This is a genomic window from Ferrovibrio sp. (genome assembly GCF_046297895.1).
In the GTDB taxonomy this organism is placed as follows: domain Bacteria; phylum Pseudomonadota; class Alphaproteobacteria; order Ferrovibrionales; family Ferrovibrionaceae; genus Ferrovibrio.
Window position 1 is genome coordinate 176737 of the sequence record NZ_JBKBHC010000006.1, and the last position, 107927, is coordinate 284663.

At 63.7% G+C, this 107927-nt stretch carries 117 protein-coding genes and 2 tRNA genes (1 of these 119 running past the window's edge); 68 read left to right on the forward strand and 51 right to left on the reverse strand.

What is annotated here, in order from left to right; all coding sequences use genetic code 11:
• Positions 1-452: the end of a Fe(3+) ABC transporter substrate-binding protein gene (locus tag ACK4FK_RS11960; protein ID WP_409745187.1), read on the forward strand. Its footprint begins 610 nt before the window's first position; the window shows 452 of its 1062 coding nt (coding positions 611-1062); its start codon lies beyond the left edge, outside the window; its stop codon occupies positions 450-452.
• A gap of 78 nt (positions 453-530) precedes the next feature.
• Complete coding sequence (locus ACK4FK_RS11965) at positions 531-827, forward strand: hypothetical protein (RefSeq protein ID WP_409745188.1); 297 nt, start codon at positions 531-533, stop codon at positions 825-827.
• A 7-nt stretch (positions 828-834) separates the two neighbouring features.
• Here ACK4FK_RS11965 and ACK4FK_RS11970 read toward each other — a convergent pair whose 3' ends face one another.
• The 3 genes from ACK4FK_RS11970 to ACK4FK_RS11980 all read right to left on the reverse strand — a co-directional run bounded on the left by ACK4FK_RS11970 (position 835) and on the right by ACK4FK_RS11980 (position 5460).
• Positions 835-2136: a hypothetical protein gene (locus ACK4FK_RS11970; protein WP_409745189.1), complete on the reverse strand. Its 1302-nt coding sequence runs from the start codon at positions 2134-2136 to the stop codon at positions 835-837.
• Positions 2137-2163: 27 nt separating this feature from the next.
• On the reverse strand, positions 2164-3711 hold the full coding sequence (locus tag ACK4FK_RS11975; protein ID WP_409745190.1) for a tetratricopeptide repeat protein: 1548 nt from the start codon (positions 3709-3711) through the stop codon (positions 2164-2166).
• Between the two features lie 63 nt (positions 3712-3774).
• Positions 3775-5460, reverse strand: a complete 1686-nt coding sequence (locus ACK4FK_RS11980) for an ABC transporter permease (RefSeq protein WP_409745191.1) — start codon at positions 5458-5460, stop codon at positions 3775-3777.
• Positions 5461-5642: 182 nt separating this feature from the next.
• On the opposite strand from ACK4FK_RS11980, the gene ACK4FK_RS11985 reads away from it, so the two are divergent.
• The 4 genes from ACK4FK_RS11985 to ACK4FK_RS12000 all read left to right on the forward strand — a co-directional run bounded on the left by ACK4FK_RS11985 (position 5643) and on the right by ACK4FK_RS12000 (position 9932).
• Positions 5643-5909 carry a hypothetical protein gene (locus ACK4FK_RS11985; RefSeq protein ID WP_409745192.1) on the forward strand — a complete coding sequence of 89 codons (267 nt, stop codon included), beginning with the start codon at positions 5643-5645 and terminating at the stop codon, positions 5907-5909.
• Between the two features lie 2 nt (positions 5910-5911).
• Entirely contained in the window at positions 5912-7726 is a 1815-nt protein-coding gene (locus ACK4FK_RS11990) for a hypothetical protein (protein WP_409745193.1), read from the forward strand.
• Complete coding sequence (locus ACK4FK_RS11995; protein ID WP_409745194.1) at positions 7723-8412, forward strand: NnrU family protein; 690 nt, start codon at positions 7723-7725, stop codon at positions 8410-8412. The genes ACK4FK_RS11990 and ACK4FK_RS11995 overlap by 4 nt, the downstream gene beginning before the upstream one ends.
• 65 nt (positions 8413-8477) lie before the next feature.
• Positions 8478-9932, forward strand: a complete 1455-nt coding sequence (locus ACK4FK_RS12000) for a PLP-dependent aminotransferase family protein (protein ID WP_409745195.1) — start codon at positions 8478-8480, stop codon at positions 9930-9932.
• On the opposite strand, the gene ACK4FK_RS12005 is transcribed toward ACK4FK_RS12000, so the two are convergent.
• On the reverse strand, positions 9905-10582 hold the full coding sequence (locus ACK4FK_RS12005) for a pyridoxamine 5'-phosphate oxidase family protein (protein ID WP_409745196.1): 678 nt from the start codon (positions 10580-10582) through the stop codon (positions 9905-9907). The genes ACK4FK_RS12000 and ACK4FK_RS12005 overlap by 28 nt on opposite strands.
• 177 nt (positions 10583-10759) lie before the next feature.
• Here ACK4FK_RS12005 and ACK4FK_RS12010 point away from each other — a divergent pair, with 177 nt between their 5' ends.
• From ACK4FK_RS12010 to ACK4FK_RS12065, 12 genes are all read left to right on the forward strand, one after another.
• Complete coding sequence (locus ACK4FK_RS12010; protein ID WP_409745197.1) at positions 10760-11413, forward strand: LysE family translocator; 654 nt, start codon at positions 10760-10762, stop codon at positions 11411-11413.
• Positions 11410-12366, forward strand: a complete 957-nt coding sequence (locus tag ACK4FK_RS12015; protein WP_409745198.1) for a succinylglutamate desuccinylase/aspartoacylase family protein — start codon at positions 11410-11412, stop codon at positions 12364-12366. The genes ACK4FK_RS12010 and ACK4FK_RS12015 overlap by 4 nt, the downstream gene beginning before the upstream one ends.
• 202 nt (positions 12367-12568) lie before the next feature.
• Positions 12569-14188 (forward strand): ABC transporter substrate-binding protein, encoded by a 1620-nt coding sequence (locus ACK4FK_RS12020; RefSeq protein ID WP_409745199.1) that lies wholly within the window; start codon positions 12569-12571, stop codon positions 14186-14188.
• 67 nt (positions 14189-14255) lie between these two features.
• Positions 14256-15242, forward strand: coding sequence for an ABC transporter permease (locus tag ACK4FK_RS12025; RefSeq protein WP_409745200.1), 987 nt, complete (start codon positions 14256-14258; stop codon positions 15240-15242).
• The gene (locus ACK4FK_RS12030) at positions 15239-16174 is read left to right on the forward strand and encodes an ABC transporter permease (RefSeq protein ID WP_409745201.1); all 936 of its coding nucleotides are present in this window, start codon (positions 15239-15241) and stop codon (positions 16172-16174) included. Before ACK4FK_RS12025 ends, ACK4FK_RS12030 begins: the two co-directional genes overlap by 4 nt.
• A gap of 10 nt (positions 16175-16184) precedes the next feature.
• Complete coding sequence (locus ACK4FK_RS12035; RefSeq protein ID WP_409745202.1) at positions 16185-17165, forward strand: ABC transporter ATP-binding protein; 981 nt, start codon at positions 16185-16187, stop codon at positions 17163-17165.
• A gap of 7 nt (positions 17166-17172) precedes the next feature.
• Positions 17173-18207, forward strand: a complete 1035-nt coding sequence (locus ACK4FK_RS12040) for an ABC transporter ATP-binding protein (RefSeq protein ID WP_409745203.1) — start codon at positions 17173-17175, stop codon at positions 18205-18207.
• Between the two features lie 187 nt (positions 18208-18394).
• Entirely contained in the window at positions 18395-19231 is an 837-nt protein-coding gene (locus ACK4FK_RS12045; protein ID WP_409745204.1) for a universal stress protein, read from the forward strand.
• 113 nt (positions 19232-19344) lie between these two features.
• Positions 19345-20181, forward strand: a complete 837-nt coding sequence (locus tag ACK4FK_RS12050) for a universal stress protein (RefSeq protein WP_409745205.1) — start codon at positions 19345-19347, stop codon at positions 20179-20181.
• Between the two features lie 7 nt (positions 20182-20188).
• Complete coding sequence (locus ACK4FK_RS12055) at positions 20189-21022, forward strand: universal stress protein (protein ID WP_409745206.1); 834 nt, start codon at positions 20189-20191, stop codon at positions 21020-21022.
• Between the two features lie 68 nt (positions 21023-21090).
• Positions 21091-21633, forward strand: a complete 543-nt coding sequence (locus ACK4FK_RS12060) for a hydrolase (protein ID WP_409745207.1) — start codon at positions 21091-21093, stop codon at positions 21631-21633.
• A gap of 22 nt (positions 21634-21655) precedes the next feature.
• A complete protein-coding gene (locus tag ACK4FK_RS12065) occupies positions 21656-22354 on the forward strand; it encodes an alpha/beta fold hydrolase (protein ID WP_409745208.1) in 699 nt (232 codons plus the stop codon).
• Position 22355: 1 nt separating this feature from the next.
• On the opposite strand, the gene ACK4FK_RS12070 is transcribed toward ACK4FK_RS12065, so the two are convergent.
• Both ACK4FK_RS12070 and parE read right to left on the reverse strand, forming a co-directional pair.
• Positions 22356-23540, reverse strand: coding sequence for a GGDEF domain-containing protein (locus ACK4FK_RS12070; protein WP_409745209.1), 1185 nt, complete (start codon positions 23538-23540; stop codon positions 22356-22358).
• Between the two features lie 13 nt (positions 23541-23553).
• On the reverse strand, positions 23554-25521 hold the full coding sequence (gene parE / locus ACK4FK_RS12075; RefSeq protein WP_409745210.1) for a DNA topoisomerase IV subunit B: 1968 nt from the start codon (positions 25519-25521) through the stop codon (positions 23554-23556).
• 101 nt (positions 25522-25622) lie between these two features.
• Here parE and ACK4FK_RS12080 point away from each other — a divergent pair, with 101 nt between their 5' ends.
• From ACK4FK_RS12080 to ACK4FK_RS12110, 7 genes are all read left to right on the forward strand, one after another.
• Positions 25623-26012, forward strand: coding sequence for an acyl-CoA thioesterase (locus ACK4FK_RS12080; protein ID WP_409745211.1), 390 nt, complete (start codon positions 25623-25625; stop codon positions 26010-26012).
• Positions 26009-26470 carry a hypothetical protein gene (locus tag ACK4FK_RS12085; protein ID WP_409745212.1) on the forward strand — a complete coding sequence of 154 codons (462 nt, stop codon included), beginning with the start codon at positions 26009-26011 and terminating at the stop codon, positions 26468-26470. Before ACK4FK_RS12080 ends, ACK4FK_RS12085 begins: the two co-directional genes overlap by 4 nt.
• Positions 26471-26557: 87 nt before the next feature.
• A complete protein-coding gene (locus tag ACK4FK_RS12090; RefSeq protein WP_409745213.1) occupies positions 26558-26938 on the forward strand; it encodes a DUF6455 family protein in 381 nt (126 codons plus the stop codon).
• Between the two features lie 220 nt (positions 26939-27158).
• Positions 27159-27536 carry an ArsR/SmtB family transcription factor gene (locus ACK4FK_RS12095; RefSeq protein WP_409745214.1) on the forward strand — a complete coding sequence of 126 codons (378 nt, stop codon included), beginning with the start codon at positions 27159-27161 and terminating at the stop codon, positions 27534-27536.
• Positions 27533-28045: an SRPBCC family protein gene (locus tag ACK4FK_RS12100; protein WP_409745215.1), complete on the forward strand. Its 513-nt coding sequence runs from the start codon at positions 27533-27535 to the stop codon at positions 28043-28045. The genes ACK4FK_RS12095 and ACK4FK_RS12100 overlap by 4 nt, the downstream gene beginning before the upstream one ends.
• A gap of 23 nt (positions 28046-28068) precedes the next feature.
• On the forward strand, positions 28069-28524 hold the full coding sequence (locus tag ACK4FK_RS12105; RefSeq protein WP_409745216.1) for an SRPBCC family protein: 456 nt from the start codon (positions 28069-28071) through the stop codon (positions 28522-28524).
• Between the two features lie 121 nt (positions 28525-28645).
• Entirely contained in the window at positions 28646-29164 is a 519-nt protein-coding gene (locus ACK4FK_RS12110; RefSeq protein ID WP_409745217.1) for a PAS domain-containing protein, read from the forward strand.
• A gap of 58 nt (positions 29165-29222) precedes the next feature.
• Here ACK4FK_RS12110 and ACK4FK_RS12115 read toward each other — a convergent pair whose 3' ends face one another.
• Positions 29223-29507 (reverse strand): GIY-YIG nuclease family protein, encoded by a 285-nt coding sequence (locus ACK4FK_RS12115; RefSeq protein WP_409745218.1) that lies wholly within the window; start codon positions 29505-29507, stop codon positions 29223-29225.
• Positions 29508-29701: 194 nt separating this feature from the next.
• Between ACK4FK_RS12115 and ACK4FK_RS12120 the strand changes: the two genes are divergently transcribed.
• The 3 genes from ACK4FK_RS12120 (at position 29702) to ACK4FK_RS12130 (ending at position 33160) form a co-directional block, all read left to right on the forward strand.
• Entirely contained in the window at positions 29702-30301 is a 600-nt protein-coding gene (locus tag ACK4FK_RS12120; protein WP_409745219.1) for a hypothetical protein, read from the forward strand.
• Between the two features lie 321 nt (positions 30302-30622).
• Positions 30623-32491 carry a DEAD/DEAH box helicase gene (locus ACK4FK_RS12125; RefSeq protein ID WP_409745220.1) on the forward strand — a complete coding sequence of 623 codons (1869 nt, stop codon included), beginning with the start codon at positions 30623-30625 and terminating at the stop codon, positions 32489-32491.
• Positions 32492-32533: 42 nt separating this feature from the next.
• Positions 32534-33160, forward strand: a complete 627-nt coding sequence (locus tag ACK4FK_RS12130) for a trimeric intracellular cation channel family protein (RefSeq protein WP_409745221.1) — start codon at positions 32534-32536, stop codon at positions 33158-33160.
• Here ACK4FK_RS12130 and ACK4FK_RS12135 read toward each other — a convergent pair.
• Entirely contained in the window at positions 33148-33939 is a 792-nt protein-coding gene (locus tag ACK4FK_RS12135) for an aldolase (protein ID WP_409745222.1), read from the reverse strand. The genes ACK4FK_RS12130 and ACK4FK_RS12135 overlap by 13 nt on opposite strands.
• A 151-nt stretch (positions 33940-34090) precedes the next feature.
• On the opposite strand from ACK4FK_RS12135, the gene ACK4FK_RS12140 reads away from it, so the two are divergent.
• Positions 34091-34774 carry a DJ-1/PfpI family protein gene (locus ACK4FK_RS12140; RefSeq protein ID WP_409745223.1) on the forward strand — a complete coding sequence of 228 codons (684 nt, stop codon included), beginning with the start codon at positions 34091-34093 and terminating at the stop codon, positions 34772-34774.
• Positions 34775-34780: 6 nt separating this feature from the next.
• On the opposite strand, the gene ACK4FK_RS12145 is transcribed toward ACK4FK_RS12140, so the two are convergent.
• The 4 genes from ACK4FK_RS12145 to ACK4FK_RS12160 all read right to left on the reverse strand — a co-directional run bounded on the left by ACK4FK_RS12145 (position 34781) and on the right by ACK4FK_RS12160 (position 39676).
• Positions 34781-36283, reverse strand: a complete 1503-nt coding sequence (locus ACK4FK_RS12145) for a TrkH family potassium uptake protein (protein ID WP_409745224.1) — start codon at positions 36281-36283, stop codon at positions 34781-34783.
• Between the two features lie 159 nt (positions 36284-36442).
• Positions 36443-37852 carry a type I glutamate--ammonia ligase gene (gene glnA, locus ACK4FK_RS12150; RefSeq protein WP_409745225.1) on the reverse strand — a complete coding sequence of 470 codons (1410 nt, stop codon included), beginning with the start codon at positions 37850-37852 and terminating at the stop codon, positions 36443-36445.
• 116 nt (positions 37853-37968) lie between these two features.
• Positions 37969-38307 carry a P-II family nitrogen regulator gene (locus tag ACK4FK_RS12155; RefSeq protein WP_409745226.1) on the reverse strand — a complete coding sequence of 113 codons (339 nt, stop codon included), beginning with the start codon at positions 38305-38307 and terminating at the stop codon, positions 37969-37971.
• A gap of 181 nt (positions 38308-38488) precedes the next feature.
• Positions 38489-39676, reverse strand: coding sequence for a pyridoxal phosphate-dependent aminotransferase (locus ACK4FK_RS12160; protein ID WP_409745227.1), 1188 nt, complete (start codon positions 39674-39676; stop codon positions 38489-38491).
• A gap of 145 nt (positions 39677-39821) precedes the next feature.
• On the opposite strand from ACK4FK_RS12160, the gene ACK4FK_RS12165 reads away from it, so the two are divergent.
• The 3 genes from ACK4FK_RS12165 to ACK4FK_RS12175 all read left to right on the forward strand — a co-directional run bounded on the left by ACK4FK_RS12165 (position 39822) and on the right by ACK4FK_RS12175 (position 42448).
• Positions 39822-40253, forward strand: a complete 432-nt coding sequence (locus ACK4FK_RS12165) for a RidA family protein (RefSeq protein WP_409745228.1) — start codon at positions 39822-39824, stop codon at positions 40251-40253.
• A 144-nt stretch (positions 40254-40397) separates the two neighbouring features.
• Positions 40398-40721 (forward strand): NIPSNAP family protein, encoded by a 324-nt coding sequence (locus tag ACK4FK_RS12170; protein ID WP_409745229.1) that lies wholly within the window; start codon positions 40398-40400, stop codon positions 40719-40721.
• Between the two features lie 41 nt (positions 40722-40762).
• Positions 40763-42448, forward strand: a complete 1686-nt coding sequence (locus tag ACK4FK_RS12175) for a thiamine pyrophosphate-binding protein (RefSeq protein ID WP_409745230.1) — start codon at positions 40763-40765, stop codon at positions 42446-42448.
• A gap of 14 nt (positions 42449-42462) precedes the next feature.
• Here ACK4FK_RS12175 and ACK4FK_RS12180 read toward each other — a convergent pair whose 3' ends face one another.
• The 4 genes from ACK4FK_RS12180 to ACK4FK_RS12195 form a co-directional block, all read right to left on the reverse strand.
• A complete protein-coding gene (locus tag ACK4FK_RS12180) occupies positions 42463-43689 on the reverse strand; it encodes a hypothetical protein (RefSeq protein WP_409745231.1) in 1227 nt (408 codons plus the stop codon).
• Between the two features lie 109 nt (positions 43690-43798).
• Complete coding sequence (locus tag ACK4FK_RS12185) at positions 43799-45022, reverse strand: hypothetical protein (protein WP_409745232.1); 1224 nt, start codon at positions 45020-45022, stop codon at positions 43799-43801.
• A 99-nt stretch (positions 45023-45121) separates the two neighbouring features.
• Entirely contained in the window at positions 45122-47089 is a 1968-nt protein-coding gene (locus ACK4FK_RS12190; RefSeq protein ID WP_409745233.1) for a glycosyltransferase, read from the reverse strand.
• A 5-nt stretch (positions 47090-47094) separates the two neighbouring features.
• Positions 47095-48318: an HlyD family efflux transporter periplasmic adaptor subunit gene (locus tag ACK4FK_RS12195; RefSeq protein ID WP_409745234.1), complete on the reverse strand. Its 1224-nt coding sequence runs from the start codon at positions 48316-48318 to the stop codon at positions 47095-47097.
• Between the two features lie 336 nt (positions 48319-48654).
• Between ACK4FK_RS12195 and ACK4FK_RS12200 the strand changes: the two genes are divergently transcribed.
• The 3 genes from ACK4FK_RS12200 to ACK4FK_RS12210 are packed head-to-tail and all read left to right on the forward strand — an operon-like array spanning position 48655 to position 52084.
• Positions 48655-49914, forward strand: a complete 1260-nt coding sequence (locus ACK4FK_RS12200; protein ID WP_409745235.1) for an MFS transporter — start codon at positions 48655-48657, stop codon at positions 49912-49914.
• Between the two features lie 40 nt (positions 49915-49954).
• Entirely contained in the window at positions 49955-50797 is an 843-nt protein-coding gene (locus ACK4FK_RS12205) for a sterol desaturase family protein (RefSeq protein WP_409745236.1), read from the forward strand.
• Positions 50798-50806: 9 nt separating this feature from the next.
• Positions 50807-52084, forward strand: coding sequence for an adenylate/guanylate cyclase domain-containing protein (locus ACK4FK_RS12210; protein WP_409745237.1), 1278 nt, complete (start codon positions 50807-50809; stop codon positions 52082-52084).
• Here the strand turns inward: ACK4FK_RS12210 and ACK4FK_RS12215 are convergent.
• The 3 genes from ACK4FK_RS12215 to ACK4FK_RS12225 form a co-directional block, all read right to left on the reverse strand.
• Positions 52063-52545 (reverse strand): PAS domain-containing protein, encoded by a 483-nt coding sequence (locus tag ACK4FK_RS12215; protein ID WP_409745238.1) that lies wholly within the window; start codon positions 52543-52545, stop codon positions 52063-52065. The two genes, ACK4FK_RS12210 and ACK4FK_RS12215, sit on opposite strands and share 22 nt — an antisense overlap.
• A 414-nt stretch (positions 52546-52959) precedes the next feature.
• Entirely contained in the window at positions 52960-53316 is a 357-nt protein-coding gene (locus tag ACK4FK_RS12220) for a hypothetical protein (protein WP_409745239.1), read from the reverse strand.
• A complete protein-coding gene (locus ACK4FK_RS12225; RefSeq protein WP_409745240.1) occupies positions 53291-53587 on the reverse strand; it encodes a hypothetical protein in 297 nt (98 codons plus the stop codon). The genes ACK4FK_RS12220 and ACK4FK_RS12225 overlap by 26 nt, the downstream gene beginning before the upstream one ends.
• A gap of 304 nt (positions 53588-53891) precedes the next feature.
• On the opposite strand from ACK4FK_RS12225, the gene ACK4FK_RS12230 reads away from it, so the two are divergent.
• Together ACK4FK_RS12230 and ACK4FK_RS12235 are read left to right on the forward strand one after the other, a co-directional pair.
• Complete coding sequence (locus ACK4FK_RS12230; RefSeq protein WP_409745241.1) at positions 53892-54746, forward strand: sulfite exporter TauE/SafE family protein; 855 nt, start codon at positions 53892-53894, stop codon at positions 54744-54746.
• 91 nt (positions 54747-54837) lie between these two features.
• Entirely contained in the window at positions 54838-56304 is a 1467-nt protein-coding gene (locus ACK4FK_RS12235) for a diguanylate cyclase (protein ID WP_409745242.1), read from the forward strand.
• 4 nt (positions 56305-56308) lie between these two features.
• On the opposite strand, the gene ACK4FK_RS12240 is transcribed toward ACK4FK_RS12235, so the two are convergent.
• Positions 56309-57478 (reverse strand): MFS transporter, encoded by a 1170-nt coding sequence (locus ACK4FK_RS12240; RefSeq protein ID WP_409745243.1) that lies wholly within the window; start codon positions 57476-57478, stop codon positions 56309-56311.
• Positions 57479-57526: 48 nt separating this feature from the next.
• On the opposite strand from ACK4FK_RS12240, the gene ACK4FK_RS12245 reads away from it, so the two are divergent.
• Positions 57527-58051, forward strand: a complete 525-nt coding sequence (locus ACK4FK_RS12245; protein WP_409745244.1) for an Lrp/AsnC family transcriptional regulator — start codon at positions 57527-57529, stop codon at positions 58049-58051.
• A 49-nt stretch (positions 58052-58100) separates the two neighbouring features.
• On the opposite strand, the gene ACK4FK_RS12250 is transcribed toward ACK4FK_RS12245, so the two are convergent.
• From ACK4FK_RS12250 to ACK4FK_RS12270, 5 genes are all read right to left on the reverse strand, one after another.
• A tRNA-Ser gene (locus ACK4FK_RS12250) sits at positions 58101-58190 on the reverse strand.
• Between the two features lie 57 nt (positions 58191-58247).
• The gene (locus ACK4FK_RS12255; protein WP_409745245.1) at positions 58248-58784 is read right to left on the reverse strand and encodes a PAS domain-containing protein; all 537 of its coding nucleotides are present in this window, start codon (positions 58782-58784) and stop codon (positions 58248-58250) included.
• 108 nt (positions 58785-58892) lie between these two features.
• The gene (locus ACK4FK_RS12260) at positions 58893-59714 is read right to left on the reverse strand and encodes an MBL fold metallo-hydrolase (protein ID WP_409745246.1); all 822 of its coding nucleotides are present in this window, start codon (positions 59712-59714) and stop codon (positions 58893-58895) included.
• Between the two features lie 112 nt (positions 59715-59826).
• Positions 59827-60321, reverse strand: a complete 495-nt coding sequence (locus ACK4FK_RS12265; RefSeq protein ID WP_409745247.1) for a hypothetical protein — start codon at positions 60319-60321, stop codon at positions 59827-59829.
• A 7-nt stretch (positions 60322-60328) separates the two neighbouring features.
• Positions 60329-61633 (reverse strand): MmgE/PrpD family protein, encoded by a 1305-nt coding sequence (locus ACK4FK_RS12270; protein ID WP_409745248.1) that lies wholly within the window; start codon positions 61631-61633, stop codon positions 60329-60331.
• 102 nt (positions 61634-61735) lie between these two features.
• Between ACK4FK_RS12270 and ACK4FK_RS12275 the strand changes: the two genes are divergently transcribed.
• The 7 genes from ACK4FK_RS12275 (at position 61736) to ACK4FK_RS12305 (ending at position 68629) form a co-directional block, all read left to right on the forward strand.
• Positions 61736-62533 (forward strand): YdcF family protein, encoded by a 798-nt coding sequence (locus ACK4FK_RS12275; protein WP_409745249.1) that lies wholly within the window; start codon positions 61736-61738, stop codon positions 62531-62533.
• 178 nt (positions 62534-62711) lie between these two features.
• Positions 62712-63752 (forward strand): lytic transglycosylase domain-containing protein, encoded by a 1041-nt coding sequence (locus tag ACK4FK_RS12280; protein WP_409745250.1) that lies wholly within the window; start codon positions 62712-62714, stop codon positions 63750-63752.
• Between the two features lie 106 nt (positions 63753-63858).
• A complete protein-coding gene (locus ACK4FK_RS12285) occupies positions 63859-64869 on the forward strand; it encodes a septal ring lytic transglycosylase RlpA family protein (protein ID WP_409745251.1) in 1011 nt (336 codons plus the stop codon).
• An 82-nt stretch (positions 64870-64951) separates the two neighbouring features.
• Positions 64952-66031 carry a D-alanyl-D-alanine carboxypeptidase family protein gene (locus ACK4FK_RS12290; protein WP_409745252.1) on the forward strand — a complete coding sequence of 360 codons (1080 nt, stop codon included), beginning with the start codon at positions 64952-64954 and terminating at the stop codon, positions 66029-66031.
• Entirely contained in the window at positions 66028-66693 is a 666-nt protein-coding gene (gene tmk, locus ACK4FK_RS12295; protein ID WP_409745253.1) for a dTMP kinase, read from the forward strand. The genes ACK4FK_RS12290 and tmk overlap by 4 nt, the downstream gene beginning before the upstream one ends.
• Positions 66690-67820 carry a DNA polymerase III subunit delta' gene (locus ACK4FK_RS12300; protein ID WP_409745254.1) on the forward strand — a complete coding sequence of 377 codons (1131 nt, stop codon included), beginning with the start codon at positions 66690-66692 and terminating at the stop codon, positions 67818-67820. Before tmk ends, ACK4FK_RS12300 begins: the two co-directional genes overlap by 4 nt.
• 53 nt (positions 67821-67873) lie before the next feature.
• Positions 67874-68629, forward strand: coding sequence for a Crp/Fnr family transcriptional regulator (locus ACK4FK_RS12305; protein WP_409745255.1), 756 nt, complete (start codon positions 67874-67876; stop codon positions 68627-68629).
• Between the two features lie 3 nt (positions 68630-68632).
• On the opposite strand, the gene ACK4FK_RS12310 is transcribed toward ACK4FK_RS12305, so the two are convergent.
• The 6 genes from ACK4FK_RS12310 to ACK4FK_RS12335 are packed head-to-tail and all read right to left on the reverse strand — an operon-like array spanning position 68633 to position 73118.
• Entirely contained in the window at positions 68633-69424 is a 792-nt protein-coding gene (locus ACK4FK_RS12310; RefSeq protein WP_409745256.1) for an alpha/beta fold hydrolase, read from the reverse strand.
• A gap of 10 nt (positions 69425-69434) precedes the next feature.
• Entirely contained in the window at positions 69435-69827 is a 393-nt protein-coding gene (locus ACK4FK_RS12315) for a hypothetical protein (protein WP_409745257.1), read from the reverse strand.
• Positions 69824-70195, reverse strand: coding sequence for a MaoC family dehydratase (locus ACK4FK_RS12320; RefSeq protein ID WP_409745258.1), 372 nt, complete (start codon positions 70193-70195; stop codon positions 69824-69826). The genes ACK4FK_RS12315 and ACK4FK_RS12320 overlap by 4 nt, the downstream gene beginning before the upstream one ends.
• Before the next feature lie 5 nt (positions 70196-70200).
• Positions 70201-71700 carry an acyl-CoA synthetase gene (locus tag ACK4FK_RS12325; RefSeq protein WP_409745259.1) on the reverse strand — a complete coding sequence of 500 codons (1500 nt, stop codon included), beginning with the start codon at positions 71698-71700 and terminating at the stop codon, positions 70201-70203.
• 11 nt (positions 71701-71711) lie between these two features.
• Positions 71712-72482, reverse strand: coding sequence for an enoyl-CoA hydratase/isomerase family protein (locus ACK4FK_RS12330; RefSeq protein ID WP_409745260.1), 771 nt, complete (start codon positions 72480-72482; stop codon positions 71712-71714).
• Positions 72483-72485: 3 nt separating this feature from the next.
• Positions 72486-73118, reverse strand: a complete 633-nt coding sequence (locus ACK4FK_RS12335) for a TetR/AcrR family transcriptional regulator (protein WP_409745261.1) — start codon at positions 73116-73118, stop codon at positions 72486-72488.
• 275 nt (positions 73119-73393) lie between these two features.
• On the opposite strand from ACK4FK_RS12335, the gene ACK4FK_RS12340 reads away from it, so the two are divergent.
• The 8 genes from ACK4FK_RS12340 to ACK4FK_RS12375 all read left to right on the forward strand — a co-directional run bounded on the left by ACK4FK_RS12340 (position 73394) and on the right by ACK4FK_RS12375 (position 80299).
• Positions 73394-74593 carry a substrate-binding domain-containing protein gene (locus ACK4FK_RS12340; protein ID WP_409745262.1) on the forward strand — a complete coding sequence of 400 codons (1200 nt, stop codon included), beginning with the start codon at positions 73394-73396 and terminating at the stop codon, positions 74591-74593.
• Positions 74594-74670: 77 nt separating this feature from the next.
• Positions 74671-75453, forward strand: coding sequence for an ABC transporter ATP-binding protein (locus tag ACK4FK_RS12345; protein ID WP_409745263.1), 783 nt, complete (start codon positions 74671-74673; stop codon positions 75451-75453).
• Complete coding sequence (locus ACK4FK_RS12350; protein WP_409745264.1) at positions 75450-76175, forward strand: ABC transporter ATP-binding protein; 726 nt, start codon at positions 75450-75452, stop codon at positions 76173-76175. The genes ACK4FK_RS12345 and ACK4FK_RS12350 overlap by 4 nt, the downstream gene beginning before the upstream one ends.
• Positions 76172-77191 carry a branched-chain amino acid ABC transporter permease gene (locus tag ACK4FK_RS12355; RefSeq protein WP_409745265.1) on the forward strand — a complete coding sequence of 340 codons (1020 nt, stop codon included), beginning with the start codon at positions 76172-76174 and terminating at the stop codon, positions 77189-77191. The genes ACK4FK_RS12350 and ACK4FK_RS12355 overlap by 4 nt, the downstream gene beginning before the upstream one ends.
• 15 nt (positions 77192-77206) lie before the next feature.
• Entirely contained in the window at positions 77207-78289 is a 1083-nt protein-coding gene (locus ACK4FK_RS12360; RefSeq protein WP_409745266.1) for a branched-chain amino acid ABC transporter permease, read from the forward strand.
• Positions 78286-79128, forward strand: a complete 843-nt coding sequence (locus ACK4FK_RS12365; protein WP_409745267.1) for an alpha/beta fold hydrolase — start codon at positions 78286-78288, stop codon at positions 79126-79128. Before ACK4FK_RS12360 ends, ACK4FK_RS12365 begins: the two co-directional genes overlap by 4 nt.
• A gap of 59 nt (positions 79129-79187) precedes the next feature.
• Positions 79188-79685, forward strand: a complete 498-nt coding sequence (locus tag ACK4FK_RS12370; protein ID WP_409745268.1) for a Fur family transcriptional regulator — start codon at positions 79188-79190, stop codon at positions 79683-79685.
• A 143-nt stretch (positions 79686-79828) separates the two neighbouring features.
• The gene (locus ACK4FK_RS12375; protein ID WP_409745269.1) at positions 79829-80299 is read left to right on the forward strand and encodes an aminoacyl-tRNA deacylase; all 471 of its coding nucleotides are present in this window, start codon (positions 79829-79831) and stop codon (positions 80297-80299) included.
• Positions 80300-80310: 11 nt separating this feature from the next.
• On the opposite strand, the gene ACK4FK_RS12380 is transcribed toward ACK4FK_RS12375, so the two are convergent.
• The 3 genes from ACK4FK_RS12380 to metC are packed head-to-tail and all read right to left on the reverse strand — an operon-like array spanning position 80311 to position 83116.
• Positions 80311-81066, reverse strand: coding sequence for an enoyl-CoA hydratase (locus ACK4FK_RS12380; protein WP_409745270.1), 756 nt, complete (start codon positions 81064-81066; stop codon positions 80311-80313).
• A gap of 15 nt (positions 81067-81081) precedes the next feature.
• Positions 81082-81933 carry a GNAT family N-acetyltransferase gene (locus ACK4FK_RS12385; RefSeq protein WP_409745271.1) on the reverse strand — a complete coding sequence of 284 codons (852 nt, stop codon included), beginning with the start codon at positions 81931-81933 and terminating at the stop codon, positions 81082-81084.
• Between the two features lies 1 nt (position 81934).
• On the reverse strand, positions 81935-83116 hold the full coding sequence (gene metC / locus ACK4FK_RS12390; RefSeq protein ID WP_409745272.1) for a cystathionine beta-lyase: 1182 nt from the start codon (positions 83114-83116) through the stop codon (positions 81935-81937).
• 145 nt (positions 83117-83261) lie between these two features.
• On the opposite strand from metC, the gene ACK4FK_RS12395 reads away from it, so the two are divergent.
• The 7 genes from ACK4FK_RS12395 to ACK4FK_RS12425 all read left to right on the forward strand — a co-directional run bounded on the left by ACK4FK_RS12395 (position 83262) and on the right by ACK4FK_RS12425 (position 89900).
• Entirely contained in the window at positions 83262-84671 is a 1410-nt protein-coding gene (locus ACK4FK_RS12395) for a M20 family metallopeptidase (protein ID WP_409745273.1), read from the forward strand.
• On the forward strand, positions 84668-85141 hold the full coding sequence (locus ACK4FK_RS12400) for a YqaA family protein (RefSeq protein WP_409745274.1): 474 nt from the start codon (positions 84668-84670) through the stop codon (positions 85139-85141). The genes ACK4FK_RS12395 and ACK4FK_RS12400 overlap by 4 nt, the downstream gene beginning before the upstream one ends.
• 59 nt (positions 85142-85200) lie before the next feature.
• On the forward strand, positions 85201-86220 hold the full coding sequence (locus tag ACK4FK_RS12405; protein WP_409745275.1) for an amino acid ABC transporter substrate-binding protein: 1020 nt from the start codon (positions 85201-85203) through the stop codon (positions 86218-86220).
• 106 nt (positions 86221-86326) lie between these two features.
• Positions 86327-87520: an amino acid ABC transporter permease gene (locus ACK4FK_RS12410; RefSeq protein WP_409745276.1), complete on the forward strand. Its 1194-nt coding sequence runs from the start codon at positions 86327-86329 to the stop codon at positions 87518-87520.
• A 1-nt stretch (position 87521) separates the two neighbouring features.
• Positions 87522-88610 (forward strand): amino acid ABC transporter permease, encoded by a 1089-nt coding sequence (locus ACK4FK_RS12415; RefSeq protein ID WP_409745277.1) that lies wholly within the window; start codon positions 87522-87524, stop codon positions 88608-88610.
• A gap of 14 nt (positions 88611-88624) precedes the next feature.
• Positions 88625-89365, forward strand: a complete 741-nt coding sequence (locus tag ACK4FK_RS12420; RefSeq protein ID WP_409745278.1) for an amino acid ABC transporter ATP-binding protein — start codon at positions 88625-88627, stop codon at positions 89363-89365.
• Positions 89366-89420: 55 nt separating this feature from the next.
• Positions 89421-89900: a hypothetical protein gene (locus ACK4FK_RS12425; RefSeq protein WP_409745279.1), complete on the forward strand. Its 480-nt coding sequence runs from the start codon at positions 89421-89423 to the stop codon at positions 89898-89900.
• Here ACK4FK_RS12425 and ACK4FK_RS12430 read toward each other — a convergent pair.
• Genes ACK4FK_RS12430 through ACK4FK_RS12440 form a run of 3 tightly spaced genes read right to left on the reverse strand, consistent with a single transcriptional unit; the run spans position 89897 to position 91258 of the window.
• Complete coding sequence (locus ACK4FK_RS12430; RefSeq protein WP_409745280.1) at positions 89897-90220, reverse strand: hypothetical protein; 324 nt, start codon at positions 90218-90220, stop codon at positions 89897-89899. The two genes, ACK4FK_RS12425 and ACK4FK_RS12430, sit on opposite strands and share 4 nt — an antisense overlap.
• Positions 90217-90549 (reverse strand): AzlD family protein, encoded by a 333-nt coding sequence (locus ACK4FK_RS12435; protein WP_409745281.1) that lies wholly within the window; start codon positions 90547-90549, stop codon positions 90217-90219. The genes ACK4FK_RS12430 and ACK4FK_RS12435 overlap by 4 nt, the downstream gene beginning before the upstream one ends.
• Positions 90539-91258 carry an AzlC family ABC transporter permease gene (locus tag ACK4FK_RS12440; RefSeq protein WP_409745282.1) on the reverse strand — a complete coding sequence of 240 codons (720 nt, stop codon included), beginning with the start codon at positions 91256-91258 and terminating at the stop codon, positions 90539-90541. Before ACK4FK_RS12440 ends, ACK4FK_RS12435 begins: the two co-directional genes overlap by 11 nt.
• Before the next feature lie 52 nt (positions 91259-91310).
• On the opposite strand from ACK4FK_RS12440, the gene ACK4FK_RS12445 reads away from it, so the two are divergent.
• On the forward strand, positions 91311-91949 hold the full coding sequence (locus ACK4FK_RS12445) for a CGNR zinc finger domain-containing protein (RefSeq protein WP_409745283.1): 639 nt from the start codon (positions 91311-91313) through the stop codon (positions 91947-91949).
• On the opposite strand, the gene ACK4FK_RS12450 is transcribed toward ACK4FK_RS12445, so the two are convergent.
• From ACK4FK_RS12450 to ACK4FK_RS12475, 6 genes are all read right to left on the reverse strand, one after another.
• Positions 91946-92551: a GNAT family N-acetyltransferase gene (locus tag ACK4FK_RS12450; RefSeq protein WP_409745284.1), complete on the reverse strand. Its 606-nt coding sequence runs from the start codon at positions 92549-92551 to the stop codon at positions 91946-91948. The genes ACK4FK_RS12445 and ACK4FK_RS12450 overlap by 4 nt on opposite strands.
• Positions 92552-92568: 17 nt before the next feature.
• Entirely contained in the window at positions 92569-93426 is an 858-nt protein-coding gene (gene sseA, locus ACK4FK_RS12455) for a 3-mercaptopyruvate sulfurtransferase (protein WP_409745285.1), read from the reverse strand.
• Between the two features lie 26 nt (positions 93427-93452).
• Positions 93453-94175: an alanyl-tRNA editing protein gene (locus ACK4FK_RS12460; protein ID WP_409745286.1), complete on the reverse strand. Its 723-nt coding sequence runs from the start codon at positions 94173-94175 to the stop codon at positions 93453-93455.
• A gap of 2 nt (positions 94176-94177) precedes the next feature.
• Positions 94178-95179, reverse strand: coding sequence for a cysteine synthase A (locus ACK4FK_RS12465; RefSeq protein WP_409745287.1), 1002 nt, complete (start codon positions 95177-95179; stop codon positions 94178-94180).
• Positions 95180-95241: 62 nt separating this feature from the next.
• Positions 95242-95889 carry an NUDIX domain-containing protein gene (locus ACK4FK_RS12470; RefSeq protein ID WP_409745288.1) on the reverse strand — a complete coding sequence of 216 codons (648 nt, stop codon included), beginning with the start codon at positions 95887-95889 and terminating at the stop codon, positions 95242-95244.
• Positions 95874-96308 carry a gamma-glutamylcyclotransferase family protein gene (locus tag ACK4FK_RS12475; RefSeq protein WP_409745289.1) on the reverse strand — a complete coding sequence of 145 codons (435 nt, stop codon included), beginning with the start codon at positions 96306-96308 and terminating at the stop codon, positions 95874-95876. Before ACK4FK_RS12475 ends, ACK4FK_RS12470 begins: the two co-directional genes overlap by 16 nt.
• A 100-nt stretch (positions 96309-96408) precedes the next feature.
• Here ACK4FK_RS12475 and ACK4FK_RS12480 point away from each other — a divergent pair, with 100 nt between their 5' ends.
• Genes ACK4FK_RS12480 through ACK4FK_RS12495 form a run of 4 tightly spaced genes read left to right on the forward strand, consistent with a single transcriptional unit; the run spans position 96409 to position 98916 of the window.
• Positions 96409-97104, forward strand: a complete 696-nt coding sequence (locus tag ACK4FK_RS12480) for a ChrR family anti-sigma-E factor (protein WP_409745290.1) — start codon at positions 96409-96411, stop codon at positions 97102-97104.
• On the forward strand, positions 97083-97715 hold the full coding sequence (locus tag ACK4FK_RS12485; RefSeq protein ID WP_409745291.1) for a DUF6134 family protein: 633 nt from the start codon (positions 97083-97085) through the stop codon (positions 97713-97715). Before ACK4FK_RS12480 ends, ACK4FK_RS12485 begins: the two co-directional genes overlap by 22 nt.
• Positions 97712-98473, forward strand: coding sequence for an SDR family NAD(P)-dependent oxidoreductase (locus ACK4FK_RS12490; RefSeq protein WP_409745292.1), 762 nt, complete (start codon positions 97712-97714; stop codon positions 98471-98473). Before ACK4FK_RS12485 ends, ACK4FK_RS12490 begins: the two co-directional genes overlap by 4 nt.
• Positions 98470-98916: a nuclear transport factor 2 family protein gene (locus ACK4FK_RS12495; RefSeq protein ID WP_409745293.1), complete on the forward strand. Its 447-nt coding sequence runs from the start codon at positions 98470-98472 to the stop codon at positions 98914-98916. Before ACK4FK_RS12490 ends, ACK4FK_RS12495 begins: the two co-directional genes overlap by 4 nt.
• Here ACK4FK_RS12495 and ACK4FK_RS12500 read toward each other — a convergent pair.
• The 7 genes from ACK4FK_RS12500 to ACK4FK_RS12530 form a co-directional block, all read right to left on the reverse strand.
• The gene (locus ACK4FK_RS12500) at positions 98913-100268 is read right to left on the reverse strand and encodes a class I SAM-dependent methyltransferase (RefSeq protein ID WP_409745294.1); all 1356 of its coding nucleotides are present in this window, start codon (positions 100266-100268) and stop codon (positions 98913-98915) included. The genes ACK4FK_RS12495 and ACK4FK_RS12500 overlap by 4 nt on opposite strands.
• Before the next feature lie 22 nt (positions 100269-100290).
• Positions 100291-101076, reverse strand: coding sequence for a DUF1365 domain-containing protein (locus ACK4FK_RS12505; protein ID WP_409745295.1), 786 nt, complete (start codon positions 101074-101076; stop codon positions 100291-100293).
• On the reverse strand, positions 101073-102407 hold the full coding sequence (locus ACK4FK_RS12510; protein ID WP_409745296.1) for an NAD(P)/FAD-dependent oxidoreductase: 1335 nt from the start codon (positions 102405-102407) through the stop codon (positions 101073-101075). Before ACK4FK_RS12510 ends, ACK4FK_RS12505 begins: the two co-directional genes overlap by 4 nt.
• A complete protein-coding gene (locus ACK4FK_RS12515) occupies positions 102404-103882 on the reverse strand; it encodes a cryptochrome/photolyase family protein (RefSeq protein WP_409745297.1) in 1479 nt (492 codons plus the stop codon). The genes ACK4FK_RS12510 and ACK4FK_RS12515 overlap by 4 nt, the downstream gene beginning before the upstream one ends.
• 112 nt (positions 103883-103994) lie before the next feature.
• A complete protein-coding gene (locus tag ACK4FK_RS12520; protein ID WP_409745298.1) occupies positions 103995-104846 on the reverse strand; it encodes a LuxR C-terminal-related transcriptional regulator in 852 nt (283 codons plus the stop codon).
• Positions 104847-104997: 151 nt separating this feature from the next.
• Entirely contained in the window at positions 104998-105624 is a 627-nt protein-coding gene (locus ACK4FK_RS12525; RefSeq protein ID WP_409745299.1) for a LysE family translocator, read from the reverse strand.
• Between the two features lie 71 nt (positions 105625-105695).
• Positions 105696-106139 carry a helix-turn-helix domain-containing protein gene (locus ACK4FK_RS12530; protein WP_409745300.1) on the reverse strand — a complete coding sequence of 148 codons (444 nt, stop codon included), beginning with the start codon at positions 106137-106139 and terminating at the stop codon, positions 105696-105698.
• 101 nt (positions 106140-106240) lie between these two features.
• On the opposite strand from ACK4FK_RS12530, the gene ACK4FK_RS12535 reads away from it, so the two are divergent.
• Positions 106241-106726, forward strand: a complete 486-nt coding sequence (locus ACK4FK_RS12535) for a DUF2938 domain-containing protein (protein ID WP_409745301.1) — start codon at positions 106241-106243, stop codon at positions 106724-106726.
• Positions 106727-106759: 33 nt separating this feature from the next.
• Positions 106760-106984 carry a DUF2798 domain-containing protein gene (locus tag ACK4FK_RS12540; protein ID WP_409745302.1) on the forward strand — a complete coding sequence of 75 codons (225 nt, stop codon included), beginning with the start codon at positions 106760-106762 and terminating at the stop codon, positions 106982-106984.
• An 85-nt stretch (positions 106985-107069) separates the two neighbouring features.
• Here ACK4FK_RS12540 and ACK4FK_RS12545 read toward each other — a convergent pair.
• A tRNA-Asn gene (locus tag ACK4FK_RS12545) sits at positions 107070-107144 on the reverse strand.
• A gap of 122 nt (positions 107145-107266) precedes the next feature.
• Between ACK4FK_RS12545 and ACK4FK_RS12550 the strand changes: the two genes are divergently transcribed.
• Entirely contained in the window at positions 107267-107683 is a 417-nt protein-coding gene (locus ACK4FK_RS12550) for a PaaI family thioesterase (protein ID WP_409745303.1), read from the forward strand.
• Positions 107684-107927: the final 244 nt, after the last annotated feature.

Below are 107927 nucleotides of genomic sequence, written 5' to 3' on the forward strand. Positions count from 1 at the left end.
CCAATCTGGCGCGCGCGCCGAAGGGCGGCGACACCGACCAGATCAAGGCGGTGGCGGCCGGCGAGGGTGATGTGGCGGTGTCGAACACCTACTACTTGGCGCGGCTTATGGGCTCAAAAAAGCCGGAAGACAATGCGGTGGCCGCCAATCTGGCGGTAATCTTCCCCAATCAGGGCGATCGCGGCACCCATGTGAACATCAGCGGCGCCGGCGTGGCCAAGCATGCGCCGAACAAGGCCAATGCCATCAAATTCCTCGAATACCTGGCATCCAAGCAGGCGCAGGAGTATTTCGCCAAGGGCAATTACGAATTCCCCGTGATCGGCGGCGTGCCGCTGCATCCGGTGATCGCGGCCTGGTCGGAATTCAAGGAAGATACCCTGAATGCCGCCGTGTTCGGCAAGAACAACGAGGCGGCGCTGAAGCTGATGGATCGTGCCGGCTGGAAATAAGGCGGCAATAGCGATACAGACGAAAGGCGGGGATATTCCCCGCCTTTTTTCTTTGCCGTCTTTGCGCAGGGGACTGCCATGTTCATCGCCAGAAACATGCTCGTGCTTATCGCCTTGTTGATCTTCTCCTTCGGTGGCGGACTGGTCGGGGGCTATGTCGGTGGCCACATGGCGAAGCGCCAGCACGATGCTGAGCTGTATCGTCTGCGGGCGGCGGTCGATAATGTCTCGGTGGCTACCGTCAACGCCATTGCATCGCTGGCCACCGATACCGAGATCGTGGCTGCCGATATCGTCGAAATCACCAACCGCCTGGATGCGCTGGAGGTTCTGGCCACCGATATGGGACAGGATATCCGCCAGATGCGGCGCTGAAGCGCCCTCAGTCTCGCGCTTCCAGCTTGCGCAGGGCTGCTGCGATCATGGCGTTGCGCTGGTCCTGTTTCATGAGCTGTTTGTGCAGGACGGCGCGCAGGGATTCCGGATCGCTGATTTCCAGCGGGGTCCAGAAGCGCCGGCTGGGGCGGAAAAATCCCACTTCGTCAAGGAAGGATACACCGAAATAATAGGCCTCGGACGCGCTGTCGTAAGGCGTCACGTCAAAGCTGCCATCGGCATTGATGGACACGTTCAGAGAGCGCGCCACCATGATGGTCAGTTCGGCTGCCGACCGGATGCGCTGCTCGGCCGTCATGTGCGGCCAGGCGCGCCTGAGCAGGCGGGCCACGTCATAGGCATGGTGATTGTTCTGGGTGCCCTGGTCGCGCCAGCCATAGGGATAGCGGCGCGTGCGGATGGCAAACAGCGTATCGGCCAGTTCCTTCATGCGAGGCGGGTCGCTGTCGCGATAGCTGATGGCGTGAAACGTGATGCTGAGGTCGTTGGTCTTGCGGATTTCTCCGTCCACCACATACCAGGCGCCCCAGAAGCCGGTTTCATGATCCTGTGCCGTATTGTCGAGAAAATCCTGCAGAGTATGCGCCATGGCCGCGACCGGCATCGAAGCGGGCAACTGTGCAGCCAGTTCAGGAATGAACAGCAACTGCGCGAGTCCGGTGATGGTGAGATTCAGTTCCTTGCGGTTGTCGACGCCGGTTCTCGGCAGGTCCGAAACCAGCAGGTCGTGCAGCCTGGCGCGCAGCTTCTCGGGGCTGTCGACAGGAGCCAGAAAGCTTAGCGGATATTGCGGCTTTCGACCGGCCTGGACCAGTTCTTTGAGCGGATCAACACTGGCATGCATGCGCAGATACCAGGCCTTGAAACAGCCACCCCATGAACCGTCTTCGGCCGATTGCTGGAATGGATCGATCGGCGGTGGAGTATCGAGCGCCGCGCGCAGGTCGGCCAGACGGCTGCGGACTGCATCATTGTCGTTGGTATAGTTGATCAGGGTATGCGCTTCGGTCAGGATCTGCATGGCGCAGACTGGTTCGCCGCTTTCATGCGTGCGGGCGATGATCGCGCGCCGCAGCTCGCGCATGTCGGGCCCGAAGCGGCCGTTCATTTCGCGCTTGAACGGCGAAACCGGGATGTAGTTCGGAATGTAGCGGTAGTGGACCGGCGTTGGCCGTTGCACCAAAGGCTCATCCACGGTGGTCCAGTCCGGCCGACCGACCGTATACATCGTGATCCCCGCCGCGATTGCGATGCTGATGGCCGTCAGGAGAACGATGTGTCGCTTCATGCCGATCCGCTTGCGTCGGCCCGATGGTCAGGCCAGACGGGCCAGCACCATATAGCAGGGCACAGGTTGTCCCATTTCCTCGCGGCCATGGGTCTGCTCCAGGCTGACCACACCAAAGCCTGCTTCCCGCAAGGTGCGTTCAATATAATCGCGGTCATGCTGGTAGCGGCCGGTCGGGCCGAGCTTGAAGCCTTCCGGCGGGAGGATGCCGAAGGCGGCTTCGACCGTGAAGCCAAGCAGTCCGCCCGGTGTCGTTTTTGCAGCGATTGCCTTCAGGGTGGGTGACAATTCGCCGAAATAGCAAAACACGTCGGCAGCCGCGGTCATGTCGTAGCGGTCAGGAGTGTCGGCCAGGAAACGGCCAAGTTCGGCTTCGTGGAGGGAGTCGTACTGGTTGCGCTCTCTGGCCTTGGCCAGCATCCCGCCGCTGAGATCGACGCCAACCAGTCTTTTGGCAATGGGCTTGAGCAGCGGGGCGCAGAGTCCGGTGCCGCAGCCGGCATCCAGAATTGTCAGATCGCGGCGATCGCCAGTTTCTTGCCGCAGGGCATTGCACAGCATCTCCGGAACACGATAGCCCAGACCGGCCAGGGTCTTCTCGAAGTCGACGGCGAAACGGTCGAAGGTTTCGCGCACATAGGTGTCGTCGGCACGAACCGGCGCATTATCGCCCAGGATCGCGGCAGCCATGTGCTGGGCAATCGGATTCTGCGCACAGGTCTCGCGCCACTGCCGTGCATAACGATGCGCTTGCTGGGTATTTCCGGTCCTGACGAGACCATAGAGCATTTCACCCATGTGGTATTGCAGCATGGTGTCGTTGGGCGCTACGGCAATGGCGCGGAATGTCACTTCCGCGCCCTGGGCATACTCGCCGATCTTGTAGAGCGATAGCGACAGGTTGCGCAGCGCATGTGGATGATCCGGCACCAGCGCCACGGCTTTCAGGCAATTCTCTATCGAGCCATGGAAATCCTGCCGCATGGCCTGCAGGCCGGCCAGGTTGGCAAAGGCATCGGCATAGCCGGGTTCCAGCGCCACCGCCCGGTGATAGGCCGCCTCGGCCTCATCGAGCCGATCGGAATCGCGATAGGCATTGGCAAGACTGAAATAGGCCTGCGCATAGGCCGGGTGCAGGCTGATGGCGATGTTGTAGCTGTCTATGGCCGCCGCGATGTCTCCGCTCTGACGCTGTGCGACACCAAGATTGAAATACAGAAGCGGGTTCTGCGGCTGCTGCTTGAGGCCGTTGCGATAGGTTTCGATCGCCTGGCCGAAACGGCCCTGTCGCAGATAGGTGTTGCCCAGGTTGACGTAGCCATCAGCCACCTGCGGTGCCAGTTGGATGGCGCGCTTGAAGGCCTGGGCCGCCGGTTTGGGCTGGTCGAGCATGGCAAGAATCTGCCCCAGGCTGAACCAGGCATCGGCCCGGCGGGGGTTTTTCTTCACCAGGTCTTCCAGAATATTCCGCGCAGCTTCGGTCTGGCCCTGCTGGGCCAGCGCGCCGGCCATCGCCAGCGGATCGCTGCCGAGGCCAGCCTGTTGCAGAAGCGTGTCGCTTACCGGATTCGCCATACCACTAAACCCTACATGAAGTTCCTGTTGCGGCGCCACGGCCATCGCAGCAGCCGCCTTTGTTCAATCTTCGCCAGGGCGCGAACGGGCCACGGCAGCATGCAGCCAGATTACGGGAATGAGGCTGACGGCGACAATGATCAGGGCGCCCGTGGATGCCTCGCCCAGGCGTTCGTCGCTTGCAAGCTGGTAGACTCTTACCGCCAGGGTGTCGAAATCGAAGGGCCGCACGATCAGGGTGGCCGGCAGTTCCTTCAGAACGTCGACGAAAATCAGCATGGCGGCTGTCAGCAGGCTGCCGCGCAGCATCGGCAAATGCACCCGCCGGACCACGCCGAGTGGCGTTTCGCCCAGTACACGGGCGGCCTGATCGATGCTGGGTCTGATGCGGTGCAGGCCGCCATCCACGGTATTGAAAGTCACGGCCAGGAAACGCACGAGGTAGGCATAGAACAGCGCGAGCAGGCTGCCGCTCAGCAGCAGGCCCGGTCCATCGCCGAAAACCGCTTGCGCCCAACTGTTGATGGCATGGTCGAAGGTCGCCAGGGGCAGGATCACGCCAATGGCGATCACCGAACCCGGCACGGCGTAGCCCATGGTGGAAAGCTGGATCAACCAGCCCATCATGCGCCGGGGCACCAGGCGGTTGGCATAGGCCAGTCCCAGGGCGGCCGCGATCAGCAGCACCGCAGCCAGGCCCGCCAGGATGAAGCTGTTCGAGGTGAAACCGGCCAGGCGGTCGAAGCCGATTTGGTCGCCCTCGCGGATGGCCAGTTGTAACAGCCACCCGGCGGGAATGCCGAAACCCAGCAGGACAGGCAGCAGACAAGCCAGGATCGCCAGCGCCGCACGGCCCGGCGAGAGACGACGTAGCGGTAGGGGGCGGGTGCGTGCCGAGGTGTGATGAAAGCGCTTGGCCTGACGGCTGGTGCGCTCCAGCATTATTGCCGCCAGCACGAAGATCAGCAGAACGCCGGAAAGCTGTGCCGCGGTTGTCACGTCGCCCATGCCGAACCAGGTGCGATAGATCGCGGTGGTGAAGGTCGGCACGCCCAGCCAGCTTACCGCGCCGAAATCGGCCAGGGTCTCCATCAGCACCAGCGCGGCACCGCCCGCGATCATCGGCCGCGCCAGCGGCAGGGCGATCCGCCAGAACCGCGCCCAGGGCCCCAGGCCCAGCGTGCGGCCGACCTCCAGCACACAAACCGACTGGTCCAGGAAGGCGGCACGGGCCAGCATGAAGACATATGGATAGAAGCTGACAACGAAGAGTGCTACGGCGCCCCGCAGCGACAGGAAATCCGGGAACCAGTAATCGCCGCGCTGCCAGCCGAACAGGGCGCGCAGGCCGCTTTGCAACGGGCCGGCGAATTGCAGCAGGTCGCTGTAGACGAAGGCGCTGACATAGGCAGGCATGGCCAGCGGCAGGAACAGGGCCCAGGCCAGCCAGCGCCGGCCGGGAAATTCGGTCATGGTCACCAGCCAGGCGCAGCCCGTGCCAATCACCACCGTGCCGCAGCCCACACCGATCATCAGCACGATGGTGTTTATCAGCATCTCCGGCATCACCGTGGCCATCAGATGCTGCCAGACCGCGCCAGCCGGCTGGGTCAGGTTGAGCAGGATGGCCAGGATTGGCGCCGCGATCACCAGGGCCAGAAGGGCCGCGAAGGCGATCCAAAGCCGGCCGTGGCGCAATCCGGCGGCGGATGCGGCGGGCAGGGACGAAGAAGCGGCAGAGTCGGTCACGCGTGCAATTGGAATGCCGTGGAAGGATGGCCTTGCTTACGTCATTTGCAAGGCATTCGCAAATCCCGGCCCCCGACCTGATTGCCGGCCTGGCGGTCGGTTGGGAGAAACGTCATGATTGCGCAATTGCCCCCTGAGGGCAGCTTTCCTATTCTTGTCCTGCTGGCGGCAGGAGGGATGGCATGGCAGACGGGGTGCGGACACTCCGCAACGGGCAGGTCAAGCCGACCGATGCCCAACTGCGGTATTTGCGCCGGGGACTGCGACAGGCTGGTGGCAAGCTGCCGCTGTTCGACGAGCATGGCCAGCAGATCAGCACGCATACCATTGTGTCCTGCATCAGGGCCGGCTGGGCCGAGCCGTGGTTTGAGAATCCGATCAAGCCGGACTGGCTGGTCTGCAAGCTGACATCGCAGGGCAGGGCGCTGTTCGAGATTCCCGGACGTTGACCATGGATGTTTTCAAGTCTGCGCAGCGGCTGGTCCTCGCGCTGCTGTTTTTTGCATTTTGGGCCATTGCCACGTCTGTGCCGCTGGCTGCCCGCCCCAGCGACCGTTTTTCTGCCCCTCATGCGCCGCACTCGGCGCCCGTTCCGGCCTTTCCGGACTTGCTGCGGCAGGCGGAGTCAGGCGCCGCCGAAGCCCAGTTCCAGGTCGGGCTGGCCTATCAACTCGGGCTGGGTGTGGCGCGGGATCTGGCTGTTGCCCGCCTGTGGTTCGAGCGGGCGGCGGGGCAGCAGCACCCGCGAGCCCTGGCCGGATTGGGGTTCCTGCGGCTGCTTGGCCAGGGCGGTCCCCAAGATCTGCCCGGTGCGGAAATGGCTTTGCGCCAGGCCGGCGAGGCCGGCGAAGCAGCCGCCTGGGCGAATCTGGCAGAGTTGATTCTGGAATACCGGCCAGCCGAGCGGTCGCAGGCCATCGCCTTCCTGGAACGCGCGGTTGCCGATGGAGCCGTAAATGCGCGCTATCGGCTGGGCCGCCTGCTGATTGAAGGCAGGGTGGTCGCTGCCGATGAAGCGCGAGGCATAGCCTTGCTCAACGAGGCTGCAGGCCAGAACCATCCTTATGCGGAGGCTTATCTGGCCTCGCTGATCCTGGAAGGTCACACGGCGGCCGGATCGCCACAACGCGGCTTGGAACTTGCGCAGCGCGCGGCGGAAAGCGGCCTGGCGGAGGGCAGTAACGAGCTTGGCCTGTATCACCTGCGCGGTTTGGCGACCCCACGCGATCCGGCCGCCGCCGCCGCCCGCTTCAGACAGGCCGGGGAGGAGGGCGACGGCAACGGGTGGTACAATCTGGCGCTGCTGCACGAAAGCGGCGTGCTGGGCCGCGCCGACGAGGTGGAAGCGCGCCGGGCAGCGATCCTGGCTGCCGAAGCGGGTAGCCTGCAGGGCGCCAATATGGCAGGCCGGATGCTTGTCCGCGGCGAGGGCGGGGGGCGGGATTATGCCGCTGCCCGCCCGTATCTGGAGCGGGCGGCCCAGGCCGGTCTGGGCGATGCCCAGAACTATCTCGGGCTGCTGCTGTTCAACGGATGGGATGGTCCTGCCGATCCCGCGGGCGCCATGGATTGGTGGGAAAAGGCCGTGGCCCAGGATCACCCCGGCGCAACCAACAACTACGCCACCTACCTGGCCAGCGGACAGGGCCGACCCGCCGATCCCGAGGGAGCCCGCGCGCTGATCCGCAAGCAGGCCGAAAAAGGTTATGGCCCGGCACAGTTCCGCCTGGGCCTCTGGCTGGAGCAGGGTTGGAGGGGAACGGCAAAGGACCTGTCGGCGGCGGTCGGGTGGTTCCGCAGGGCAGCAGAAAGCGGCCATGCCGGTGCAGCCTTCAAATATGCCAGTTATCTCGAGGCAGGCGAGGGCGTCGCTGAAAACGCGGCTGAGGCAAGGCGCTGGTATCGCATAGGCTCAGAACGGGGCAATCCCGACGCCCAGTTCCAGATGGCCCGCATCCTGTTTACGGGCGATGGCGTGCCTGCCGATCCGGCCGAGGCGGAAAGCTGGTTGCAGCGTTCTGCCCGGCAGGGCTATCCCCACGCCTTGATGATCCTGGGCGAGCAGCATTTTCGCGGCGATGGACGTCCGGCCGATCCGGCCCTGGCCTGGGCCTATCTGCGGCTGGCGGAAGAGGCCGGAATGTCCGAGGGTGCAGATGGCCGCCGTTTTGTCGAGAGCCGTCTCGGGCCGGCGCAGCGTGCAATGGCCATTGCACGGTTTCAGCAACTGGCCGGCCAGATCCGGCGGGAAAGAGAGGATGAATGACGGCACTGGTCCTGGCAGCCTTGGCTTGGCTTCTGCTGCATGTCGTCGTGGCCGGTCCGTTGCGGCCCGGCCTCATCGTGCGTATGGGGCTACCAACCTACCGTGGGTTGTTTTCAGCTTTAAGTGCCGCCGCACTTGCGGCTTTGATCTGGACCTATGGATCAGCCCCTTACATCGAGCTTTGGCCAACCACTTCTGCTCTGGCCGCGGTGCCGGTGGTCGTCATGCCCGTCGCCCTGCTGTTGCTGGTAGGCAGCTTGCGTGCGAGTAACCCGACCTCGGCCGGACCCGACATGCTGATGCGTGGCAGGAATGAAGAGCTGCCGGTGCGTGGGTTCACCAGGATCACCCGCCATCCCATGCTATGGGCCTTCACCCTCTGGGCCGGATCGCACATGATCGCCAATGGCGATGTCGCGACCATGATTCTGACCGGGGTCATACTGGTTACTTCGGTCAATGGCATGTTTTCGATCGATCGAAAACGAGCTGCTGAATTTGGCGATAAATGGCAAAGGTTTATCGATAAAACTTCAATCTTTCCTTTTGCTGCAGCCGCGGCGCAGCGTGTCACGCTGCGGTTCAGTGACATCGGTTGGATCAATATCATTGGTGCTGCAGCACTTTATGCGATCTTTTTGTGGGCACATGCAACCCTGTTTGGGGTGCCAGCCTATTACCCTTAGATACTTATAAATATTATTATATATCATGATATTAAATAAAATTTATTACATAAAGAATTAGATCAATGGCGCGCAGGGCGGCAGGACGTTTTGTCGGCTGGTTCCGGCCTGTGCGCAACACCGGCAGCGGGACGCTGCAGGATCAACTCTACACCGCCATCCGGCGGGCCGTATTGGGGGGTGAATTGGCGGCCGGCGAACGCCTGCCATCCAGCCGTGCCCTGGCGTCGGATCTGGGGCTGGGCCGCAACACCGTGGTGGCTGCCGTCGAGCGACTGACCGCCGAGGGCTATCTGACCAGCCGACGCGGAGCCGGTCTTTTCGTGGCCGCCGATCTGCCTGTCGAAGACCTTCGTCCGCCGGCGGATAGCCGACCGCCAATTCTGTCTCGCCGCTCGGCCGCAGCCCCCGATTTGCACGCGGAGCGCGAGCCGGCTTTGCTCCGTCCTTTCGCCCTCGGGACGGCGAGCCTGGACGCGTTTCCACTCGAATTGTGGCGCCGGCTGGCAGTCCAGACCCTCCGCCGGCGACCCGGCGATCTGCTTGGATACGGCGATCCGCGCGGTCTGCCCGCCCTGCGTCAGGCTTTGGCGACGTATCTGGCGGACAGCCGCGGCGTGGTGTGTTCGCCTGAAACCGTCATGATCGTGTCGGGGGCCCAGCAGGCGCTCGACCTGATTGCCCGGCTGCTGCTCGATCCAGGCGACGTGGCCGCGGTCGAGGATCCCGGCTATGCCGGCGCCCGGGATGCACTGGCCAGTGCTGGCGCCAGGTTGGTTCCGGTGGCGGTCGACAATCAGGGATTCGACCCCGCCATCCTCGCCGGATTAAGCCCGGCGCCCAAGCTGGCCATGTTGACGCCGTCGCACCAGTTCCCGCTTGGGATGACCTTGCCGGCCTCGCGCCGGCTGGCCCTGCTGGCCGAAGCACGGTCCCGCGGCATCTGGATCGTGGAAGACGATTACGATTGCGAATACCGCTATGGCGGTCCACCGCTGCAGGCCCTACAGGGCCTCGATGGTGGTGAGCGGGTGCTGTATGTCGGCACCTTCAGCAAGGTGCTGTTTCCCGGCCTGCGGCTGGGCTATGTCGTGCTGCCTGAGCCGCTTGTCGATGGGTTCCTGCGCCTGAAGACGGCAGCGGACGGTTTCGCGCCGGGCTGGCCGCAGGCCATCCTGGCTGAGTTTATTGCCCAGGGATACCTGGCTCAGCACATACGACGCATGCGGGTCCTGTATCGCCGACGCCGTTCTGCGTTGCTGACGGCGATTGAGCGTCATGCTGGTGATCTGCTGGTGCCACGCCTGTCGGAAGCGGGCCTGCACCTGACTGTCGAATTCCGCGATGGACGGGACGACAAAAAGGCCTCCAGGGCACTTCAAGAGGCAGGACTGACCGTTGGGCCATTGTCGCGGTATGCCGTGGCGCGTGGGCTGAGCGGCCTGCTGCTCGGCTTCGCGGCCTTTCCGGAAGCCGAGCTGGAAGCCGCAGTTCAGCGCCTGGTAAGTGTTTTGAGATAACCGGGCAGGGCGATACCGGCGGCCAGTTGCGGATCGGGTTCCGGCTTTTCGAAACCGGTCCTGAATGGCAATACGCCTGCCCAGGCCGGGATTGCCATGTCTTCGGCATCATCCTTAGGCGGCCCCCGGCGGATTTTTGCGCTGGCCTCATTGAGCGACAGGCGCAGCACCATGGTCGCCTTGAATTCCTGCTTGTTGGGACCGCGGATTTCGGCCCAGCGACCAGGCGCGAGCTTTTCGGTGAAAGCCTCCAGAGCCGCCATCTTGTGGGCGTCGGGCACCAGTTCGAACTGGCCGAAAGCCACCACCGAGCGGTAGTTCATCGAATGATGGAACGCCGAGCGGGCGAAGACGAGGCCATCCAGAAGGGTGACGGCGACGCAGGCCGGCACACCCCTGACCAGTGCCATGGCCATGCGGCTTTTGGTCGAACCATGCACATACAGGTAGTCACCTTCGCGCCAGTAGGCGGTAGGAATGACCACGGGCTGGCCGTCCTGGCTGAAGGCGATATGGCAGACATGGCCAGCATCCAGCACCGCATGCACGGTTTCGCGGTCGTAATGGCCGCGATCGGGCACGCGCTTGACGCGGCTACGGGTGCTGGGGGCGGCGGACTTGGCTGAAGGCAAACGGGGTATTGTCGGCATAGGACTGATATCTCCTTGGTGCCGCAGGGAATATCTCCTATCCGGTGCCATATTAAGCGCCAGATTGTGTAAATCTTATGGAGCCAGAAAGGAGCCTCGCTCGGTTTACCTGTTCTGCCCGTCATGCTACAGCGCGGAACCTCTTCCAGTCGGATCAGATTACGGAGCGCGGAAACGGTGTTGGACATCCTGCTGATGCTGGGCAAAGGCGCCCTTGCGGGGTTCATCATTGCCGCTCCAGTCGGGCCGGTCGGCGTGCTGTGTGTGCAGCGAACCTTGCATCAGGGGCGCCTTGCGGGTCTTTCGGCTGGACTGGGCGCTGCCTTGGCCGATGCCCTGTATGGCTGCATCGCGGCTTTTGGCCTGAGTCTGGTTTCGCGCTGGCTGCAGGATCACGAAACCCTGTTCCGTCTGGTCGGAGGTGCTTTTTTGCTGTTCATGGCCTGGCGCATGCTGCGGGCCGCCCTGCACCCATCGCGTGAAGTGGCGACGGCGCCGCTACATGGCAGTGACGGACCGGTCGCAGGCCTGGTCTCGACCTTCGTTCTGACGGCTACAAACCCGATCACCATAGTCGCGTTTCTGGGCATCTTCGCATTTTTTGGGATCGGCTCACTGGGCCTGTCGCACGCCATGGCCGCATGGCTTGTGCTTGGAGTATTTGCCGGTTCGTCGGTGTGGTGGTTGTCGCTGGCGGCGCTGGCCAGCGCCTTCCGCCGCCGGCTGGGCAATGACGGCCTGCGCTGGATCAACGGCCTGTCGGGCCTGATGATCCTGGGCTTTGGCCTTTATGGCATCGGCAGCGTCGTCTGGCTGAAAGGATTGCAATGACGGACCAGCATGCGGCCCTGCCGCCCATCGAACTGCTGCCCAAGGACATTTCGGCTTATCGCCAGGGGAATCGCGGCGTTGATTACGTCCACACATTCGATTCAGGCCAGCCGGGGCCGCATGTGATCGTCAACGCGCTCACCCACGGCAATGAATTCTGCGGCATGGTGGCGGTGACGCACTTGCTCGAGCAGGGCATCCGGCCGCTGCGCGGCAAACTGACCCTGGTTTTCGCCAATGTGGATGCCTATCACCGCTTCGATCCGGCCGAGCCTTTTGAATCACGGTTCGTTGACCGCGATTTCAACCGTGTATGGGATATCGACACGCTGGAAGGACCGGACGAGACGGTGGACGTGAAACGTGCCCGTGCCTTGCGTCACATCTACGCCGAGGCCGATGCACTGCTCGATATTCACTCGACCTCTTACGCCGTGCCGCCGATGCTGATTCACGAGCGCATGGCCAAGATCGAGCCCCTGACGCGCCATCTGCGCGCGCCGCTGTACCACGTCATGCTGCAGGGCGTGAAACATCCAGGGCGTCCGCTGATCCAGTATGGTGCGTTTGGCGACCCGCAGGCGATGCCGGTTGGACTTGTGGTCGAATGTGGCCAGCATTTTGCGCGTACGAGCGGTGACATTGCCATCGGTGTCACCATGCGCTTCCTGGACTTCTACGGCATGGTCCCGCCGTCTCTTGCAGCGCAGCATCCACCCGAGCCAGGAATGCCGAGACGCTACGAAATCATGGAAATTTTGGTGGCGAAAACCGAGCGTTTCCGCTTTGCCGCCCCCTTCATCGGCTTTGAGGAGCTGGCTGCGGGCACCTTGATCGCCATGGATGGCGATGAGGAGATTCGCGCACCTGAAGCGGGCTGCACGCTGATCATGCCCGCGCGCCGCATCATCAAGGGCAAGGATGTGGTGTCGCTGGCCCGGCGGCTGGACTGAACCATTACCTTTAAGGTTCGATGCCATGCCTTAAGGGCATGCAGCAGGCCATTTTTTTCGGCATGATGTTTTTACAGTCAGGTGTAGACGTATGCAGGTCGGCGGCCCTATGATCCGGCCAACCTGCTGCCCTGCAAGGCGGCATGACATAGCGGCCCGGCAAACGGGCAATATCTTCGTTCGGGAGAAGGACAAGGGGACAATGCAACGAGGCAAGTTCTTTAAGGCGACTTTGATCGCCGCAGTGGCCACCGTGGCGCTGCTTGGCGCGCAGCCGGGCTCGGCCAAGACTTTCAAGTGGGGCAACGACGGCGACGTCAGCTCGATGGATCCGTACGCTCGCAACGAGACCTTCTTGTTGACCTTCATGGCCAACATCTATGAGCCCGTGGTCCGGCGCGATCGCAACCTGAAGCTTGAGCCGGCGCTGGCGGTCAAGTGGGGCAACCCGAGCCCGACCCTGTGGCGCTTTGAACTGCGCCAGGGCGTGAAGTTCAGCGGCGGCGAGGCTTTCTCGGCCGATGACGTGGTGTTCTCCTACAACCGCGCGATGGGCAAGGGCTCGAATCTGGGTGGCAACTTCACCTCGGTGAAGGAAGTTCGCAAGGTCAGCGACTTCGTCGTCGAGATCGAAACCAAGTATCCGGATCCGTTGCTGGCCGACAAGCTGGCGCTGATCGGCATCATGTCCAAGGCCTGGGCCGAGAAGAACAACGCTCAGTTCGCCGCCGACATGACGAAGAACGAAGAGAACTTCGCCACCCGCAACTCGAACGGCACCGGCCCCTTCGTGGTCAAGGTTCGCGAGCCGGATGTGCGCACTGTTCTGGAGCCGAACAAGGGCTGGTGGGACAAGCCGGAGCATAACCTGACCGAGGTTATCTTCCAGCGTGTCGCCAACGACGCCACCCGCGTTGCCGCTCTGCTCTCCGGTGAGATCGACATGATCTACACCGTGCCCCCGCAGGACGTGGAGCGCATCCGCAAGACGGCCGGCCGTCGCATCATCGAGGGTCCGGAAACCCGCATCGTGTTCCTCGGCTTCAACCAGCAGCTCGACGAGCTGCCGGACTCGAACGTCAAGGGCAAGAACCCGTTCAAGGACAAGCGGGTGCGCGAGGCGTTCTATCGCGCCATCGACGTCGAGGCGATCAAGCGCACCGTCATGCGCGGCCAGTCGCGCCCCAGCGCCCTGATGGTGGGCCAGGGCCTGAATGGCTATGACAAGGACCTCGACGTGCGTCCGAAGTTCGATCCGGAGCTGTCGAAGAAGCTGTTGGCAGAAGCCGGCTATCCGAACGGCTTCGAGGTTGGCATGGACTGCCCGAACGATCGTTACGTCAACGACGAAGCGATCTGCCAGGCCTCAGTCGCCATGCTGGCCAAGGTCGGTATCAAGGTGAACCTGCTGGCCCAGACCCGTTCGAAGTACTTTGCGAAGATCCTTCGCACGGCGTCGGATATCGAGAAGTCGCCGAACACCAGCTTCTACATGTTGGGCTGGTCGCCCGCCGCGACTTATGACGTGCACAACGTCTTCGAGTCCCTGATCCAGAGTCCGAGCGCCCAGACCAAGAAGGGCCTGTTCAATGCTGGCGGCTATTCGAACGCCAAGTTCGATGAGCTATCCAACAAGGTCGAGCAGGAAACCGACGTCGCCAAGCGCAATGCGATGATCAAGGAAGCCACCAAGATCTATCTGGACGACTATGCCTATATCCCGCTGCATCAGCAGTTTGTGGTGTGGGCGTCGAAGGATAACATCGAACTGGTGCAGCCGGCGGACAACTACTTCCCGCTGCGCTTCGTCAAGGTCAAGTAAGACTGTCCTCTCATAACGGGCGGCCCGGGCTTTGTGCCTGGGCCGCGTCCGTTAGGGATTGCCCCCAATGATTGCTTTTATTGTTCGCCGCCTCGTACAGGCCGCGCTGGTGATGCTGGCGGTTGCCTTCATCGCTTTTGCGATGTTCAATTTCGTTGGTGATCCCGTCATCAATATGGTTGGCCAGGATACTCCGGTCGACGAGATCATCGAGCTCCGCAAAACCCTGGGCGTGGACGATCCGATGCCGATACGCTTCGGCCGATTCGTTGCCAATGCCGTGCAGGGCAAGTTCGGGCTGAGCTATCGGACGACCGAGCCGGTGGCCCGCATGATCACCGACCGCCTTCCCGCGACGCTGGAACTGAGCTTTGTGGCCATAATCATCGCGCTTGCGGTCGGCATACCGATGGGGGTCTTCTCCGGCCTCTATCCGCATCACTGGCTCAGCCGCGGCATGATGACCGTTTCTCTGATCGGCATTTCGCTGCCGACCTTCCTGATCGGCATCCTGCTGATCCTGATCTTTGCCGTCATGCTCGGCTGGCTGCCCAGTTTTGGTCGCGGCGATGTCGTCAAGCTGGGCTTCTGGAGCACAGGCTTTCTCACTGTTTCGGGCTGGAAGGCCGTCATCCTGCCGGCCGTAACGCTTGGCCTGTTCCAGATGACCCTGATCATGCGACTGGTGCGTTCGGAGATGCTGGAGGTGTTGCGCACGGATTACATCAAATTCGCCCGTGCGCGCGGCCTGACCAATCGTGCCGTCCATTTCGGCCATGCGTTGAAGAATACGCTGGTGCCTGTCATCACCATCACCGGCCTGCAACTCGGCTCGATCATCGCTTTTGCCATTATCACTGAGACTGTGTTCTCCTGGCCCGGCGTCGGTCTGCTGTTCCTGCAATCGGTGCAGGCCGTCGATATTCCCGTGATGTCGGCCTATCTGGTCATGATCGGCCTTCTGTTCGTGCTGATCAACCTGGCCGTCGACATCCTGTATTTCGTGGTGGACCCGCGGCTGCGCAGCCAGGGCGCCAAGGCAGGTGCGAAATGATGCTGCCAACCGCACGCGTCATCGAATTCTGGCGTAGCGCGGCCGACAGCGACATTTACTGGAGCTTCAAACGCTCCAAGCTGGTCATGCTGTCTGCCCTGATTGTGGTCGTCTTCTTCGTCGGAGCCTTTGGTGCCGGCTGGCTGGCGCCGCATAATCCCTTCGATCTGGCATCGCTGGAACTTTCGGATGCCTTCAAGCCACCAATATGGGAAGAGGGCGGCGATCCGAAATACATCCTCGGCACCGACGATCAGGGGCGCGATCTGCTGTCCACCATCATGTATGGCTCCCGCATTTCCCTGGTGGTTGGCTTCCTGTCAGTCATCTTCGCCATGGTCCTGGGTATCGGCCTGGGGTTGGTGGCCGGTTACATGGGTGGCGGCATCGATGCCTTCATCATGCGCGTCGCCGATGTTCAGCTTTCCTTTCCGGCCATCCTCATCGCCCTTTTGGTCGATGGTGTCACGCGTGGCATCCTGGGCGAGGCCCGGCATTCCGACTATGCCGAGGCCGTACTGGTCGTTGCCATCGGCCTGAGCTACTGGGTCCAGTATGCCCGCACGGTGCGTGGCTCGGTGCTGGTCGAAAAGAACAAGGAATACGTGCAGGCCGCCCGTGTGATCGGGCTACCCGGGCCATTGATCGCGATCCGCCACGTGCTGCCCAACGTGCTGGGCCCAGTGCTGGTGATCGCCACCATCAATCTGGCGCTGGCCATCATCACCGAGGCGACACTGAGTTTCCTCGGCGTCGGCTTGCCGCCGACCGAGCCGTCGCTCGGCACGTTGATTCGCATCGGCAATGATTTCCTGTTTTCCGGCGAATGGTGGATCACCATCTTTCCCGGTATAGCCCTGGCCGCCCTCGTGCTGTCGGTCAACCTCCTGGGCGACTGGCTGCGCGATGCCCTGAACCCCAAGTTGCGGTGAGGACCGCGTCATGACCAGTTCCAAGCTTCTCGAAGTCCGCAATCTCCGTGTCGAATTCCCCACCCGGCGCGGCACCCTCGTCGCCGTCGACGACATCTCGCTCGACATTTCAGCCGGCGAGGTGCTCGGCGTGGTTGGCGAGTCCGGTGCGGGCAAGTCGATGACTGGCGCGGCCATCATCGGCCTGCTCGAACCGCCAGGCCGCATTGCGGCCGGAGAAATCCGGCTGGAAGGGCGCCGCATCGACAATCTGCCCTATGCCGAGATGCGCAAGATTCGCGGTCGTCAGATCGGCGCGATCTTCCAGGATCCGCTCACTAGTCTGAATCCGCTCTATAGGGTGGGCGACCAGTTGGTCGAAACGATCCTGACCCATCTGCCGCTCAATCAGGCGCAGGCGCGCGACCGCGCGGTCAAGCTGCTCGAGGATGTCGGCATTCCTTCGGCCGCGGAACGCATCAATGCCTATCCGCACCAGTTTTCAGGTGGCATGCGCCAGCGCGTGGTGATCGCGCTCGCGCTGGCAGCCGAGCCGAAGCTGATCATCGCCGACGAACCGACCACCGCCCTGGACGTTTCGATCCAGGCGCAGATCATCCAGTTGCTCAAACGTCTCTGCCGCGAACACGGCACAGCGGTGATGCTGGTGACGCATGACATGGGCGTGATCGCCGAAACCGCCGATCGCGTGGCGGTGATGTATGCCGGCCGCATCGCCGAGATCGGCCCGGTCCAGGATGTGATCAAGCGACCCCATCATCCCTACACGGTCGGTCTGATGGGCGCGATCCCCTCCATGGCCCATAAGGTCGAACGCCTGACCCAGATCGACGGTTCGATGCCGCGACTGAATGCGATTCCCAAGGGTTGCGCCTTCAATCCACGTTGCCCCAGGGCCTTCGATAAATGCTACCATGACCGTCCGGAGCCGATGCCTACCGGCAGCAGCCTTGCGGCCTGCTGGCTGGTGAAGGAGCCGGCCCATGCCTGAGACGCCCATGTCCGATAAAAAGTCCCTGCCTATGCTGTCGGTGAAAACACTGCGCAAGATGTTCGACGTGTCGGCGCCCTGGCTCAACCGGATTCTGGAAGGCAAGGGCAGGAGCCTCGTGCGCGCCGTCGATGGCGTCAGTTTCGAGATCAACAAAGGCGAGACGTTCAGCCTGGTGGGCGAATCGGGTTGTGGCAAGTCCACGGTGGCGCGCCTGATCGTCGGCCTGTACGAACCGAATGGCGGTTCGATCAATTTCGAGGGCGTCGAGCTGGCAACGGCGGCTGATCGCGCACGGCATGCGGATATCCAGGGGCGCATGCAGATGATCTTCCAGGATCCCTATGCGTCGCTGAATCCGCGCTGGCGCGTGGGCGACATCATCGCCGAGCCGATCCGCTTCCGTGGCCTGGTGAAAGACAAGGCGGGCATCGACAGGCGGGTGGGCGAACTGCTCGCGCAGGTCGGCCTGTCGCCGGCGGATGCCAAGAAGTACCCGCATGAATTCTCCGGTGGCCAGCGCCAGCGCATTTCGATTGCCCGTGCCCTTGCCGGCGAGCCGGAATTTCTGGTCTGCGACGAACCCACTTCGGCACTCGATGTCTCGGTGCAGGCGCAGATTCTGAACCTGATGAAGGATCTGCAGCGCAGGCTGGGCCTGACCTACCTGTTCATCAGTCACAACCTCGCCGTGGTCTACCATGTGTCCGACAAGGTTGGCGTGATGTATCTGGGGCGTCTGGTCGAGTGGGCTGATACGCAGACGTTGTTCACGCGACCGCTGCACCCCTATACCCGCATGCTGCTGGATGCGATCCCCGATCTTGACATGACCGGCCGGGCCCGGACCCCTGTGGCCGGCGAAGTCCCCAGCCCGCTCAATCCGCCGCCCGGCTGCAGCTTCCACCCGCGCTGCCCCCTTGCCAATGAGCGCTGCAGGCGCGAGGTACCGAAGAGCATTCCCGTCGAGGGCGGCGCCGTCGCGTGCCATGCGGTGGAGGAGAAGCGGCTGCCGCCCTGGAAGGCTCAAGCCGCCGCCTGACCCACCCCATCTGCCGGTGGCGATGTATGGCCGCGCTTGTAACGACGCGGCTGCATGCCTACATTGGTTGCACGGGCCTGTGATGCCCGCAATACGGTCGTCAGCGGCGCAAGCCGTCACCACCTTCCGATAACAGGCTCGCCGCCGGGGGATTCAGCGGCAGGGCCAAGAATAAGGAGGCCGGGCGATGAGTTACCGCGATATCGTTGTTCACCTTACGCTGGACCCGCGGAATGCCGTGCGCATCCAGCTTGCCATCGGTCTGGCACGACGCTTCGGCGCCCGGGTCAGCGGGCTGTATACTGTGCCGCCCCCCAACGTGCCGTATTACATGGGCGAATACATTCCCACGGAACTGATCCAGAAGCAGATGGACGAGGCCCAGAAGGCCTCGGTCACGGCGCATGCGGAATTCATGCGCATCTGCGGCGAGGCCGGTATCGAGCATCGCTGGCTCAGCAGCGAATTGGCGCCGGTCGAGGCCCTGCTGATGAGGGTGCGCGCCAGCGACATTGCCGTCGTCGGCCAGCCGGATCCCAACCCGGCCGATCCGGCATCGATACCCTACGGTACGGATGTGCTGCCACATGAGCTGGCCTTGCAGGCCGGTCGGCCGGTGCTGGCGGTACCCCATGACGGAACGGTGGCCGAGATCGGCCGGCGCATCCTGGTGGCATGGAATGGCAAGCGCGAGGCGACGCGCGCCCTGCACGATGCCATGCCGTTGCTGCGCAGCGCAGAGACGGTGCATCTCCTCACCGTGGGACCCGAGCGCAGGGGGCGTACCCAGATGGCAGAGATCACTGAGCACCTGCTGCGCCACGGGCTGCGTCTGGAAACCGCCGTCATTGACCCGGCTGGCCAAAAGGTTGGGGCGGCCCTGATGGCCGAGGCACAGGCGCGCCATGCAGATTTGGTGGTGATGGGAGCCTTCGGCCATTCCAGGCTGCGCGAGATGGTGTTTGGCGGCGTGACGGAAACGATCCTGTCTGGCATGTCCCTGCCGGTTCTGCTCAGCAACTGACGGGCCTGTCTGAGGGGTTGATGCAGGTCAATGCTCCGCCCGCATAGCGGGTTAGCATGTTGACATGACCGGATCGAAAACCGGCAGCAGACGTCAACCGGAAGAGGGCGCCCATGGCCATTCGCGATATCCTTGTTCACTTCTCCGAAGACCCGCGCAATGGCGCCAAGACAGATGTTGCGTTGCAAATTGCCCAGCGCGATGGCGCGCATGTGACGGCGCTTTATACCCTGCCGCCACCGCAGCATCTTTTTTATATGGGCGAGTATGTTCCGCCCGAGTTCTATCAGCGTCAGATCGACGAGGCCCGCGCCGCGGCCAAGAAGGCCAAGGCTGAGTTCGAGGCCGCTGCGGCCAAGCAGGGCGTGGTCGCGGAGTGGATCGAAAGCGAGCGGCTCCCAGTCGAGGCGATCGAGACCTATGGTCGCGCCTTCGACCTGCTGGTGCTCGGTCAGCCCGACCCGGATCCGGAGAACCCGGTTCTTGTCCCCTCAGGCATGGATGTACTGCCGCACGACATCTCGCTTCGCGCGGGCCGTCCCATCCTGACCGTGCCGTATGCCGGCAACTATCCCAAGATCGGCCACCGGGTCATGGTGGCCTGGAACGGCAGCCGCGAGTCGACCCGCGCGGTGCATGATGCCCTGCCATTCCTGACCAAGGCCGAGCATGTGACGGTCTATTGCATCAATGCCGATCGCAGCCGGGGCACCCCCGGTGCCGAACTGGCCCGCCATCTGGCACGGCATAGCGTGAAGGTGGATGTGGCCAATACGGTGATCGAGGACATGGAGGCAGGTGAGGCTTTATTGTCGGCGGTGGCTGATCGTAGCATCGACCTGCTGGTGATGGGCGCGTATGGCCATTCGCGTCTGCGCGAGATGGTATTCGGCGGCGTGACCGAGACCATCCTCTCCTCGATGACGGTCCCGGTTCTGCTGAGCAACTAGACCGTCGATGTCTGCTTCAGCCTATCGCGATATCGCCGTCCATATCGGTGTGAATGCCGGTAGTGAACTGACCGCCCAGCTTGCCTATGCCGTTGCCCTCGCTGCTGGCTGCGGAGCGCATCTCTGCGGTCTGTTCAACCGTCCGCCGCTGCCTCTGGTGCGCCACTACATGCCGCCAGAGGTGATTGCGCACCACAAGACCGAATGCGAACGGGCCGCCGCAAGGGCGAGGCAAAATCTCGATGCGGCAGCGCGGGCTCATGACGTGAGCACCGAATGGCATGACATGTCCGGTACGGCGCTGGAAGCGATCGTGACACAAGCCCGGGCCAGCGATCTCCTGCTCCTCTCTGGCGTGATCGCCGGAGAAGCGACCGCCCGCGAGTATGATCGCGAGACACTGGCCGATGACGCAGTGCTGGCGCTTGGCAGGCCCGTTCTGCTGCTGCCTGGAGCTCCGCCGGCCGGCCTGCCGCAAAACATCCTGATCGGCTGGAATGGCAGCCGCGAGGCCAGCCGTGCCGTGCATGACGCCATGCCCCTGCTTCAGAAGGCGGGCAGGGTGACGATCCTGAGCATCGATCCGGAACGGGAGGGTGGATTGCCCGGCACTGAACTGGCGCGTCACTTGGCACGGCAGGATGTGACGGCGGATCTGCTGATCCGCGAAGGCCATGACCGTGATGCCGGACTTTTGCTGCAGCAGACGGCGTGGGACATCAAGGCCGACATGATCGTCATGGGCGCCTATGGCCGTGGCAGGCTGAGCGAGACGGTGCTGGGCGGGGCCACGATGCATATGTTGAGAAAGGCCGCATTGCCGGTTCTGTTCAGCCACTGACGGGGTCGCGCGGTATTTGCCGCGGCGGCCGCATCGCACTACATTGGTCGGGTCCCACGGATTCTGCCATGCTGCTCGCTGCGCCCCACGCCCAACTGCTCGTCATCGATATCCAGGCCCGGCTGCTGCCGGTCATGCGGGATGGCCCACGAGTTGTGCGCAACTCCGGTATTTTGCTGCGTGGGGCTCGGAAACTGGGGCTTCCTGTCCTGCTCACCGAGCAGTACCCGCAAGGGCTGGGGCCGACGGTTCCCGAGATCATGGCCGATGCCGGCGATGCCCTGGTGCTGCCGAAGATGCATTTCTCGGCTGCAAGCGATCCTGCAATCCATACGCGTATCGAGGCGGCCGCCCGGCCTCAGATTGTGATTGCCGGCATCGAGGCTCATGTCTGCGTGCTGCAGACCGCGCTTACCCTTGTCGAACAGGGACAGCAGGTCTTCGTGGTGGCAGATGCTGTGTCCTCGCGCCATGCCGACAGCATTGCTGTCGCGCTTCAGCGCTTGCAGGCGGTCGGCGTGCAGATCGTCACAACCGAAATGTGCCTGTTCGAATGGCTGGGTAACGCGGCGCATGCCGAATTCAAGAATTTGTCCAGCCTGATCAAATAGTCTGATACGAAAGGATGCCGATATGCGCCAGCCCCTGGTGCTGATTCCAGGCCTGTTGCTAACCGACGATTTCTGGCGCGAGCAGGTCGCCCGCCTGTCTGACGTTGCACAATGTATTGTGCCATCCTGCCATTACGACATGGATAATTTCAGCGACATGGCGCGCGCCATCCTGGCCGAGGCACCTGAGACTTTCGCGCTCTGCGGCCTCTCGATGGGCGGCTATATCGCGCAGGAGATCATGCGTCAGGCGCCGCAGCGCATCACCCGCATCGCCTTGATGGATACATCGTCACGTGCCGATACGCCGGAACAGACCGAGCGCCGCCGCGCCCTGATCAAGCTGGGTCAGATTGGCCGTTTCCGCGGCGTGACGCCGCAACTGCTGCCGGTATTGCTGCATCCCGACAACCTGTCGAATACGACGATGACCGACCGGCTGATGGCTATGGCCGAACAGATAGGGCGTGACGGTTTCATCAAGCAGCAGACAGCCATCATTGCCCGACCCGACGGCCGCGCGGATCTGAAGACATACCGCCTGCCGGCTTTGGTTCTGTGCGGCCGGCAGGATGCCCTTACGCCGCTGGAACTCCATGAGGAGATGGTTGGGCTGATTCCTGGCGCCCGGCTTGTAGTGATTGAGCATTGCGGCCATCTACCGCCGATGGAAAGGCCGGATGAAACGGCAGTGGCCCTGCGCGCCTGGCTGGCGGCGTGAGCTAGGTCGGATCGAGGCTTTTTTCGTTCAGGCGCGCTACCGACACGCGGTTTCTACCATCGGTCTTGGCTTGCGCCAACGCCAGTTCGCTCCGCTGCATCAGGCTGGCCCAGTCGTCGCCATGCAGGCCCAGCGAGGCAATTCCAAAGCTGGCGGTCACTGCCGGAATCTCATCCGCCGCTGGTCTCATTGCGGCGATCTGCTGGCGTAGGCGCTCGGCCAACTGCTGCGCGCCGGCAAGGCGGGTGCTGGGCAGCAGTATGCACAGTGTCGCATCGTCTATGCGTGCCAGATAATCCTCGTGACGCATGTTGGTTACTATGATGCCTGCGGTTCGCTTCAGCACGGCATCCCCGCAGGCATGGCCATGCTGGCGGCAGAAGGCCTCGAAATCATCGATATCGAGCATGATTGCCGAAAGGCCATAGCCATGGCGGCGTGCGCGTGAGACTTCCTTGCCACCGATCTCATCCAGCAAGCCACGATTGACCAGGCCGGTAATCTGGTCGGTGCGAACGCTTGTCACCAGGCGTTGCTGCAGGCGTTGGCTTACCATCAGTGCACAGGCAATGGTTGCCAGCAGCGCCGCCACGACGGGAATCAGGAAAACGCCGTTGCTGATGGGGCTGATCTGCAGCCCATTCTCCTGCAACTGTCCCGTCAGAGCCGACAGCAGCCGCATCAAGTATAGGGTCGATAGCATGCCAAAAATCAGGCCAACAAAGGCCTGCGTCTGCATCATTCCGGCTTCGAGGCGATAAAGCATGGTCCAGGCAATGAAGGCGCAGATCAGGGCAATTGCGGCAGCCGCTATGGCTGCGCGAATGGCAACATCGGGAGTGACGAACAGGAACCAGCTGAATACCGGCACGGCGATGGCAAGCAGCAAAGCCGCGCTGCGCCAGGGCAGGGACTGACCCTTGAACTGGCGGCAGCCAAACCAGAACAGGAGATATCCTATCAGCAGAAGACCATTGCCCGAAAAGGTGACGATCGGTTCGGTTACAGGCTTGCGCAGCACCAGGATGACGATCCCGACCCCCAGCGTCACATTCGCCATGGCCCAAAGAGACGGGCCTGGTTCGCGCGGATGTACCGCGCTGATACCGGCCATGATCACCGTATTGATAGCGGCAATGGCAATCGTAGCCAGTGCAATGATCGGCAAGCCATCCGCGCCATCCATTTGCGGCTACGCTTCACACATCGATATCAGTGGCGAAGGCAGCGCGTTCCTGGATGAACTGAAAGCGCAGTTCGGGCTTGCGGCCCATCAGACGTTCCACCAGATCGTCGGCTTCCTTGGCCTCATCCACCGGCACCTGCACGCGCAGTAAGGTGCGGTTCTTCGGGTTCATCGTGGTTTCCTTCAGTTGCGCGGGCGGCATTTCGCCCAGGCCCTTGAAGCGGCTGATCTCCACCTTCTTGGAGCCGAAATGCTGCTTGATCAGCTTGTCCTTGTCGTCGTCGTCCATCGCGTAGAAGGTCTTCCCGCCGGCAGACAGGCGATAGAGCGGCGGTTGCGCCAGGTAGAGATGGCCATGCTCGATCAGCTTGGGCATCTCTCGGAAGAAGAAAGTCATCAGCAGGGAAGCGATATGTGCGCCGTCGACATCGGCGTCGGTCATGATGATGACCTTCTCGTAGCGCAGGTCTTCCTCGCGGTATTTGCCGCCGGTGCCGCAGCCCAGCGCCTGGATCAGGTCGGCCAGTTCCTGGTTGGCAGCCAGCTTGCCCGAGCCCGCCGAGGCGACATTGAGGATCTTGCCGCGCAGCGGCAGCACGGCCTGGCGTCGGCGGTCGCGCGCCTGCTTGGCCGAACCGCCCGCCGAGTCACCCTCGACGATGAAGATCTCCGAGCCATTGGCCGCTTCGTCTGCGCAGTCGGCCAGCTTGCCGGGCAGGCGCAGCTTGCGCGTGGCCGACTTGCGGTTGACCTCTTTCTCGGCGCGGCGGCGCAGGCGTTCTTCCGCGCGCTCGATCAGGCGCGTGAGCAGGGCATTGGCATGCTGCGGCGCGCCGGCCAGCCAATGGTCGAAATGGTCCTTCACGGCTGTCTCGACCAGCTTCTGCGCCTCAACCGTAACCAGCTTGTCCTTGGTCTGGCCCTGGAATTGCGGGTCCTTGATGAAGACCGAGAGCATCGCCGTGCCGGCGGTGAGGATGTCGTCGGCGGTGATCTGCGCCGCCTTCTTGTTGTTGGCCAGCTCGGCATAATCCTTGATGCCGCGCATCAGCGCGCTGCGGAAGCCGGCTTCGTGCGTGCCTCCCTCGGGCGTGGGCACGGTGTTGCAATAGGATTGCAGCCAGCCTTCGTCGATGTCGCTGGGCCAGTGGATCGCCCATTCCACCTTGCCGCGTTCGCCCGCCAGATCGGCGCGGCCGGCAAACGGCGTCGGCGTCACGGTCTGCTGGCCTTCGAGCTGTTCGTTCAGATAGTCCTGAAGCCCGCCGGGGAAATGCAGCACCGCCTCGGCCGGAGTCTCGTCGCCTTCCTTCAGCAGTTCAGGCGCGCAGGCCCAGTGGATCTTCACGCCCGGATACAGATAGGCCTTCGAGCGCGCCATCTTGAAGATGCGCGCGGCGCGGAAATGCGCGCCCTTGCCGAAGATCTGCTCGTCGGGATGGAAGATCACGGTGGTGCCGCGTCGGTTCGGCACGCTGCCGACCTTTACCAGTTTGCCCTGCGGCGCGCCGCGCGAATATTCCTGCCGCCACAATTCGCGGTCGCGCGCCACTTCCACCGTCAGGCGGTCGGACAGCGCGTTGACCACCGATATGCCCACGCCATGCAGGCCGCCGGCGGTGGAGTAGACCTTGGACGAGAATTTGCCGCCCGAATGCAGGGTGGTGAGGATCACCTCCAGCGCCGACTTGTCCTTGAACTTGGGGTGCCGGTCGATCGGGATGCCGCGGCCGTTATCGGCCACCTTCAGGCTGCCATCGGCCTGCAGGGTCACCTCGATGCGGTCGGCATGGCCGGCCACAGCCTCGTCCATCGAGTTGTCGAGCACCTCGGCAAACAGGTGGTGCAGGGCGCGTTCGTCGGTACCGCCGATATACATGCCGGGCCGGCGCCGCACCGGCTCCAGGCCCTCGAGAACTTCGATGTCCTTGGCGGTGTAATCGTTGCCGCCCTTGCTTCCCTGCTGGAACAAGTCGTTCATACTATTCACGGATTTCGATTAAGGGGTGACTCGGATTTGCGCCGCAGTATAGTGGGGCCCGTGCCGGCGGCACAACCAACATATGGTAGGAATATAGGACCATGACCCAGACCCCGACGCGTGGCGAACCGGTGATTCGCTCGGCCCCGATGCCGGCCGACATGAATGGCAACGGCGATATTTTCGGCGGCTGGGTCTTAAGCCAGATGGACATCGCCGGCGGCATCGTGGCGGCCCGGCGCGCCCAGGGCCGGGTGGTGACCGTGGCGGTGGACGCCATGACCTTCCACCAGCCGATCAAGGTGGGCGACGTGGTGTCGATCTACGGCAGCGTGATCCGGGTCGGCCGCAGCTCGATGGCGGTGAAGCTGGAGACCATCGTGGCGCGCCGGCTGGATCCCACCGAGATCAAGGTGACCGAGGGCGTCTATACCTATGTCGCCATCGACGAGAACGGCCGGCCGCGCCCTGTGCCCAAAGAGGGTGCATGACCAAAGGTACGCGCCATTACGCCGCCGACGAGATCGTTGCGCCGGAACTGATCGCGCTGCAGGCGATGTATGACGACCTGCGCGGGCAGCACACTTTGCTGGCCTATGACGCCCTGCCGCCGGTGGAGGCCCTGCCGGGCGTCGCCGACCTGGCTCTGGTGGAAGCGCTGGCCGACGGACGTTACCGCTATCTGGCCATGGGCAACGGCTATCGTCATGTGGCGGGCGAGGCGCTGAAAACTGGTCCGGACGGCACCATCACGGAAACCCGGCCGGTGGTGCGCCAGCATTTTGACCTGGCGGTGACCGAACGCCGGCCGGTGCATGTGAGCGTGACGCGCTGGGACGGCCCGAAAATCCTGCAATACGACCGGCTGATCCTGCCCCTGCTGGATCGTCGCGGCGACATCGCCCATCTGCTGGCCGGAGAAGTTTTCCTGCGCTTCGCCAAGGGCTAGCCCCCATAGTTTGATCTGGGACAAGGCCGCTTTGCCGGGCGGGTCTAGGCTGCTGCGCAGGGATGCAGCAGCAGCGGGAGGAGACCCATGCAGGCGCAGCACACATATAGCAAACCCGGCCTCGGCTGCTGGCTGAAGGCCGTATGGAACAAGCTGGCCGAGGAGCAGGAATGGCGCGGCCTGGCGAACGAGGACCGCCACCGCATTGCCCAGGACATGGCGCTGAGCGACGGTGACTTGGCGGCCCTGGTACGCGATGGCGGCGGCAGCGCCGAACTGGATGAACTGCTGGCCCGGCGGGCGGTGCCGGGCAAGCCCCGGCTGGCGCCGGAACTGCTGCGCGAGATGCAGCATAACTGCGCCTTCTGCGGCCATCGGCCGGATTGCCGCGACTGGCTCGCGGGGCATGCGGAAGCCGGCGCGCCGGCCTTCTGCGCGAACCGAGACGTGCTGACCTCGTCTGTCTGATCCAGCCGGACGAGGTTTTCCAATCGCCATCGGACGCCGCCCAAACCGGGCCAATTCGACCAGGTTTGGGCATACCCGACCTGTTGGTTCGCCCATGCAACGGGTGGCCAGGGGGCGGATTCGCGACGGCGCAGCTATGCACTAACAGAACATAAAGTGAAACTTTGGGTCTTCGAAGTTGGGCTTGACATTAAACTAAAAGGTTGAATATTTAGCCGCCATGCAGACCGCGACCCCGATACCCGATCTTCAGATCACGGCTCTCGATCACACCCTGCTGGCGCTGGCCGACCCGACCCGCCGGGCCATCCTGCAGCGCCTGTCGGACCAGGGCGGCGAGGCCCGCGTCACCGACCTGGCGTTGCCGTTCGCCATGTCGCTCAACGCGGTGTCGAAGCATATCCGCCTGCTGGAGCGCGCCGACCTGGTGCGCCGGCGCAGGCAGGGGCGGGAGCATCTGCTGAGTTTCAATCCGGCGCCGCTGACCCAGGCGGAACGCTGGATCGCCGAGCGCAAGGCGATGTGGGAACGCCGCCTCGACGCGCTGGGCGATTTCCTCAATGCGACCAAACCTGAGCAGGAAGGCAAAGCCCCATGAGTCAGTCCATGAGCCAGCACCGCGTCACCCATGCCGATTTCACCATCACCCGCGTCTATGATGCGGCGCCGGCGCGCGTTTATGCCGCCTTCGCCGATGCCGAGGCCAAGCGGCGCTGGTTCTACTGCCATCCCGAATGGCAGGTTGAGCATGACCTCGACTTCCGCCCCGGCGGCCGCGAGACCGTGCGCACCGGGCCGGGTGTCGGCACCGACGGCGGCGCTACTGGCAGCGGCGGCACCGTGCATCTCTGCGAGGCGCTTTATCACGATACCGTGCCGGGCCAGCGCATCGTCTGGTCCTATGCCATGCATCTGGATGCGCAGCGCATTTCCGTGTCGCTGGTGACCGTGCAGCTCGAGGCCGAGGACCATGGCCGCACGCGTCTGACCTTCACCGAGCAGGGCGCCTATCTGGATGGCTGGACCGACGTGGCCGGCCGCGAAGAAGGCACCCGCATCGGCCTCGACAACCTGGCACAAGACCTGCGCCGCCAGCAGGCGGCCTGATTGAAAGAGAAAGTAACATCGCCATGACCCAGCGTTCCGCCCTGCACAACACCTTCACCATCACCCGCGTCTACGACGCGCCGCCATCGCGCGTGTTCGCCGCCTTCGCCGATCCGAAGGCCAAGGCGAAATGGTTTTCGCCGCCGCCGGACTGGGTGGATGTGAAACAGAGCGTCGAGTTCCGCGTCGGCGGCCGCGAGCATAGCAGCGCCCGCGACAGCAGCGGCGTGATGCATGTGTTCGATTCGATCTATTACGACATCGTGCCGGATGCGCGCATCGTCTATGCCTATGACATGCACCTGAACGAGCAGCGCATTTCCGTGTCGCTCACCACCATCGACCTGCAGGCGGAGGCGGGCGGCAGGACGAAGCTCACCTTCACCGAACAGGGCGTCTATCTCGACGGCTACGACGATGCCAAGGCGCGCGAGGAAGGCACGACGTGGCTGCTCGGGAAGCTGGGGGAGACGCTGTAATACCGCATACGCATCGTCTGTCTGAAGAATGGCCTATCTGTGGTAACGCCATGCGGCGGTCTATTCGCCGCTGATCCCGGCGCATGAAACTGCTAGCATTCCCTGTGGCAAAGGGAATGCCATGCGGACAGTCGGGGCGACAAAAATAGAAACCGTGGAGGCGCCGGACGCGCTGGCCGACGAGCGCCTGCGCCGGCTCTATGCCCTGTGGCTTGAGGCGCATGACGAAAACCTGAAACCGCCCGGCCGCGCCTTTGTCGATCCGCTGCGGCTGCGCTTCATCATCGGCAATATCATGCTGATCGACGTGCAGCCCGAACCGCTGCGTTTTCATTACCGTCTGGCGGGCACCGATGTGGTGGATTACCTGGGCGTCGAGCTCACCGGCCTGTGGCTGGAGCAGCATCCCGATACGGGCCGCATCGACGAGATCGCGACAGCCTTCACCCTGGCATGGCGCAACCGATGCGCCGTGCATGTCACCTTCAAACTGCCCTCGTTCAAGCAGGTCTGGCCCTGCGAGGCGCTGGTGCTGCCGCTCTCGCCCATGCCGGGTGAAATGCCGCTCTTGATGGTGGGGCAGATATTCCCGAAGGACATGCCGCGCTTTAGCCGCAGGCAGGAAGATGAGACGGGGTGAGGGACGATATCTTGAACCGTCATGCTCGGGCTTGGCCCGAGCATCCACGAGTTACTTTTTAAAGCGTTTCATAAAGATCATTCCAGTCCGGATTGAGCGCATGGATCAGCCGCACCTTCCAGGCGCGCGGCCAGCGTTTCAGCGTCTTCTCGCGCCGGATCGCATCGGTGATGCTGGCATGCTCCTCGGCATAGACCAGCCGTTTAAGACCGTATGTCTTGCTGAAACCTTCGATCAGCCCTTCGCGATGCTCATGGGCGCGGCGGCGGATATCGGCCGTGACGCCCACATAGATCGTGCCGTTGGGTTTGTTCGAAACGATATAGACCCAGCCACCGGACATGCGGCAGGATTGCGTGGGGCGAAGTGGTCGGCAAGGGGAAAGTTGTGGGTTCCCGCATGGCTCATCACCAGAACCGTCATGCCCGGGTGGTAAAGGCAAACACCGCGACTATCACCCGTCATGCTCGGGCTTGGCCCGAGCATCCACGAGTTTTTATCTCGGGTCGAATTTTTGGAATAAGTGGGGGGAGAGATATGGACACTGGTGACTTGGCAACATGGGCTGCAACATTCGTTTCTGTTGCGGCAATGGTTTTATCTATTTTGGCTTCAAAAGATGCCAATAAAAAGCAAGAAGAAGTCGCGGCTCTAACAAAAAGGAATCTTGATCTATTTGAGAAACAGCATCAATTAAAGCTTAAGTCTTGGACTGAGCAATATTTCTCCGATGTAAGAAATTGGGCGGAACAAGTGTGCGGTTTGATATCTGAAGGGTGCCATATAGTTAACCATCCTAATGAAAACGAAGAACGTGCATTTGATGTATTAATCCGATTGAGTGCTTTAATCGACACTGGCCGGTGGTACTTCCCGAACCAGTGGAGTGATGAATATGGCACGCATAAACCAGCAGCATATAGAGGTCTAAGGCAACCGGTCTTGGATTGTCTAGTGGATGCTTATGATTGCTTGGCCTCTGATGAAGCAATGGATAAGAAGTCAAGATTGATTGAGATTCAGAGAGATTTTGTTAGTCATATCCAAACAGTTTTGGACCCAAGAAAAAGAGAGCATGAGATTACGAAAGTGCTTAAAGAGTTTGAGGTATCAGAGCGACTTCGAAATGCGCCATAAAAAACTCGTGGATGCCACGCCCAAGGCGTGGCATGACGATATGGGGAGAGTGGTCAAGGCGTGGCATGACGGTTGAGGGTGAGCGGTTAGGTTGCGGTATGAAGTAGGGCCGGGGCATGACGATTGAGGGGCGGAAGGACCGGGCCTAACCCCCTGAACAGCCTGTTCCTCCTGTCCTCCGCTTGACGCCCGCCGCGTCTGCGCCTATACCCCGCCGCAGCAGGGCCGGCGGATGATGGTCGCCATTCCCTGATCGGCCCTGACTATGCTGGGTGGGCCGTTGCGATATCGCCGCCCTCGTATCCCGGAAGACTGGATTACATGACCGATTCCCAAAACGCCGCCTTTGCCGGCGTCGTGCCGCCTTTGGCGCAGGCTTTGGCCGCGCGTGGCTATGCCACGCTCACCCCCGTACAGCTCGCCGTGCTGGGCCCCAATCTCACCGAGGCCGACCTGCTGGTCTCGGCCCAGACCGGATCGGGCAAGACGGTGGCCTTCGGCATGGCCATCGCGCCCACTTTGTTGCAGGGCTCGGATGGCTTCGAGCCCTTTCGGCCGGGCGGCTGGGCGCCGCCGCTGGCGCTGATCATCGCGCCCACGCGTGAACTGGCCCTGCAGGTCTGCCGCGAACTCGAGTGGCTCTATGCCCCCACCAACGCCCGCGTGGTCTCCTGCGTCGGCGGCATGGACATGCGCACCGAGCGCCAGGCGCTGAATGCCGGCGCCCATATCGTGGTCGGCACGCCGGGCCGCCTGCGCGACCATATCGAGCGCGGCGCCCTGGATATCGGCGCGCTCCGCGCCGTGGTGCTGGACGAAGCCGACGAGATGCTCGACCTCGGTTTCCGCGAGGATCTGGAATTTATCCTTGACGCCGCGCCGCCCGAGCGCCGCACCCTGCTGTTCTCGGCCACCGTGCCCAAACCCATCGCCATGCTGGCCAAACGCTTCCAGCGCGATGCGGTGCGCATTTCCACGGCGCAGGAAAAGACCCAGCATGTGGATATCGAATACCGCGTGCTGGCCGTGGCGCCAAACGAGCGCGAGAATGCCATCATCAACGTGCTGCGGTTTTTCGACGCCAAGAGCACCATGGTGTTCTGCGGCACCCGCATGGCGGTGACGCATCTGGCCGCGCGGCTGGGCAATCGCGGCTTTGCCGTGGTGGCGCTGTCGGGCGAGCTGTCGCAGACCGAACGCACCCATGCCCTGCAGGCGATGCGCGACGGCCGCGCCCGGGTCTGCGTGGCGACTGACGTGGCGGCGCGCGGCATCGACCTGCCGGGCCTGGATCTGGTGGTGCATGCCGATCCGCCGGTGAATGCCGACACTTTGCTGCACCGTTCGGGCCGCACCGGCCGCGCCGGCAACAAGGGCATCTGCGTGGTGCTGGCGCCGCATAACCGCAAGCGCGGCGTGCAGCGCCTGTTGCAGGAGGCCAAGATCGTGGCGCAATGGGGCACGCCGCCGCGCGCCGCCGACATTCTCGCTGCCGACCGCACGCGCATCCTCAACGATGCCAGCCTGTTGGCCGATGTCACCGACGACGAGCGTGCTTTTGCCACCGAGCTGCTGGCTTTGCATGGCGCGGAGAAAGTAGCTGCGGCTTACCTGCGGCTGCAGCAGGCCAACCGGCCCGCGCCGGAGGAACTGCTGGATATCGCGCCGGAGCCGGAATTCCTGCCCAGGCCGCGTCGCGAGTATGGCAGCGGCGAAAGCCGGGGCGGCGTGTGGTTCAGCATCTCGGCCGGGCACAAGCAGAATGCCGAGCCGCGCTGGCTGCTGCCGCTGATCTGCCGGGTTGGCCATATCACCCGCCGCGATGTCGGCGCGATCAAGATTTTCCACACCGAAAGCCAGTTCGAGATTTCGGCCGAGGCGGCCGAACGCTTTGCCGCGCAGATCGAGCGCGAGGGCACCGGCGAGAAGCAGATCACAATCACGCGGCTGCCCAATGGGCCTACGGAACAGGCCGCCGAGGCCCGTCCGCGCGAGGATGCCAAGCCGTACAAAAAGACGCCCTACAAGCCGGGGCAGTACAAGGGCGGCCAAGATAAGTTCGCGGGCGGCAAGTTCGCGGGGGGCAAGCCCCGGGGCGACAAAGAGGGCGGGGCCGGCAAACCCTTCAAGCCGAGTTTTGCCGGCAAGGCCGGCGGGCCGAAATTCAAGAAGCGCGACCACAAGGCCTAAATTGCCGCTGACTTGGGCGGGCGGCCATGGCATGACTAAGCCATGCTACTCACCCTGTTCGATTATCTCGGCACTTTCGTCTTTGCGCTCTCTGGCGCCACGGCCGGCGTGCGCCGGCGGCTGGATGTGTTCGGCGTGCTGGTACTGGCCTTCGCCGCGGCTTCAGCCGGCGGCATGCTGCGCGATGTGCTGATCGGCGCCCTGCCGCCAGCGGCGTTGCGCGACTGGCAATATCTGGCGATTGCGGTGGCGGCCGGCCTGATCGTGTTTTTCTTCCATGCCCAGGTCGAGCGGCTGAAGCATCCGGTGCAGATCTTCGATGCCGCCGGCCTGGCGCTGTTTGCTGTGCTGGGCGCGCAGAAGGCGCTGGCCTACGGCCTCAATCCGCTGGCGGCCGCCCTGCTGGGCACGCTCAGCGGCATCGGCGGCGGCATGGCGCGCGACATCCTGCTGGCCGAAATCCCCACCGTGCTGCGCGCCGAGGTCTATGCCGTGGCCGCCCTGGCCGGTGCGGCCGTGGTGGTGGCTCTGCAGCATGCCGGCCTCGATCCCAATGCCGGTGTGATCGCCGGCGGCGTGCTGTGCTTCGTGATCCGCATCGCAGCCCTGCGGCGCGGCTGGCGCCTGGCGGTGGCGCAGCCGAAGGACGGCGAGCCTCAGAACCGGTAATCCGGCTGCTCGCGGTCGAGTTGGCGTTTGCAGCTTTCCAGATGCAGGCGGGCGGATTCCCGGTCGCCCTCGCGCATCTGCGCATAGGTGGCCTCGGCGATCTGCTGCGGCACCGGCATCACCTTGCGGCCCGTCGCCATGGCAATGCACTGCACCTGGCAGGCGCGCTCCAGGTAGTACAGATCGTCCCAGGCTTCGGCGATGGTGGGCGCCAGCACCATCACGCCATGGTGGCGCATGAAGATGATGTCGGCATCATTCACACTGGCAGCGATGCGGTCACCCTCGGCATGATCCAGCGCCAGGCCGTTATAATCCGCATCCACCTTGGTGCGGCCGTAGAATTTCAGTGCGGTCTGGCCGGCAAAGATCAGCGGCTCGCCTTCGGTCATGCACAGGGCCGTCGCATAGGGCATGTGGGTGTGGAAGGCGACGCGGGCGCGCGGCACGCGCATATGCATGCGGGCATGGATGAAAAACGCCGTCGCTTCCGGCTGCCCCTGACCGGCAATCACGTTGCCGTGGAAGTCGCAGACCAGCAGGCTGGAGGCGCTGACTTCCGAAAAGGCCTGGCCATAGGGATTGACCAGGAAGAGGTCGTCATGGCCCGGCAGCACGGCGGAGAAATGGTTGCAGATGCCTTCATGCATGCCGTGTTTCGCTGCCATGCGGAAGCAGGCGGCGAGGTCGACGCGGGCCTGGCGGATTTCGGGCGTGTCGAGATCGGGACGGTTATGGCCGGTTTGCACGGCAGGGCGGGGATCGAGGGCATGGGCCATGGGGCGGCTCCGCAGATGAAGACAGTGCAGACTCTGGCACAGCCGCGATCTGCGTGAAAGCGACGGGAATGCAGGGATACAATTCCGCTGTTGCCGCCCCGCCGGGCCTGCGGCAGGCTGAATGCGACAATCACCAGACGGGACAAAGGCGATGTCGCTGCAGATCGGTTTCCTGCTGTTTCCCAATTTGACCCAGCTCGACCTGACCGGGCCATGGGAAGTGTTCTCCAAACTTCCCGGTACCACCTGCCACCTGCTGGCGCCGGCGCTGGACCCTGTGCGCAGCTCCAGTGGCGGGCTTACCATCCTGCCGACCACGCGCTATGCCGATTGCCCGCAGCTCGACGTGGTCTGTGTGCCGGGTGGGCCTGGGCATCTGCAGGCCATGGAAGCCGCCGCCACGCTGGATTTCCTGAAATCCCAGGCGCCGGGCTGCCGGTTTGTCACAGCGGTGTGCACCGGCGCGCTCGTGCTGGCGGCAGCCGGGCTGCTGCGCGGCTATCGCGCCACCACGCACTGGATGTCGCTGGAACGCCTGGCGGCCTTCGGTGCCACGCCCGTCTCCGAACGCGTAGTGATCGACCGCAACCGCGTGACCGGCGGCGGCGTCACGGCCGGCATCGATTTCGGACTGACACTGGTGGCCATGCTGGCCGGCGAGACGCTGGCGCGGGAAATCCAGCTCCAGATCGAATACGAACCGCAGCCGCCTTACGGCGGTTCGCCGGCCACCGCCGACCCCGCCACGGTGGCCAGCCTGCGCGGCCGGCTGGGCGCCTATGCGACCGCGATGGCGGAAGCCGATGCGCGGGCGCTGGCACGGTTGAACGGCTAATAGGGTCTAGTGCCGCCAGAAGGAACGGCTGAAGGGGATCAGCAGGATCAGGATTTCCAGCCGTCCGGCCAGCATGCCGAACGACATCAGCCATTTCACTTCGGTCGGTACGCCCTGGAAGGTGCAGCAGGGGCCGGAATTGGGACCGAGGCCGGGACCGACGTTGCCCAGCGCGCCGGCCGCGGCGCCAAGGCTTTCGCGGAAATCGAGGCCGAAGAAGCCGATGGCGAGCGTGAGTATGATCAAGAGCAGCAGATACATGAAAATATAGGTGGCGACGCCGGCGCGCACGGCATCGGGGATGTTTTCGCCATTGAAGGTGACGCGGAAGGTGCCGTGCGGGAAAATCTGACGGTGCAACTGCGCGCGCAGCATCTTCAGCATGGTGAAAATGCGGAAGACCTTGATGCCGCCCACGGTGGAGCCGGTGCAGCCGCCGATCAGCATCAGCAGCAGGGCCACCACTTCGGCGAAGCCGCCCCATTGCGAATAGTCATGACTGGTGAATCCCGTGGTGGTGATGGTCGAAACGGTGACAAAGGCGGCCTCGCGTAGGGCCGGCCAGAAGGCAGCGTCATGTTCGGCCATGCGCCAGAAGACCAGGAGGGCAGTCGAACCGCCGATGATACCGAGGAACAGCCGCACCTGATCGTCGCGGAACAGACGGCCGGGCTGGCCGTACAGCGCGACGATGTAAAGGCCGAATGGCATGGCTCCCAGGGCCATGAATAATACGCTGATCCACTCGATGGCAGCGCTCTGGAAAAAGCCGATACTTGCATCGTGTGTGGAATAACCACCGGTCGCCAGTGCGGTCATGGCATGGCAGATGGCATCGAATCCACTCATGCCGGCAAACCAGTAGCAAAGGGCGCAGATGGCAGTGAGTACGGCGTAGATGATACCGATCTGCCCCACCACCTCGGTAATGCGTGGCACGAACTTGGCCGAGTTGGGCGAGAGATCGAGGCTGAAGAGCTGCAGACCGCCGATGCGCAGGAAGGGCAGGGCCAGCACGGCGATGGTGACTACGCCGAAGCCCCCGATCCACATCAGCAGCGAGCGCCACAGCAGTAGTCCACGCGGCAGGTTGTCCAATCCGACAATTACCGTGGAACCCGTATTGGTCAGTCCCGATACTGCCTCAAAGACGGCGTCGGCGAGAGGTAGCTGCAGTTCAGACAGCATGAAGGGAACGGCGCAGACCAGACTTACGGTAACCCAGGTCGCAGGCAGCAGCAGCAGGGTTTCGTTCAGGTTGATCTGCTGAGCCCGGTTATAGGTGGCGATGGCGATGCCGGCACCGATGAACAGCGTTCCCGTGGCGCAGACCAGGAAGACGGCGTAATCCTCATGGCCATCGGCCACGTCGATCAGCAGCGGCGGCAGCATGGCAATGCCGAAACAGCAGCTGACGACGCCGACGAAAAACAGGATCGGCGCCAGCCGGACGGCAGTATCGTCGCGGCGCGTGTTGCCCGGACGCGAGGAATGAACGGGGCTGCTCATGGCGGCGGAGTGTCGTCGCGCCGTCGCGACCGGTCAAGGGGGCATCCGGCACTGCGGCGGCGCAAACAAAAGAAAAGCCCCGCCGGCAGCAACCGGCGGGGCTCGTTGGACACTCGGCGGTTAGGCCGCGGGCCCAGGGAAGTCCTTCTTGGGAGGATATTAGACCGAGTAGTACATGGAGAACTCGATCGGGTGCGGGGTGTGCTCGAAGGCATACACCTCTTCCCACTTCAGCTCCATGTAGGCGTCGATGAAATCGTCGTTGAACACGCCGCCGGCCTTCAGGAAGGCACGGTCCTTGTCCAGGCTCTCCAGGGCTTCGCGCAGCGAACCGCAAACCTGCGGCACCTTGCTCAGCTCTTCCGGCGGCAGGTCATAGAGGTTCTTGTCCATGGCCGGGCCGGGATGGATCTTGTTCTTGATGCCATCGAGACCGGCCATCAGCATGGCGGCATAGGCCAGGTAGGGGTTCGCGCCCGGATCGGGGAAGCGAACTTCGACGCGCTTGGCCTTTTCGCCGGCGCCGAACGGGATGCGGCAGGAGGCCGAGCGGTTGCGCGCCGAATAGGCGAGCAGCACGGGGGCCTCGAAGCCGGGGATCAGGCGCTTGTAGCTGTTGGTCAGCGGGTTGGTGAAGGCGTTCAGCGCCTTGGCATGCTTGATGATGCCGCCGATGTAGTACAGCGCCATCTCGCTCAGACCGGCATACTTGTTGCCGGCGAACAGCGGCTTGCCGCCCTTCCACAGCGACTGGTGGACGTGCATGCCCGAACCGTTGTCGCCCTTGACCGGCTTCGGCATGAAGGTCGCGGTCTTGCCCCAGGCATGGGCCACGTTATGCACGCAGTACTTGTAGATCTGCATGTTGTCGGCGCATTTCAGCAGGGTGCCGAACTTGATGCCCAGTTCGTGCTGGCTGTTCGCCACTTCGTGGTGGTGCTTCTCGACCGTCACGCCCATGGCGGCGATGGTGGAGAGCATTTCCGAACGCAGGTCGCCGCCCTGATCGAGCGGAGCCACCGGGAAGTAGCCGCCCTTGATCGGGGCGCGGTGGCCCATGTTGCCGCCTTCGTAGACCTTGCCCGAATTGTAGTCGCCTTCGATGTCGTCCATGTAGACGAAGGTTTCGTTCATCGAGGTCTTGAAGCGCACGTCGTCGAACACGAAGAACTCGGCCTCGGGGCCGAAATAGGCGACGTCGGCAACCTTGCTCGACTTGATGAAGGACTCGGCGGCCTTGGCGATCGAGCGCGGGCAGCGGTTATACGGGGTGCCTTCGCTCGGCTCCAGCACGTCACAGAACAGGATCGCGGTGGTCTGCGCCGAGAAGGGGTCGAAGGTGAGGGTGTCGAGGTCCGGCTTCAGCAGCATGTCGGACTCGTTGATCGCCTTCCAGCCGGCGATCGACGAACCGTCGAACATGATGCCTTCCTTCAGTGTCGGCTCGTCGATCATGGTGATGTCGAAAGCGACATGCTGCCACTTGCCGCGGGGGTCGGTGAACCGGAAATCGACGTACTTGGCGTCCTTTTCCTTCAACTGCTTCACAATGGATTTTGCATCAGCCATGGCTGTTTTCCTGCTGCTTCTTCCCTGGGTTGGTAATGCTCACGGAGGGGCCCCGCGCGGGATACTCGGTCGGGGTACTCAATGAGGTGGAATGACGGGGATGGACTGCCCCGCCGTCAGACTGCTTCCGCGCCCTTTTCGCCGGTGCGGATGCGAATCACGTCTTCGACCGTGGAAATGAAAATCTTGCCGTCGCCGATCCGGCCGGTGCGGGCGGCCTGGGTGATGGCCTCGACGGCCTTTTCGACCATGCCGTCCTCCAGCACCACCTCGATCTTCACCTTGGGCAGGAAGTCGACGACATATTCCGCGCCGCGATACAGCTCGGTATGGCCCTTCTGGCGGCCGAAGCCTTTGGCCTCGGTCACGGTCAGGCCCTGCAGGCCGATCTCATGGAGGGCTTCCTTCACTTCGTCGAGCTTGAAGGGCTTGATGATGGCTTCGATCTTTTTCATGGGTGCGACAACGCTTTTTGGCCAGATTTGAAAGACGGGTGAGAGTATGCACAGTCTGTGCCAGTGTTAACCAGGGTTTAACCCGCTGGATTCCCGCCGTCAGGTGGGGGCTGTGGATAGGTTTTCGGCGCCATTTGCATATAAAATAATCCATATGATCGAAAAATAGGCTGAATTTTGCCTATTGTTTCGGCTGGTTCTGTCCAAGGAAGTTGGCAATGCGTTGCAGCGCCTCGGAAATCGCCTGATCGGAGGCCGCGAAGGATAGTCTCAGGTAACCCTCGCCATGGCGACCAAAACTGGTGCCGGCGATGGTCGCCACTCCGGCCTGCTCAAGCAGGCCATCCTGCATCTGGCGCGCCGTTAATCCCGTGCCGGTGATGTTGGGGAAGGCATAGAAGGCGCCATCTGGCCGGATGCAGGACAGGCCAGGAATCCTGTTCAGCCCGGCGACGCAAAGATCGCGCCGCCGGCGGAAGGCCAGCCGCATCTGCTCCACGGCATCCTGCGGGCCCTGGAGGGCCGCGATGCCCGCATATTGCGTGGCGGCGTTGACGCAGGAATGGGTGTTGATCGCCAGCCGGGTCGCGATTTCGGCCAGCTTCGCCGGCCACAGGCCCCAGCCCAGGCGCCAGCCGGTCATGGCATAGGTCTTTGACCAGCCTTCCAGGATGATCAGGCGGTCCTGCAACTGCTCCAGATAAGGGATGAAACTGGCATAGGCGCCATCGCCGTCCAGCACCAGGCGGGAGTAAATCTCGTCGGCCATGATGGCGACATGGGGGAAACGCTGCAGCCCCTCGACCAGTTTCTTCACTTCCTCGGCCGGGGCCACGCCGCCGGTGGGATTGGCCGGCGAGTTGACGATCAGCAGACGCGTGTTGGGCGTGATGCGCGCCAGCAGGTCCTCGGCGCGGAAGGCGAAGCCGTTCTTTTCCAGCAGCGGATAGCCGGCCGCCGTGGCGCCGGTGAATTTGACCAGGCTCTCATAGATCGGAAAGCCGGGATCGGGATACATGATCTCGGCGCCCGGTTCGCCGAACATCATGATCGCGGTGGCCATGGTCACCTTGCCGCCAGGTACGATCACAATACGCTCGGGCGACACGGTGGTCTTGTAGCGCTGCGCGATCTCGGCGCAGACCGCCTCGCGCAGGGGCAGGATCCCGTTGGCCGGGGTATAGCCGTGATGGCCGTCGCGCAGGGCCTTGATCGCGGCTTCCACCACATGGGGCGGGGTGGGGAAATCGGGCTGGCCGATGCCGAGGTTGATGATGCTTTTCCCCTGGGCTTCAAGGGCCTTGGCACGCGCCAGAACTTCGAAGGCACTTTCCGTGCCCAGTCGCGACATGCATGCGGCGATCTGCATGTATTCCTCCCGGTGTCTCTCCGGCTGCTTATGACCGGATTCCGGCGGGTGGGCAAGGCGGGGCGGGTGTCACAGATCGTGCCGGCGGACCGTCCTGGTGATTGAAGCGGCCCGTCCGGCTGCGATGAAAAAAGGAAAGCCTTGCATGACCTCCATGACGCCCGTCCCGTCGCGCAATTTTGCCCTGATGAACCCGCCTGGACTGTATGAACCCAGCGCCAACGGGTATTCCCACCTTGCCATGGTGGGAGGGGGCAGCCGCCTGGTCTTTGTGGCCGGGCAGGGCGGCGAAACCGCAGATGGTGCACTGTCGTCCGACTTCCGCAAGCAGGTTCGGCAGGCGATGAAGAATCTGGCCCTGGCTCTGAACGCCGCTGGTGCTGCGCCGCAGCATGTCGCCAAGCTGACGGTGCTGATTGTCGATCACAGCGAGGAGCGGCTGCATGTTTTTGGCGAAGAGCTGGCATGTGTCTTCGGCACCGGATTGAAGCCGGCCTGCACGCTGATCCCAGTGCCGCGCCTGGCGCTGGCGGGGATGCTGTTCGAGATCGAGGGCGTGGCGGTTCTGCCGGCCTGAAACTGCTTTTGCATGACATCATGCGCCGGAAGCATGATCCGCTTCCGGCGACAGTCGTTTTCAGACGCCGGCCTGCGGGTATGCCTTGCGAGGGCCGGGCGGCTTGCCTAGTGTCCTCGTCATTAAAAGAGGAAACCTGCTGACATGCTGCTCGACGTCCGCACCTATACCTGCCGGCCCGGCACCATCAAGCTGCAGCTTGAGATGTACGAGAAGCTTGGCTTCAAGCCGCAGACCCGCCATCTGGGCCAGCCGGTCGCCTTCCTGGTCACCGAGACCGGTCCGATCAACACCTATATCCATATCTGGGCCTACGAGAATGCCGGCGATCGCGAGAAGAAACGCGCCGCCATGCAGGCCGACCCCGAGTGGCAGGCCTATCTGAAGGCCAGTGCCGAGGCCAGCTATTTGGTCAATCAGCAGAACCAGCTGATGATCCCGGCGGCTTTCGCGCCGATCAAGCGCTAACGGCAAAGATATCTGAACCACAAGACGAAGAGAGTACAGTCATGAAACGTTCAGGCGGTCATATCCTGGTCGAGCAGCTTCGCATCCAGGGCGTGGACACCATGTTCGGCGTGCCCGGCGAAAGCTTCCTGAACGTGCTCGACGGCCTGCACGATCACGCCAATGCCATGCGCTTTGTGATCTGCCGCCAGGAGGGCGGCGCGGCGATGATGGCAGATGCCTATGGCAAGACTACGGGCAAGCCCGGCATCTGCATGGTTACCCGCGGGCCTGGCGCCACCAATGCCTCGGCCGGCGTGCATGTCGCGTTTCAGGATTCCACGCCGATGATTCTGTTCATCGGCCAGGTCGGCCGCGACATGATGGAACGCGAGGCCTTCCAGGAGATCGACTATCGCCGCATGTTTGGCCAGATGGCCAAATGGGTGGCCGAGATCGACGATGCCCGCCGCATCCCCGAATTCGTCAGCCGCGCCTTCAGCGTGGCGATGTCGGGCCGGCGCGGTCCCGTCGTGCTGGCCCTGCCCGAAGACATGCTGACCGAGGAAGTGGAATGCGCCGACGGCAAGCCGGTGCAGCATGCCGAGGCGCATCCCTCCGATGAACAGATGGCACGGCTGAAGTCGATGCTGCAGGCGGCGAAGAACCCGATGATGATCGTCGGCGGTTCGGGCTGGAGCGAGAAAGTGCGCGAGCAGGTGCAGGCCTGGGCCGGTGCCTCGAACCTGCCGGTGGGCGCGGTGTTCCGCCGCCAGGATTACATCGACAACGACTGGCCCAATTACGTGGGCGATGTCGGCATCGGCATCAATCCCAAACTGCAGGCGCGCATCAAGGAGGCCGACCTGCTGCTGGTGATGGGCGCCAAGCTGGGCGAGATGTCCACCGGCGGCTACACCATGATCGACATCCCAGTGCCGAAGCAGGCGCTGGTGCATGTGCATGCCGGCGCCGAGGAACTGAACCGCGTCTATACCGCCGATCTGCCGATCCATGCCTCGGCCGCCGGCTTCGCCGCCGCGCTGCAGAAGATCGGCCCGGTGGATGGCCGCGCCTGGGCGGCGGGAACCAGGCAGGCCCGCGCCGATTACGAAGCCTGGCAGGCGCCGGTGGTCTCGCCCGGCAATATCCAGATGACCAGCATCATGCGCTGGCTGACCGACACGCTGCCGGCCGACGCGGTGTTCTGCAACGGCGCCGGCAACTATGCCACTTGGATCCATCGTTTCCACCGCTACCGCCGCCATACCGCGCAGCTCGCACCCACCTCGGGTTCGATGGGCTATGGCGTGCCGGCGGCGATTGCGGCCAAGCTGACCAACCCGCAGCGCACGGTGGTGGCCTTCGCCGGCGACGGCTGCTTCCTGATGACGGGGCAGGAATTCGCCACCGCCATGCAGTATGGCGTGAATATCATCGTGGTGGTGGTGAACAATGGCATGTACGGCACCATCCGCATGCACCAGGAGCGCGACTATCCCGGCCGCGTCAGCGGCACGCAGTTGGTCAATCCCGATTTCGCCGCCTTTGCGCGCGCCTTCGGCGGCCATGGCGAGACGGTGGAGCGCACCGAGGATTTCGCCGCCGCCTTCCAGCGCGCCCAGGCCGCCAACAAGCCGGCGATCATCGAGGTGAAGCTGGATCCCGAGGCGCTGACGCCGCGTGCATCCCTGTCGGAAATCCGCGCCGCCGGCCTGAAGGCCAAGGCGCATCACTCGGATCGCTGAAACGAACCGTCCGCTCAGTCCTTGTGTGCCGTGCGGATGGCGCCGACCGTGTGCAGGGCCGCGCCGCGGCCGAGCAGCTTCTCGACCAGGTCGGGACTGTCGAGGAAGCGCGTCAGGCCCGCACCCTGGAACAGCCGCAGGCCGCACAGGATGCCCGCAGCGATCTGCTCGTCGGAGTCGCAATGGCCGAGGATGGTTCTGGCCAGCAGCGGGCCGCTCAGGCTTTTCAGCCCGGCCGCAAGCTGCTCCACAGGCTGGGCCGATGCATCCAGCTTCAGATATTGCGCGGATTCGATGTCGTCGCGGGTCAGGTGCGGCAGGTCGTCGGCGCGCAGGCAGCTCAGCACGAGACTGATGCCGTGACGGCGAAGCATGGCTGCGATTTCTTGGCCGGCCTGCGGATCCATGCGCCAGTCCAGCAGCGTCAGCTCGACCGCCAGATCGCGAAGTTGCGGCGCCGATAGCTCCCCGATCAGACGGTGAAAGTCGCTGCCGGCCACGTTGCCAGGAGTCAGGCCGATGAAGCGGCGGATTTTACGGCTGTCGGTGAGCGGAATTTCCTTCACCAGGAAGGACAGCAGGCGCTTGTCAGCCAGGTCGGTGCTGCGGCCAAGCATCCAGGCATCGTCGTGCAGGTCCTGGCCGGTGATCTTCTCCACCGCCGTCATCGAGACCCAGAGTTCCTCGGCGAAGGCGACGGGCGGCTGGTCCTTCTGCAGGTCCCATATGGTCTGGCTGCGCATCTGCATCGAGAGGTCGGCCTGGCCGATGCTGCGCTCCACGCCGATCAGGCTGTCGAGCGATGCAATATCGGGCGGGGCTGGGTCGATGGTCTGGATGCTGCGATGCACTGGCGGGGCCGGTGCCTGCTCCATCAGGCGGGTGGCGAAGGCGATGAACTCGCGCACCTCGGTGTCGAGATGGAAACGGTTCAGGGCGATGGTGCCGTGACGCTGCTGGAGCAGGAAATGGTTCAGCTCGGTCAGCCGATGCAGTACCGCCGCCTCTTCGGCATGGGGCAGGATCACCACGATCACGTTGCGCGCCAGCGGATGCGCATGCAGGGCATGATCGAGGCAGCGTTCCTCGACGAAACTGACGAAGGCGCGGAACAGCACGCGGTTGTGTATGCCGGGAATGCCGGAAAGGTCTATGAGGATCGCGCAGCACTGCGACTTGCGATTGCTGATCTCGTGGGCCAGCTTGACCAGCCCCTGTACCTTGATCGCCTCGGCCTGCATGATTCCCCCGCTTGGCCGCGATTATGGCGGCAAGGCGGAAGGGCCGGCAAGGGGGCTTTTGTTTAATTCCGCTTTAGAATTGGGGCGATACCAGCCTCAATCTCGCCATTCAGTCTTCGGGGAGGTGGGCTGTTTTCACCGCCTGGGGCGCGGCCTCGGCCGCTGCCTGGCCGAGCAGGCTTTCGATCTCGGCGGGCGTGTCGAGGAAGTTCGCCAGATGGCTGCCCTGGAACAAGGTGATGCCGTGGGCAATGCCGGTGCCGATCTGCGCCGTGGATTCGCAATGGCAGAGTACCAGTTTGGTGATCGTTTCCGGCGCCAGACCCGCCAGGGCCTTGTCGAGCGCGACTTCGTCCTGCGCCAGGGCGTCCAGCTTCAGGAAATCGGCGGATGCCAACTCTTCGGGGCTGAGCGTCACAAGATCCTGCGCCCGGAGGCCATCCAGCGCCAGCGCCACGCCTTGCCGCTGCAGCTGGTCGAGGATGCGGCCGGCGACATCGGACGAGCGGCGCCAGTCGAGCAGGGCCGTTTCCACCGTCATCCGGTGCAACTGCTCGGCGGGCAGATTGGCAACCAGCTTGCGGAAGTTTCCGCCGACGATGCTGGAGGAGTTCAGGTTCAGGAACAGGCGCAGCGGCGTGGTTGGCGGCTCCTTGTTCAGATGGTTCAGCATGCGCTGATCCAGCAGTTCGGTGCTACGGCCGAACAGCCATGCGTCGGAATGGATGTACTGGCCGGTGATCTGTTCGATGGCGGCGATCGATACCCACAATTCTTCAGCGAAGGCGACAGGCGGTAGTTCCTTCTCGAGGCGCCAGATGGTCTGCGAACGGATCTGCAGTGTCAGGTCGGCCTGGCCGATGCTGCGCTGAATGTCGATCATGCGGTCGAGGCTGGCGATGTCGGGCGGAGCGGGATCGGTGATCGGCACCGAGCGGTCGGGGGCCGGGGCCGGGGCCTGTTCCATCAGGCGTGTGCAATAGGCCACGAAACGGTCGGGACTGGCCTCAAGATCGTAATGCACGAGCTGGACACGGCCATGACGCTGGCTGAGCAGGAAGTCGTTCAACTCCTCGATGCGGCGGGTGATCTGCAGCCGGTCATCGCTCGGTACCACCAGCACCACCACATTCATCGCCAGCGGATGCACCCGCACGGCGCGATCCAGCGCATGCTCCTCCAGGAAGCGCACGAAGGCGCGGAACAGGACGCGGTTACGGATCGCGGGGACCCCGGACAGGTCGACGATCAGCGCGGAATAGCCGGCCTTGTGCTGGCTGATCTCGCGGGCCAGCTTGAGCAGGGCCTTGGCTTTGATGGCTTCGGGTAGCATGGTGGCCTCAATTTTTTGCCATTATTCAGCAAAGACGAGGGGCGGCATTTGAAATGGATCAAATTCGCGGCGGAATTTGGCCTATTTTTACGATAACCCTCAACGCATGCCCAAGACCCGCTTGAACAGCTCGCCCAGCGCGGCACCGATCTCGGCCTGCCGCGCGACGCTGTCATACGGGCCGGTATAGAGCTTGGTGATGATCGCCTCGCGGGGTGCCCCGGCGCCGAAACGCACATGCACATGCTGGCCGCCGGCGCTGGTGGTATGGGCCGTTGCCGGACCGATCCCCTCGATTTGCAGGATAACATCGGCATCGCGCAGGGCGGGCGCCATGTCAGGGCCAACCTCCAGCCGCGCGCCCGAGACCGACATGTCGAGCAGCCGCACGGGCTCGAGCTTGCCGCGCCACAGCAGGGTGGCGGGTTCGTTGAGGTCAAAGCGCTCCTCGCGGCGCATACGTGGGCGCTCGACGGCCAGCAGCATCACCAAAGCCAGGATCAGCAGATTCCAGCAGCTCCAGAAGGTGTATAGCTTGGGGTCGCCGCCATCGGACTGCAGGCCTCCGACCAGCGAGGCACGATAGGACAGGATGGCGAAGGCGGTCAGCGCAAAGAGCGTTCCTGCCTCCAGCATCACCGGCCAGTTGATCTGCACGCGATCGGTAAGCATGCCCTTGGCGGTGACGCGGAAAGGCTGCGACTTTCGGAACAGCAGCGCTTTCCATACGGCAGGCGCCACCCGCGAGGCGCAGACGAATTCTGTCAGGTCGGTCAGCAGCGGCATGATGCGCCCGCCGGAAATCCAGACGAACAGCGCCGTGGATGAAATGAAAGCAGGCAGGAAGTGATAGGCATAGTCGGCGGCATCGGCGCGGAGGATGGCGATGCCAAAGAACCAGTAGAGCAGCGGCGCGATCAAGCCGAACAGGCAGAAAGTGGGCAGGCTGATCCAGTAATTGGCGGTTTCCAGGAACAGCATCCGCTGCAGGAAACTCAAGTTGTTGCGGCCGAAGGGACCGCATTGCACAAACAGGGACTGGATCGCGCCGATGCCCCAGCGGCTGCGCTGCTTGATATATTCGCCGATGGTTTCCGGCGCCAGGCCATTAGATAGCTTCTCGTTCAGATACCGTGTGACATAACCGGCATCGATCAGCTTGAAGCTGAGCAGGATATCCTCGGTGATGGTTTCCGTGGGATAGCCGCCGATCGCCTCGATGGCAGCGCGGCGCGCCACGAACGAGGTGCCGCAGCAATACGAAACATCCCAGCCATCCTTGGCCGGCTGCAACGTGTCGAAGAAAAAGCGCTGCTCGTCGACCCAGGATTCCGACAGCATGAAATTATGCTGCAGCATGTTGGGGTTGAAGAAGAATTGCGGGGTCTGCACCAGTGCCACCTTCGGGTCGTCGAAGAAGCCGGTGACGCGGCGCAGGAAATGGCGTTTGGGCACGAAATCGGCATCCAGCACCATGATCAGCGGCGCGCCGGTTTCGACCTTAGAGATTTCAAGCGCATTATTCAGATTGCCGGCCTTCGCGCCGCTGTTGCCGTCTCGCCGCAGGTAGCGTACGCCCAGCCGTTCGCATTTCTCGCGCAGCCAGTCGCGCCGGGTATCGTCCAGCACCCAGACGGTGAAATTCGGGTAATCCAGCGCACGGGCACCAAGAATGGTGCGCTCCAGCACCTCCCATCCCTCGTTGTAGGTTGGAATGAAGACGTCCACCGCCGGCAGGCTGTGGTTGGCTTCGCGGCTGGCGCGTTCAAAGGCGTCGGCAGCGGGGGAATTGTCGCGATGCCGCCAGAAGGTCAGCAGACACATGTAGGTGCTGAAGGCCAGCATCATTTCCAGCATGAGGAAAAGCAGGCCGAATGCGAAATCCGCCGGTTGCGCGGGCGGCGGCAGCGTCTCCGTGATGCGCCACCAGAAATACCGCAGGCTGAGGCAGAAGACGGCGAGGATCAGTCCGCGCCGCGCGATCATGCTGGTCGGCCGGACCACCGGCAGCAGCAGGATTGCGCCGGCGAGCAGCGCAAGCCCGGGCAGCAGGGCGAGATAGTCCATCCTGGTCAGCCGGCTAGCCGCCGGCCGATCTGGTCGATCAGGGTATTGCTGTGGCGCAGCCGGCCGGTGCGGCCTATCGGGCAGGCTTCTGCCGCCTCCTCGAATTCGACAGCGAAAATCCAGCGGATCTGATCGCTGCCCGTGCCTCCGGCCAGCGCAAATTCGCGGCGGTCGGCATCCTGGTCGCTACGCAGACCAACCATGCGGGCGTTATAGCGCGCCATCTGGCCGTTGCGTTCGAATTCCACAACGACGCTGTCGCCCAGCGACAGGGTTTCGTCGCTGCGACGATCGCGCGCCACCTCGAAGAAGATGCGGCTGCAATCAGCCACCTGGGCCAGAGGTGCGCTGATGCCTATGGTGCTGTCATTGCTTTCCAACTGGCGCCAGAGAATGCCATCCACGGGCGACTGAATCACGGCCTCGCCCATCTGTTCCCGGCGGCGGCGCTCAGCCTCGATCTGACGCTGCACCTGTCCTTGTTCAGCGATCAGGTCCGCCAGCCGCGTCTCCAGCGTCAGGCGTTGCAGATTCACCTCGTCGCGGCGTTGCTCGGAATAGGGGGCGTTGTTGTAAGAGTCGCTCAGGTAAACGCCCTGTTCGGCGGCGGCACGTTCCTGGCGCAGACGCCCCAGGGTCTGTCGCTGCGCCGCCAGTTCGGCCTGGGCCACGTCAGCCTCGGCGCGACGTCGATCCAGTTCCGCGCCGCTGGCATAGTTTTTGGCGGCGAGGGGAGCGACGCGCTTCAACTGTGCGTCGAGCAGACGGGCATTGGCCTCGGCCTGACGCAGGCGCGCTTCGGCTTCGGCGATTTGTGCCGTGAGGTTGTTGACCACGGCATCGCGGAAAGTCCGGCTCTGCTGGGCAAGACGCAAGGCGAAAGGCTCCAGCGCGGCGATCTGCTGCCTCAGGCCGGCGATGCGCTCGCCGAGGCTGTCATTCTGGGCCTCTAGATTGGCCAGCCGCACATCGCGCTCCGGCGGGTCGCGCAGGGTGGCCAACGTCTGTCCACGCTGGACACGATCGCCGACGCGGACATCGCCGAAACTGATCTGACCCTCGATCGGCGCGCGCAGCGTGACCAACTCGGCATTGACGCGGCCAACCGGGTACTGGCTGAACACCACGCCGGGCAGCAGCGCGTAGCCGAACAGGCCCAGCAAGAAGACGCCCAGGGCGATGCGGAGCAGCCGGCCGACGCTGCGCGGTTTGGACTTGATCGAGGACATGTACATTTTGGGTTCGTAATCCGGAAACACTGAGAGCCTGTTTAGCGGGCTATTTGAATTTCACGTCATTAAAATACCGTAAGTAGTTTTTTCCCGCGGGACGGAAATGGTTATTAATTCATTTATTTCTTCTACTTAGCCAATTACACTTGCTCAATCGGAAGAGGCAAGCTGAGCAGAAAGGAAGAGAAAAATCCACTATGCGGTGTATTTGGCTTGGCCGCCTCAGCCTCGCCGCATTTTCGTGGCCGGTTCAGCGGCAGAAGAAATTTTTGCGCAGCGGCTCACGGCGGGCGTCGGTCGCTCGCCGCAAGACGGAACGGAGTGGAACGACGAATGATGTCATCGCTTGCGCCGGTCGGCGCGCTCCTGCTCAGCGTCGCCCTGCTGCTCACCGGCAACGGATTGCAGGGCACCCTGCTGCCGGTTCGTGCCAACCTGGAAAGTTTTGGTGCGATGTCGATCGGTGTCCTGGGGTCGGCCTATTACGTCGGCTTCGTTGCCGGCTGCCTGCTGACGCCGCGCCTGATCCGGCGCGTGGGCCATATCCGCCTGTTCGCCGCGATGGTCTCTACTGCCTCGGTCGTGCCGCTGGTGCATGCCATCCTGGTGCAGCCGGCGCCCTGGTGGCTGTTGCGCGGCCTGACAGGGTTCTGCATGGCCGGACTGTACCTGATCATCGAGAGCTGGCTGAATGAACGGGCGACGCGCGAGAACCGAGGCCTTATTTTCACCACCTATACCACGGTGAACTTCTCGGTGATCACGATGGGCCAGATGCTGATGCTGGCGGACGATCCGCTGCGCTTCCATCTGTTCAGCCTGGCCTCGATACTGGTTTCGCTGGCCGCCGTGCCGGTGGCAATGACGCGCTCGCCGGCGCCGGCGCCGATTTCTTCGACACGGCTGTCGCTGGGCAAGATCTACAAAGTCTCTCCGGTGGGGGTAGCCGGCGTGCTGACGGTTGGCCTGGCCAATGGGGCCTTCTGGGCGCTTGGGCCGGCCTTCGCTGCGCAAACCGGGCTGGGGGTTTCGCAGGTGGCATGGTTCATGAGCGCCACGGTGATCGGCGGTGCGCTGTCGCAATGGCCTTTCGGCCGCCTGTCAGACCGCATGGATCGTCGTCATACCATCCTGATCGCCTGCGCCTGCGCGGCAGGGGCTGGATTGTTGATCGTTTTCGGTTATGCCGTGTGGCCGGCGCTGCTGCCGGTGGCGGCCTTTCTGTTCGGCGTATTCTCATTCCCGCTTTATGCGCTAAGTGCCGCCCACACCAACGATATGGCGAAAGATGCCGATTTTGTTGCCATCGCCGGTGGCCTGCTGCTGATCAATGGCGCCGGCTCGGTGATTGGCCCATTGATCGCAGGCATTGCCATGGATCGTCTTGGCCCGCTGGGATTGTTCGGGTTCACGGCGGTGATCCACACCTCTATGGCAGTATTCGCACTGTACCGCATGCGCCAGCGCGCCGCGCCGCCGCAAGCGGAAAAGACCGACTTCGTGCCTATGCCATCCACCGCACCGGTACGGGCCGATCTGGATCCGCGCGCGGAAGAGGAGAGCAGGGGGGCGCGCGACCGCGGAGGGGCATGACGGCATTCGTCAAGCCGGCGATCCGGTCTAGATTGCAGTCATGGCTGACCTGATCCTTGCGCATGAGCCGACCATCCGCCTTGCCGCCTACCTCGGCATCCTGGCCGCGTTGGCCGGCGCCGAGATTCTGGCGCCGCGCCGGCCGTTGCGCCATGCGAGGTTGCATCGCTGGCCAGCCAATCTGGGCATTGCCGCGCTCAATACTCTGATGCTGCGGCTGGTGGCTCCAGGCGCGGCCGTTGGGGTGGCGATCTGGGCCTCAGAGCAGGGCATCGGGGTGTTCAACCTCATAGCTGTGCCCGGCTGGCTCGCCGTTCTGGCCTGCATACTCGTGCTGGACCTGGTCATCTATGGCCAGCATGTCGCCTTTCACGCCTTTGCGCCGTTTTGGCGCCTGCATCGCATGCACCATGCCGACCTCGATATCGACGTCACCAGCGGTGCGCGGTTTCATCCGGCTGAAATCCTGCTTTCGCTTGGCATCAAGCTGGCTGCTGTTCTTGCCCTGGGCGCGCCGGCCCTGAGCGTGCTGCTGTTCGAGTTGCTGCTCAACGCCACCTCGATGTTCAGCCATGCCAACCTGGCACTGTCGTCGCAGGGCGACCGGATGCTGCGGCAGGTACTGGTCACGCCGGACATGCACCGGGTGCATCACTCCTGGCACCGCGATGAAACCGACAGCAATTTTGGTTTCTGCCTGTCATGGTGGGACAGGCTGTTCGGCACCTACCGCGACCAGCCGCGCGATGGCCATCAGGGCATGACGATCGGTCTGCCAGCCTTCCGCGATCCGGGCGATTTGCGCCTGGATCGCATGCTGCTCCAGCCGTTGCGGGGCGAAAACGTGCCATCGTCACAGGAAAATTCGGACCAGAACGTGTAGGATGGCGCCATGATGATTCCCAATACCGATCCGATGCCGCCCAGCGACATTCCCATTGCCATGTGGCTGGTCCAGTCAGGCCTGGACAATGTGCCGCCCGAGCGGCTGGTAACCCACTTCTGCTCTGCGGCCCTGGAGGCGGGCATTCCGCTGCGCAGAGTCTTCATCGGCACGGCGACGCTTCACCCCCTGATGCGGGCGCATGGCTATATCTGGAATGCTGAGGGTGGTCTGGTCGGTAACGAGGGCATGCCGCATCGTGATCCCGATGACGAACCGCCGGCGTGGCAGGCCAGCCCGCTGCGCCACATGCTGGCCAATGACGTGCTCGAAATGCGCCGGCGCCTGACTGGGCCGGAAGCGACGTTCGATTTTCCGGTTCTGGATGAGTTCGCGGAGCAGGGACTGACCGACTGGTTCGCGCTGGCGCATGATTTCGGCTGGGATTTCGACAAGACGCTGATGGTGACCGACCGTTACGCCGGCATCGGCATGATCAGTTCCTTCGCCACGGCCGAGCCGGCAGGGTTCAGCGAGGACCAGTTGACGCGGCTGCGCCGTCTGGTGCGGCTGCTGGCATTGGCCATGAAGGCTTCGGTGTTGACGCGCCTCAGCCGCGACGTGGCTGCGGCCTATCTGGGCAGCGACGCCGCCAGCCGCGTGTTGAGCGGGGCGATCCGGCGCGGCATGGCGCAGAAGATCGATGCGGCGATCCTGTACGCCGACCTGAGGGGGTTCACGGCACTGGCCGATCGGCTGGCGATCGAGCCGCTGACGGAAACGCTGAATGCCTATTTCGATTGCCTCGGGCCGGCCATCGAGCGCCATGGCGGTCAGGTGCTGAAATTCCTCGGTGATGGGTTGCTGGCGAGCTTTCAGTTGCATGGCGGCCAGGATGCCGGGCCGGTCTGTCGCGCGGTGCTCGCCGCCGCCGACGAGGCACAAGCCGCTGTTGCCACGCTGAATGCCGCACGCCGGAAAGCCGGGCAGCCGGCTCTGGCGCTGGATATCGCCCTGCATCGCGGCGAGGTGATGTACGGCAATGTGGGGACCGGCGCGCGTTTGGATTTCACCCTGATCGGGCCGGCGGTGAACGAGGTTGCCCGTCTTGAAAACCTTTGTGCCTCGCTGGACCGCAGCCTGGTGGTCTCCGCCTCTTTCGCCCATGCTGCCGGGCCGGGGCTGGGCCTTGTCCCGCTGGGTTTCCATGCCTTGCGTGGCCTGCCGGAGCCCCAGGAGGTTTTCGGTCGCGAACGGGTCGTCGCTCAGCCTGTCGGCATGATATAGCCGATCACCTGGTCGACGCTGTCGCTGGCATCGGTGGCGATGGGCAGGAAGAGGCCATCGAAGCTATGATAGGCACGGTTGGCGTGCCGGAAGGTGCCGAATACCCGCGCCGGCCGTTTGTGCTCCGCCACCCAGCCGAAACAGTATTTCATCTCGGCAAGCGAGGTCGGGTCGTAGAGTTCGTCGAAATAGCGTCCTGTCGCGTCGCGCCCGCTGCGATCGGCCAATTCGGTGCCGACCAGTCGATAACGATAGCGCGGTTCCCCACTGTCGGTGTGTTCGATATCCGCGATCACCAGATTGCCGAGATAGCGGCGCAGTGAAATAGGATCGAAGGCGGTGCGGTCGGGCAGGCCGGCGGAACTGCGGTTGGCTTGCCAGTAAGCCAGCAGATCCTGCGCCGCCGGCAGCAGGTGCCGCAAATCCGGATCGAGAACGAGGCCGATATTGGGACCTGTCATTCTGACCTGCCCTTCTCCCTAGACAAAACAACTATAAGCGGCGGGTTAGGCACGGCAATAGCGAAAGATCGCAGTGACCTTACGAAGTTGCAATGCAGTCGCCGCAGAAACGAGCGTGGACAAACAAATGCTGCCGTCTGGATTGACCAGCGCCGCCGTGATCCGCTTTCGCATCCACAGAAGTTAAGAAACGGTCAAAGCCTGGGGCGAATAAGGCAAAAATGTGAATTCTCAATAACCTGCATTAAGCGGGCTTGAAACCTCCGCCAGAGCGCTTATCTTGTTCCCCAGGTCGTCAAGACCACGATGATCGCCGCCCGTAACGCGGGATGCAGTGACCCGCCGGCGTATCATCGAGCATTCCCCGATATCCCCTACAATGTGCGATGTCGTAACCTTTCGGTATCCCGGCGTCTATTTGACGCTGGCGATCCGGAAGGTGTGGGAGTCTCCGTCCGGTTCCGTGATCGTCACATACTCGCCCGGACGGAAAAGGTGGCGATCGAGCCTGTAGATCGCCTCGTCGTCGGCGTCTCCCGGCTCATAGGAAAATGCCCAGCCCTGACGGGTGTGGATCAGTTCGCCGTGGCGGTCGTCTGCACCGGCCCAGAAGCGGCGAACCCGGCAATCCGCACGTTGTTTGCGCCAGGCTTCGGCATCCAGGTGGCCATCCATGTCCAGCGGCGCTTTCAGATCATAACCATGGGCGGCGCTGCCCTCAGGAAAATCAGGGTTGCGGGCCAGTTCAAGGCGAATGGTCTTCAGGGTCATGGACGGCCTTTCCTTTCGGTGGATAGCGTTTGACGAATTCTGACAGGATCAGTTTCAGGGCGAGGGCATGCGGGGCATCTCCGCGCGTCTTGGCAGCGGCGATATCGTCGAGAATGATGCGGCGTATCCGCATCTCGCCGTCGGGCGTGGCGAGCAGGTAGTTGCCGAATTCGGCTGCGACGATCTGTGGGATATGCTCGTGCTCTGCGATGGCGTCGATTTCGGCCTGGGTCAGCCGGCAAAAGGCCAGACAGTCTTCATAGCTCAGCATGGGTGCCTCGTGTTCCCAGCAGCGGACGGAGGCACTCTAGCTACCCGGCGGTCTTGCGCATTGATTCACCGCAACTGTGGCAGGTGATCATTTTTTACGCTGATGCCGGTCGAGGCATGCCGGAAAAACGGCGCCTACTCGTTAATTGTATGCAAAATATCGGGTGGATATGGCTACTGAGGGTTGCTCCCGTCCGGCACACCCCCGACAATCCCGCTGCAGCCAAGGGCGAGTCTGTGCAGGCGTCCCCGGTCTGATGGCTGTGTCCTTTGTCGTTGTCAGCCCTCAACGCGAGTGTTTGCATATGATTTTCGGCCTTCCGTTTTCCGAACTGGCATGGCTGGCCGTGGCGCTGCTGGCGGCCGGTGCCATTACTGGCATTCTTGCCGGTGTTTTCGGGGTCGGCGGCGGTGCCGTGGTGGTGCCGGTGCTTTACGAACTGTTCGTGATCATTGGCATACCGGAAGAGGTGCGCATGCCCCTCTGCGTCGGTACCTCCCTGGCGGTGATCATTCCGACCTCGATCCGCTCGTTCAACGCCCACCGGCGCAAGGGTGCGGTCGATATGTCGATCGTGAAAATCTGGGCCGTGCCGGTGATCCTCGGCGTAGTGCTTGGCAGCTATGCGGCCCGGTTTGCGCCGGCCGATGTGTTCAAGGCGGTGTTTGTGGTGGTGGCGGGCGTATCTGCCTTTCGCCTGCTGTTCGGCCGCGAGTCCTGGAAAATCAGCGACACCATGCCGGGCAATGCCGTCATGCGTGGCTACGGCCTGCTGATCGGCGTGCTGTCCTCGCTGATGGGTATCGGCGGCGGCCAGCTCTCCAACCTGTTCATGACCTTCTACGGCCGTCCGATCCACCAGGCGGTGGCGACGTCATCGGGACTTGGCGTGCTGATCTCCATTCCCGGCGCCATCGGCTATATCTATGCCGGCTGGCCGAAGGCTGCGGATTTCCCCGACGTCATAGCCCTGCAGCCACCCTTGGCGCTGGGTTATGTGTCATTGATCGGCTTCATCCTGTTCGTGCCAACCAGCATCTGGACCGCGCCGATCGGTGCCCGGCTGGCCCACGCCCTGCCCAAACGGAAACTCGAGGTCTTGTTCGGTCTCTTCCTCGCGGTTGTTTGCGCCAGGTTCGTGTTCAGCTTTTTCTTCTGATCCGGGTCAAAAAACGCTCTCCCGTCCCTGTACGAGACACCCGCAGCGCGGGTAATTTCGTCCGGTATATGCGGGGGCGGACCGAGGGGTCATGGTATTCGGTATCTTGGACCGGCGGCGTCTGGTCATCATTGTCAGCATCCTTTTGATCGGCGGCTTCCTGGTGACATCCCTGGCCAGCTATTTCGTGTCGCGGCAGTCGCTGCGCCATGCCGTGATCGATACCGAACTGCCGCTGACCTCCGACAACATCTATTCCGAAATCCAGAAGGACCTGATCCAGCCGATCCTCATCTCGTCGGTGATGGCCACCGACACCTTCCTGCGCAACTGGGTGCTGGACGGCGAGCGGGATGAAAGCCATGTCATCCAGTATCTGAATGACATCAAGCAGCGTTACGGCGCCTTCACCAGTTTCTTCGTCTCCGAGCAGACCCGCCGCTATTATCATGCCGACAGCGTGCTCAAGACGGTGCAGGAAACCGAACCACGCGATGAATGGTATTTCCGCGTACGGCAGATGACCGCGCCTTACGAGATCAATGTCGATCCTGACCTGGCCAATCAGGACGCCATGACAATCTTCATCAATTACCGCGTGCTGGACTATCAGGACAATTTCATCGGCGCCACCGGCATCGGCCTGACGGTCAATGCCGTGCGCGGACTGATCAACGATTACCAGCGCCGGTTCGGCCGCACCGTTTATTTCGCCGACCAGGCCGGCCGCATCGTGCTGATCGGAGAAGGCGAGGCAGTACCGGAACAGAATATCGCGCAGCGCGGCAACCTGGCCGCACTGATGCCGCAATGGTCGCGGATGGAAACCCGCAGTCTGGAATACGATTACAACGGCAAGACCCGTTTCCTCAATGTGCGTTTCATACCAGAGCTTGGCTGGTATCTGCTGGTCGAAAAGGACGCTGACGGCGATCTCGCCGAAATCCGCAACGCATTGTATGTCAATCTCGCCATCTGTCTGATCATCACCATTCTCGTGCTTGTGGCGACATGGATGACGGTCACACGTTTCCAGAAACGGCTTGATGCGATGGCGACCACAGACAAGCTCACTGGCCTGGCGACGCGGCATGCCTTCGACATTCTGCAGCAACAGGCAGTGCGCGATGCCAGCAGGCTGGCACAGCCCATGGCGGCGATCATGGTTGACATCGATCACTTCAAGGCGATCAACGATGAATTCGGTCACCCGGCCGGCGACCGCGTGCTTTGTGGCGTGGCAAATGCGATCCGCGCCAGCCTGCGCTCCTCCGACATCATTTGCCGCTGGGGCGGCGATGAATTCCAGGTCGCTCTACGCAACTGCGACCTGATCAATGCCGAGCGCGTGGCCGAAACGATCCGTCAGACCGTGGAAAATGCCGGCTTCAGCTATGAGGGACATAGCATTCCAGCGACGGTAAGCGTAGGCGTAGCCGTGCTGCGGGCGAGCGAGGATGTGCAAAGTCTGACCGGGCGCGCCGATGCGGCGCTATATCAAGCCAAACAGAGCGGCCGCAACTGTGTGCGGTCGGAAGAAGCCGTGACGGCTGGCTGAGTGTTCAGCGCCGCGCCGCGGCTGCCGCTAAAGCCGCGATGAGCATCAAGCCTGCCGCTGCCAGCGGCAGGATGTGGAAAGCCACGCCATCATAGACCGCACCGAAGCCGATCGTGCCGACGAAGAGTGCCACATAGGTGACGCCGCTGTTGAGGCCCATGATGGCACCGCGCCTGTCTGGGGCGAGGGCAGTCAGCCGCATGATAAGCAGGTTCAGTCCGGCATGGTTGGCAAGTCCCCAGAGAAAGACGATTGCCAGCAGAGCAACATATGAGCCGCTTGCCGCTGCCATCATGGCATAAATGCCTGCCACGATCAGGAAGGCCGGCGCCAGAAGCCTGCCCGCGCCGAAGCGGTCGATGAAGCGGTCGAGAAACGCCGAACTGCCAAAGCCAATGCCGTAGAAGACCGCAATCACGCCATTGGCGCTGACAGGCAGGCCGAGTGTGGTGTGCAGATGGTCGCCGAGAAAAGCATAGACACCATAGAAAGCGGCCATGAAAACCGAACAGGCAAGCAGCAGGGGCGCCACACCCGGCACGCCGAGCGCCGCCAGCGGCGATGTTGTCTTGCCGGAGAAGACCTCGTGGGCGGGACTGAACCGAACGGCAGCGCAGACGACCAGCGTTGCGGCGGCGATCACGGCATAGATTGTCCGCCAACCGGCAAAGTCGGCGATTGCAGCCGACAAGGGAACGCCTGCCACCATGCTCAGTGTCCAGCCGGTCAGGACCAGGCCGATCGTCTCGCTCTCTCGTCCCGCCGGGGCGATCAGCGAGGCCAGCGTATAGATGGCGGGCAGGGCGATGCCGGTTGCAATGCCGACAACGAACTGGGTTGCCACCAGCACCGCAAGAACCGGTGCGACCGCGCTGCCGGCGAGCCCGGCGGCAAGCAGCACGAGTGCGGAGATCAGCATGCGGCGCGGGCCGTGGCGGTCGATCAGTCGGCCCAGGAATACGGCGCTTGCCGCCGTGCCGAGGCCGAAGGCGGCTGAGGCAGTCATTATGGCGGGTACGGTCGCGGCCAGGTTTTGCGCCACTTCCGGTGCGATTGGTCCAAGTGCCAGCGAGTTGGAGCCGATGACGCCAATGCAGGTGGTGAGCACCAAGGCAAACGGCGGGATGCGCGTCCGGCCTGACAGGCTGGAAATCGATTGATCTATGTTCGTCATTTTCACATATTTACAGAATAAAATTCTGCCACAACGAGGAATACCGGAATGAACAAAAATACAGATGACATTCGGCGCAAACGCATGGCCGAGCGCGATCTCGATGCGATGGACCGAAAGCTATTAGGCGTTCTGGTAGAGGACGCGACGACGAGTTATGCCGACCTGGGCGAGCGGGTCGGCCTTTCGCCGCCTGCCGTACATGAACGCGTCAAGCGACTCAGGCGTTCAGGCGTAATCCGCCGCATGGCGGCATTGATCGATCCCGAGGCGCTGGGCAAAACCCTGCTTGCCTTCGTGCATGTCGATACCACAGGCTGGGGCAAGACCACGGCTCTGCTTGCGATCGAGGAATGCCCCGAGGTGGAGGAGATTCACTCGGTTGCCGGCGATACCTGCATGCTTCTGAAGGTTCGTGCCGAGAACACCCATGCTCTGGAAGGGTTGCTGGCGCGGCTCTACGATACACCCGGTGTCAAGGCGACGCGCAGCTATGTCGTGCTATCAACCTATCTGGAACGGCCGGTACAGCCGGGCGCGACACGCCAATGGCCTGCCCTGGTAAAGGGCTGAGTGAATGCCACAATACACGATAGGATTCTGTCTCGGATGAGGCCGGGTTTGGCGGATGGGGTGAGATTCGAACTCACGGTACCGTTCCCGGTACGGCGGTTTTCAAGACCGCTGCCTTAAACCACTCGGCCACCCATCCCGCAGCATGGCGGCGGTGATACGGCGGGGAGCGGCGGCCGTCAACCGCCAGCCTGGCTCAGGACGAGAGGGAGCGCATGCTGGCCGGATCGGCGGCCTTGAAGAAGCTGTCCACGGTCTTCCCGTCGCGGCTGAGCGGCAGGATAAGCCGCACGTAGGACCACATGCGGTCATTGATGGTGATGTAGCTGCGCCGGGCCAGCGAGGGGCGGCGCGACTGGGCCACGGCCAAAGCAGCCGTCACCACGGCATTGGCATCATCGGCATGGAAAAAATCGTCGGTGGTCAGCCCCTTCATTTCACGGCCATGCTTGGCGCAAACCTCGGTTCCGGCCAGACGGATACGCAGGCGGGCTCGCAGGCCGGCCTCCTCAAGATCGAGCAGCATGACATAGGGTAGCAGGTCGCGCGGCAGGCCGAGCGGGTCGAGCCGGGCCGGCAGGCAGCCGTTGGCTTCGATTGAGGTCTGCCACACGGCTGTGGCCTGCTGCAGCAGCGGATAGGCGGCCAGATCCGAGATCGGCAGGTCATGGTGTTCGCCGGTTTTCAGCCAAGCCGTATTGGCGGTTGGGGGAAGGCGGCTGTAAGCATTCATTTTCAAAGCTCGGGTTGCGATTGCATACATCGTTATACGCAGTCGCCGCCCTTCCGGATCACGTCGCCGGATCCTGGAAAATCGCGAAAAACTCTAATACGGGCTGGGTTAATGTGGACCAGGCAGGACAACCACGGTGGGCTTTTTCGGCAGTGTTGCGCGCGACACCACTAGGCCTGGCCCCTCGTTCAGCCTGATCTCGTGGCTGTCGCGCAGGCGGGCCAGAAAACGTTCCAGCGTGCTTTCGCTGAAATAATGCATCGGGATCAGCAGCGGCGCGCCGATCTGAGCGATCACCTCCTGCATATCGAAAATGTTCAGCGTGAAACCGCCATCGACCGGCACCATCAGCACATCGATCTTGCCCAGGTCAGCCAGATGGCCGGGCGTCAGCTTGTGATGCAGGTGGCCCAGATGGGCGATGCAGAGTTGCGAGACGTCGAAGATGAAGATCGAGTTGCCGTCGTATTCCGTGCCGCTGCCGTAATTGCGCAGGTTGGTGGGCACGTTGCGCACACGTATGTCCTTGTATTGCACATTATGGCGCGCCGGCTTGCCCTGATGCGTCCAGCCGCGCAGCACATGAACGATGCCCGGTTCCGGACTGTCGGTGAAATGCGTGCTGTGGGCGTAGTTCATGGTCACGATATCGGGCCGCACTGGCGGGCGGATATAGTCGTTGTAATCGGTGGCAGCCGAGACGCCCTGTGGGCTTTCGATCAGGAAGGTGGCGTGACCGACAAAGGTGATGCGGGCCGTGTTTGGTGCCGCCGCTGCCAGGCGGAAACTCGCCGGCATGGCCTGCGCTGCCGGTCGTGCGGCGACCGCGCCAAGGCAGGCCGCCAGCGACGGTATGGGCAGCAGGGCTAGGCCCGGAGCAAGAAGCGCGACACACAAAGCCACGAGACGCGAAACCGGACCATGCCGCATGGCAGTCACCTCGGGATCAGAACGGTGTGCTGCCTTGGATTATAGGCCGGAACGCGCGGCTGCCCAGCAGGGAATGGCGGGGCATGGGGGAAGGGAAGCGCTGCCGCTTTTTTCAGCGGCGGCAAAGGGGGATTTCATTGGCCAGCAGGCTGCCCTGCAATTTGACGTAATACTGGAAGCCTTTCAGCTTTTCCGTCTTGATCCGTTCGATCACGTCATAGGTGGCCTTGCAGACTGCATCGTTGACCTGCACCGCCTTCATGGTCGCCACGATGGAATCGGTTTCCCATTGTGCGGCCTGGCTACGGTTCGGATAGATGCGGGCGATCGCCTGTCGCCTCAGGTCGACGGCGGCCCGCAGGCGCTCGGCATTTTCCTGGTCGAAGGCATACCAGTCATCCAGGTATACTTGGCCGCCGGGATCAATCTGCACGCAGCGGCGCAGGATTTCGCGCAACTGCACGCCGGTGCGCACTTCAGCTTCCGCCTCGGCCTCCTTCGGCGTGAAGCACGGTCCGGGGCCGCGATTCCGTTGCGGCTGTTGCTGGGCCAGGGCGGAGGACGTCATCAGCACCAGCAGTAGGGCGGCGAGCGAGCGGCGCATCATGCGGGCTCTACATCCGGGCCGGCGGCAGATTGGGCAACGGTGCGTCGTCGGCCAGTGCAAGGATGGCATCGATGAAGCGCTGCGGCTCGGCAATGCCGCCGTATTCAAGCAACATCGAGGCCTTGGCACGCATGGCGGCTTCATCCAGCGGGTTTTCCGGGTCGCCATAGGCATGTTCGCGTTCGGCGCTTACCATTGTGCCATCGCCCAGCCAGGCCGTGACGCGCGCCCCCCAGGCATCGGGATAGCGGGTGGTGAAGGGCGGCGCTGCCTCGATGCTGACCGTGGCGGCGGTGGCGGCCAGTCTTGCCCGCGCAGGCGCGTCGAAACTGGCGAAATCGATCCTGCCGTCGGTTATGGATGCTGCAGCCGTGTGCTGCAGTGAGAACTTGGCTTCATATTCGCTGTTCGATATCACGCGGTCGCAGACATCGAGTGCCGCCTGGTAGGTGGCAACATGGATGCGCTCGACCGCGCGGTTGCCGATCTTGGCCGCAATTTCCAGCCCGGCGTCAATGGTGGGATGCGTGTGGCGGCAGCTCGGCCAGGGTTTGATCGAGGTCAGCACGAGTTGCCAGGGTGCGTCCGCATCGGCAAGCAGCCGTTCAGGCCTGGGATCGGTACAGGTCGCTTTGAAAAAGCCCTTTTCTCCCTCCAGAATCTGCGGTGGACCGGAAAAGCCGCGCGAGGCGAGGTCGGCAGCCAGCAGACCGGCCTCGGCGGCGCGCCCGGCATGCAGATGCTTGCTCATGGCGCCGGTGGCGAGGAACTGCCACAGACCCGATGATTGCGTGCCGGCATTGCCCAAGGCATCGGTCATTGCGGCGTGGTCGAGGCCGAGCAGGTCGCCTGCGGCATAGGCCGAGCCGAACGGCCCGCATGTGGCGGTATTGTGCCAGATTTTGTAATGCGCCGGGCCGACCGCCATGCCAACGCGGCAGCAGGCCTCGAAGCCGCGCAAAACGGCGGCTAGGAAAGCGCGGCCCCGTATGCCGCGGCGGCGCGCCAAGGCCCAGGCCGCCGGCACCACGACACAGCCCGGATGCACGACGGAGGCCCGATGCAGGTCGTCGACCTCCAGGATATGCGTGAGGCCGCCGAGCAGCATCGCCTCGCGGCCCGTGGTCAGCGGTTCGGCCGTCGCCCAATCCTGCAGGATGGCACCGGGCCTGGTCTTGCGGCCGGCAATCGCATTGGCCAGCGCATCCAGGGTGAAGAGGGCTGCCGCCTGCTCATCGGCGCGCGAAACCGGGCGCGCGGCAATCAGGGCCTCCAGACGGCCGGTCAGCGAAAGCGGGGGTAGCGCAGTCATACACTTGGCCTGTGCTGCAAGACGGTTAACTGAAATTTACCACCCGTGCCGGCAAAGTCATCATCTTGCGCGCCGTTGATCGAATCGACCCATCGCAAAGCCATGTCTGCCCCCTTCGGCACCATCCTGTGGGAATACCTCAATCCCGGCAATCTGCTGTTCAGCCTGCTGGCGGTGGCGCTTCCGTTATCGTGGTGGCGCCGAAGCCGGCGTTTCGGGGTCGGGCTTGGTGCCGCAACCCTTGCCATGATCGTCCTGCTCAGCCTGCTTCCGCTGCGGGCTTGGTTGCTTGCGCCGCTGGAAGGGTATTTCCCGGCCCCGGCTCTGCCTGAGCGGGTGGCCGGCATCGTTGTCCTCGGCGGGGCCGAGGAACCGGGCACATACGCCATGTGGGGCTGGCCTGAGGTGAACGGCAATGCCGACCGGCTGATCGCCTTCGCCGCCCTGGCGCGTCGCTATCCGCAGGCGAAGCTGGTATTCACGGGCGGAACCGCATTTCAGGCTGCCGGCCGCAGCCGCAGCGAGGCTGATGTCGCGGCCGCGGTTCTTGCCATGCTCGGGATTGAGCCGGCGCGCATCGCCTATGAGTCCAAAGCGCGCAACACCATCGAGAATGCGCGGTTTGCCAGGGAGATTGCTCGCCCGGCGCCCGGGGAGACCTGGCTTCTGGTGACCTCGGCGCGGCATATGCCGCGCGCCGTCAACTGTTTCAATGCGGTCGACTGGCCGGTGCTTGCTTATCCGGTCGACTATGTCGGCGGATCGCGGGAGGCCTGGTTCGATCCCCTGAGGCGGCTCGCCAGCCTGCATGCCCTGGGCCGGGAATGGATCGGCCTGCTGTATTACTGGCTCAGCGGACAAACCCGCGATTTCCTGCCGCCAAGGCCCGTTCCGGCGTGACGAGAAATATCACAGGTTAGGTCTTGGCCGCGCGGGCGGCGCGGGGTAACACCCCTTGATGGCAAGAGTGAACGGATTCGGAGACGGAATGATGCGGCTTGTCCGATGTGGCGCGGTGATACTCGGCTTGGCAGTTGCGGCCTGTGGTGTGCGTCAATCGGGCCAACCGGGAGACGCCGTGGCCGGAACGGTGCCAGCGGGCGGCGTGCAGACGGCTGCCGTGACCGCGCCGGGCGCGCCGGCGGGACAGGTGGCCGAAGCGGCGGCCTTCAACCGCAAGGAATTCGATGCTTTCCTTGCCGAGGTGCGCGGAGAGGCGCTGCAGAAAGGCATCAAGGCCGAGGTGGTCAACACTGCCCTAGCCGGCGTCGAGCCGGTGATGCGCATCATCGAGCGCGACCGCAACCAGGCCGAATTCAAGCTCAGCTTCGCCACCTACCGCGACCGCGTGATCACGCCGGCCAACATCTCGCGTGGCCAGAAACTGCGCGATGACGAGCAGGCGCTGCTGCGCCAGGTGGCACAGCGCTACGGCGTGCAGCCGCGGTTCGTGCTGGCGATATGGGGCATCGAGACCCGCTATGGCGCGGTGAAGGCCGATGTGCCGCTGTTCCATTCGCTGGCGACGCTGGCCTTCGACCGCCGCCGCTCGGCGTATTTCCGCAATGAATTGTTCGCCGCGCTGACCATGCTGGATCGCGGCTATATCGATCATGGCACCATGAAAGGCTCGTGGGCCGGCGCCATGGGCCAGCCGCAATTCATGCCCAGCAGCTATCTGGCCTATGCTGAGGATTTCGACGGCGACGGCAAGCGCGACATCTGGAACAACCGCGCCGATGTGTTTGCCTCCATCGCCAACTATCTGGCCAAGGCCGGATGGAACACCGCACAGACCTGGGGCCGCGAGGTGAAGGTCCCTCCCGCCCTGCAGGGCCGGATGGGCGAATTCGCCAGGGACGGCAAATCCGGCTGCCGGGCCATCGACCAGATGACCAAGGACCTGCCGATTGCCGAATGGGAGAAACTGGGGGTGCGCCGCACCGATGGCGGAGAGTTGCCAAAGGCACAGATTTCCGGTGCCCTGGTCCAGCCCGATGGTCCCGGCGGGGCTTCCTTCCTGGTCTATGGCAATTACCGCTCGGTGCTGCGCTATAACTGCGCCCATCACTATGCTTTGACCGTCAGCCTGCTTGCCGACCGGCTGGGTGATGGTTAATATGCACCATATATAGGCCATGTTTCATCGTCGGCACGCCATCCCTTGCATGATCCCGGGGGGTCGGGGGGAGTCCCGGACCGCCCGGCCGTTCCGTGTCTTGCAGATGCGCGGGCATTACGCCGTCCTGGTCCTCGCAGCCGTTTTCGGGCTGGCGGGTTGCGCCGAAACCACTCTGTTCAACCATGCCGCCAAGTCGGTGATCCGAGGCGGCGAGCCGGGCCAGGCCGGGGCGGGCAAGGGGGGGATCTACAAGGTCGGCAATCCCTATCAGATCAATGGCGTCTGGTATTACCCCAAGGAAGACCCGAATTACGACGAGACCGGCATCGGCTCGTGGTACGGCGAGCAGTTTCACGGCAAGCAGACCGCCAATGGCGAAATCTTCGACATGAACGAGGTGACGGCGGCGCATCCCACCCTGCCGATGCCTTCCCTGGTACGCGTCACCAATCTGGAGAACGGCCGTTCGATCGTCGTGCGCATGAACGACCGCGGGCCTTACGCAAATAACCGGATCATCGACCTTTCCCGCCGTTCGGCCCAGTTGCTGGGCTACGAGCGCCAGGGCACGGCCAAGGTGCGCGTACAGTATATCGGCCCCGCGCCGCTGGGTGGCGAGGCGGCGCCGACCATGGTGGCCTCACGCGGGACCGGCGGCGACGAGCGTCCTGCCGCCGCGCCGCGCGGCGGTGTCTCGGCCGAGGCCCTGCCGCCACCGCCCGGTGCGAAGGGCCGCAGCGCCGAGGTGGCGAAGCCGGCGGAGGGGCAGCCCTCGCCCATGCAGATTCTCGCCGCGCAACGCCCGCAGGGCAGCACCGCCGCCGCGCCGGCCGAAGCCGCAACCGACCTGAAGCAGCAGAAGGTGGAAGTTGGTCCCGCTCGGGGCGGTCAGATCTATGTGCAGGTCGGCGCCTTCACCCTGCACGAGAATGCCCACAAGCTGGCAGCGCAGATGTCGCTGATCGGCCCAGCCAATGTCAGCTCGACATTCGTCAACAAGCAGGAATTCTTCCGCGTCCGCCTGGGGCCCTTCAACCAGGTGGCCGCTGCCGACCAGGCCCTGCAGCAAGTGATCAGTAACGGACAGACCAATGCGCGTATCGTCGTTGAATAAATTTGCCGTCCTCTGCGTTACCGCCGTACTTGCGGTCGCGTCGGCCGCGCCGGCCCTTGCCCAGCTGGGGCAGGCGGAAACGGTGGCACGGCAGATGGTCCTGGTCGATTATGACACCGATACGGTGATCTTCGAGAAGAATGCCGACGAGCTGATGCCGCCCTCGTCGATGTCGAAGCTCATGACCGCTTTTATGGTTTTCGAGTATCTCGCCGCCGGAAAGCTGCGCATGGACGACATGCTGCCGGTCAGTGAGCGGGCATGGCGAATCCAGGGGTCGAAGATGTTCGTCCCGCTGGGAGGGCGCGTGAAGGTGGAAGACCTGCTGCGTGGCGTGATCGTGCAGTCGGGCAACGATGCCTGTGTTGTGCTGGCTGAGGGCATCGCCGGCACAGAGGAACGTTTTGCCGAGATGATGACCGACCGCGCCCGCGAACTCGGCCTGAAGAACAGCACGTTCCGCAACGCGTCGGGCTGGCCCGACCCGCAGCACCTGACCACGGCGCGGGACCTCGCCATCCTGGCCAAGCAGATCATCAAGCGGTTCCCGCAGTATTATCATCTCTACTCCGAGAAGGAGTTTACCTACGGCGTCGATCAGGTCAGCAAGAAGCCGATCAGCCAGGGCAATCGCAATCCGCTGCTATACAAGGACGTCGGCGCCGACGGACTGAAGACCGGACATACCGAGGCGGCCGGCTACGGCCTGACCGCATCGGCCAAGCGCGGCGAACGCCGTCTGATTCTGGTGGTGAACGGTCTCAAGAGCATGAACGAACGCTCGCGCGAGTCCGAGCGCCTGTTGGAGCTGGGCTTCAGCCAGTTCGACAATTACAAGCTGTTTAGTGCCGGCGCGACCGTAGAGGAAGCCGATGTCTGGCTCGGCGATATCGCCCGTATTCCCCTGATCATCGACCGCAACCTGACTGTGACGCTGCCCCGCCAGACCAAGAACAGCGTGAAGGTCACGGTGTCCTACGACAATCCGATCCCGGCCCCCATCGTCAAGGGCACGCCGGTGGCGACGCTCAGTGTTGCCGGCAGGGATGGCCCGCTGCTGGAAGTGCCGCTGGTCGCCGGCGCCGATGCGCAGCAGCTCGGCTTCACCGGCCGCATCAGCGCAGCGGTCAGCTACCTGCTGTGGGGCGCGAAGAAACAGTGAGCGCTGCCCGCAAAAGCTTTCCCGGGCGCTTCATCACCCTGGAAGGCGGCGAGGGCGCTGGCAAGACCACACAGATCAGGCTGTTGGCCGATCGGTTGGCCGAGCGCGGCATCGAAACCCTGCTGACCCGCGAGCCCGGCGGCACCGCCGGCGCCGAGGCGATTCGCAGCCTGCTGGTCACTGGCGATCCCGAGCGTTGGGACGCGATGACCGAAACCCTGCTGCATTATGCCGCCCGCCGCGCCCATGTGGAAAAAACGGTGAAGCCGGCGCTGGGTCGCGGCGCCTGGGTGATTTCCGATCGCTTCGCTGATTCCACGATGGCCTACCAGGGGTATGCCGGTGCCGTCGGGCGTGAGGCGGTCGCGGCCCTGCATGGTCTGGTGTTGGGCGATTTTGCGCCCGACCTGACGCTGATCCTCGACCTGCCTGTCGAAACGGGGCTGGCACGGGCAAGACAGCGGATGCAGGGGCATGCTGCGGCCGAAGACCGCTACGAGCGCATGGGGCGTGACTTCCACGAACGCCTGCGCGACGCTTTCCGCGACATCGCGGCCCGCGAGCCGCAGCGCTGCCGCCTGATCGATGCGGACCGTGACGTGGAAAGCGTGGCGGCGTCGCTATGGCAGGCGGTTATCGCCCAGTTTAGTCTCAAGCCATGAGCGGTTACGATCCGCAACAGGCCGCGACCTGGGGGCCGCGCCATGCTTCCGTGCTGTTCGGTCATGCCGCGGCCGAAAAGACCATGCTTGAGGCCTGGGCCTCGGGTCGGTTGCCGCATGCCTGGCTGATCACCGGGCCACGCGGCGTGGGCAAATCCACGCTGGCCTTCCGTTTCGCGCGGTTCCTGCTGGCCCATGGTCCGGCTTCCGCCATGGACAGCGGCCCCAGCCTGTTCGGCGATGCGCCTGCTTTACCAGATACGCTGGCCATCCCGGAGGATCATCCCGTGTTCCACCGCATCGCCAGTTCCGGCCACGCCGACCTGATCACGGTGGAGCGAAGCTGGGACGACAAGGCCGAGCGCTGGCGCGGCGATATCGTGGTACAGGACGTGCGCGCGGTGAACGAACGCTTCGGCATGACGGCGGCCGAGGGCGGCTATCGCGTCTGCATCGTCGATGCCGCCGACGACATGAACGTGAACGCGGCGAATGCGCTGCTGAAGATCCTGGAAGAACCGCCGCCAAATGCCATCCTGCTGCTGATCAGCCATGCGCCGGGCAGTCTGCTGCCGACCATTCGCTCGCGCTGCCGTCGCCTGGCGCTGAAGCCGCTGGATGACGAGGGGTTGCTGCCAGCGCTGGACCGCCTGTTGCCTGATCTGGATGTGGCAGAGCGGCGCGGCCTGGCCGTGCTGGCCGAAGGTTCGCCGGGCCGCGCCGTGATGCTGGCGGCGCAGGGCGGGCTGAAACTGCTGCACGGCCTGCTCGACATGGTGGCACAACTGCCCAAGCCGGATATAGCCAAGCTGCATGCCTTCGGCGATGCGATCAATCGTGACAAAAGCGGGGCGGGTTTCACCCTGATGACGGAACTATTCCGCTGGTGGCTGGCGCGCTTGGCCCGCGCTGCCGCCGCCGACCGCATCGGCGGTACCGGCTGGGCGGAAATCTTTCCCGGCGAGACGGCCCTGGCCCGCCGACTCGCCGCCTGGCAGGGCCCGGAACGCTGGGCTGAGGACTGGGAACAGTTCGGTCGCTTGCTCGATCGCGGGGAATCGGTCAATCTCGACCGCAAGCAGATGCTGCTCAATCTGTTTGCGGCATTGGGGCGGGCTGCCCGCTAGGCCGCCTGCCGCCTGCCGGAAATCGCCCGGGTCGCGGCGAGGGGGATTAACCAATGGCTGAAGAAACCGTCAAGACCACCGGGAGGGGCCGGGGGGCGGCGCTGTCGGCACCCGACAGCCTTGAGAAGATCGAACTGCTGAGCGAATTGAGCCCGGCAGCCCGCGCTGATGTCGAGCGCGCCTGCCAATGGCGGCGCTTCGCTTCGCACGAGCAGATTCTCGACCGCAACAGCGACAGCCGCGACGTTTATTTCGTGGTGGACGGCACGGTCGAGGTGGTGAATTTCTCTGGCAATGGCCGCGAGATTTCCTACGCCCTGGTTTCCGCCGGCAGCTATTTCGGCGAGATCGCAGCGATTGACGGCGAACGCCGCTCGGCCAGCGTGGTGGCGCAGACCACCTGCCGGCTTGCCGCCATGCCACCCAAGGCTTTCGAAGCTCTGCTGGCCCGCGAACCGGCCGTGGCGCTGAAGGTGATGCGGCGGCTGACGGCGATCATACGCGCCAACAACGAGCGCATCATGGATCTGGCGACGCTGGGCGCAATCCAGCGCGTCTATCGCGAGCTGCTCAAGCTGGCGCGGCGCGACCCGCTGAACGCCGATGGCTGGCTGATATATCCTATGCCCAAGCAGCATGAAATCGCCCGCCGCGCCGCCACCACCCGCGAGACCGTGGCGCGCGTGCTGGCCAATCTTCTGCATGGCGGGCAGATGTCGCGCAAGGACAAGACCTATTACCTGACCGACCGCGCCGCGCTGGAGCAGGCGATCGTGCGGCTGGATGTGCGCCAGCACGGCGTGGTCTGAGCTTCAAAGACAGGCGAGGAATTCGGCCAGGCACGCATTATAGAGGTCCGGCATCTCTAGATGCGGTGAATGTCCCGCGGCATCTAGGCACTTGCGCCGCGCGCCGGCTATGTTGGCACCCAGCCATTGGCTGACAGCGGAATCGTATAACTGGCTTTCGTTGCCATGCAGGATCAGGACCGGTAGTTCCAGTTGCGGCATCAGCCAACGGTAATCCTGCTGAGCCATCGAATTCCAAAGCGCTGCCATCGTCTGGCCGTCGTTGCGGGCCATCTCTTCGCCCACCCACTTTACCAGTGCTGGGTCGATCCGGCTGTCACGGGCGAACAGGTGAGGCAAGGCGTTATGGGCATAGGATTCCCAGTCGGCACGCATCATCTGCATGGCCGCTTCGCTCTGCACCATGTCGAAGCTGTTGCGGATGCCGAATTGCCAGTCGCGATCATTGAGGATGCGCGGGGTCATGTCCTCGATCACCAGACCGGCCAGCATGGCGCTGCCATAGCGGGCGATGTAGTCAAAAGCGACCATGGCGCCCATCGACCAGCCGACCAGCACCGCGCCGTGCAGGTCGTGCGTGCCGAACATGGCGTGAAGCTGGTCGGCCAGATGCGGAATGGTCAGGTCGGCAGAGGCTGCAGGCGAATGGCGATGGCCGGGCAGGTCGGGCAGCAGGATGCGATGCCGTGCACCGAAGGCAACGGTCTGTGGTACGAAATAACCACCATGGGCGGCCCAGCCATGCAGGAAAACCAGCGGGCGTCCATTTTCGATTCCACTTTCGGCGACATACATCGCGTAATCCTTACGCCCCGACATCCTGGGCCAGTACCAGCGCGCGGCCACGGCAGATCACGGTGCCGGCCGCATCGCTACAGGTGGTGGCCAGATCGACCAGATGCTTGTCCGGACGCAGCCGGGTGATCTCGACTTTTGCCGTCAGCGGCTGGCCAACCGGCGCAGGGCGTTCAAAACTCATTTCCTGCTTCAGGTAGTTGGTGCCGAATCCGGGTAGTTCGACGCCGAGCAGATACGAAAATAGGGCCCCGATCAGCGGTTCTGGCACGGCCTGCAATGTCGCGCCATCATGGGCGGCGAGCTGCTGGAACTGCCGAAGGTCGTCGGCCGAGAAGCTGCGGGTGACGCTGGCATGATCGCCGACGCGCATGCCTTTGAGGGTGACGATGGCGTCGATCATGGCAGGGCGATCTCCGTCTGGCCATCCAGCACCACGGCGCCATCGGCAATGCGGGTGACTTTCGCAGCATAGCTGCGGCGGCCTTCGCCGGAGGCGATTTCATCCAGAACGAAGCGCAGAGCTTCTCCGGCATAGGCGGGGTTCGGGAACATCATGCTGTGGTTGATCTGGCGCGCGCCGGGATGGCGTTGCTGCAGCAGGCCCCACAGCACGGTGTAGAGCAGCATGCCGTGGCTGACGGTGCGGCCAAAGCGCGTGCGGGCGGAGAAATCCGGATCGACATGGATCGGGTTGTTGTCGCCGCTGACCTTGGCAAAGAGATCAAATTCCGCCTGGGTCAGGGCGCGGTCGTGGCTGATCGAAGGCATGGCACTCACTTTCCGGCAGCGCGACTGCGCAGCACGTGTTTCTGGATCTTACCGGCTGCGGTGCGCGGGAACTCATCGACGATGTCGATGTATTTCGGCACCTTGTAGGCGGCGAGGTTCTGCCGGCAGAAGGCGCGCAGGGCTTCCGGGTCTATGCTGGCGCCAGGCTGCGGCAGGATGCAGGCGCGGCCGACCTCGCCCCATTTCTCGTCCGGCACACCCAGCACCGCGCACTCCAGCACGCCGGGGAATTTGTAGATCACGATCTCGACTTCGGCCGGATAGACGTTTTCGCCACCCGAGATGTACATGTCCTTGATGCGGTCGACGATGTAGTAATAGCCATCCTCGTCGCGCCTGGCCACGTCGCCGGTCTTGAGCCAGCCGTCGCGGGTGAAGGCCGCCTTGGTCGCTGCCTCGTTGTTCCAGTAGCCGGGCGTGACACCGGGGCCGCGAATCTGCAGCTCGCCGGCTTCATTGGCGGGCAGGGGATTGTCATCCAGGTCGACGACACGCACCTCGGCCAGAATCTGCGGCTTGCCGACCGAGCCGATCTTGGCTTCGGCATGGGCGGTATCCATCAGGAATACCGTGGGGCCGGTTTCCGTCATGCCCATGCCGTTGCAGACTTTTACGCCGCGCGCGCCGAATTGCGCGATCAGCGTGGCCGGCAGCGGCGCGCCGCCGCAACCCCAGGACCGTACCTTCGAGAAATCAGCCCTGCCGAATTCCTTGTGCAGGCTGATCGCCTGGTAGATCGCCGGCACGCCGAAGAAGGCGGTGCAGTTGCCCGCCTGCAAGGCGGCCATCACCGGATCAATCTCGAATTTTTTCAATACCCGTATGGTGCCGCCATGCATCAGCACCGGCAGGGTATGCAGGTTGATGCCGGCCGTATGAAACAGCGGCAGGAAGTTCAGCGTCGTCTCGGTCGAGGTCAGGTCGATGGCCTGGCCGATATTGATGGCATTGGCATAGGCCATGCCCGGCGTCTGGATCACGGCCTTGGGCTTGCCCGTGGTACCCGAGGTGTAGAGCATGTACCAGATTCGGTCGCTGGGCCAGTAGGTGTCGAAATGGCGCGGCGAGGTGGTCGCTACAGCGGTTTCGTAATCGGCATAGGACAGCAGGTTTAGGCCGTAAGCGCGCGCCAGTTCATCGGCCACGACGATGTTGTCGGCATCGTGGATCAGCAGCTTCGGTGCGGCATCCTGCGCCACCGGCCCAAGTTCCGGTGCCGGCTGGCGCCAGTTCAGCGGGACGAGGATGGCACCCAGCTTGCCGCAGGCGAACAGGATCTCGAAAAAGGCGGCACTGTTCAGGCAAAGGATCGCGACGCGGTCGCCGGCTGCCACACCACTGTTGCCAAGCCAGGCGGCGAAGCGGTTGGCGCGCTCGTCCAGGTCGCGGTAGCTCAGCGTGCGGCCACTTTCCATTTCGATGAAAGCGGTCTTGTCCGGTGTCAGTTCGGCGCGCCGTGCCGCGATGTCGAAAACCTTCTGCATGGTTTCCCCCGTTATGCCGACTTGGCCAGGAAACGCGCCATGCCGTGATGCGCCTCCTCGCTGTCGATCTGTTCGAGAAAGGACTGCCTCTCCAGTTCCAGCGCGGCGGCGATAGCGGCACGCCGCGCGGGCGGCAGCAGGTTGGCCTTGGTGCGGCGCATGGCCCCGGACTGTTTGGTCATCACGTCCTGCAGCCATCCATCGATGGTGGCGTCCAGCGTTTCCGGCTCGACCAGCGCGCTGGCCAGACCAAGCCGCACGGCCTCGGCGGCGCCAACGCGGCGGTTCCGCAACTGGATCTCCCGCGCCGCCGCCTCGCCGATGCGCGCAGGCAGCAGGGCGGTCCAGCCGCCATCCGGGCTGAAGCCCACTTCAGTATAGTAAGGCTGGATGAAGACCTGCGGCGTGATCACGGCCAGATCGCAGGCCAGCAGGAAGCCCAGCGAGCCGCCGGTGACCGGACCGTGGATGCGGCCGAGTACAGGGACCGGCAGGTCGAGCAGGGCGAGGATGCAGTCGTTCAGGCCGCCCACCAATCCATCGGCGTAGGCGCGGCGCTGGCCCCGGGGAACGGCGAAGAAGCCGCCGACATCGCCGCCGGTGGAAAAGCTGCGCCCCTCGGCCTGCAGGACGAGGACGCGCAGTTCAGGCATTGCGGCAATGCGGGCCAGATCCCGTTTCAGCGCATCGATCAGATCCGGCACCAGGCTGTTATGCCGCTCGGGCCGGTTCAGCGTCAGCCGGGCAACCGGCCCGGCGATATCGAGGCGGGTGACGGGCATGGATCAGCGTGCGGCCATGCCATGCGCCAGCATGGTGGTGGCGACATCGACGATGGGGTCGAGCGGCGCCTTCGGGTCCCACAGGCCATAGCGCTGGCCGAGGAATACGGCGATACCCATCAGCATCCAGGCGCGGACTTCGGTAGCATTCTCGGTGCCGCCGGGGGTGATTTCGCCACGCTTCTCCGCAGCCGCCAGCGCGATGCGATAGGATTTGGCGAATTCGGTGTAGTACTGGCGGTAGACCTTCTCGTCGACGAACTGCGATTCCTCCACCACCTTGTAGAGGTCGGGATTGCGGCGCACGAAATCGAGGAAGGCGCGCAGGCCCAGCCGCTCGGCTTCGATGCGGTTCTGCGCACCTTCGGTGGCTTCGGTCAGGTGATGACGCAGCATGCGGCCCATATGCAGCACCAACTCGCGCATCACGTCTTCCTTGCTGCGGAAGTAGATGTAGAAGGTGCCCTGGGCGACGCCGGCTTCAGATGTGATCGTGCTGATCGAGGCCTCGGCGAAGCCGCGCCGGCCGATTTCGCGCTTGGCGGCATCCAGAATCTTGCGTCGGGTCATCTCGCCCCGGCCGGTCTTGGGCAGGGGCAGGGCGCGCTTCTTCGCTCTAGGGGCGGCGTTTAACATGATTCGTCCGTCATGTTTGGATTATCCGTCGTTTCCTCCGCCCACGGCCGAAATCGTCAGAATCCAGCTTGACGGGCTTGTGGCGCAAGGCTACGAATAGTCGAGACATGAATCAAGTGTCATGTTTGGCGGGCGCCCCCAGCGGACGGTGCCCGTCACCGGCACCGGGACCACCCGGGCCGCAGCAAAGGGAGGAGCACGATGTCGCGCATAACGCACGCCTGTAGTCGCGTCTCCATCGCCATCCGTCCGCAATCGTCGCAAGGGAGAACACAATGCAGCGCGTGATGAAGTCGGCGGCGTTCGCCGCCGCCCTGATCGCCGGCAGCGCCATGACCGCGCAGGCCGCCGATCTCAAGATCGCCCTGATCGCCAGCAAGACCGGTCCGCTCGAGGCTTATGCCAAGCAGACCGAAACCGGCTTCATGATGGGTTTGGAGTACCTGACCAAGAACACGATGACCTGGCAGGGCCGCAAGATCCAGGTGATTGTCAAGGACGACCAGTTCAAGCCCGACGTGGCGAAGTCGCTACTGGAGCAGGCCTATGGCGACGACAATGTCGATATCGCCGTTGGCACCACCGGTTCGGGGGCTGCATTGGCCATGCTGCCGGTTGCCGAGGAATACAAGAAGATCCTGGTCGTCGAACCGGCCGTGGCCGATGCGATTACCGGCGAGAAGTGGAACAAGTATATTTTCCGTACCGCGCGCAACTCGATGCAGGATGCCTATGCCGCGGCCGCTTCCTTTCCCACGTCGGGTGAGGTGAACGTGGCCACACTGGCGCAGGATTACGCCTTCGGCCGCGACGGCATCAAGGCGATGAAGGATGCACTGTCCACCCTGCGCCCGAACGTGAAGGTGGTGTTCGAGGAATACGCCCCGACTCAGACCACCGACTTCACCGCATCGGCCCAGCGCCTGTTCGATGCGCTGAAGGACAAGCCGGGCAAGAAAATCATCGCCATCGTCTGGGCCGGCCCGCATCCGCTGCCCAAGATCGCCGACCTGAAGCCGGAGCGTTTCGGTATCGAAATGGCGCCGGGCGGCAACATCCTGCCGGTGATGAAGCTGTACAAGCCGTATCCGGGCATGGAAGGCGCGATCTATTACTACTACGATTTCCCGAAGAACCCGATGAACGACTGGCTGGTGGCCGAGCACAAGAAGCGCAACAACGGCGCACCGCCTGACTTCTTCACCGCCGGTGGTTTTGCCGCCGCCTCGGCCGTGCTGACCGCCATCCAGAAGGCCGGCGGCACCAACACCGACAAGCTGATCGCCGCCATGGAAGGCATGGCCTTCGACACCCCGAAGGGCACCATGTTCTTCCGCAGGGAAGATCATCAGGCGATGCAGCAGATGTATCACTTCCGGGTCAAGAAGGACGGCAAGGACGATAACGACCTGCTCGAGCTCGTGCAGGTGATCCCGGAATCGGCCATGCCGCTGCCGATCCGTAACAAGCGCTGATTGCCGCTCAACCGGCCGGGACGATCTTGTCGTCCCGGCCATTTTCATATCCGGTCCCCATTTTCATATCCGGTCTGATGCCCGCCACGCCAACGCTTGAAACCCGTGACCTGACGATCCGCTTCGGCGGCCATGTCGCCGTGAATGCCGTCAGCTGTGCTTTCCATCCCGGCACCCTGACCGCCATCGTCGGGCCGAACGGTGCCGGCAAGACCACCTATTTCAATCTGATCTCGGGCCAGCTCAAGGCGACTTCCGGTTCGGTTCTGCTGCGCGGGCAGGATGTCGGCGGCCTGACGGCCTCGGCCCGCACCAAGCGCGGCATGGGCCGTGCATTTCAGTTGACCAACCTGTTTCCCAATCTCACCGTGATGGAAAACGTGCGGCTGGCCGTGCAGTCGCGCGCCAATGCGGGCATGCGGCTTCTGCAGTTGTGGAGCCATCGTCGCGACTTGATCGAAAAGGCCGATAGCCTGCTGGACTCTGTAAGGCTGCTTGAGAAGCGCAACGCCATGGCCGGCGCACTGCCCCATGGCGACCAGCGCAAGCTGGAAGTGGCCCTGCTGCTGGCTCTGGAGCCCGATGTGTTCATGTTTGACGAGCCCACGGCCGGCATGTCGGTTGATGAAGTGCCGACCGTGCTGGACCTGATCCACGGCATCAAGGCGCGTGGCGACAAGACCGTGCTGCTGGTCGAGCACAAGATGGATGTGGTGCGTTCGCTGGCCGACCGCATCATCGTGCTGCATAACGGCACGCTCGTGGCCGACGGCGAACCGGCCGCAGTGATCGCCTCGCCGGTGGTGCAGGAGGCCTATCTGGGCATTTCGCCCGAGGCCGGACAGGAGGGCGCACGATGACAGATGCGATCCTGCGCCTGGAAGGCGTGCATACCCATATCGGACAGTATCACATCCTGCATGGCGTCGACCTTGTGGTGCCGCGTGGCCAGCTCACCATGCTGCTGGGCCGCAACGGCGCCGGCAAGACCACCACTTTGCGCACCATCATGGGCCTGTGGCAGGCGTCGAAAGGCCATGTGCATTTCGACGGCCGCGACATCACGAAGCTGCCCACGCCCGAGATCGCTCAAGCAGGCATCGCCTACGTGCCCGAGAATATGGGCATCTTCGCCGACCTCACCGTGCGCGAGAACATGATCCTGGCCGCCCGCAACGGCGAGATCGATCCGAAACGCCTGAAATGGATTTTTGGACTGTTCCCGGCGCTGGAGAAATTCTGGTCGCTGGCGGCCGGCACGCTGTCGGGCGGGCAGAAGCAGATGCTGGCCATCGCCCGCGCCATCGTCGAGCCGCGCGAGTTGCTGCTGATCGACGAGCCGACCAAGGGCCTGGCTCCCGCCATCATCATGAACATGATCCAGGCCTTTCGCGAACTGAAATCCACCGGTGCGACCATCCTGCTGGTGGAGCAGAATTTCATGGCCGCCAAGATGCTTGGCGATACGGTGGCCGTGATGGACGATGGCCGCGTCGTGCATCGCGGCGCCATGGCCGAACTGGCCCAAGATACGTCGCTGCAGCAGAAATTGCTGGGCCTGAGCATGGATGCGCATCAATGAGCACCGCTGTCGCCGCCACTGAAACCGCTTCGCTGCCCAAGGTGAAGACCGACTGGCTGCCGGCCCTGCTGGTGCCGATCCTGGCACTGGCCGCCCTGCCGCTGGTGGGCAGTTTCTCCACCTGGGTCACGCTCACCGTGGCGGCGCTCGCCATGGGCATGATGATCTTCCTGATGGCTTCCGGCCTCACGCTCGTCTTCGGCCTGATGGATGTGCTGAATTTCGGCCATGGCGTATTCATCTCGTTCGGTGCCTATGTCAGCCTGATGGTGTTGGGGCCGCTGGCCGGCTGGGTCGAGAGCCCGAATATCTGGCTCAATATCGGTGTGCTGCTGGCCTGCATCCTGGTCGCCATGCTGGTGACCGGTGCGCTGGGTTATGCTTTCGAGCGGGTGGTGATCCGCCCGGTTTATGGCCAGCACCTGAAGCAGATTTTGATCACCATGGGCGGCATGATCGTGGCCGAACAGATGATCCACGTGATCTGGGGCGCCAGCCCGATCCCGCTGCGACTGCCCGAAGGCTTGCGCGGCGCCATCGTGGTGGGCGAGGCGGCGATGGAAAAATACCGCGTGATCGCCGTGGTGCTGGGCCTGCTGGTTTTTGGCTTGATGCACCTGATGCTCAACCGCACCAAGATCGGCCTGCTGATCCGTGCCGGCGTGGAAAACGCCGAGATGGTGGAGGCCCTGGGCTACAAAATCCGCCGCCTCTTCGTCGGCGTGTTCATCGCCGGTTCGGCCCTGGCCGGCCTGGGCGGTGTGCTCTGGGCCTTTTATCGCCAGACGCTTACCGCCGGCATGGGCATGGAAGTGAACGTGCTGATCTTCATCGTCATCATCATCGGCGGCCTGGGTTCCATCGGCGGCTGCTTTGTCGGCGCCATCCTGGTGGCGCTGGTGGCCAATTACACCGGCTTCCTGGCGCCCAAGCTGGCGCTAGGGTCCAGCATCCTGCTGATGGTGCTGATCCTGCTGTGGCGGCCGCAGGGCCTGTATCCCGTGGCCAAGCGGTAAGGGGAGGAACGCCTCATGCTGCCGAACAATCCGATCCACAGCATTCTCTCCGGCGATTACCCGCGGTCAAAGGTTCTCTCGGCCGCGTTGGTCATCGTGCTGTTCAGCCTGGCCTTTGCGCCTTTCCTGTTTCCGGGCAGTCAGCCGCTGAACGTCGCCGCCAAGATCTGCGTCTTCGTCATTCTGGTCGCCAGCTATGATTTGCTGCTGGGCTATACCGGTATCGTTTCCTTTGCCCATACGATGTTCTACGGCATCGGCGGCTATGGCGTGGCGATCGCCATGTACAATTTCAATGCCGGCTGGGGCGCGCTCGGGCTGGGTGTGCTGGCCGCGCTTGTGCTTGCTATGCTTCTGGCCCTGCTGATTGGCCTGTTCTCCCTGCGGGTGCGGGCGATCTTCTTCGCCATGATCACGCTGGCGGTGGCCTCAGCCTTCGCCATCCTGGCATCGCAGCTCAACGAGATCACCGGTGGCGAGGATGGCCGCAGCTATCGCATCCCTGAAATGCTGCGTCCGGCCTTCCGCCTGTTCGACGAACCGGTTCTGGGCGTGATGATCAATGGCCGTATCCTCACCTATTACCTGATCTTTTTCGCAGCCTTGATTCTGTTCCTGCTGGCGCTGCGAGTGGTGAATTCCCCCTTCGGCCGCGTGCTGCAGGCGATCCGCGAGAACGATTTCCGCGCCGAGGCGCTGGGCTACCGCGTGGTGGTCTATCGCTCCATTGCCAACTGCCTGTCGGCCGGCATGGCCACGCTCGCCGGCGTGCTGATGGCTTTGTGGCTGCGCTACACCGGCCCTGACACCACGCTAAGCTTCGCCATCATGATCGATATCCTGCTGATGGTGGTGATTGGCGGCATGGGCACGCTTTATGGCGCGGTGCTGGGTGCCACCATTTTCATCCTGGCGCAGAATTACCTGCAGGTGCTGATGGGGCAGTTCAGCGGCATGCTGGAATCGGCCGGCATCCCGCTATTGCCCGGTCTGTTCCATGCCGACCGCTGGCTGCTCTGGCTCGGCATCCTGTTCGTGCTCAGTGTCTATTTCTTCCCAGCCGGCATCGTCGGCAAGCTGCGGCAGATGAAATCATGATCGCGCGTTCGCGCTATTACGACCTGCTCGGCCACTCGGTCCATTGCCTGGAATGGGGTGACGGGGCCGCCCCGGCGGTAATCCTGTGGCACGGCTTTGCCCGCAATGCCCATGATTTCGAATATCTGGCCGGCGCCCTGGCCGACCGTTACCGCCTGATCGCGCCCGATACCATTGGCCGGGGCCTCAGCGCCTGGAGCCCGAACCCCGATACGGAATATACCGTGCCGTTCTATGCCCGGCAGGCCGTCGCTCTGCTGGATCTGCTCAATCTGCAGAGCGTGCGCTGGGTCGGCACCTCGATGGGTGGGTTGATCGGCATGGTCTGCGCTGCCACGGCCTTGAAAGACCGCATCAGCCATCTTGTGCTCAACGATGTAGGTCCGGCCATTGCGCCGGGCGCCGTGCAGCGCATTCTGTCTTATGCCGGATCTCCGCCGGCTTTCGCCAGCCTGCCCGAGCTGGAGCAGTATTTTCGCACCATCTATGCGCCGTTTGGTATCGCCTCCGATGCAGGCTGGCGCCGCCTGGCGGAAACCTCGGCGCGGCGTCTGCCCGATGGCCGGCTCACCACCCATTACGACCCGGAGATCGCCGCTGTGCTGGGCCGCCAGAGCGCAGGTGCCTCAGGCGATGCCTGGCCGATTTACGACCAGATCGCGGCCCGGACACTGCTGCTGCGGGGTGCCGTGTCCGACCTGCTGGGCGACGAAACCGCCGCCGAGATGACCCGGCGCGGCCCGAAGGCACAGCGCGTCGACATACCGGGCATCGGCCATGCTCCGGCGCTGGATACCGCCGAACAGGTCGCCCTGATCGCGCAATTCCTGGCCGAATAGCCGGGGGCGGACCCGGGCGGGCGGTTGGCCGGAACAGCCGGCCGCCCTATACTGATCGTATGTCCAGCGCCTCGCCCCAGCCCCACAATCACGCCCACAGTCACCGGCACGGCCATGATCACGCGGCCTGCATCAGCGACGCGCTCAGCCAGGCCGAGGCCCATTGCGCCGCTACCGGCGCCAAGCTGACGCCGATCCGGCGCCGCGTACTGGAACTCATCTGGCAGAGTCACAAGCCGGCCGGTGCCTATGACCTGCTGGCGCAGATGAGCGGCGGTGGACAGAAAGTGGCCCCCCCCACCGTCTACCGCGCGCTGGACTTCCTAGTCGAGCATGGGTTGGTGCACAGGGTCGAAAGCCTGAATGCCTTCATCGGCTGCACCCATCCGGGTCATGCCGTGCAGCAGGAAATCTTCATCTGCAGGACCTGCGGCACCGCCATCGAGATCAATGACCCGGAACTGAGCCAGCGCATCCTGCAGGATGCCAAGGGACTGGGATTCACTGTGGAGCGCCAGACCATCGAGGTGGTTGGCGTCTGCCGCGACTGTCGCTGACGACAGCAACAGCAGTATTCCGCCAAAACAGATTTCTTGCGGATACTCCCATCGGGTGTAGCCTGTTGGGCAGCGGCGGTGCAGCCGTATAACATGCTCTATTGTTCAGACGGCGGCCGCCATCCTTGCCAGAGGAGGGTGCGATGGGACTTGCGATCAGTCTGCAGGAGTATCTTGACCATTGCGATGTGCCCTACGAGGTCATCGAACATCAGCGTACCAATACGATGCGGGCGGCGGCGCATTATGCCGGCGTGCCGGAAGACAAGGTCGCCAAGGCCGTTCTGCTGGAGGACGAGGACGGCTATATGCTGGCCCTGGTACCGGCCTGCTGCGCTGTCGAACTGGGACACCTGAGCCGACTGCTGCACCGAAGGATCGGACTGGCCACCGAGAACGAGTTGGCCGAACTGTTCGCCGATTGCGAGATCGGTGCGGTTCCGGCGCTTGGCACGCCCTATGGCATAGAGATGGTGATCGACGACCGGCTGGATGGCTGCGACGACCTCTATTTTGAGGGCGGCGACCATTGTAGCCTGGTGCATATCCGCGGCCGCGACCTGCAACGCCTGCTGCCGCAGGCCATGCATGCCCGGATCGGCAGCCGGCACTGAAGCGGCAGGCGTCAGCCGAATTTTGGCGGCCGCTTCTCGAAGAAGGCCGTCATCGCCTCGCGGGCTTCCGCCGATTTGAGTTGGCTACGGAAATGCACGCCCTCGGCGGCCATCTGGCCGGCGACGTCGCCGCGCGTCTGGCGCAGGAGCTGCTTGGTCAGGCGGACCGCGGTCGGCGGCTTGGCTGCCAGTTTCGCCGCCACCTGCATCGCCTCGGGCAGGACCCGCGCGTCGGGAAAGATGGCATTGGCGATACCGTATTCCTTTGCCGTCTCTGCATTGAACGGCTCACCCAGCAGCAGCAGTTCGGCGGCGCGGTGATAGCCGACCATGGCAGGCAACAGCAGCGAGGAAGCGGCTTCTGGCACCAGCGCCAGATTGACGAAGGGCAGCGACAGGCGGGCATCGGTGCCGACATAGACCAGGTCGCAATGCAGCAGCATGGTGGTGCCCACGCCGACCGCCACGCCGGTAACGGCCGCAACCAGTGGCTTGGAGGCGGAGCTGATCGCGCGAAGAAAGCGGAAAACGGGGCTGCCGTCACCCTGCGGAGGATTGTTGAGAAAGTCCTGCAGGTCGTTGCCGGCGGTGAAAGCGCCGCCATTGCCGGCGAATACGATCACGCGCACGGCATCGTCGGTCTCGGCCGCCTCCAGCGCATCGGCCATGGCGGCGTACATGGCGCTGGTAAGCGCATTCTTCTTGTCCGGCCGGTTGATGGTGATGGTCAGAATGCCATCGGCCTTGGCGGTCAGGATCTCGGTCACGGCGCTGCTCCCTGCTTACTTGAACAGCAGGATCGCATAGTCGCCGATGGCCGTGAAGCCTAACGCTGCGTAAGCCGTCTTTGCCGCTTCGTTGTCGGCTGGCGTGAACAGCACGGCGACGCTGGCGCCGGCCTGCCTGGCCGCCGTCAGCGCGCCGGCTACCGCGGCGCGGCCGTAGCCGCGGCTACGCAGATCTGGCGGCGTCCACACATTGCCGACCTGCACGGCATCGGGCAGGCGGACACTGAAACAACAGCCCGACACCGGCCGGTTGCCGTCAAAAAGCAGGAACTGGTTGCCTTCCTCCACCCAGCGCTCCACCTCGGCGCGGCAATGCTGCGTAGTGGCCTGCGAGGGGGTCGCTTCCAGCGTTTCCTGGGCGAAGGCCAGGCGCCATTCCGTCAGCAGGTCGAGGTCGGCGGGTGTCGCGGCCCGGCAGGTGAGCGACTGGTTGGGCAGCGACGATGGCCGGCGCAGCTCGTCCAGCTTCAGCGCCATCAGCACCTCCTTCGACCGCAGATGGCGATGGGTATCGTCCAGTCCCAGGGCTTCCTGGGTATCCAGCGCCTGCTGCCACGGTCCAAGAATCCCCGCCACCGGACGGTTCGACACCGCCGCCCGCGCCACGGCGCCGGCATGACCCGGCGCGAAGACGGCCAACATGCCTAGCCAGTAATGTGCCGCAACGCCGATGATGCGGTCGCCCTCGAATGCGCCGGCATAGCGGCCCTGATAGGGTCGGTCGCCGTCGTGGATGCCGCTGCGCGTCAGGTTGCCGCGCAGGATCATCGTCTCGGCCATATGGGCGCGCAGGAAGTTTTCCAGCCTGGGCTGGTCCTGCGGCGTAAGGATGCGGATATCGGTCATGTTACCCTTGCGCCCTGTTCAGCCGCTCGAAGCCGGCCTTCAGGTCGGCGATCAGGTCGTCGGTCGCTTCCAATCCGATATGCAGACGCAGCAGCGGGCCGTGGTCGCGCCATGGCTCGGCGGTGCGTATCGCATCCGGCTTGGCCACGGTGACCAGGCTTTCGAAGCCGCCCCAGGAGTAGCCGATGCCAAAGAGTTCGAGGTGGTCGACGAATTCGGCCACCGCATCGTCGCTGTATTTGCGGTCCAGCTCGAAGGAGAACAGACCGCAGGCGCCGAGGAAGTCGCGCTTCCACAGGGCGTGGCCCGGGTCTTGCGGCAGGGCAGGGTGCAGCACGCTGGTCACTTCAGCGCGGCTGCGCAGCCAGTCGGCCACCGCGATGCCGCTTTCCATGTGGCGTGGAAGCCGTACAGCCAGCGTGCGCAACCCGCGCAGGCCCAGGAACACTTCGTCGGGGCCGGCATTGTTGCCCAGCGCGCGGGCGCTGTCGCGCAGCATCGGCCAGGATTCCTTCGTCGCGATCACCACGCCCAGCATCGCATCGGAATGGCCGACGATGTATTTCGTTGCCGCATGCACGGAGAGGTCGACGCCATGGCTGAAGCTCTTGAAATAGAGCGGCGTGCCCCAGGTGTTGTCCATCACCACCTTCGCACCGTGCTTGTGCGCGATCTCGGCCATGGCCGGCACGTCCTGCATCTCGAAGGTGAGCGAGCCGGGCGATTCCAGAAAGATCAGCGCCGTGTTGGGCCGTAGCAGGTCGCGGATGCCGGCATTGATGGTGGGGCGGAAATATTGGGTCTCGACACCCAGCCGCTTAAGCACGGTGTCGCAGAAATGCCGGGTCGGGCCATAGACGCTGTCGGTGACCAGAATGTGGTCGCCGGCCTTCACCGCGCTGAGGATCGCGCCCGAGCAGGCGGCGGCTCCGGAGGGAAAGCTGATGGCGCGGTAGCCGCCTTCCAGCTCAGCCAGGGTATTCTCAAAGGCATAGGTCAGGGGTGTGCCGACGCGGCCATATGAGGTGACCTGTTCGTCGCGGGCGCGGGCGGCATAGACGTCGGCGAGCGCTTTCAGGCTGGGCTGCAGGATGGTCGAGGCACGGTAGACCGGGATGTTGACCGCGCCATGATGGCCTTCCGGATCGCGGCCGAGCGTGGCGAGCTTGGTTTCGTCTTTCATGGCGGACTCCAATATGAGGCCCGACTATCGCAAAGCCCGCCCGGGATGAGAAGACGCCGGCCAGGAAGACTTGACCAGGAAAGCCGGGGGCGGGCTTTCCAGCCGTGACGGGTGGCGCTATGAAAAGGGTAAAGGAGTTTTTCCCATGACCCGCCAAGACGCCATCAAAGCCGCCACCGACTATCTCGACCAGGGCGGCTTCAAAGCCGATCTTGCCCGCCGCGTCGCCATCCCGACCGAGAGCCAGAATCCTGATCGTCGGCAGGCTCTGGCCGATTACCTGGAAAAGGAGATGCAGGGCACCTTGGAGAAACTCGGTTTCTCCTGTGCGATCCACGGCAACCCATCGCCGAAGGGGGGGCCTTTCCTGGTGGCCACGCGGCGCGAGCCGGGCGCGACCAAAACCGTATTCTCCTATGGCCATGGCGACGTGATCCGCGGGCAGGACGCGCAATGGCGCAGTGGCCTCAATCCCTGGCAGATCGTGCAGGAGGGTGACAGGCTCTATGGCCGCGGCACCGCCGACAACAAGGGCCAGCATACGGTGAACATCGCGGCGCTGGAGGCCGTGCTGAAGGCGCGTGGCGGCAAGCTGGGCTTTAACGTCGTGCTGCTGATCGAAACGGGCGAGGAGATCGGCTCGCCCGGCCTGAACGATTTCTGCGCTGCGCACAAGGCGGAATGGGGTGCGAACCTGTTCCTGGCCTCCGACGGGCCGCGCCTGTCGCCGGAGCGGCCGACGCTGTATTGTGGCGCGCGCGGCGGTCTGAATTTCGATCTGACGGTCAACCTGCGCGAGGGCGCGCACCATTCGGGCAACTGGGGCGGGCTGCTGGCCGATCCCGGTATCATCCTGGCGCATGCCATCGCCAGCATTGTCGGCCCGACCGGCCAGATCCGCATTCCGGAATGGGTGCCGACGGAACTGCCCGCCGGGGTGCGGCGCGCCCTGGCCGATTGCGAGGTGGGTGGCGGTAGCGATGGCCCGGCGATAGACACCTGGTGGGGCGAACCGGGCCTGTCCCCAGCCGAACGAGTCTATGGCTGGTGCAGTTTCGACGTGCTGGCTTTCAAGACCGGCAATCCGGAAGCGCCGGTGAACGCGATCCCCGGCATGGCCACGGCGCATTGCCAGATCCGTTTCGTCGTCGGACCCGATTCCGAGCAGTTCCTGCCGGCCCTGCGCCGCCATCTCGCGCGCCACGGTTTTCCGCAGGTGCAGGTGACGCAGGCGCGCGCCGAAGTATTCCGGGCCACGCGGCTTGATCCCGACCACCCCTATGTGAATTTCGCGCTTGAATCCGTGGCGCGCACCATGGGCCGCCGGCCGGCCCTGCTGCCCAATCTCGGCGGCTCGCTGCCCAACGATGTCTTCGCCGACACGATGGGCCTGCCGACCGTGTGGATGCCGCATTCCTACGCCGCCTGCTCGCAGCATGCGCCAAACGAGCATGTGCTGCTGCCGGTTATGCGCGAAGGGCTGGCGATGATGGCCGGCCTGCTGTGGGACCTGGGCGAGGCGAGCCACGACATCACCGGCAGCCGTGCGGCGTGACCCTTGATCCCTCGCTGGCAGCGCAATTCGGCCTGACCGGGCTTTTCCTGTGGTCGCTGCTGGCGGCGACCCTGATTCCCTTGTCCTCGGAGGCCGCGCTGGCAGCCAGCCATGCGGCTGGCATGGCGCCGGCCGGCTGGCTTTTTGTTGCCGCGACGGCCGGCAATGTCTGCGGTGCACTGATCAATTGGCTGCTGGGCCGCTGGTGCCTGCGCTTTGAGCACAAGCGCTGGTTTCCGGTCACGTCTGTGCAATTGCACAAAGCGCAGATGCAGTTTCAGCGCTGGGGCGCGGGAATCCTGCTTTTCTCTTGGATTCCAGTGATTGGTGACCCGCTCACCTTTGCTGCAGGTGCGTTGCGCTATCCTTTGGCCCGTTTCTTGATAGCAGTCAGCCTTGGCAAGGCGGCCCGTTATGCGGCGGTCCTGTGGATAACTGAGCTTGTCTTGCCGGTTTTTGCAGCGTCGTGATAATTTCACTACGGTTCTGCGGAAACGCAGTCCAAGTCACAACAGGGAAGGGTAACAAGATGAAACTTCTGCAAACGGCCGCAGCCGCGGCGGTGTTCGTATTCGCTGCGCACGGGGCGCAGGCGGGTGCCACGTTCGACGCCGTCAAGGCCAAGGGCTTCGTGCAGTGTGGAACCAACACCGGTCTGGGCGGTTTTGCCGCGCCGGACAGCCAGGGTGTCTGGAAGGGCCTCGACGTCGACGTCTGCCGTGCGGTTGCCGCTGCGGTGTTCGGCGACGCCTCGAAGGTCAAGTATACCGGTCTGACCGCCCAGCAGCGCTTCACTGCCCTGCAGTCGGGTGAGGTGGACCTGCTGTCGCGCAACACCACGCAGACTCTCACCCGCGATGCCTCGCTGGGTCTGATAGGCGTGGGTGTGAACTACTATGACGGCCAGGGTTTCATGGTCCGCAAGTCGCTTGGCGTTAAGAGCGCCAAGGAACTGAACGGCGCCACCGTCTGCGTGCAGCCCGGCACCACCACCGAGTTGAATCTCGCCGACTACTTCCGTTCCACCAAGATGACCTTCAAGCCGGTCGTGATCGAAAAGCTGGATGAAGTGGTGGCCGCCTATGACTCGGGCCGCTGCGACGTCTACACCACCGACGCTTCGGGCCTGGCCGCCACCCGCGCGACCCAGCTCGCCAAGCCGGACGATCACCTGATCCTGCCGGAAATCATCTCCAAGGAGCCGCTCGGCCCGATGGTCCGTCAGGGCGACGACCAGTGGCTGGTCGTGGTTCGCTGGGCGCTGAACGCGATGATCGAGGCCGAGGAATACGGCATCACCTCGAAGAACGTCGACGAGATGCTCAAGAGCGAGAACCCGAACATCAAGCGTATCCTGGGCGTCACCCCCGGTGGCGGTAAGGCGCTGGGTCTCGACGAGAAGTGGGCCTACAACATCATCAAGCAGGTGGGCAATTACGGCGAGAGCTTCGAGCGGAACGTGGGCATGGAAAGCCCGCTGAAACTGGCTCGCGGCGTCAATCAGCTCTGGAACAAGGGCGGCGCTCTGTACGCCTGGCCGATCCGCTGATGCACTGACGCGCAGGACCGGCGGCGAAACAGGGCGCCGCCGGTCTCTGCACGTCAGACTTTAGCTTTCAGTTTGCGTTTGTTTTCGTAACAGCCATGGGGGGCACATGGCCAAAGGTAGTGTAGACGGCGCGCGATCCGCGCCGCCGCGGCGTCTGAGCTGGAACGACCCGGATGTTCGTTCGATTGTCTATCAGGCGGTCGCTCTCATCCTCGTTGTTGTCGTCAGCTGGTTCCTGGTTTCGAACACGCTGCACAATCTGTCGACCCGCAACATCTCGACGGGTTTTGACTTCCTCGCCAGGGAATCCGGGTTTGCCATCGGCGAATCGCCGATTGCCTTCGGACCGGAAAATACCTATGCCCGGGCCATCCTGGTGGGTGTTCTGAACACCATCCGGGTTGCTGTTGTCGGCATCATTCTGGCAACCATTCTCGGCACCATCATCGGCATCGCGCGTCTGTCGAAGAACTGGCTGATCGCCAAGCTTTCGATGATCTACGTCGAGGTGATCCGCAACATCCCGCTGCTGCTGCAGCTGTTCTTCTGGTACGCGATCATTACTGAGACTATGCCCGGTCCGCGTCAGGCCGTGAACCTGCTTCCAGGCGTGTTCATATCCAATCGCGGGGTGAAAGTGCCGGCGCCGACCGACCATTTCGCCTATGACCTCGCCGCCATAGGGTTCCTCTTGGCCATCCTGCTGATCATCCTGGTCGTGCGCTATGCCCGGAAACGGCAGGATGCCACCGGCCTGGCGTTTCCGGTCTATCGAACCGGCATCGCCCTGCTGGTCGGCATGCCGCTGCTTGGTTGGCTGATCGGCGGCGCGCCGCTGGAACTGGATGTCCCGAAGCTGCAGGGGTTCAATTTCGTCGGCGGTGCCACGCTCACGCCTGAATTCGCGGCCCTGCTGTTCGGGCTTGTGCTGTACACCGCGGGCTTCATTGCGGAAGTGGTGCGCTCGGGCATCCAGGCCGTGAATTACGGCCAGTGGGAAGCGGCCAGCGCGCTGGGCCTGAGTCGGGCCCAGACCCTGCGCCTGATCGTGCTGCCGCAGTCGCTGCGCGTGATCATCCCGCCAATGACCAGCCAGTACCTGAACCTGACCAAGAACAGTTCGCTGGCCGTGGCGATCGGGTATCCAGACATCGTCTCCATCGCCAACACGACACTGAACCAGACCGGCCAGGCCATCGAAGGCATCCTGATCATCATGGCGGTCTATCTAAGCATCAGCCTGTCGATCTCTGTGTTCATGAACTGGTACAACAAGCACATCGCGCTGGTGGAGCGGTAATATGACGACAGCCAGCGAATCCCTGCCGCCGCCGACCTCCACCACCGGGCCGATAGCCTGGCTGCGCGAGCGGCTGTTTTCCTCGCCACTCAATGCGATCCTGACCATCCTGTCGGTCTGGGTACTCCTGATGTCGGTGCCTCCCTTCGTGGAATGGGCGCTGATCAAGGCCAATTTTACTGCCGGTACCTACCAGGAATGCCGTGCCAGCGGTGGCGCCTGCTGGGCTTTCATCGGCCAGAAATACCGCCTGATCCTGTTCGGCCTGTATCCTTATGAGGAGCAATGGCGGCCGCTGATCGGCGCGATCTTGCTGGTGGCGATGATCGTCATGAGCTGTATGCCGCGTTTCTGGAATCTCAGCCTGATCGCCATCTGGATCGGTGGCCTGGTCGCGGTGGCGATCCTGATGTGGGGCGGGGTGTTTGGCCTCCGTTATGTCGAAAACACGCTGTGGGGCGGCCTGCCGTTGACCCTGATCCTGGCCACTTTCGGCATTGCCCTGGCTTTCCCTTTCGGCGTGCTGCTGGCGCTGGGCAGGCGGTCGCGCATGCCGGCGATCAAGACGCTGTGCATCATGTATATCGAACTGATCCGCGGCGTGCCGCTGATCAGCATGTTGTTCATGTCGTCGGTGATGCTGCCGCTCTTCCTGCCCGAAGGTTACAGCATCGACAAGCTGCTGCGCGCCCAGATTGCGATCATCATGTTCTCAGCTGCCTATCTGGCTGAGGTGGTGCGCGGTGGCCTGCAGGCGATCCCGAAGGGACAGTACGAGGGTGCCGAATCGCTCGGTCTGAATTATGCGCAGAAGATGGGTCTGGTGATCCTGCCGCAGGCGCTGAAGATCGTCATCCCGCCGCTGGTCAGCCTGTTCATTGCGGTGTTCAAGGACACTTCGCTGGTGGTGATCATCGGCATCTACGACCTGATGCAGTCGGCGAAGGTGTCGCTCACCGATCCGGCGTGGCGCGGGTTCTCGATCGAGGCCTATGTCTTCGTATCGGCGATCTACTTCGTCTTCTGCTACTCCATCTCAAAATATAGCCAGTCGCTCGAAGCGCGCCTGGCCACCGGACACAAGCGTTAAGGGAACCGCCGCTCATGGCCGCACCGATCATCGAACTGCAGAAAGTCAACAAGTGGTATGGCGAGTTCCACGTGCTGCGCGACATCAACCTGTCGGTGGCGCGTGGCGAGCGCATCGTGATCTGCGGGCCCTCGGGTTCGGGCAAATCCACGATGATCCGCTGCATCAACCGGCTGGAGGAACACCAGCAGGGCCACATCATCGTCGATGGCACCGAACTGACCAACGATCTGAAGAACATCGATGCCATTCGCCGCGAGGTCGGCATGGTGTTCCAGCATTTCAACCTGTTCCCGCATCTCACCGTGCTGGAGAACCTCACGATCGGCCCGATCTGGGTGCTGAAGAAGCCCAAGGCCGAGGCCGAGGCGACGGCGATGAAATACCTGGAGCGCGTGCGCATCCCCGAGCAGGCCAGGAAATATCCGGGCCAGCTTTCCGGCGGCCAGCAGCAGCGCGTCGCCATCGCCCGCTCGCTGTGCATGAACCCGAAGATCATGCTGTTCGACGAGCCGACCTCGGCACTTGACCCGGAAATGGTCAAGGAAGTGCTCGACGTCATGGTCGGGCTGGCGGAAGAGGGCGGCATGACCATGCTCTGCGTCACCCACGAGATGGGTTTTGCCCGCAAGGTGGCCAACCGGGTGATCTTCATGGATCGCGGCGAGATCATCGAGCAGAACACGCCCGATGAATTCTTCTCCAACCCGCAGAACGACCGTACCAAGCTGTTCCTAAGCCAGATCCTGCACTGAACTGGGCTGATTCCGTGCTATGCTCCTGCCCGGTCCATAACCGGGGAGGAGCGTCATGCGCAGCATCGCCGCCATTCTTCTTGCGTTGTTACCCGTCACCGCAGCCGCACAATTGCCGGCGGTCGACCCGGCCGGGCAATACCGGCTGATCGGCCCGGCCGAACGCAGCGACAGCCGCTGCATCGGCCGACCGGAAACGCCACTCTGCGCCGTAGAAACCCTGCTGGCCTGCTTCGCCCGTCGCGATGTAGCACTCTGCCGTGCCGTCTGGCCACAGGCGGCAGCGCTGGATTTCACGCGGACGGGGCATATCCGGTACTGGTGGAGCTATCGCGTCGCCGCCGCCGAGCAGGCCGGACCCGACGAGGCGGTGATTGCCATTGCCGGACGCAACTGCGGCCTGCAGATGGCCGAGCCCGATTGCATCACCACACCGGCGCCGCCTACGCGCTACCGCGTGCAGCGCCAGGGCAATGCCTGGCGTGTGGTGGAATGGTCGTCGCCGCCGGGGGTAAAGCAGACTAGCCCGAACTAGCCCGGCACGGCCGGGATGTCGCGGGCGAGATCGGGTTCGTCATGGATGAAGGTGATCGATAGGCTGATGGATATTTCTCCATCAGCCTGCGGAGGAGGATCGATAGGGTCGAACTTCAGTCCGGCTTGGTTCAGTTGGTCCAGCCAGTCGGGCAGACGGTTGGCGGGAATAACAAGGCGGATCGTTGCCGCCTTATTGGAAAAGAAGTGGGAATCGACGATCCAGCCACCGTAAGTAAGCAGGCTGTCATTCGTCGCCGCGACCGCAAGATGCCGGTCGGCTTTCGTGACGGCCTGCAGCAGCAGCGGCCTTGGCCTCATACTGGAAAACCGCCAGGCAGCCAGCGCAGGCCAGCGGCCACCGCCATGCCGATCAGGATCGCCGTCATCGGCCTGCGGAAGGCCAGCATCACCGCAAAGGTGGCGCCCAGGCCGCACCACATGGTCCAGTCGCCGTTCATCGCCGCCGCCGTCACGATGGCGATCAGCACGCCGCCGGCAGTCTGGCGCAGGAAGCGTTCGATGCGCGGCGAGATGGTGACGAAACCCATCAGCCAGAAGCCGCCGGCCCGCGTCACATAGGTGGCCAGCGCCATGCCGACGATGGCCAGCAGCGCGATGCTGTTGATGCCCAAGATCTCAGTCGGCATGGCGTAGCAGCCCCACAAGGCCGGCGCAGAGGCCGCCGATCAGGATATACCAGTTGCCGGGCAGCCAGAGCAGGCTGGCCGCGGTGCCGGCAATGGCGGCCGCCCAGGGCAGCGCATCGCCGCGTCCGCGGTACAGGCCGATGACCGAGGTGGCGAAAACGCCGGCGATCAGCACGTCGAGGCCCCAGCGTTTCGGTTCCAGCCCGGCGCCGCCGATCAGCGCACCGGCCAAGGTGCCGCCGGTCCAGACCGGCCATTGCATGATGATGGTGCCGAGCAGGATGCCGAGGTCGCGCCGGCCGCGCATCATTTCCTGCAGGGTGATGGCCCAGCCGGCATCGGTCATGCCGCCGGCCATGGGCAGCACCAGCCTGCGCGGCAGGTTGGAGATAAAGGGATGCAGGGCCGCACCCATCACCACATGGCGGGCATTGACCAGGAAGGCCGTGAGCACCATCGCCGCCAGCGGCAGCGGCGTCACCCACAGGCTGAGTACGGCAAATTGTGCGCTGCCCGCGAAGATCAGCGCGCTCATGAGCGTGGCCTCGCCCGGCGTCACGCCCACGCCGACTGCCGCCGCGCCATAAGCCAGGCCAAAGGGCAGGGCGCTGACGCTGTAGGGCAGGGTTATCTTCATGCCGTGCCAGATGCCGGCGCGGGTGAAGACGGCCGGTTCGGCCGCGGCAACTTGCTGGGAGGTCGAATCCATCGGCCGGAAACTAGGCATTGGCGGTCGGCCAGTCAACCGGTATGATGGTTATATGAAGGAGCCGCTCCGCATCCTCAGCCTCGGCCTGCTCGGCGGCCATCCGGCGCTTGATTTCGTCAACACGCTGGACTGGCGCGGGCGAGCGGCGGCCGAGGGCGGGCCGGAGGAAAACCTAGTGTCCTACGCCGCCCTGCTGGCCTGGTGCCGCCGGGCTGCCATCATCAGCGCGTCTACCGCAACTGAACTGGAACGGCTGGCGGCCGGGGCGTCGGTCAGGGCCGAGGCCGTCTGTGCGGAGGCCATCGAATTGCGCGAGGCGATTTTCCGCGTGGCGGATGCCTTGCGCCGGGAGCGGAGTGCACCGAAGGCCGATCTGGCGGTGCTCAACCGCGTGCTGCTGCAATATCCCGAGGGCCGCACGCTGGCGCCGGCCGCGCAGGGTCGTCTGGCTTGGCGCAGCCATGGCGACGGCATTGCCCTGGGCTCGCCGCTGGGCGCCATAGCGCGGCTGGCGGCCGATCTTCTGGTGACGGCAGAGCCCGACAGCATCCGCTGCTGCGCCGGACCGGGCTGCGGCTGGCTGTTTCATGACACCAGCCCTAACAAGCGCCGCCGCTGGTGTTCGATGGAATCCTGCGGCAATCGCGCCAAGGCGCGGCGGCATTACCAGCGCGTCAAGGCCACCGGCTAGCGCCGCGGATCGAACAGCGCCTCGCGCGTCTGGTAGGGACGGAAGCCGAGCTTCTGGTACAGCGGCAGGGCGGCCGGATGATCCAGGTTGCAGGTGTTCACTGTCAGCCGCTTCGTCTCATAGGAAAACGCCTGCCGGATGCCGGCGCGCAGCAGCCAGGGTCCGATGCCGCGGCCGAAGAATTCCGGCGCCAGCCCGAAATAGGCGATGTTGATCGGCTTGGCCTCGTCGCTGGTTTCGGCGCGGCGGTCGAGTTCGATGTAGCCCGCCGGCACGCCGCCCACATACGGCACCCAGATTTCCACCAGCGGATCGTTGATGATATGGCCCAGCGCCACGTCGCTCATGCGGTGGCGGTCCACCCAGTGCCAGCGGCTGCCGACGGCCTCATAGAGGTAGCGGTAGAAACCCACCGTCGGTTTGTCCAGCCGCAGCAGGGCCAGCTTGGGCACCAGCGGCGGCGGGTTGGGCGCCTCGGGCGGCGGCCTCGTCATGTCGAGGTAGACGACAGTGACGGTATAGCGGCCATCATCCAGCTTCTGTGCCGGCGGCAGGCGGAAGATCGCCTGCTCGACGCGGCCATCATTCCGCGCTTCCGCCATGGCGCGGCCTCCGGGACTCAGGCCACTTCCGCCGGCAGGTCGGCGCGGCTGCCCCATTCGGTCCATGAACCGTCATAGACCGCCACCTGGCGGTGCCCCAGCAGATGCAGCGCCAGCGTGAGCGCACAGGCCGAAACGCCCGAGCCGCAGGTGGTGATCACGGGTTTCGACATGTCGATGCCGGCATCCTGCAGTAGCGCCTTCAGGTCGGGGCCATCGCGGAACAGGCCAGTGGCCGGATCGGTGAGGGTGGCGGCCGGCAGACATTTTGAGCCCGGGATATGGCCACCGCGCAGGCCGGGGCGCGGTTCGGGTTCGGTGCCGTCAAAGCGGCCCTTGCTGCGCGCATCCAGCACCTGCTCGCGGCCGCTGGCCAGGTTGGCGCGCACCTGTTCCACGTCGCGCACCAGCAGGTCGTTGCGGCGCGCCGTGAAATGGCGCTCGCGCGGCAGCGGCGGCAGGTCCTCCACCGGACGGCCCTCGGCCTTCCACTTCTTGAGCCCGCCATTCAGCACCGCCACGTCGGTATGGCCGAAGACGCGGAACATCCACCAGGCGCGCGGAGCGGAGAGGTGGTTGTCTGAACCGTCATAGACCACGATGCGGTTGCCATCGCCGATGCCAAGCCGTCGCATGCGCGAGGCGAATTTCTCCGGGCTGGGCAGCATGTGCGGCAGCTTGCTGTCGGTATCGGAAATCTCGTCGATATCGAAATACACGGCGCCGGGGATATGGCCCTGGGCGTATTCCGCCTTGCCGTCCCGCTTCATGAAGGGCAGGTACCACGAGGCATCGACGATGCGCAGGTCCGGTGCCTTCAGGTGCTCGGCCAGCCATTCGGTGGAAACCAGCGCATCCGCATTCACATAGGCCATGTAACGCTCCCTGGACTCTTTTGTTCTCAAGCCGCGAATTCGATGTTCACGCGGCGGTTCTGTTTGCCCTTGTTCTCGATCTTGCGCACCATCACCGGACCGATCTCCCCGGTCTGCCGCACATGCGTTCCGCCGCAGGCCTGCAGGTCCAGCGGCCTGTCCATACCGGCCACCTCGATCAGGCGTACGCGGCCATGGCCCATCGGCGGCTTCACCGCCATGGTTTTCACCAGCTCGGGATTGCCGAGCAGTTCGTCGTCGGTGATCCAGCGCGCGGTGACGGCATGGTCTTCGCGGATCAGTTCGTTCAGCCGGGCGGTCAGGGTGTCCTTGTCCGGGATGCTGTCGGCCATGTCGAAATCCAGCCGGCCCTTGCCGTCGCCCACCGAGCCGCCAGTGACGGGAAAGGGTACCAGGGCCGAGAGCAGATGCAGGCAGGTATGCATGCGCATCAGGCGATGACGTCGCGCCCAGTCGATTTCCAGCCGGCCGGCAGAGCCAACCTTCAGCGCAGCGGCACCCGATGCGGCTTTGTGGATTATCCCATCCGGCCCGTCGCCCTTCACGGTGTCGGCGATCTCGACGATCTCGCCGGTCGACAGCACGAAGCGGCCAACATCGCCCGGCTGGCCGCCGCCCATGGGGTAGAACACCGTCTGGTCGGTCTGGAAGCCGCGTTCGTCGATCGCGGTGATAACCGCATCGCAATGGGTCAGATAGGCATCGTCGCGGAACAGGAACGCGGTCATGCTCAGGCCATCCATGGCGGAACGGGCAGGTTTTTGCTGCGCAGGAATTCGGGATTGAACATCTTGCTCTGATAGCGCGCGCCGCCATCGCACAGGATGGTCACGATGGTGTGGCCAGGCCCCATCTTCTTGGCCAGGCGGATTGCAGCGGCGATGTTGATGCCGCTGGAACCGCCCAGCACCAGGCCTTCATGCTGGATCAGGTCGAACACCACCGGCAGGGCTTCCTCGTCGGGAATCTGGAAGGCGTCGTCGGGCATGATACCCTCCAGGTTCGCCGTGATGCGACCTTGACCGATTCCCTCGGTGATCGAGCTGCCCTCGGCCTTCAGCTCGCCGGTCTTGTAGTAGCTGTACAGCGCGGCGCCCATCGGATCGGCCAGCGCCACCTGCACCTTCGGATTGCGCTCTTTCAGCGCCATCAGCACGCCGGCAAATGTGCCGCCCGAACCCACCGCGCAGGTAAAACCATCCACCTTGCCCTCGGTCTGGGCCCAGATTTCCGGCCCCGTCGTGCGGTAATGCGCCTCGCGGTTGGCGATGTTGTCGAACTGGTTGGCCCAGACCGCGCCGTTGGGCTCGGTCTTCGCCATTTCTTCTGCAAGGCGACCGGAATACTTCACGTAGTTGTTCGGGTCCTTGTAGGGCACCGCCGGCACCAGCCGCAGGTCGGCACCGCACAGGCGCAGGAAATCCTTCTTCTCCTGGCTCTGGGTTTCCGGCATCACGATCACGGTCTTGAAGCCCATCGCGTTGCCGACCAGGGCCAGTCCGATGCCGGTATTGCCGGCAGTGCCTTCCACGATGGTGCCGCCAGGGCGCAGCGCACCGCGCTTCAGGGCATCCTGCACGATGAAGAGGGCGGCGCGATCCTTCACCGAACCGCCCGGGTTCATGAACTCCGCCTTGCCGTATATCTCGCAGCCGGTGAGTTCGGAGGCGTGGCGCAGGCGGATCAGCGGGGTCCTGCCGATGCTGTCGATGAAATCTTTCCGGATGTCCATTTTACTCTCGGTATCTGGGTATCGGGCTAATTCCCCCGATCCAATCCTATACCGAGGGGGGATCAGGGTCGCAACCCGCGCGGGTCCGCCCAGTTTTGTTGCAGCCGCTCACGATACTGGCCGAGCCACAGCAGGCCGATCGTGGCCGGCGAGTTGGGGATTTCCCCAGCTTCCCAGCGTGCAAAAGCCTCTTTGAACGGCAGGGCGAAAACCCGGATGTCCTCGTGTTCGTGATCCAGTCCGTGGATCCCGGCTGCCTGGGTCGCATCGACCTGGGCACAGAACATATGGAAGCGTTCGCTGCAAAAGCCAGGCGTGGAATACACCATGCCAACCGGCAGCAGGTCGCCGATGGCCTCCAGCCCGCTTTCCTCCTTCAACTCCCGGCGCGCAACGTCCTCGATATTCTCGCCATCCTCGATCAGGCCGGCCACGGCTTCCACCATCCAGGCGCGGTCTCCGTTGAACAGGGCCGCGGCGCGAAACTGCTCGATCAGTACCACCTCGTCGCGCCTGGGGTCGTAGGGCATGACGCAGACCGCATCGCGGCGCCATACGACTTCTCGGGTCATCTGATCGCTCATGCCGCCGCCGAACAGGCCGTGGCGCAGGTGCAGTTCGTCGACTTTCAGATGACCGCGGAAAACCGGATCGATGCGGGAGAGTTCGACCGGGAACGGCTGAAGGCTGGTATCTAGCGGTTTGCGCATGGGGGGAGGCCCTGACGGGTTAGGGAAAGCAGGAAGTCGGCTTTGTGCCGGCGGCGCCAGGACTCAAGCCGCCATTCGGCAAGGCCGGCGGAAAGCCGGCCCGGCGCGGGCAAAAAGACCCGGGCCGGCCGGCAGCCCGCGGCAGCCCGCAGACGGACCGGCAGGCTGCGGGTGAGGTATTCCGGCCCCTCATAGGCGGCGAGTCGCTCGGCATCCTCAGGCCGGCGCGGGGTGAACAGCAGGCCGTGCACGCGGCCGGCCGGGGCCGGGATCAGGAGAGGATAGCTGCGTCCCTGGGCAACCCTGCGTCGAAATCCGGCCAAGCTGGCTGGCCGGATCTGGCGCGGGCCGGGCCGATAGCCCAGAATCAGACGACGGACATCCGGATCGCATAACGTGCCGTAAAAGAAATAGTCCATGGCCTGGCGGGTTGACGCGTCTGTGCAATGATCCAAATTCGAGTCTGGTGCGTATCTTACTTAGTAGTCCAGTGACGAGGACTTAGCAAAGATCATGGTTGTGAACGACTTAACCGCCATACCTTCGGCAGATCAGGCGCCGACCCACCATATCCCGGCCGAGTTGCTTCTTGATTACGCCACCGGCTCGCTGGCCGAATCCTGGTCGCTCGTGGTTGCCTGTCATCTGTCCCTCTGCCCGCATTGCCGTACCGAACTGGCGGCCATCGAGCGGGTTGCCGGTGCGATGCTGGACGACGTGCCGCCGCAATCCCTGAGGTCCTCCGGTTTTGCCGCCGTCGAGGCCCGCCTGGGTGAACAGGAAGCCGCCCCGGTCCGCAAGGCGGCAGCCGGCCGGCGGGGCGGCGGCATCCCGGCCCCCCTGCGCGAGTACCTGAAAGACGGGATCGACCGCATCGACTGGCGCTGGAGCGGCGCCGGCCTGCATTCCTGGGCCTTGCCGGTACCTAAGGCGCGTGGCGGCATGGTGAGCCTGCTCAAGATCGCGCCGGGTGCAGCCATGCCGCTGCACACCCATCGCGGCGAGGAAATGACGCTGGTGCTGAGCGGCGGTTTCACCGACGAAGGCGGCGCCTTCACTCGCGGCGACGTCGAGATCGCCGATGGCAATACTGAACACCGCCCGGTGGCGATGTCCGGCGGCCCCTGCATTTGCCTGGCCGTCACCGATGCGCCCCTGGATTTTCGCGGCTCCTTTGGCTGGGTGTTGAACCAATGGGCAAGGCTGTCCTCATAGCGTCGCTGGCTGCAGCTATTGGATTCGGTACCGCGCATGCGGCCGAAGTCGAAACCCGCGATTTTGAGGTCTTCCGTAATGGCGAGCGGATCGGCTATCACCGCGTCGACATCGTGCGCGACGCGGACCGCAGCGTGGTGAATGTCGACATCAACTTGCGTGTGACCTTTGGCCCCCTGACACTGTACCGCTATATCCATCAGTCCCGCGAGGAATGGCAGGGGGACCGTCTGGTCAGCCTGGTATCAAGCACAGATAATGATGGCGATGAAGAAAAGCTGCGCGCCGTGGCTGAAGGTGATCGCCTGAAGGTGAGCGGCACCCGGTTCACCGGGATGCTCCCCGCAGACACCATGCCAACCAGTTACTGGCGCAGCGACTTTGTGCGGCGAGCAACCATCATGGACAGCCAGAACGGCCGGGTGCTGGATTTGCAGGTGCGTCCGGAATCCTTCGAAATGGCCAGTGCCGCACGCGATGAAATCCCCGCTCGGCGCTATCATCTGAGCGGTGATATCGATCTCACGCTATGGTATGACCGTGACGGCCGCTGGGTAAAATCAGCCTTTAAGGCGACGGACGGTTCGCAGGTCGAGTATCGCCTGCGATGAGCGCCCAGGGTATCGTCTGGATCACGGGTGCGGGGTCGGGCATAGGTCGGGCATTAACGATCCGCTATCTGCGCGCTGGTGCCATCGTGGCTGGTACATCGCGCCGCATCGATACGTTGGATAGCATTCCCGCCGAGGCTCGTGGTGCCGGTGGCAAATTCCATGCGCTGCCCGCTGATATGACCGATCTGGCAGCCGTGCGCGAAGTGGTGGCCCGCATCGAAAGCGAGATGGGACCGATCCGTCTGGCGGTGTTTAATGCCGGCACGCATATCCCATCACCGGGCAAGGCCTTCAAGGCCGATGTTGTACGTGCACTGCTGGAAAATAACGTGATGACCGTGGCCAACGGACTCGAGACCGTGCTGCCGGCCATGCTGGCCCGACGCGGCGGACAGGTGGCCATCAATGCGTCTCTGGCCGGTTATGGCGGTCTGCCGCTGGCATCGGCCTATGGCGCCAGCAAGGCGGCCCTGATCAACATGGCGGAATCGCTGAGGCTCGATCTGGAAGGCAGCGGCGTGGCGGTGCGCCTGATTTCGCCAGGTTTCATCAAGACCCCGCTTACCGATCTCAACACCTTCCCGATGCCGTTCCTGATGCCGGTGGAAGCGGCGGCAGAGCGCCTGTGGCGCGGGCTTGATTTCGAGCGCGGCTTCGAAATCGCCTTTCCATGGCAGTTCGCCCTTATCTTGAAGATGCTGCGGCTGCTGCCCTATGCGGCGTATTTCCCTTTGGTGCGGAGATTTACGCGATGACGGCCGATCCCATCGGTGCGGGCCTCCAGCGCTATGCCGATTTCTTCGCTGGCCTGACCCCGCAGAGTCTGGACGGCCTGGAGGCGCTGGTCACCGAGGACGTGCACTTTCGCGACCCTTTCAACGACGTGAGCGGCCGGGCGATCATGAAACGGCTATTCGCCGACATGTTCCGGGATTGCAGCTACGTGAAGTTTCGCATCGACGGCGCGGTGCGCGAGGGCAATCAGGCTTTCCTGAAATGGACCTTCTTCTACACGCCGCGCCGGTTCGGCGGTCGACAGCCATGGCAGGCTGTCGGGGTCAGCGAGCTGCATTTCACGCCGGATGGCCGCGTGAAGGCGCATCTCGATCACTGGGATGCCGGCGGCCAGTTTTATGCCCACCTGCCTGTGGTCGGCGCACTGGTGCGTTTCGTGCGCAACCGGCTGCGGCACTCTTAAAACGGCTTTTGAAACCCGTATTGCAGCACGTCTATGGTGCCGGCGTTGAAGCCGCCTTCGCAATAGGCGAGGTAGTAGCGCCACATGCGGCGGAAACGCTCGTCGAATGGCAGCCCATTGCCCTTCAGCTCGCTGATCTTTGGCCAGGCGGTTTCGAAACTGCGGTGCCACTCGTTCAGCGTGCGGGCATAGTCGCGGCCGAAGCTGAAGGTGTCGACGATATCGAGTCCTGCATCGTCCGCCTGCCGCAGAATGGTGCCGGGCGACAGCAGCATGCCGCCAGGAAAGATATAGGCCTGAATGAAATCCATCGTGCCGCGATAGTCCTCGAAATACTTATCGGCGATGACGATGGCCTGTATGCCGGCACGGCCTCCCGGGTTCAGGCGATCGCGTAGCTGGCCGAAATAGCGTGGCCAGTATTTCTCGCCCACGGCCTCGATCATCTCGATGGAGGCCACCGCATCGTATTGATCGGTCAAGTCTCGATAGTCGCGCAATTCGATGCGTACGCGCTCATTCAGGCCTTCCTGTTGCACGCGGCGGCAGGCATGGTCATGCTGCTCGCGGCTGATCGTCACGGCATGCACGCGCGCACCGTATTCCTTTGCCGCCAGGCAGGCAAACCCGCCCCAGCCGCAGCCGATCTCAAGCACGCGCTGATCGGGCTGCAGACGCAGGACCTCGCCGGCCAGCCGGCGGTATTTGTTCAGTTGCGCCTCTGCCAGGCTCTCGTCGCCTTGCCGCCACAGGGCTGAGGAGTAGGTCATCGAGGGGTCGAGCCACAGGCGGTAGAAGTCATTGCCCAGATCGTAGTGATAGGCGATGTTGCGCCGGCTGCCACGCCTGGAATTGGCGGCGAAGGCGAATCCGATCCGTCGCAGGGTGCGCAGCCAGGGCTTGCCCATCAGGGTGGAGTCGAGATCGCTGTTCAGGCAAGCCCATTCGGTCAGCGCCGCCAGGTCATCGCAGTCGAAGTCATTGTCAATATAGGCCTGACCCACCGCCAGGTTGCCACCCAGCAGCAGGCGCTTGGCAAAGCGGTGATGGCGGATATGCAGCGTTGCAGCCGGGCCAGGCTCATGACCCTGCGCCATCAGCGCGCGACCGTCGGGCAGCGTGATCGTGATGCTGCCATGGCTGACCCGCGTCGCCAGGGACAGCATCAGCCGCGTCCAGCGCGGTACGCGCGGCAGCCGCAGGGCATCCTGGGTCGTACGCAGCAGCGTGACATGGCCCGTCTGGCGCGGTTCGGTGCGATGCAGATGGGCGATGGCGTCGACGGCCGCATCCACCGCTGCTTCCGCGGCGCGGTTCAGCGCGGTCTGCCGTTCGGCGTAGGCTTCGCTCATTCGACGGGCTCCCTGGTCTTTCTCAGTCTTTGCTCTTGCCGGCGGATACCGCCTCATGTGGCGGCGCGGTCCAGCGGAAGAAGGCTGCGCCCTTGCGCCAGAGCTGCAGCGCCTCCCAATGAATCCCGGCCATGACTTTTACGGTCATCAGCGGATGGCGGATGAAAGCCTTCAACAGACTGTGATCGCTGACATCCTCGCGGCGGCCGCTCTGGGTGGCGATCATCTGAAGTGCCCCGCCGCGGCCGAACTGGCGGATCGCAATGCCGACCTTTTCGCCCGGCGGCAGGATGCGGAAGCGGTATTCGCCCTCCAGAGGCAGGAAGGGGGAGACGTGGAAGCGCTTGGCGACGCTTTGATCCACGAGCTTGCCGCTGTTGCCTCCGGCCGGTACGCCGATCAGGTAGGCGTGCTGGTCGCCGAAGGTGTTCTTCACTTCATACAGCGTGGCGCGCAGCCGACCCTGGGAGTCATGGCAGAAGAACACACTGAGCGGATTGAACACATAGCCAAGCAGACGCGGGAAGCAGAAGATGCGGATGCTTGCCCCGGCCTCCGACAGGCCTTGCTCGGCCAGCGCCGCCTCCACCCAGGGCCGCAGCGGCGTGCCGTCGCGCGGGCCATGGTCGCGGTCATGGAAGCTCATGAGGGCGAAGCGGTTGTGGCCGAACAGGCGCAAGTCGCGATCCAGATCGTCAAGCCGGTCGATATCGAGCAGCAAAGAGAAGACCCGGTACTCGAATTTGTGCCGGAACGGCAACAGCCGTTCATGCATCACACGGCACCAGTACAGGTCTGCGCCAATCACGCGACGCGCTCCAGCGGTCTGTCGCTCATCGCCTCGAAGGGCAGATCGGCGCCCAGTTGTTTCGCCACGTTCAGTCCGGCGCTGAAACCGTCCTCGTGGAAACCGTACCGGCACCATGCACCGCAGAACCACAGGCGATCCTTGCCCTGGATTTCGCCGAGCCGTGCCTGGGCGGCAACCGCTGCGGCATCGAACAAGGGATGCTCGTAGTCGAAGGTGGCGAACACCCGGTCCGGGCGCGGCGGCTTCAGCGGGTTCATGGTCACAAACAGGGGGCGGCGTTCATCCAGCGACTGCAGTCGGTTCATCCAGTAGGTAAGACCGACGCGGCGATGCAGGTCGCGGCGCGGTTCGGAGAGGTAGTTCCAGCTGGCCCAGACCGAATGCCGCACCGGCATCAGGCCGGTATCGCGGTGCAGCACGGCGCGGTTGGCCTGGAAACGGAAGCAGCCGAGGATCTCCCGTTCGGCCGGGGCGGCATGATGGCCCAGCAGGCGCAGGGCCTGGTCGCCGTGGCAGGCGAGCACCACCTGGTCGAAGCTTTCGGCATGGGCGTGGCCGGCGACCATGACGGCAGCGCCCTGGCGGATCACGGCCTGCACCGGCCGGTTGAGATGCAGCGTGATCCTGGCGTCATCAAGCAGGCGACGCACATATTCGCGGCTGCCGCCCTGCACGGTGTACCATTGCGGACGCTCGTCGATGCTGAGCAATCCGTGATTCTTGAAGAACCGCGCGAAAGTCTCGGCGGGAAAGGCCTGCATCTCGGCCAGCGGGGCCGACCAGATCGCTGCGCCCATGGGCAGCAGGTAGTCCAGCATGAAGCCTTCGCCATAGCGGCCGGTGGCGAGATATTCGCCCAGGCTGAGGCCAGCCATACGGCCGGCCTCCAGGTCGGCGACAGCGGCGCGGTTGAAGCGCAGGATGTCGCGCCACATGCCGTGGAAGCGCGGACTGAGCAGGTTGCGCTTCTGCGCGAACAGGGTGGCGATGCTGCTGCCGCTCCATTCGAGCTGACCCGGGCGGTGCTGGTCGCCGACGCTGACGGCGAACGACATGTCGCTCTTGATTGCGGGAACCTTCAGATGCTCGAACAGGCGCGTGAGGTTCGGATAGTTCCAGTCGTTGAAGACGATAAAGCCGGTGTCGACTGCCATCGGCACGCCGTCGTAATCCACTTCCACCGTATTGCTGTGGCCGCCGGGATAGGCGTTGGCCTCGAAGACGGTGACATCATGCCTGCGCGACAGGGCCCAGGCCGCGCCCAGTCCGGCGATGCCGGCGCCGATCACGGCAATGCGTTGCCGCCGGATGCTTCCGTCCCTGTTCATGCAGCCCCCGCTGTCCTGGCGTCATCATTGCGTAATTGCGCGAAGGCTGCCAGTGCCGCCTTGCGCGCGATATCGTGATCGACCAGCGGTTGCGGGTAATCCTGCCCAAGGCGCAGGCCGGCCTCGCGCAGCACGGCCGCCGGCGCCAGCCAGGGCTTGTGGATGTATCTGTCGGGCAGGTGCGCCAGTTCGGGCAGCCAGCGGCGCACATAGCTGCCATCGGGATCGAATTTCTCACCCTGCAGGATCGGATTGAAGATGCGGAAATACGGCGCGGCATCGGCGCCCGAACCGGCCACCCACTGCCAGCTCGCCGCGTTGTTGGCCAGGTCGGCATCCACCAGCGTGTCCCAGAACCAGGCCTGGCCGTGGCGCCAGTGCTGGCGCAGATGCTTGACCAGGAACGAGGCCGCGATCATGCGGACGCGGTTGTGCATCCAACCGGTTTGCCACAGCTCACGCATGCCGGCATCCACGATGGGATAGCCGGTTCGCCCCTTCTGCCAGCGACGCAGCAGCTCGGCATCGTCCTGCCAGGGGAAGGCGTCGAAATCGGCGCGGAAGTTGCGCTCGGGCAGATCGGGAAAATGGAACAGTAGATGATGCGAGAATTCACGCCAGCCGATCTCGCTCAGGTATTTTTCGGCGTTGCGTGCCGCCGCGCCATTCTGCCCGGCGGCCATCTGCACGGCCTGCCAGACCTGGCGCGGACCGATCTCGCCAAAATGCAGATGCGGCGAGAGACGCGAGGTCAGCGCGCGGTCGGGCCGGTCGCGGCCATCGGCATAGCCCTGCAATGCACGGTCGAGAAAATCCTGCAGCCGTTCCGCCGCGCCGGCCTCGCCCGGCTGCCAGGTCGCGCGCAGCCCGCCGGCCCAGTCGGGCCTGGTCGGTCGCAATTGCCAGTCGTCGAGCCGCTCGCCGGCCACCGCGCCGGCATATCGGCTCAGGCTGTGTGGCGCACGCAGCGGCGCGGCGGGCGCGGGCAGGGCCCGGCAGGCGCGCCAGAACGGCGAATAGACCTTGAACCAGCCGCCGCTCTGCGTCTTCACCTTCCAGGGCTCGAACAGCAGCGATGCATTGAAGGTCTCGACCGCGATGCCCGCATCCTTCAGCGCCGCCTTCAGCGTGCTGTCGCGCGCCACGGCCGCCGGCTCGTAGCAGCGGTTCCAGCACACCGCCGCCGCCCCGGTCTCGCGCACCAGCGCGGGCAGGATTGCGGCCGGGTCGCCGCGCCGCAGCACCAGATCCAGGCCGCGGCGGTGCAGGTCGGCCGCCAGCGCGCTGAGCGAGTGATGCAGCCACCACAGGCTGGCGCCGCCCGGCTGCCACGCCGCTTGCGCCGTATCGAGGATGTAGAGGGCGATCACCGGGCGGCCGCTCGCCGCCGCCGCAATCAGCGCGGCGTTGTCGTTCAGGCGCAGATCCTGGCGGAACCAGAGGATGACTGGGGAGGAAGAAGCCGAATCTGCCATGCCGACGCCGTATCAGTGTTCGCCTTTTGATACGCAGGCCGTGGTCCGCCGGATCACTCCGGCGCGGCATTTTTTCCGATATCAGGCGGCCAGATGGCAGGTGGGGCGGAACTCAGCGGACCGGGTCGGCGTCGCGTTCCAGCAGGCGCAGGGCCAAGGATGCGGCCTGGGTGCGGTTGAACACCTGCAGCTTGGCGAAGATCTGCCGCAGATGGGCCTTCACGGTTACCTCCTGCACGCCGAGGCGGATGGCGATGGCCTTGTTGGAATCGCCCTGGCTCACCCATTTCAGAACTTCGCGCTCGCGGTCGGTTAACGCGGCCATGCGCGGATCGGCCGGCTCGGCGGGCCGTATCGGAATGCCGTCCTCGCCGAGATCGGCTTCCTGGCGTAGCAGCCGCAGCAGCTCGCGGTCGTCGGCGCCGTTGCGGGCACGGTCGGTCAGGTTGGCGAATTTGGCCGCGGCGATGTAGCTCGGCAGGAATTCCTCATACAGCCGTAACGCCTTCACCACGGTCAGGATCATGCTCTGCTGCGTGATCTCGGTCTTTTCCTTGTAGTCGTTGATGCCGTGGTTGGACACCACGGTCAGCGGCGGCGCTTGGCCCGGCTGGCCGGTGCGGATCACGATCTGGGTCGATTTGTTGGCGAGGTCGTTGCGGATGTAGTCCACCAGCGCCAGGCCCGCATGTTCGGTTTCCATCACGACGTCCAGCAGAACCAGCGCGGTATCGGGATTGTCGCGCATCAGGTCGCGCGCTTCGGTGGCGGAATAGGCGCTGAGGAAGGCCAGGCCGCGCTTGCGGTAGTTGAAGTTACGCAGCAGCAGCTTGGTCAGGGAATGAACGTCGGGCTCGTCGTCGACGATCAGCACCTTCCACGACCGTCGGTCCGGCGTGTGGCCGTCGGTTGGCCCCCCCGGCGGGCGGCTTTCGGCGATGAAGTTCAGCGTACTCTCTGCCACTGGGGTCCGTCTCCCGTGTCACGCGCATCATAGCGCAGAGCGGGCCAAACCGGAACGTGTATGAGATATGACTTTCGACAAGGATCATGGTCTGACCCGCAATCCCGCGATAATCGTTAAGTTGTTGCTATTATTGATTGTTATAGGCTGGTTATTGCAGCCTGGCAGTCAGCAGCTTCACGCCGGCATAGCCAAAGGCCAGGGCGAAGGCACCCTCGAACCCGCGGCGCAGGCGCATATAGCCGCGCGCGACCGGAGGGCTGGAGAACAGCAGGGCATAGCCGTGGAAGACCAGCGCGCTCTGCGCCGCCACGGCGGCAATGATGACCAGCAGCGTCGCCGGCGCTGCATGGGCCGGCACGCCCACGGCATAGAGCGAGCCGAAGAACAGGATCGCCTTCGGGTTGGTCAGGTGCAGGCCAAGGCCTGCGGCATAGGCGCGTTTCCAGGTCGGGTTCGCCAGACCTCTCGGTTCCATTTCGCCCGGCGTGAGCGCCGAGCGGGCCGACTTGATGGCCAGGAAGATCAGATAGCCCGCGCCGCAATAGCGCAGCAGCTCGAACACCCAGGCATTGGCCAGCATCACGGCGCCAAGGCCGAAGGCGGCGGCCGTCGACCACATCAGCGATCCGGTGCTGATGCCGCTGGCCACGGCCAGGCCATATCTGCGGCCGGCCTTCATCGAGGTGCCGGCAATGGTGACGGTGGCCGGGCCGGGGCTGGATGTTGCCATCAGCGCGGCCAGCAGGATGAGGGGCAGGTTGATCTCGCTCAGCATGGCGCAAGCTTGTTCTGGCCGGCAGCATAAAGGCAAGCGCGCAGATGTATCGCTACAATGCTCCTATGCCTCTATGTCTTGTGCGGGCGTCGGTTCGGTTTGCCCTTGTCGGGTGCGGCAAGCCTGCCTGCGCCGGCCACGCGAACCAACCGGCGAAAGGTGGGGCATTCCATGTGGCTGGGCGCCTTGCATACGGCGGCATGACGTAGGCCGTCGCGCATGGCCGCCAGGTGGCGGATGGTGCGGTCCAGTTCGTCGGCCTTGGCGTTCAGTTTCTCGCGCTTGATGCGCACCCTGCCATTGGGACCGAACATCGCGGAGATTTCCTCCAGGCTGAAGCCGGCCGTGCGGCCCAGTGCGATCAGGGCCAGCCGCTCCATCACATTGGGTTCGAACAGGCGCCGCAGGCCGCGCCGGCCGACCGAAACGATCAGGCCCTTTTCCTCATAGAAGCGCAGGGCGGAGGCGGGCAGCCCTGAGCGCTGCGCCACTTCGGCGATATCGAGCAATTGCATGGCAAAGAGATTCCGTCTTGACCTCAAGTGAACTTGAGCTTGTAGGGTAGCCTTATTCCCGGCTGAAGCAAGCCCGGTTTGAGACGCAAGAGGTGCATGAAATGTCAGAGGTGATGTTACGTATTGTTGCCGTCGGCGCTGGCGCCACGCTGGCGATGGATCTGTGGGGACTGGTGCTCCGGCGCGTCTATGGCGTAACCGGGCTGGATTACCGCCTGGTGGGCCGCTGGCTCGGCCACATCCCGAAAGGGCGGCTGCGCCATGACGGCATAGGCAAGGCGGCGCCGGTGGCGGGCGAGGCGGCCATCGGCTGGGCCGCGCATTACGCCATCGGCATCATGTTTGCCGCCGGCCTCGTCGCCGTGTTCGGTGTCGGCTGGCTGCAGGCGCCCACGATCCTGCCGGCCCTGCTGACCGGACTGGTCATCGTGGCCGCGCCCTTCCTGGTGCTGCAGCCGGCTTTCGGCATGGGGCTCGCATCATCGCGCATGCCCGATCCGACGGCATCGCGCCTGCGCAGCCTGATCACCCATCTGGTGTTCGGCACCGGGCTTTTCATCGCCGCGCGCCTGACGGCGGCGTTCTAAACCGCTCCCCAAAACCCGAAAGGAAAAGAAAAGATGATCTCCCCCCGATTTGCCCCCGTCGTTTTCGGCTTTGTGCTGTCTGCCCTGATGTCGTTCATTGTCTCGGGCATCGCCACGTTGCGCACCGCCGGCCTGGTGGATGATTTTGCCGGCCTTTGGGTATCGGCCTGGGTGCCATCATGGCTGGTGGCCTTCCCGGTCGTGCTGGTGGTCGCGCCGGTGGCGCGCCGCATCGTACAGGGACTGGTACGGGCGTGATGAGAGCAGGCCGGATGCGCAGGCATGCGTGTCCGGCTGCTGCCTATGCAGCAGGGGCAATGTGTTTGATGGTGCTTGGAAAGAATGGCTCCCAGGGAGGGATTCGAACCCCCGACCGGGCGGTTAACAGCCGCCTGCTCTACCACTGAGCTACCTGGGATCAGTGCGGCGCGCAACCTAGCGACCCGGGCCCCCGACTGCAAGACCTCGTGTTCAAAAATTTCTCGGCCCTTTTCCGTGCCTTGCGCCAATGCTAAGCGGGTAAGGGGAGGAGCCCGCCGCATGAAAATGGACAAGGCCGAACTGGCCGCCTTTCTGGACCGTGAATTCCCGCAGATGGCGCCGCTGCGGATGCGAATCGAGCATTGGGACGGCACGGCCCTGCGCCTGGCCATGCCCATCGGCGAGGCTCAGCTGCGCCCCGGCGGCACGGTGTCGGGCCCCACCATGATGACGCTGGCCGACTGCGCCGCCTATCTGCTGCTGCTCGGTCAAATCGGCCCGGTGGCGCTGGCGGTCACCACCAACCTGAACATCAACTTCCTGCGCAAGCCGGGCCTGGGCGATCTGACTGCCGAGGCCACCATGCTCAAGCTGGGCAAGACGCTGGCCATCATAGAGATCGCGCTCCATTCCGCCGGGGTGGACGGTCCGGTGGCCCATTCGGTACTCACCTACGCCATCCCGCCCGCGAAATAGGCCCTCCCCGAACCGCCCCTCGAAGCCGACCGGGAAGCCGGGCCCCGACGTCAGCCCAAAGTCTTGATTGCTGAAATAATGTTCTTATATTGTTCCTTTGGCCTGTGCGAGCCCGTCCATAAAACCGGCCGGACAGAAACAACCCCAAATGAACTCGAATGAACCTAAACGAGCCCAAACGAACCGGAATGAACCGAAACGAACCGCTACGGGCCTGGACGGTTGCAAACGGCTGTTTTCGGCG

What these genes read in the sequence shown, in the direction of transcription:
- ACK4FK_RS11965 (WP_409745188.1), top strand. Translation starts at nt 531, where the DNA reads ATGTTCATCGCCAGAAACATGCTCGTGCTTATCGCCTTGTTGATCTTC.
- ACK4FK_RS11970 (WP_409745189.1), bottom strand. Translation starts at nt 2,136, where the DNA reads ATGAAGCGACACATCGTTCTCCTGACGGCCATCAGCATCGCAATCGCG.
- ACK4FK_RS11975 (WP_409745190.1), bottom strand. Translation starts at nt 3,711, where the DNA reads ATGGCGAATCCGGTAAGCGACACGCTTCTGCAACAGGCTGGCCTCGGC.
- ACK4FK_RS11985 (WP_409745192.1), top strand. Translation starts at nt 5,643, where the DNA reads ATGGCAGACGGGGTGCGGACACTCCGCAACGGGCAGGTCAAGCCGACC.
- ACK4FK_RS11990 (WP_409745193.1), top strand. Translation starts at nt 5,912, where the DNA reads ATGGATGTTTTCAAGTCTGCGCAGCGGCTGGTCCTCGCGCTGCTGTTT.
- ACK4FK_RS11995 (WP_409745194.1), top strand. Translation starts at nt 7,723, where the DNA reads ATGACGGCACTGGTCCTGGCAGCCTTGGCTTGGCTTCTGCTGCATGTC.
- ACK4FK_RS12000 (WP_409745195.1), top strand. Translation starts at nt 8,478, where the DNA reads ATGGCGCGCAGGGCGGCAGGACGTTTTGTCGGCTGGTTCCGGCCTGTG.
- ACK4FK_RS12005 (WP_409745196.1), bottom strand. Translation starts at nt 10,582, where the DNA reads ATGCCGACAATACCCCGTTTGCCTTCAGCCAAGTCCGCCGCCCCCAGC.
- ACK4FK_RS12015 (WP_409745198.1), top strand. Translation starts at nt 11,410, where the DNA reads ATGACGGACCAGCATGCGGCCCTGCCGCCCATCGAACTGCTGCCCAAG.
- ACK4FK_RS12020 (WP_409745199.1), top strand. Translation starts at nt 12,569, where the DNA reads ATGCAACGAGGCAAGTTCTTTAAGGCGACTTTGATCGCCGCAGTGGCC.
- ACK4FK_RS12025 (WP_409745200.1), top strand. Translation starts at nt 14,256, where the DNA reads ATGATTGCTTTTATTGTTCGCCGCCTCGTACAGGCCGCGCTGGTGATG.
- ACK4FK_RS12030 (WP_409745201.1), top strand. Translation starts at nt 15,239, where the DNA reads ATGATGCTGCCAACCGCACGCGTCATCGAATTCTGGCGTAGCGCGGCC.
- ACK4FK_RS12035 (WP_409745202.1), top strand. Translation starts at nt 16,185, where the DNA reads ATGACCAGTTCCAAGCTTCTCGAAGTCCGCAATCTCCGTGTCGAATTC.
- ACK4FK_RS12040 (WP_409745203.1), top strand. Translation starts at nt 17,173, where the DNA reads ATGTCCGATAAAAAGTCCCTGCCTATGCTGTCGGTGAAAACACTGCGC.
- ACK4FK_RS12045 (WP_409745204.1), top strand. Translation starts at nt 18,395, where the DNA reads ATGAGTTACCGCGATATCGTTGTTCACCTTACGCTGGACCCGCGGAAT.
- ACK4FK_RS12050 (WP_409745205.1), top strand. Translation starts at nt 19,345, where the DNA reads ATGGCCATTCGCGATATCCTTGTTCACTTCTCCGAAGACCCGCGCAAT.
- ACK4FK_RS12055 (WP_409745206.1), top strand. Translation starts at nt 20,189, where the DNA reads ATGTCTGCTTCAGCCTATCGCGATATCGCCGTCCATATCGGTGTGAAT.
- ACK4FK_RS12060 (WP_409745207.1), top strand. Translation starts at nt 21,091, where the DNA reads ATGCTGCTCGCTGCGCCCCACGCCCAACTGCTCGTCATCGATATCCAG.
- ACK4FK_RS12065 (WP_409745208.1), top strand. Translation starts at nt 21,656, where the DNA reads ATGCGCCAGCCCCTGGTGCTGATTCCAGGCCTGTTGCTAACCGACGAT.
- ACK4FK_RS12070 (WP_409745209.1), bottom strand. Translation starts at nt 23,540, where the DNA reads ATGGATGGCGCGGATGGCTTGCCGATCATTGCACTGGCTACGATTGCC.
- parE (WP_409745210.1), bottom strand. Translation starts at nt 25,521, where the DNA reads ATGAACGACTTGTTCCAGCAGGGAAGCAAGGGCGGCAACGATTACACC.
- ACK4FK_RS12080 (WP_409745211.1), top strand. Translation starts at nt 25,623, where the DNA reads ATGACCCAGACCCCGACGCGTGGCGAACCGGTGATTCGCTCGGCCCCG.
- ACK4FK_RS12085 (WP_409745212.1), top strand. Translation starts at nt 26,009, where the DNA reads ATGACCAAAGGTACGCGCCATTACGCCGCCGACGAGATCGTTGCGCCG.
- ACK4FK_RS12090 (WP_409745213.1), top strand. Translation starts at nt 26,558, where the DNA reads ATGCAGGCGCAGCACACATATAGCAAACCCGGCCTCGGCTGCTGGCTG.
- ACK4FK_RS12095 (WP_409745214.1), top strand. Translation starts at nt 27,159, where the DNA reads ATGCAGACCGCGACCCCGATACCCGATCTTCAGATCACGGCTCTCGAT.
- ACK4FK_RS12100 (WP_409745215.1), top strand. Translation starts at nt 27,533, where the DNA reads ATGAGTCAGTCCATGAGCCAGCACCGCGTCACCCATGCCGATTTCACC.
- ACK4FK_RS12105 (WP_409745216.1), top strand. Translation starts at nt 28,069, where the DNA reads ATGACCCAGCGTTCCGCCCTGCACAACACCTTCACCATCACCCGCGTC.
- ACK4FK_RS12110 (WP_409745217.1), top strand. Translation starts at nt 28,646, where the DNA reads ATGCGGACAGTCGGGGCGACAAAAATAGAAACCGTGGAGGCGCCGGAC.
- ACK4FK_RS12115 (WP_409745218.1), bottom strand. Translation starts at nt 29,507, where the DNA reads ATGTCCGGTGGCTGGGTCTATATCGTTTCGAACAAACCCAACGGCACG.
- ACK4FK_RS12120 (WP_409745219.1), top strand. Translation starts at nt 29,702, where the DNA reads ATGGACACTGGTGACTTGGCAACATGGGCTGCAACATTCGTTTCTGTT.
- ACK4FK_RS12125 (WP_409745220.1), top strand. Translation starts at nt 30,623, where the DNA reads ATGACCGATTCCCAAAACGCCGCCTTTGCCGGCGTCGTGCCGCCTTTG.
- ACK4FK_RS12130 (WP_409745221.1), top strand. Translation starts at nt 32,534, where the DNA reads ATGCTACTCACCCTGTTCGATTATCTCGGCACTTTCGTCTTTGCGCTC.
- ACK4FK_RS12135 (WP_409745222.1), bottom strand. Translation starts at nt 33,939, where the DNA reads ATGGCCCATGCCCTCGATCCCCGCCCTGCCGTGCAAACCGGCCATAAC.
- ACK4FK_RS12140 (WP_409745223.1), top strand. Translation starts at nt 34,091, where the DNA reads ATGTCGCTGCAGATCGGTTTCCTGCTGTTTCCCAATTTGACCCAGCTC.
- ACK4FK_RS12145 (WP_409745224.1), bottom strand. Translation starts at nt 36,283, where the DNA reads ATGAGCAGCCCCGTTCATTCCTCGCGTCCGGGCAACACGCGCCGCGAC.
- glnA (WP_409745225.1), bottom strand. Translation starts at nt 37,852, where the DNA reads ATGGCTGATGCAAAATCCATTGTGAAGCAGTTGAAGGAAAAGGACGCC.
- ACK4FK_RS12155 (WP_409745226.1), bottom strand. Translation starts at nt 38,307, where the DNA reads ATGAAAAAGATCGAAGCCATCATCAAGCCCTTCAAGCTCGACGAAGTG.
- ACK4FK_RS12160 (WP_409745227.1), bottom strand. Translation starts at nt 39,676, where the DNA reads ATGCAGATCGCCGCATGCATGTCGCGACTGGGCACGGAAAGTGCCTTC.
- ACK4FK_RS12165 (WP_409745228.1), top strand. Translation starts at nt 39,822, where the DNA reads ATGACCTCCATGACGCCCGTCCCGTCGCGCAATTTTGCCCTGATGAAC.
- ACK4FK_RS12170 (WP_409745229.1), top strand. Translation starts at nt 40,398, where the DNA reads ATGCTGCTCGACGTCCGCACCTATACCTGCCGGCCCGGCACCATCAAG.
- ACK4FK_RS12175 (WP_409745230.1), top strand. Translation starts at nt 40,763, where the DNA reads ATGAAACGTTCAGGCGGTCATATCCTGGTCGAGCAGCTTCGCATCCAG.
- ACK4FK_RS12180 (WP_409745231.1), bottom strand. Translation starts at nt 43,689, where the DNA reads ATGCAGGCCGAGGCGATCAAGGTACAGGGGCTGGTCAAGCTGGCCCAC.
- ACK4FK_RS12185 (WP_409745232.1), bottom strand. Translation starts at nt 45,022, where the DNA reads ATGCTACCCGAAGCCATCAAAGCCAAGGCCCTGCTCAAGCTGGCCCGC.
- ACK4FK_RS12190 (WP_409745233.1), bottom strand. Translation starts at nt 47,089, where the DNA reads ATGGACTATCTCGCCCTGCTGCCCGGGCTTGCGCTGCTCGCCGGCGCA.
- ACK4FK_RS12195 (WP_409745234.1), bottom strand. Translation starts at nt 48,318, where the DNA reads ATGTCCTCGATCAAGTCCAAACCGCGCAGCGTCGGCCGGCTGCTCCGC.
- ACK4FK_RS12200 (WP_409745235.1), top strand. Translation starts at nt 48,655, where the DNA reads ATGATGTCATCGCTTGCGCCGGTCGGCGCGCTCCTGCTCAGCGTCGCC.
- ACK4FK_RS12205 (WP_409745236.1), top strand. Translation starts at nt 49,955, where the DNA reads ATGGCTGACCTGATCCTTGCGCATGAGCCGACCATCCGCCTTGCCGCC.
- ACK4FK_RS12210 (WP_409745237.1), top strand. Translation starts at nt 50,807, where the DNA reads ATGATGATTCCCAATACCGATCCGATGCCGCCCAGCGACATTCCCATT.
- ACK4FK_RS12215 (WP_409745238.1), bottom strand. Translation starts at nt 52,545, where the DNA reads ATGACAGGTCCCAATATCGGCCTCGTTCTCGATCCGGATTTGCGGCAC.
- ACK4FK_RS12220 (WP_409745239.1), bottom strand. Translation starts at nt 53,316, where the DNA reads ATGACCCTGAAGACCATTCGCCTTGAACTGGCCCGCAACCCTGATTTT.
- ACK4FK_RS12225 (WP_409745240.1), bottom strand. Translation starts at nt 53,587, where the DNA reads ATGCTGAGCTATGAAGACTGTCTGGCCTTTTGCCGGCTGACCCAGGCC.
- ACK4FK_RS12230 (WP_409745241.1), top strand. Translation starts at nt 53,892, where the DNA reads ATGATTTTCGGCCTTCCGTTTTCCGAACTGGCATGGCTGGCCGTGGCG.
- ACK4FK_RS12235 (WP_409745242.1), top strand. Translation starts at nt 54,838, where the DNA reads ATGGTATTCGGTATCTTGGACCGGCGGCGTCTGGTCATCATTGTCAGC.
- ACK4FK_RS12240 (WP_409745243.1), bottom strand. Translation starts at nt 57,478, where the DNA reads ATGACGAACATAGATCAATCGATTTCCAGCCTGTCAGGCCGGACGCGC.
- ACK4FK_RS12245 (WP_409745244.1), top strand. Translation starts at nt 57,527, where the DNA reads ATGAACAAAAATACAGATGACATTCGGCGCAAACGCATGGCCGAGCGC.
- ACK4FK_RS12255 (WP_409745245.1), bottom strand. Translation starts at nt 58,784, where the DNA reads ATGAATGCTTACAGCCGCCTTCCCCCAACCGCCAATACGGCTTGGCTG.
- ACK4FK_RS12260 (WP_409745246.1), bottom strand. Translation starts at nt 59,714, where the DNA reads ATGCGGCATGGTCCGGTTTCGCGTCTCGTGGCTTTGTGTGTCGCGCTT.
- ACK4FK_RS12265 (WP_409745247.1), bottom strand. Translation starts at nt 60,321, where the DNA reads ATGATGCGCCGCTCGCTCGCCGCCCTACTGCTGGTGCTGATGACGTCC.
- ACK4FK_RS12270 (WP_409745248.1), bottom strand. Translation starts at nt 61,633, where the DNA reads ATGACTGCGCTACCCCCGCTTTCGCTGACCGGCCGTCTGGAGGCCCTG.
- ACK4FK_RS12275 (WP_409745249.1), top strand. Translation starts at nt 61,736, where the DNA reads ATGTCTGCCCCCTTCGGCACCATCCTGTGGGAATACCTCAATCCCGGC.
- ACK4FK_RS12285 (WP_409745251.1), top strand. Translation starts at nt 63,859, where the DNA reads ATGCGCGGGCATTACGCCGTCCTGGTCCTCGCAGCCGTTTTCGGGCTG.
- ACK4FK_RS12300 (WP_409745254.1), top strand. Translation starts at nt 66,690, where the DNA reads ATGAGCGGTTACGATCCGCAACAGGCCGCGACCTGGGGGCCGCGCCAT.
- ACK4FK_RS12305 (WP_409745255.1), top strand. Translation starts at nt 67,874, where the DNA reads ATGGCTGAAGAAACCGTCAAGACCACCGGGAGGGGCCGGGGGGCGGCG.
- ACK4FK_RS12310 (WP_409745256.1), bottom strand. Translation starts at nt 69,424, where the DNA reads ATGTATGTCGCCGAAAGTGGAATCGAAAATGGACGCCCGCTGGTTTTC.
- ACK4FK_RS12315 (WP_409745257.1), bottom strand. Translation starts at nt 69,827, where the DNA reads ATGATCGACGCCATCGTCACCCTCAAAGGCATGCGCGTCGGCGATCAT.
- ACK4FK_RS12320 (WP_409745258.1), bottom strand. Translation starts at nt 70,195, where the DNA reads ATGCCTTCGATCAGCCACGACCGCGCCCTGACCCAGGCGGAATTTGAT.
- ACK4FK_RS12325 (WP_409745259.1), bottom strand. Translation starts at nt 71,700, where the DNA reads ATGCAGAAGGTTTTCGACATCGCGGCACGGCGCGCCGAACTGACACCG.
- ACK4FK_RS12330 (WP_409745260.1), bottom strand. Translation starts at nt 72,482, where the DNA reads ATGCCCGTCACCCGCCTCGATATCGCCGGGCCGGTTGCCCGGCTGACG.
- ACK4FK_RS12335 (WP_409745261.1), bottom strand. Translation starts at nt 73,118, where the DNA reads ATGTTAAACGCCGCCCCTAGAGCGAAGAAGCGCGCCCTGCCCCTGCCC.
- ACK4FK_RS12340 (WP_409745262.1), top strand. Translation starts at nt 73,394, where the DNA reads ATGCAGCGCGTGATGAAGTCGGCGGCGTTCGCCGCCGCCCTGATCGCC.
- ACK4FK_RS12345 (WP_409745263.1), top strand. Translation starts at nt 74,671, where the DNA reads ATGCCCGCCACGCCAACGCTTGAAACCCGTGACCTGACGATCCGCTTC.
- ACK4FK_RS12350 (WP_409745264.1), top strand. Translation starts at nt 75,450, where the DNA reads ATGACAGATGCGATCCTGCGCCTGGAAGGCGTGCATACCCATATCGGA.
- ACK4FK_RS12355 (WP_409745265.1), top strand. Translation starts at nt 76,172, where the DNA reads ATGAGCACCGCTGTCGCCGCCACTGAAACCGCTTCGCTGCCCAAGGTG.
- ACK4FK_RS12360 (WP_409745266.1), top strand. Translation starts at nt 77,207, where the DNA reads ATGCTGCCGAACAATCCGATCCACAGCATTCTCTCCGGCGATTACCCG.
- ACK4FK_RS12365 (WP_409745267.1), top strand. Translation starts at nt 78,286, where the DNA reads ATGATCGCGCGTTCGCGCTATTACGACCTGCTCGGCCACTCGGTCCAT.
- ACK4FK_RS12370 (WP_409745268.1), top strand. Translation starts at nt 79,188, where the DNA reads ATGTCCAGCGCCTCGCCCCAGCCCCACAATCACGCCCACAGTCACCGG.
- ACK4FK_RS12375 (WP_409745269.1), top strand. Translation starts at nt 79,829, where the DNA reads ATGGGACTTGCGATCAGTCTGCAGGAGTATCTTGACCATTGCGATGTG.
- ACK4FK_RS12385 (WP_409745271.1), bottom strand. Translation starts at nt 81,933, where the DNA reads ATGACCGATATCCGCATCCTTACGCCGCAGGACCAGCCCAGGCTGGAA.
- metC (WP_409745272.1), bottom strand. Translation starts at nt 83,116, where the DNA reads ATGAAAGACGAAACCAAGCTCGCCACGCTCGGCCGCGATCCGGAAGGC.
- ACK4FK_RS12395 (WP_409745273.1), top strand. Translation starts at nt 83,262, where the DNA reads ATGACCCGCCAAGACGCCATCAAAGCCGCCACCGACTATCTCGACCAG.
- ACK4FK_RS12405 (WP_409745275.1), top strand. Translation starts at nt 85,201, where the DNA reads ATGAAACTTCTGCAAACGGCCGCAGCCGCGGCGGTGTTCGTATTCGCT.
- ACK4FK_RS12410 (WP_409745276.1), top strand. Translation starts at nt 86,327, where the DNA reads ATGGCCAAAGGTAGTGTAGACGGCGCGCGATCCGCGCCGCCGCGGCGT.
- ACK4FK_RS12415 (WP_409745277.1), top strand. Translation starts at nt 87,522, where the DNA reads ATGACGACAGCCAGCGAATCCCTGCCGCCGCCGACCTCCACCACCGGG.
- ACK4FK_RS12420 (WP_409745278.1), top strand. Translation starts at nt 88,625, where the DNA reads ATGGCCGCACCGATCATCGAACTGCAGAAAGTCAACAAGTGGTATGGC.
- ACK4FK_RS12425 (WP_409745279.1), top strand. Translation starts at nt 89,421, where the DNA reads ATGCGCAGCATCGCCGCCATTCTTCTTGCGTTGTTACCCGTCACCGCA.
- ACK4FK_RS12430 (WP_409745280.1), bottom strand. Translation starts at nt 90,220, where the DNA reads ATGAGGCCAAGGCCGCTGCTGCTGCAGGCCGTCACGAAAGCCGACCGG.
- ACK4FK_RS12435 (WP_409745281.1), bottom strand. Translation starts at nt 90,549, where the DNA reads ATGCCGACTGAGATCTTGGGCATCAACAGCATCGCGCTGCTGGCCATC.
- ACK4FK_RS12440 (WP_409745282.1), bottom strand. Translation starts at nt 91,258, where the DNA reads ATGGATTCGACCTCCCAGCAAGTTGCCGCGGCCGAACCGGCCGTCTTC.
- ACK4FK_RS12445 (WP_409745283.1), top strand. Translation starts at nt 91,311, where the DNA reads ATGAAGGAGCCGCTCCGCATCCTCAGCCTCGGCCTGCTCGGCGGCCAT.
- ACK4FK_RS12450 (WP_409745284.1), bottom strand. Translation starts at nt 92,551, where the DNA reads ATGGCGGAAGCGCGGAATGATGGCCGCGTCGAGCAGGCGATCTTCCGC.
- sseA (WP_409745285.1), bottom strand. Translation starts at nt 93,426, where the DNA reads ATGGCCTATGTGAATGCGGATGCGCTGGTTTCCACCGAATGGCTGGCC.
- ACK4FK_RS12460 (WP_409745286.1), bottom strand. Translation starts at nt 94,175, where the DNA reads ATGACCGCGTTCCTGTTCCGCGACGATGCCTATCTGACCCATTGCGAT.
- ACK4FK_RS12465 (WP_409745287.1), bottom strand. Translation starts at nt 95,179, where the DNA reads ATGGACATCCGGAAAGATTTCATCGACAGCATCGGCAGGACCCCGCTG.
- ACK4FK_RS12470 (WP_409745288.1), bottom strand. Translation starts at nt 95,889, where the DNA reads ATGCGCAAACCGCTAGATACCAGCCTTCAGCCGTTCCCGGTCGAACTC.
- ACK4FK_RS12475 (WP_409745289.1), bottom strand. Translation starts at nt 96,308, where the DNA reads ATGGACTATTTCTTTTACGGCACGTTATGCGATCCGGATGTCCGTCGT.
- ACK4FK_RS12485 (WP_409745291.1), top strand. Translation starts at nt 97,083, where the DNA reads ATGGGCAAGGCTGTCCTCATAGCGTCGCTGGCTGCAGCTATTGGATTC.
- ACK4FK_RS12490 (WP_409745292.1), top strand. Translation starts at nt 97,712, where the DNA reads ATGAGCGCCCAGGGTATCGTCTGGATCACGGGTGCGGGGTCGGGCATA.
- ACK4FK_RS12495 (WP_409745293.1), top strand. Translation starts at nt 98,470, where the DNA reads ATGACGGCCGATCCCATCGGTGCGGGCCTCCAGCGCTATGCCGATTTC.
- ACK4FK_RS12500 (WP_409745294.1), bottom strand. Translation starts at nt 100,268, where the DNA reads ATGAGCGAAGCCTACGCCGAACGGCAGACCGCGCTGAACCGCGCCGCG.
- ACK4FK_RS12510 (WP_409745296.1), bottom strand. Translation starts at nt 102,407, where the DNA reads ATGAACAGGGACGGAAGCATCCGGCGGCAACGCATTGCCGTGATCGGC.
- ACK4FK_RS12515 (WP_409745297.1), bottom strand. Translation starts at nt 103,882, where the DNA reads ATGGCAGATTCGGCTTCTTCCTCCCCAGTCATCCTCTGGTTCCGCCAG.
- ACK4FK_RS12525 (WP_409745299.1), bottom strand. Translation starts at nt 105,624, where the DNA reads ATGCTGAGCGAGATCAACCTGCCCCTCATCCTGCTGGCCGCGCTGATG.
- ACK4FK_RS12530 (WP_409745300.1), bottom strand. Translation starts at nt 106,139, where the DNA reads ATGCAATTGCTCGATATCGCCGAAGTGGCGCAGCGCTCAGGGCTGCCC.
- ACK4FK_RS12535 (WP_409745301.1), top strand. Translation starts at nt 106,241, where the DNA reads ATGTCAGAGGTGATGTTACGTATTGTTGCCGTCGGCGCTGGCGCCACG.
- ACK4FK_RS12540 (WP_409745302.1), top strand. Translation starts at nt 106,760, where the DNA reads ATGATCTCCCCCCGATTTGCCCCCGTCGTTTTCGGCTTTGTGCTGTCT.
- ACK4FK_RS12550 (WP_409745303.1), top strand. Translation starts at nt 107,267, where the DNA reads ATGAAAATGGACAAGGCCGAACTGGCCGCCTTTCTGGACCGTGAATTC.